A 112652-nucleotide genomic window follows, 5' to 3' on the forward strand; every position below is an offset into this window, starting at 1 on the left:
CTCGGTCAGCACGGTCTCCTCGTCGCGGCCGTGGGTGGCGATGACGACGGCGTGCAGATCTGGCGGCAGCGGCTCCCCCGGCCCCCTCGCGCGGGGGGCCGGCGCACGGCTGTTCACGTCGCCGAGGTGCGGCAGAGCAGCAGACAGACGTCGTCGTCGTGCTCGGAGTCGTGCAGCATCGGCTTCAGCAGCGACTCGGCCGCCGAGTCCAGATCCTCCAACTCCGCGGCGCCGAGCGTCTCCAGGGCCCGGGCCAGCCGGTCGATGCCCACGTCGATCCCCGCCGCCCGCCGCTCCACGAGGCCGTCCGTGTAGAGCGCCAGCGTGGACCCGGCAGGCAGCCGCACGGTGTGTTCCTCGTACTCGTACGCCAGGGGCACGCCCAGCATGATCCCCGGCTTGAGGTCCAGGACGCTCACCCCGCCGCCGGGATCCCGGGTGACGGCCGGCGGGTGGCCGGCCGCGGCCCACACCACGGCCGGATCGCCCGGGGTGAAGCGGGCGACCGCGCACGTCGCGTACAGCTCCGGCTGCTGGTGCCGGAGCATCCGGTGCAGCAGGGTGAGGATGCGGGCCGGGCCGTTGCCCTCGACGGCGTACGCGCGCAGCGCGGTGCGCAGTTGCCCCATGATGACCGCCGCGCGCAGCCCGTGCCCCGTGACGTCCCCTATCACCGCGAGGACGCTGCCGTCGGGCTGCGGGAACGCGTCGTACCAGTCGCCGCCGATGTTCAGGCCCCGGGTCGCGGGCAGATAGCGCGCGGCCAGTGACACGCCCCGGACGTCGGGCAGTTCGGTGAGCTGGGCGCGTTGCAGCGCCTCGGCGACGTCCCGGTGCTGCTCGTACTGGCGGGCGTTGTCCAGCGCGATCCCCGCCCGCCGGCCCAGTTCCAGCAGCATCACGGTGGTGTCCGGGTCGAACCGCTCGCCCGGCGCGGTCAGCGTCAGCACGCCCTGCACCGTGCGCGCGCCCAGCGGGATGCACAGCAGCGGCCGGTCGGGGAAGAGGGCGGAGGGCGGCAGGTCGTCCACGCCCGGCAGTTCGCCCGGGTGCCGGGCCGCGTGCTGCGGGCGGCCCGTGCGGGCCGCGGTGACGGTCGCGGCCGCCCGGTCGCCCGAAGGCGTGCGCTCGTCGTCCGGGAGCCAGATGTCGACGTCGGCGGCGTACTCCGGGACGAGCAGGTCGGGCAGTCTGCGCAGGATGTCGTCGTGTTCGAGGGAGGCGTTCAGGGCGGCGCTCGCGTTCGCCAGGAAGGTCAGCAGCCGGCGGGCGTTCTCCGCCGTTTCGCGTGCCGCCCGTTCCGCGTCCAGCAGTTCGTGCTGCGCCCGCGCGGCCGCCTCCAGCTCGGCGTGCAGCGCCAGCACCCCCTGGTTCGTCTGGTGGAGCTCCTCCCGGTGGAAACTGACCATCTCCTCCGTCTCGGCCAGGTTCTCCAGTACCGCGTCGGCGTCCGCGTCGGCGTCGAGCAGTGCCTCGGCGAGCCGTGCGCCGTCCAGCCCGGCGGGTGTGGGCAGCGGCGACGGCACCGGGCGGGGGCAGGTCAGGGTGTGCCGCCACGCCCCCGGCCGGCCCGATTGCCGTACCGCGATGTGCAACTGCCCGGGGGCGTCGGAGCGGACGGCGACCTCGGCGCCGCCGTCCTCGAGACAGCGGCGCAGCCGCGCGGTGAACGCGGTCAGGAAGCGGGCGCGGTCGAGCGCGGGCAGGCCCGCGTCCGACGTGAGCCGCGCGAGCACGGCCCGGGCGCGGGCCGCGTCGGCGGCCGAGTCGATGGTCCAGAGGTCACGGGCGGCTGTCATGGGAACTGGTCCGGCGGTCGGGGGCCAGTACGGCCACACTGGTGTCGTCGCGTACGGGGCGGGCGGGACTGCTCGCTTCGCGCAGGATCGTCGCGGCCACCACCGACGGGTCACGGGCGAGCAGGCCGGGGTCGGCGGGGGGCGACCAGCGGCTGGGCAGCCCGTCGCTGTGCACGACGAGCAGGCTGTCCGCGTGCCACGGCATCTTCCGCAGCGGAACGTGCGCCGGGAAGTACGCCCCTACGATGCCCGGATGGGAGATCAGCGACGTCCAGGTGTCTCCCGTGCGCAGCCGGGCGCCGGCGTTGCCCACCCCGGCGAAGCGCAGTTCCCGCCGCTCCGTGTCCACCTGCGCCACCACGGCGGCCACGCCCCGGGTGCGCCGCAGGGTGGTGTGCAGGCGGCGCAGTATCTCCACCGGCGGCAGATGCGCGCCGGCGTGCAGCTCCTCCACCGCCGCGGTGGAGGCGTGGGCGGCCTTGGCGCCGTGCCCGAGACCGTCGGCCAGCAGCAGCGTCAGCAGGGAACCGGAGCGTGCCCACCCCCAGGAGTCCCCGGAGTGCTCCGCCTGGTCGAGGGCGACGTTGATCCCGCCCGCCGGCACCTCCCGCGCCGAAGCGCCGGCGCGGGCGGCCTCGTGGTCGACACGGGCCGTCGCCACCGTTCCGCGCCCCGGGGCGCTGTACAGGTGGAAGGCGTTCGCGAGCCGGCGGCAACTGCCCAGGCCCGCCCCGAGGGACCCCTCGGCGGTGGTGAAACCGTCGCGCAGGGCCGTGCCGACGTCCGCGATGCCCGGCCCCTGGTCGAGCGAGCACAACTGCACCGACGGCGCGCCGCCGGCCGGGCCGTCCACCAGGTTCAGCACCATGCGGCCCGCGTCGGCGTACTTGAGCAGATTGGTCGCCAGCTCGGTGGCGACCAGCGCGGCCGCCGCGGTGCGCTCCTGGCCGAGGCCCGCGGCGGCGCTCGCGGCCTCGGCCGCGACCCGGACGTCCCGCACCCGTGTCGAGTCGTGCACCGGGATCTCCCACACCCGCCCCATCACATCCCCGTCCTGGACGGCGGAACCGGAGTGACCCAGGCGACGGCCGTGACCGTGGTGCCCCGGCCGGGCTCGGTGTCCACGGCGAACTCCTGCACGAGCCGTCTGGCACCGCTCAGTCCCAGACCCAGGCCGCCGCCGGAGGTGTAGCCGTCGGTCATCGCCAGGTCCAGGTCCCGGATGCCCGGGCCCTCGTCGGTGAAGCGCATGCGCAGCCCCGGGACGCCACCGTGGTCCAAGGGGGTGATCTCCGCCCGGCCGCCGCCGCCGTGCACCAGCGTGTTGCGGGCCAGTTCACTGGCCGCGGTCACCAGTTTGGTCTGCTGCACCAGGCCGAAGCCGAGCTGCGCCGCGTACTGCCGCACCTGCTGCCGGACGAGGGCCAGATCACCGTCCGAGCCGATGGGCAGGCAGGTCGAGCAGGCCCGGCCGGACGACGCCGGGATCATTTCCCCTCCGGCGACAGAAGTTCCATGGCGCGGTCGACATCGAGAGCGGTGGTCAGACCGGGCAGCATGAGCCCCAGTTCGACCAGGGTGATGGCCACCGCCGGCCGCATGCCGGCCAGCACCGTCCGGGCCGCCAGCAGCCGGGCCGTCGAGGCGATCTCCGCGAGCACCCGGCCGAGGAAGGAGTCCACGATGTCGACACCGGAGATGTCGATCACCACACCGGTCACCCTGCTGGTGGCGATGCGGCTGGAGATGTCGTGCTGGAGCTGTTCGGCCATGCCGTCGTGCAACTCACCCTGCAGCGAGACGAGCAGCACGTCGCCCAGTGCGAGTACGGGCACCTGGGCCTGACCGGAGAAGGGCTGGATCACCGCGCGCCCGCCCCGGCGTCCGTGCGGGCGGAGACCTCGATGCCCTGCCGGCCGAGCGCGTAGGCGAGCGCGTCGGCCAGCGAGGCACGGGTGAGTACCGTCCCGAGGTCGATGCCGAGCTGCACGATGGTCTGCGCGATCGCCGGCCGGATGCCGGAGACGATGCACTCCGCCCCCATCAGCCGTGCGGCGGCCACCGTCTTCATCAGGTGCTGCGCGACCAGCGAGTCCACCGTGGGCACACCGGTGATGTCCAGGATCGCGTACCGGGCCCGCTGTTCGACGATCGCCTCCAGCAGGGACTCCATGACCACCTGGCTGCGCGCGCTGTCCAGGGTGCCGATGAGTGGCACGGCGACGGTGCCCTCCCACAACTGGATCACGGGCGTGGCCACTTCGAGCAGTTGCTGCCGCTGCCGGTGGATCAGGTCCTCACCCGCGTGCAGCGCCGTCTCCATCACCACCAGACGCAGGGTGCCCATGATCAGGGTCAGGGCGAGCGCCCCTTCCTGCGCCTCGGGTCCTGCCGGGTCGGGGAACTCCTCGCGCAGCAGCTCCACCGCCGGGCCGCGCAGCGCGGCCACCTCGGCGGAGATCTGCGCCGGGCTTGATCCCGTACGGGACCGCGTCGCGGCCATCCGGCCCAGTTGCTCGCGCACCGTGCCGAAGCCGGGGGCGTCGATGTCCTCGAACCGGCCGCTCATCGCCACGTCCGAGAGCGCGTCCAGCACGGCCTTGCACGCCTCGACCGCCTCGTCGCGGGAGACGGTGAACACCGAGCGGAACAAGGGGGCGTCCGCCCAGCGCTGCGCGATCTGCTCCTGACGCCGCTCCAGAAAAGCGCTCACCACACGAGACGCCGACTCGGCCGCATCCTGCTCCGGCACGTACACCCTCTCCTTCCGCACAGCCCGGCTCCGCCCCCGTCCGGCCGGTTACGGGCCGATGGCCTCCATACGACAGACAGCAGGGCCCGTGCCGGCGAGCGGCCGAACCCCGGACGGCCCGGCGGCCGAAGCCGCCGGGCCGGTGTCGGAGGCCGTCTACCCCGGATCAGGGAGACCTCTCCGCACTGTTAGGCACATCACTCGTGCGTGCGACGGATCAGATCGCCCCGCCGCCGCCCGGGCCGCCCATCTCGCCGCGCCACGCACCGGTCTCCCGGCCGCCGCGCTGCTCGATGAAGTCCTTGAACCGGTGCAGATCCCCGGAGACCCGCCGCTTGACGACACCGAGCTTGTCGCCGACCGTCTCGGCCAGGCCCTCGGGTTCGAACTCCAGTTGCAGCATGACCTTCGTGGTGGAGTCGTCGATGCGGTGGAAGGTGACGACGCCGGCCTGCTTCGCCTCGCCGTCGACGGTGGTCCAGGCGACTCGCTCGTCCGGCCGCTGCTCGGTGATCGCCGCGTCGAACTCCCGCCGTACCCCACCGACGTTGGTCACCCAGTGAGTGAGGGAGTCGGTGCGCTGCTCGATGCGCTCCACCCCCTCCATGAACTCGGGGAACGTCTCGAACTGGGTCCACTGGTTGTAGGCGGTGCGCACCGGGACGCCGACCCGCACGGATTCCTCGACCTGCGACATACAGGAACACCTCTCGTTCTCGTCGGCTGTACGAAGAGCGGGTTCCTGTTTGCCGCCAAGTCATGCACACGATCCCGCGAACGGGGGACATGCGGGCGAGCGGCGGGGCCGCGGGCGGCGCCCGTCAGTCCCGGGCCGGGGCCGGCGCCTCTCGGGGTTCCGCGGCCGGTTCGCGCCGCTCCGGTGACTCGCGGCGGGTGCGCCGGCGGCGCAGCAGCAGCCGTCTCGCGGGCCGCTCCACCGCCTCGTACAGCACCCAGGACAGCGCCAGCGACACGGTGAAGGCGACCGCCGTCACCGCCAGTCCCGCGAGCAGGCCGAAGTGCGGTTTCGTGCCCAGCAGTTGGGTGCCGGCGCGCAGGACCAGCAGGTGGATCATGTAGAAGGCGAACGACAGTTCCCCGAGCCGCACCAGCCGCCGGCGCCGCCACAGCGACGGCAGCCCACGCAGGTCCGCGACGGCCGCGGCCGGGATGAGCAGGGCGAACCCGGCGATGGTGCAGACGGTGGCCGGGTAGCCGGGCGTCACCTGGGGCACCAGGAAGTAGCCGATGACCGCCAGCGCCAGCGAGGCCTCGAGTCCGGGCCCGCGCCACCGGCCGAGCAGCACCAGCCGTGCCGTGACGGCACCGAGCACGAACTCCGGGAGGCGGGCGGCTGGCATCGAGTACAGGGCCTGTTCCGTCCAGTGGTGGGCGTCCGCCCGGGCCAGGACCAGCACGGCCACCACCGACAGCGCGCCCAGCACCGTCGCGCCCCGGGCGCCCAGCCGGCGCAGCAGCAGGAACAGCAGCGGGAAGGCCGCGTAGAAGAACGCCTCGCAGGCCAGCGACCAGCTCACCGGGTTCAGCGTCTGCCACCAGGGACGCCACCACGAGTGCACCAGCAGCAGGTTGGACAGCGCCTGTCCGGAGGTCGGTCTCGCCTGGTGGGGCAGCGCGTAGGCCATGAGCAGGGCGATGCCCAGGGTGACCAGGTGCACCGGGTAGACACGCGCGATCCGCCGCCGCCAGAAGGCCGGCGCGCGGTCGTGGGGCCGCGCGGACCACGTCAGTACGAAACCGGACAGCACGAAGAAGAACGACACACCCGTGGCGCCCGCCCCGAAACCCCACAGGACGATACGGCCGGGCTCGCCCCCGAAGTAGCCGAAGTTGTTCACGTGCAGTCCGAAGACCAGCAGTGCCGCGACCCAGCGCAACCCGGTCAGGGACGGCAGTGCGGGCCGGGCGGTGGGCGGGGCGGAGCCCGCCCTGGTCTCGCCGGTTTGTGCGGGCGGCGTCCGGGTCGTCCGGGTCGTCGCCGTGGTCATCACATCACCTGCCGCAGGAGGGTTGCGTGGGGCATAAAGGGGAACATTGCCCGTTCGCCCCTTTGCATTCACGTCACGTTGCAAACATCACACTGCTGCCGAACGACTGGACCCGCCGTATGCGACGGACGGCCGGACCCGGGCATCCTTACGAGTGAAAAGCCCGTGGCCCGGCGGAGGCGCCGTGACCGGCGCGCCGGGGCCCTGGGCCCGCCGGCGGCAACGAAGCACGGGTACACGTGAGTCGACCGCCTCGCCGGTTCCTGCTCGGCGCCGGTGCCGGCGGGGGAGTGGGGCGAGGCCGGCGTTCGTTCTGCCGGCGGGCGAGCGGGAGCGGCGAGCGGGTGGGCGAGCGGACGCGCCGGGAAGACCGGCGGCCCGGACGCCGGGGCGCGGCGGCGACGCGGCGATGGCATCGCGCCGGGGCCCGAGGCTCGGCTCGCAGCGGCGGAGAGGGCAGGATTCGAACCTGCGTGGACCCCTGACGGGCCCGACCTCAAGGCGTGCTCTCGGTCCCCGATCAGCCACTCCGGGCACCTCTCCCTGTTCCCGGCCCGGTCTCCCGCGCCGTTCACACACATCACTCTGGCAGCGGCCGCTGACCGTGCCCTGACATTCCGCTGACGTCGATCGCCCCGCGCTCACCCGTTCGGAGGACCCGTCGGCTCGGCGCGCCGCCTGGCGAGCCGTGCGGCCACATGATGCGTTCACACGACGCCGCCGGAGACGCCGGGCAAAGCCACGCACGGACGAACACCGGGCGTCGGCACGAGACCAGAATTGCATCGTTCGTTTTATTGAACCGTTCGTGTTTACAGGGGTAGGTTCGGCCCATGACCGCATCCGGTACTCCGACCACCGCCGAGGAGCTGCGCGGTGCCGGCCTGCGCGTGACGGCGGCCCGTGTCGCGCTGCTGGAGACAGTCCGGGACGGTGACCACCTCGGCGTCGAGGCGATCGCTTCCGGGGTCCGCGACCGTGTGGGCCACATTTCCCTGCAAGCCGTCTACGAGGCACTGCACGCGCTGACCGCGGCGGGCCTCGTACGGCGGATCGAGCCGGCCGGCAGCCCCGCCCGGTTCGAAGGACGCGTCGGCGACAACCACCACCACATCGTGTGCCGGTCGTGCGGTGCCCTCGCCGACGTCGACTGCGCGGTGGGCGAGGCGCCCTGCCTGACCGCGTCCGACGACCGCGGCTTCTCGATCGACGAGGCCGAGGTCGTCTACTGGGGCACCTGCCCCGACTGTTCCACCGGCCTTTCCTGAGTTCCTGAGTTCCTGAGTTCCTGAGCACAGAGTTCCGTTCCGTTCGGAAGGATTGCCATGACTGAGAACCACGACGCGATCGTCACAGACGCGAAGTCGGAGGAGGCGAGCGGCGGCTGCCCCGTCGCGCACGGGCGTGCCCTGCATCCGACCCAGGGTGGTGGCAACCGTCAGTGGTGGCCGGAGCGGCTCAACCTGAAGATCCTTGCCAAGAACCCTGCCGTCGCCAACCCGCTGGGCGCGGACTTCGACTACGCCGAGGCGTTCAAGTCACTGGACCTCCCGGCCGTGAAGCAGGACATCGCCGAGGTGCTCACCACCTCCCAGGACTGGTGGCCGGCCGACTTCGGCCACTACGGCCCCTTCATCATCCGGATGGCCTGGCACAGCGCGGGCACCTACCGCATCAGCGACGGCCGCGGCGGCGCCGGCGCCGGCCAGCAGCGCTTCGCCCCGCTGAACAGCTGGCCGGACAACGCCAACCTGGACAAGGCCCGCCGGCTGCTGTGGCCGGTCAAGAAGAAGTACGGCCAGAGCCTGTCCTGGGCCGACCTGCTGGTTCTGGCCGGCAACGTCGCCCTGGAGTCGATGGGCTTCGAGACCTTCGGCTTCGCCGGCGGCCGCGAGGACGTGTGGGAGCCGGAGGAGGACGTCTACTGGGGTCCCGAGACCACCTGGCTCGACGACAAGCGCTACACCGGCGACCGCGAGCTGGAGAACCCGCTCGGTGCCGTCCAGATGGGCCTGATCTACGTCAACCCGGAGGGCCCCAACGGCAACCCGGACCCGATCGCCGCGGCCCGCGACATCCGTGAGACCTTCCGCCGCATGGCGATGAACGACGAGGAGACCGTCGCCCTGATCGCCGGCGGCCACACCTTCGGCAAGACCCACGGCGCCGGCCCCGCCGACCACGTCGGCCCCGACCCGGAGGCCGCCGGCTTCGAGGAGCAGGGCCTGGGCTGGCGGAGCAGCTACGGCACCGGCAAGGGCGCCGACGCGATCACCTCCGGCCTGGAGGTCACCTGGACCACCACGCCCACCCAGTGGAGCAACGGCTTCTTCGACAACCTCTTCGGCTACGAGTGGGAGCTCACCGAGTCCCCGGCCGGCGCCAAGCAGTGGAAGCCGAAGGACGGGGCGGGCGAGGGCACGGTCCCGCACGCCCACGACTCCTCGAAGAGGATCGCCCCGTCGATGCTCACCACCGACCTGGCGCTGCGCCTCGACCCGATCTACGAGCCGATCTCCCGCCGCTTCCACGAGAACCCGCAGGAGTTCGCGGACGCCTTCGCCCGCGCCTGGTACAAGCTGACCCACCGCGACATGGGCCCGAAGTCGCTCTACCTCGGCCCGGAGGTTCCGGAGGAGACCCTGCTCTGGCAGGACCCGCTGCCGGAGCGCGAGGGCGAGCTGATCGACGACGCCGACATCGCGGCGCTCAAGACCAAGCTGCTCGACTCGGGCCTGACCGTCACCCAGCTCGTCACCACCGCCTGGGCGTCCGCGTCCACCTTCCGCGGCAGCGACAAGCGCGGCGGTGCCAACGGCGCCCGCATCCGCCTTGAGCCGCAGCGCGGCTGGGAGGTCAACCAGCCCGACCAGCTCGCGCTGGTGCTGCGCACCCTGGAGAGCGTCCAGCAGGAGTTCAACGCCTCCTCCGGCGCCAAGCGGGTCTCCCTCGCCGACCTCATCGTCCTCGGCGGTGCCGCGGCCGTGGAGAAGGCCGCCAAGGAGGGCGGCTTCCAGGTCGAGGTGCCCTTCACGCCGGGCCGGGTGGACGCCGGTGAGGAGCACACCGACGCCGAGTCCTTCGAGGCGCTGGAGCCGACCGCGGACGGCTTCCGCAACTACCTCGGCAAGGGCAACCGCCTGCCGGCCGAGTTCCTGCTGCTGGACCGGGCCAACCTGCTGACGCTGAGCGCCCCGGAGACGACCGTCCTGGTCGGCGGCCTGCGCGTGCTGGGCGTGGGCCCCGAGGGCTCGCAGCTCGGCATCTTCACCACGACGCCCGGCTCGCTGACGAACGACTTCTTCGTCAACCTGCTCGACCTGGGCACGACGTGGTCGGCGACCTCCGAGGACCAGACCACGTTCGAGGGCCGGGACGCCGCCACGGGCGAGGTGAAGTGGGCCGGCAGCCGCGCCGACCTGGTCTTCGGCTCGAACTCCGAGCTGCGCGCGCTCGCCGAGGTCTACGCGGGCGACGACGCCAAGGAGAAGTTCGTGAAGGACTTCGTCGCCGCCTGGGACAAGGTCATGAACCTCGACCGGTTCGACCTGGCCTGACCGATCCACCGAGGGCGCCCGTGCCGGTCCGTAGGGGCCGGCACGGGCGCCCTCGGCGTGCACCGGCGCGCGCGGCCCTGCCCTGCCCGCACCCCGGCCGCGCGGGTACCGGCGACGAAGACCGTCGCCGGTACTGCGGTCGCGGCGGTCGGGGTGCACGATGGTGAGGTGGCGATCCGGATCCCGATCCGGATCCTCCGGACGCCGAGCGGGCCCGCGCGCCCCGGCACGCGGCCGCCGGCAGGCGAGAGGAGGCGGCGGCCGATGACTCGGACACCTCCCACGACGGTGACCCGGGACCGGCTGTGGCGCTGGCGGCGCAACCCACTGCGCCGGCACAGCGACATCGTCGAGGGCTGGGTCGTGCTCGCCACGTGGATCCTCGCCCTGCTGGGCGCCGTCCTCGGGGGCTGGGCGGCGGCGCACTCCGTGGATTCGACGCTGACCGCACGGCGGGCCCAGGTGCACGCCGTCTCCGCGGTCCTCACCGACGGCGCGGTGAAGACCCCGGCCGCCGGCAGCGGCTACGACGACGGCCGGGTCTGGGCCACGGCCCGCTGGACGGGCCCGGACGGCAAGGTGCACATGGACCGGGCGAAGGTCCTGCCGGGCGCTCCGGCCGGTACCCAGGTCACGGTGTGGACGGACCGTACGGGCCGGGCGGTGCCCGCGCCCGCCTCCGCGACCGAGGCCATGCTGCAGACGGTCCTCACCGGCGCCCTCGTCGCCCAGGTCACCGGCACGACGGTCTGGGCGGGCGGCTGGCTGGTCCGCAACGCGCTGGTGCGGCGCAGGCTGGCCGAATGGGACGAGGAGTGGAAGCGCGTCGGACCCGAGTGGCGCAACTACAGCGGTGGCCGAGGCTGACCGGCCCCGCGCCCCGGCCCCTGCCCGTCCGCGCCTCGCCCCGCGCTCACACCCGCGTCTGCCCCGTCCGCGCCTCGCCTGCGTGCGTCTGCTCGTCCGCGCCCCGCCTGCCTGTCCGCGCCCCGCCCGTGCTTGCCCCGTCCGCGCCTCGTCTGCCTCGGTGTGCCTGTCCCGCGCCTCTGCCTGCGTCTGCCCATCTGCCCGTCCGGGCCTCGCCCCGCGCCCACACCCGCGTCTGCCCCGTCCGCGCCTCGCCTGTCTGGGGCTGCCTGTCCGAGCCCCACGCCCGCGCCTCATCCGCGTCGCACCTCACCATGTCCGTGCCTCAGCCGCGCCGCCCCCAACCGCCTCCGTGCCTCACTCGCGCGGCCCCTCACCCGCGCAGCGCCTCGAACGCCTGGCGCGCACCGACGCCGATCGCCAGATCGATGTCCGGCGCCTGCGCGGCCCGCCGGTCGGCCCGGGTGAGCGCGGCGACGGCCACCCGGCTCCCGGAGTCCGCCTCGACCACGCCGATCTCGTGCCGCAGATGCAGGAACGTGCCCGTCTTGCCGCTCAGCCGCAGGCTGTCGGCGCGCAGTTCGCTCGCCAGCCGCTGGGTGAAGACCTGGTGGCCCATCAGCCGCCGCAGCTCGGCCGTGGCCCGGGGATGCGCCACCTCGTCGCGCCACACCCGCCCGAGCAGGCCGACCAGCGCCGAGGCGGTGCCGAGGTTGGCGTGCGCGGGGTCGAGCGTCTCGATGGTGTGCCGGCCCGCCCGCTCGTCGCGGACGGCCAGTTCCAGGGCGAGGGAGAAGTCGTTGCCCGCGGCGCCGGCGGCGCACTCGTACATGTGGTTCATCCGGTGCCGTACCTGGATTCCGGCGCAGCCCCAGGCGCGCAGCCGGGCGTCGACGCCGGCCACCGGCACCAGCCCGAACAGCGCGTCTGCGGCGGCGTTGTCACTCACCGAGAGCATGAGCAGGAGCAGGTCGCCGACGGCCACCGTGACCGGGTGCCGGAACGCCGCGATGCCGGTGGGGCCGACGCTGCTGGTGGCCGGGTCGACCGTCACCGGCAGGGCGGGGTCCAGGTCGCCGACCGCGATCAGGTCCAGCACGACCAGCGCGAACGGCACCTTCACCACGGACGCGAGGGGGATCGGCTCCTCGATGTCGAAGCCGAGCTGGTCGCCGCTGTCGATGTCGCGGGCGAGGAACGAACCGCGCACGCCGAGCGCCGCCCAGTCCCGGGCGATCTCCTCGGCGACGTCCAGGAGGTGGCCGTCACCGCAGAACCGCGCCGGACGGTACGCCGCGTCCCCGGTCATCCGCGTGCCGCCAGCCGCGACCTGGCGTCCGTGGACTCCGGCCGCCCGGCAGCGCGTACGGCGGTCTCGGCACCGGCGGCCGCCGCCAGCACCGCGGACAGCCACTCCGGCACGTCGCCGCTCCGCTGACGTGGGGTGCCCCGCACGTCGTACCCCCGGTGCAGCGACGCGTCGGCCAGGGGCGCCCAGTCGGCCCCGTGGCGTCGTGCGAAGGGCTCGTCGCACAGCAGCATCGCCCGGCCCGCCAGCGTCTCGGCGAGCGCGGTGGCCGCCGGTCCGGCCGGCCGCACCAGCCGCTCCGGCAGCCCGGAGCGTGCCGCCGCCCTGCCCAGCCGGGCCCACGCACCGGGCGCCTCGTCCTCCGCCAGGGTCAGGATCGGCAGGGGAGAGGACCGTTCCCCGGTGGCGGCGTCGCGGCGCGGCCGCAGGTCCTCCAGGTGGACCGGACGCCCCCGGCCGGCCCGCGCGGCGGCGCGCGCCGGCCGTTCCGTGTCGAGGGGCGGCGCGCCGGCCAGGCCGAGCGGCACCCGGTACGCGGCGTGCTCGGGCTGGACGCGCAGCAGCGCGTACGCGAGCGAGCCGTCCGCCAGCCGGTCTGCCCGCTCCTCGGGCGGCAGTTCGCGCACCCCGAGCGTGACGCCGCGCTCCGCCCCGGCCCGGATGACCCGGGCCAGCGCGGCCGGCGCACGGTCGGCGGGCACTCCCACGGCCCGGGTCCGCACCCGCTGGGCGGACCGGGCAGCCTGTTCGAGCCGCTGGGCCCGGTCCAGGACGTCCCGCGCGTAGGGGAGCAGCAGCATGCCCAGTTCCGTCGTCGCCACCTGCCGCCGGGAACGGTCGAACAACAGGCCGCCGAAGTGGGCCTCCAACGTCTTGATACGGCGGCTGAGGAGCGGCTGGGCGATCCCGAGCCGGTCGGCGGCCCGCGAGAAGCTCGTCTCGTCCACGGTGGCGACATACGCCTTGAGATGCGCGAGCAGATCCATCCAGCAGTCATATCAATTGGGTATGGAGCCTTCAAAGTTCACTCTTGGACATGAGCGGAGTCCTGCTGTTTCGCTGTCCCGGTCGACGAGGATCCACCAAGCCGACGCCCGATCACCGACGACCTGGGAGAACTCCGCACATGACCAGTGCCGCCCCGATGCCGCGCCGCCGCCTGTTCAAGGCCGGCGTCGCCCTCACCACCGCCGCCGCGGTGGCCCCCGCCCTGGCCTCCGCCCCCGCCTCGGCGGCTCCGCACGCCCAACCGGAGGAACTCCGGGACCGGTTCGGTGATCTGGAGCGCCGGTACGGCGCCCGGCTCGGTGTCCACGCCCGGAACGCGCGCACCGGCCGGACCGTGGCGTACCGGGCCGGTGAGCCGTTCGCGATGTGCTCCACGTTCAAGGCGTTCGCCGCCGCGGCCGTGCTGCGCGACCACGGTGACTGCGCGCGGCTGGACAAGGTCGTGCACTATCCGCAGCGTGACATCCTCGCCAACTCCCAGCGGTCCGAGGAGCATCTGGCCACGGGAATGACGGTGGGCGAGCTGTGCGCGGCCGCGATCCAGTACAGCGACAACACGGCGGGGAACCTGCTGCTGCGTGAGATCGGCGGTCCGCAGGGGCTCACCCGGTTCTTCCGGTCGCTCGGCGACCGGGTGAGCCGGCTCGACCGCTGGGAGACCGACCTGAACACCGCCGTCCCCGGCGACGAGCGTGACACCACCACGCCGGAAGCCCTCGGCGGCAGCTTCCAGCGGCTGACCCTCGGGCGGGCCCTGTCCCGCGCCGACCGCGAGCGTCTCCTCACCTGGCTGAAGGGCAACACCACCAGCGGCGAGCGGTTCGGCGCCGGACTGCCGCGGGGCTGGGTCCTCGCGGACAAGACGGGCACCGGCGACTACGCGACCGCCAACGACATCGGCGTCGCCTGGACGAGCCGCGGGACGCCGCTGCTGCTCACCGTGCTGTCCACGAAGGACACCAAGGACGCGTCCGTCGACAACCGGCTGATCCGCGACGCGGCCGCCCTGCTGGCGGAGGCCCTCGCGCCCGGCGAGTAGGGCCGCCGGTGCCGCTCCCCGGGCAGGCGCGGCACCGACGAACCGGTCCACGTATCTGGACACAGAACAAGCACCGAACTGTTGACGGCTCATGGCGGCCTCTCTACGGTTCGGGACGGTCGGCGACGCCGACAGCTCCAACCAGTTCTGGACCGGCTCGAACGGCTCCCGGTGCGCCTCCTACTCCGGCGCCCTCGGCTGGTCCTTCGCTTCGGCCGGCAGCCTCGTGGTGACCTTCGGCGGCAAGGTCGTCAACCCCTAACCGGTCCGCGCGGGCATCCGTGCCGCGGGACGCCGTACGCCGGCGTCCCGCTCCGGCACGCCGACCGCGATTTTCCACTACCGCAAGTAACGTGATGACCTTCTCCCGGCTATACCAGTCAGTCAACTTTGCACGCCTCCGGGCGTGCTCCGCCCGGAGAAGTCCATGTCCTCTGAAGCCTTCGAGAACGCGCGCCTCACGTACGAGCAGCACATGCGGACCTGCCGCCAGTGCCATGCCGACACCGTGCCCTGCGCGGTGTCCAAGCACCTGCTGCGAATCTGCAACAACGCCCGCAGGGAGCTGCTGCGCGCCTCGGGTCACCGGTCCGCCCAGGCCTGACCCTCGCCCAGCGTCCCGGGTACCGGCCGGGCGACCCGAAGTTTTCCGTTTCCGCAGGCCGGGGGCTTTCGGCCGGGGCGATCGGGGAACCCGGCCGGCTGTCCCGCCCGCCCGAGACGACGGAGGCCGACGTGAGCGACAAGCAGAGCCCGCAGCCCGACCCGACCACCCGGCACCCCCGACCGGACTTCCCCTCCCAGGACCAGCCGCACCCCGGCTGGACCGGCCCGATGGACCCGCCGCCCGACCACGGCGAGGAGTCCTACCGGGGCGCCGACCGCCTGAGCGGCTTCAAGACCGTGATCACAGGCGGTGACTCCGGGATCGGCCGGGCGGTCGCACTGGCCTTCGCCCGCGAGGGCGCCGATGTGCTGTTCACCCACCTCGCCGACGAGGAGGCCGACGCGCGCGAGACCGCCCGGCTGGTCGAGGACGCGGGCCGCAAGGCGGTCGCGGTGTCCTGTGACATCAGGGAGGAGGGCGAGTGCCGTGCGCTGATCGGGCGGGCGGTCGACGAGTTCGGGCACATCGACGTGCTGGTGAACAACGCCGCCTACCAGATGTCCCAGCCGGACGGTATCGAGGCGATCAGCACCGAGCAGTTCGACCGGGTGATGCGCACGAACCTGTACGGCATGTTCTGGCTCACCAAGTTCGCGCTGCCGCACATCCCGGCCGGGGGCAGCGTCATCAACACCACGTCGGTGCAGGCGTACAAGCCCAGTCCGCACCTGCTCGACTACGCCATGACCAAGGGCGCCATCGTCACCTTCACCCAGGGGCTGGCCCAGATGGTCGCCGAGCGCGGTATCCGGGTCAACGCGGTGGCGCCCGGCCCCGTGTGGACGCCCCTGATCCCGGCGACGCTGCCCGACACGGCCGAGTTCGGCAAGCAGACCCCGCTCGGCCGCCCGGCCCAGCCCGCCGAACTCGCCCCGGCCTACGTCTATCTCGCCTCCGACGAGGCGAGCTTCGTCACGGCCGAGATCCTCAACGCGACCGGCGGCACCCCGCTGCCCTGACCTGGGTGCCCCGGCCGGCGTCCCCGGCTACAGCGGGGGCTCCTCGGCGAGTTCCAGCAGCGAGCGGGCGCTCTCGGCGGTCAGGGGAGAGGCCTCGGCCGCGGACGGGAACAGACCGCCCCAGGCCCGGGCCCGCCCCAGGGCGCTCAGCCGCCAGGCCAGTCGCACGGCGCGCCGGAGCTCCGCCGCCGTGCGGCCGGCTCCCGTCCACGGCTCGAGGTAGGCGTCGCGCAGCCGCGGCAGTACGCCCGGCCCGTACCGTTCACAGGCCTTGCGGGCCGGGACCCGCAGGCTGCAGAACGGGTGGGAGACGGCCGCGTCGCCCCAGTCGAAGAAGGTGAACCGGCCCGGCTCCGGGTGGAACAACTGGCCGTCGTGCAGATCGACATGGTCGAGCGAGTCGGGTACGCCCAGTGCGGCGAGCTCGGCGCACCAGTCCGTCAGCAGAGGCCTCAGTTCCGCCAGCCGGGCGCGTTCGCCCGGCCGCAGTGCCGGGCTGCCGGCCAGCAACTCGTCGAACACGCCCGGGAGTTCGACGGTACGGGCGCTCGGCACACCGAGCCGTTCGAGTTCCCGCGCGTGCGGGACCAGCGCGCACTGCATGCTCGCGTACTGGCGCAGCAGGCCCTCCCAGGCCTGCGGCTCGACGGGCTCCCGCTCGAGCACGTCCCGGAAGAGCGCGCCCCCGTCGGGCAGCAGCGACCAGGCACGGTCGGCGTCGATCGCGAGCGGAGCCAGGACGTGCCGCGGCACCCAGCGGGCGAGCGCGGCCGTGAGCGGGCCCTCGAAACCACTGGCCGGCGGATTCGCCTTGAACCAGACGGTCTCCCGGCTCGCGGCGGTCTCCCGGCCGGCGACAGGCACCCGCACCAGCACGGACCACGGCCGCAGCCGTACCCGCAGCCCGCCGGAGACCCGCAACCCGTGGGCGGAGAGCCCGTTTTCCAGCCAGCCGAGGGCCGCGGACCGCCAGCTCTCCTGCTCCCAGGGGGTCACCGCGTCCGGGTAGGCGCCCCGGTCCACGGTCAGTGACGCAACATCTCGCATCCGGCCATCCCAGCATGGGTCATGCCGTGTGGCCAGCGGTTTTCCATATCGGCGAGCGGCGGAGAGGGCAGGATTCGAACCTGCGTGGACCCCTGGCGGGGCCCGACCTCGAGACGTGCTCTTGGTCCCCGATCAACCACTCCGGGCACCTCTCCCTGTTCCCGGCCCGGTCTCCCGTGCCGTTCACACGCACTACGTTGCCAGGCCCCGCTGACCGCGCCCTGACGCCCCGCTGACACCACGACCGCTCATGCGCGTCAGGCCGCCCACTTCCTGAGCCCGGCCCGATCCGTCGCCCCGCCCGCCCGCGGTCGCGTTCAACGCACCGGGAAACCGAAGGAGTAGCCCTGCTGCTTCAGCCAGGGCAGCACGGTCCGCAGGGCGGCCACCGTCTGCGAACGGTCACCGCCGGCGTCGTGGAAGAGCAGGGTGGGGCCGTTGGGCAGCTCCCGCTGGACGGTGGCGACGATGGCCTCGGTGCCGGGCCGCTCGAAGTCCTTGGAGTCGACGTTCCAGCCGAGCGGCCGCATGCCGTGGGACGCCGCGAGATGCCGGCTGTACGGGGTGAAGGCACCGCCGGGGGCACGGTAGTACAGGGGGCGCACACCACCGGACGCCTTGGTGATCTGGCGTTCGGCGGTGACGATCTGCTCCGACTGGTAGGACTGCGGCTTCTTGTCCATGGTGGTGTCGTGCGAGACCGAGTGGTCGCAGAGCCGGTGCCCCGCCGCCACCACCTGCTTGACCAGGTCCGGGTGGGCCTCGGCCTGGGGCCCGACCATGCAGAAGGTCGCCTTCACACCGTTGTCCCGCAGCACCTGGAGCACCTGCGGGGTCCAGTTCGGGTCCGGGCCGTCGTCGATGGTGATGTTGACCGCGTGGTCGCCGCCGTCGGAGGCGTGGACGATGCCGGCGGACACCGGTGCCGCCTTCGGGGCGGCCGGCCTCGCCGCGGCCCGGTCCCCGCCCGCGGGGCCCGCCTGCGCGGTCCACACCGAGGTCGCGGCGGCCACCGCCGTCACGCCGACCGCCGCCGCGACCACCCGGCCGTACCATCCCCGCCCGCCGTGCCGTGCCATGTCCCGCCCCGTTCCTGCCGTGTCGGTGTCCCCGTGCACATGGCAGGACGGGCGGGAACGGCCGGAGGATCCCGCTGTTACCGATCAAGGACAATTCCGGGGTGCTTCCGGGACAACCAAGCGAGGGCCGGGACAGGAACTGCCGTCCGCCGCCCTGGCTGTCCCCGGCCCGGCCCGCCCGCTCGGGTCCATGACCGCGTCAGGCAGCCGACGGGCGGCGCGCGTCCACCTCGATCTCGATCTTCATACGGGGGTCGGCGAGACCGCACACGAGCATCGTCGCGGCGGGGCGGACCTCGCCGAAGTGGCGGCGCAGCACCGGCCAGCAGGGCTCGAAGTCGGCGCGTTCGGGCAGGAGATAGCGCACCCGTACCACATCGGGGAAGCCGCAGCCGGCCTCGGCCAGCGCGGCCCCTATGTTGCGCAGGCACTGCTCGGCCTGTTCCACGACGTCGTCGGAGATGGTCATCGTGGCGTAGTCGAACCCGGTCGTGCCGGACACATGCACCCGGTCGCCGTCCACCACGGCGCGGGCGTACCCGATCTGCTCCTCGAAGGCGGAACCGCTGAGGATCGCATGTCGCATCGTCATGCGCCGCACGCTAAGTGACCTGCGCCGGTCCGGCCAACACCGGCCCGGCGCACGGGGTCCGGTCAGCGGCCGTAGCGGCGGTCCCGGGCGGCGTACGAACGCAGGGCGCGCAGCAGGTCGATCTGACGGAAGGCGGGCCACAGGACGTCGACGAAGTGCACCTCCGCGTAGGCGGACTGCCACAGCAGGAAGCCGGACAGCCGCTGTTCGCCCGAGGTGCGGATGATGAAGTCGGTGTCGTCACCGGCCGGCGAGTACAGGTTGTCGCTGATGTGCTCCAGGTCGAACTCCGCGGCCAGGTCGCGGGGATCGCCGCCGGCGCCGATGTGCTTGTCGAAGGCAGCCCGGACGGCGTCGACGATCTCCCGGCGGCCGCCGTAGCCCACGGCGACGTCGACCTTGAGGCCGCCCCGGCCGGCGGTGCCCGCCGCGGCCTCCTTCAGGACGCGGGCGGTGTTCCCGGGCAGCAGGTCCAGCGCGCCGATGATCTCGATCTCCCCGGGCTCCCCGGGAGCGCAGATCCGCTGGACGGTCTCCTCGATTATGGCGAGCAGCGGGCCGAGTTCGTCGGCCGGTCGGTGCAGGTTGTCGTCGGACAGCATCCACAGCGTGACGTGCTTGATCCCGGCGTCGGTGCACCAGTGCAGGAAGTCGGTGACCTTGGCACCGCCGACGCGGTAGCCCTCCCGGACGTCGCTGTGTCCCGCGCCCCGGGCCCAGCGCCGGTTGCCGTCCAGCATGATCGCCACATGCCGCGGCCGGGGCAGGCCCTCCAGCTTGCGGTTCAGGCGCCGTACGTAGATCGCTTCCAACGCCGCACGCAAGGCCTTCATCGCCACACCGACATCCTTTCTCCGAGCCGTGTTGGAGGGCGCAACGATAGTCCCACGGCCGCCGCCCGGCACATCGCGGAAGGCCCGGCATACGCGCCGCCGGGGAGCCGCTACGCTGCGGGCGTGACCGGTCGACCGATGAGCCGCCGCGGCCTGCTGCGGGCCGCGAGCCTCGGTCCGGCCGCGACGGTCGCGGGCTGTTCCGGGGACAGCGGGCCCCGGTGGCGGCTCAGACTCGCCACGGGAGCGCCGGGCGGGCCGTACCACGCCTTCGGCCGGGCGCTGGCGGCCGAGGCCGAACGCGGCGGCGCCCGGTCCCGCATCATCGCGCTCGGCACCTCGGCGAGCGTGGACAACCTGCGCATGCTCGCCGCGGGTTCGGCGGACCTCGGCCTCGCCATGGCCGACGCCGCCGAGGACGCCGTCCGGGGCCGCGCGCCGTTCACCCGCCCGACCGGGGTGACCGCCCTCGCCCGCGTCTACGTGAACTATGCCCACCTCGTCGTGCCGGCGCGCGGCCCCGTGCGGTCGGTGCGCGATCTGGCGGGGCTGACCGTGGCCACCGGCGCGGCGGGTTCCGGCGGGCAGGTGCTGGCCGGCCGGCTGCTGCGGGTCTCCGGGCTGACCGGTGAACGGTCGGTGCAGCAACGGCGGTTCGGGCTCGCCGCCTCGCTGAAGGCGCTGCGCACCGGCACGGTCGACGCCCTGGTCTGGGCCGGCGGCGTCCCCACCCCCGCGCTGTCCGTCCTGGCCCGCGAACTGCCGCTGCGCTTCCTGCCGCTGGAGTCCGCCGCGGGGACCCTGCGCGACACCTACGGCCCCGTCTACACGACCGTCACCCTCCCGGCCGGCGTGTACGGGCTCACCGCACCGGTCACCACCATCGGTGTGGGCAACTACCTGCTGGCCCGCCCCGGCGTGCCCGGGCAGGCCGTCGAGGACGTGCTCCGTGTGGTGTTCGACCGGTGGCGGGTGCTGCTGAGGGAGGTGACCGCGGGCGCCCGGCTCGAACCCCGGTTCGCCGTCGCCACGGGCGACGTACCCCTGCATCCGGGGGCGGTGGCCTACTACCGGTCGGTGTACGGCTGACCCGCGCCCCCGGCGGAGCGCGCCACCGGGTGTCGGACGGCCGGCAGCCGCAACTCCACGACCAGGCCGCGCGGTTGGTTGCGGGCCGTGCCGAGCCGGCCCCCGCTGAGCCGGGCGATCTCGTCGGCGATGGCCAGTCCGAGGCCGCTGCCGGGAAGGTTCTGGTGCTCGGGCGCCCGGGCGAAACGCCGGGTGAGCAGCGGCAGCCGGTCGTCCGGCACGCCCGGCCCGTCGTCGCGGACAAGCACCACGGCGTCGCCGTCCACCACGGTGGCCGCCACCTCGACGGTCCCGCCGGACGGGACGAACTTCACGGCGTTGTCCAGTGCGGCGTCCAGGATCCGGCCCACCGCGTCCGCCACCGCCCGCGCCCGCAGCCCCTCCGGCGGGCAACTGGCGGTCACCGTCAGCCCGGAGGCCTCGAAAACCGGCCGCCACGCGGCCACCCGCTCGCGCACCGCGCGCGCCACGTCCTGCTCCGTGCGCCGCACCGTGCCGGACTCCACACGCGCCAGCGCGAGCAGCCCGTCGAGGAGCTCCTCCAGGCGCTCCGCCTCGTCCAGGGCGCGGGCGTGTTCCTGCCGGCCGGGACCGGGCGGCAGGTGCGGCTCGACGTTCTCCAACTGCAGGACCAGGGTCGCCAGCGGATTGCGCAGCTGGTGCGAGGCGTCCGCGACGAAGGCGCGCTGGCGCCCCAGGGACTCGGCGACCGTCTCCGCCATGGCATTGAAGTGCCGTCGTAGGCTGCGCAGTTCGGGTGGCCCGGTGTCGGACACGGCCCGCGTCCGAAGGCTGCCCGAGGCGAGGGCGGCGACCGCCCGGTCCAGATCGCGCACCGGGCGCATCAGCCAGCGGGTGATGCCGGCCGCGACCAGGGCGGCGGCCGTGAAGGCGGCGAGCGCTCCGCAGGCGATGAGCGCCCAGCGCACGGTCACGTCCGTGCGGGCAGCCGTGGTCGGCACGGCCAGCAGGACCGCTCCGCTGACCCGCTCGTCCCGCCCCACCGGCTCGGCGAGCACCACCCGGTCCGGGCCCCAGGGCCGGACGGTGGGCAGCCGCTCGGTGGACCGGCCGGTCAGCGCCCGGTCCAGGACCTCGTCCGCCGCGGACCCGGAGACGACGGTGCCCGCCCGCGCCAGGGTCCGCCCCGCGGAGTCCACCACGGTCACCGAGGCGCTGTAGAGCCCGGCGTACCGGCGGATCTCGCCGGCCAGTTCGGCGCGGTCGGCCGCGGTCCGCGCCCGGTCGGCGAGGTCGGCGAACCGCACCGCGTCGGAGCGTCGTTGCAGCAGCAGGTGCTCCGTGCGCCCGCTCGCGTACGAGCCGGCCAGCGGCCCGGACAGCAGCAGCGTCGCGGCCCCCATGAGCACCATCAGGACGGCGAGCAGCCTGCGCCTCATCGGCTCCCCGGTCCCGCCGCTGGCCCGCCCGGGGCGCCCAGCCGGTACCCGAAGCCCCGTACCGTGCGCACCAGTTCGGCACGGCCCGTCTTCGCGCGGATGCCCGCCACGTGCACGTCCAGCGACCGGGAGGCGGCGAGGAAGGCATCGCCCCAGACCCGGTCCAGGATCTCCTCCCGGGAGTGCGCCTCGTCGGGCCGCGCCGCGAGGACGGCGAGCACGTCGAACTCCCGCCGGGTGAGCCGCACTTCGGTGCCCGCGACAGTGACCGTACGGCCCGCGACGTCGACCTCCACGTCCCCGGCGCGCACGGGACGCCCCCCGGTGCCGGCGCGGGACGGGGCCGCCCCGGTGCGGCGGCGTACGGTGTCGATCCGGGCCATCAGCTCGTTCATCCGGAACGGCTTGACCACGTAGTCGTCGGCGCCGGCCCGCAGCCCTTGCACGATGTCGCGTTCCTCGCAACGGGCCGTCACCACGATCAGCGGCGCGTCGCACACCGTCCGCAGCCGGCGCAACAGGTCCAGCCCGTCCAGGTCGGGCAGTCCGAGGTCGAGCAGCACGAACTGCGCCTCGTGGACGTGCCGAAGGGCGTCCAGGGCCCGGGCCGCCCGGCGCACGGTGTGCCCGCGCTGGGTGAGGGCCGTGGTCAGCGCCTGGGCCATCCGGTCGTCGTCCTCGACGAGCAGCGCGTGCATGCGAGTTCCTCGTGCCGTGGTGACCTGGGCGGCAGCTTACGCAGGACACCCGGCCCGGGCCACCACCCGGTCACCGCCCCCCGGTCAGCGCACGGCCCGGGCGCGGTCGGGGACGGCGTCCGTGTCCGTCGCCGCCTCGGCGCGGCTGAGCGCGGCGTCGCGGGTGTCCGGCATCAGGACGTAGGTGACCAGCGAGACGAGCGCACAGCCCGACACGTACCAGAAGAAGAGCTTCTCGTGACCGCCGTCCTTGAACCACAGGGCCACGTACTCGGCCGTGCCGCCGAACAGCGCGTTGGCGATCGCGTAGGGCAGCGCCACGCCGAGGGCGCGGACCCGGGTGGGGAACAGCTCCGCCTTCACGGCCGCGTTGATCGAGGTGTAGCCGGTGACGATCACCAGGGCGAGCAGGGAGAGGCCCAGCGCCGGCCAGTACGAGGACGCCGAGCCGAGCGCGGTCATGATGGGGTACGTGCCCACCGTGCAGCCCACCGCGAAGGTGATCAGCAGCGGGCGGCGCCCGATCCGGTCGGACAGCGCGCCGGCGAGCGGCTGGAGCAGCGCGAAGACGGCGAGCGCGGTGAAACTCACCAGCGTGGCCGTGGACTTGGCCATGCCGGCGCTGCCGATCAGGTACTTGGTGAGATAGGTGGTGTACGTGTAGTACGCCACCGTGCCGCCCAGGGTGAGCGCCATGACGAGGCCGGCCTCGCGGCGGTGCTGCCACAGCACGGCGAGCGTGCCGCGCGCGCTGTCCGTGCCCCCGTCCGCGCCGGACTCCTCGGTGAAGGCCGCCGTCTCCGTCAGCCGCCGCCGCAGCCAGTACACGACCACGGAGAACAGCGCACCGAGCACGAACGGGATGCGCCAGCCCCAGCTCTCCAGCTGACCGGTGGTCAGCGTGTGCTGCAGTGTGATCAGTACGGCGAGACCGAGGAGCTGACCGCAGGTCATCGACACGTACTGGAACGAGGAACCGAGACCGCGCCGGTTCCGGGCCGACGCCTCGGTCAGGTACGTGGCGCTGGCGGCGTACTCGCCTCCGATGCTCAGGCCCTGCAGCAGGCGGGCCAGCAGCAGCACCAGGGCGCCGAGGTATCCCGCCCGGCCGTAGGTGGGGGCGACGGCGATGAGCAGGGCGGCCACCGACATCAGGGTGACGGTGAGGGTGAGCGCGCTCTTGCGGCCGCGCCGGTCCGCCGCCCGCCCGAGGATCCAGCCGCCGACCGGCCGCATCAGGAAGCCGACGGCGAAGATACCGGCCGTGTTCAGCAGCTTGGTGGTCGGATTGTCGCCGGGGAAGAACGAGTCGGCGAAGTAGATCGCGAAGCTCGCGTAGACGAACCAGTCGTACCACTCCACGAGGTTGCCCAGGGACCCGCCGACGAGGGCGAGGCGGCGGCTGCCGGGGGAGTGGCCCGGCGGTGTTCCGGGCACGGCGGCGGAGGATGACATGGCGGCTCCAGGTGGGGAATTCCGGTGGGAAACGGGGAACGGGGCGGCCGCCCCCGGGACCTGAGTGCGCCCGAGCATGCGGGCGGCCGCCGCCCCCGGACAAGGACCGGCACGCAGATCTAACACGCCGCTAAGAAAGCGGCCTCGCCCGCCCGCGCCGAGGAGTACGGCCCCCTGCTGTCGAACCGGGTGAAGGGCAGCCGTCAGGGCTGCGGGACCGGCCGTGGCCGGGAACACGGGACATGCGTGGGGCCGCCGTGAGGAGACGCGAGGGCACCGGTCGCCGCCGTGGCGGCGGGCGGGGTCAGTGCCGACGGCGGCCGCTGTGGGACGCCGCGATCAATGGCTTCAGTCCTTCGCCGTGCAGAAGTTGGCGTGGATCAACCCGACGGATGCTGCCACACGTCGGGAGAGCCGCACAAGCCGTGGTCCGCCCGTTCCGGGCCCTTTCACAGCCGGACCACGACCAGGGCGATGTCGTCGCGGCCGCCGCTGGCCACACCGAGTTTGGTCAGCAGTGTGTCGGCGAGCCGTTCGGCGCCCAGGCTGCCGCACTGCGTTATCGCGCGCCTCAGCCGGTCGAGGCCGGCGTCGATGTCCTCCTTGCGGCGCTCGATGAGCCCGTCGGTGTACAGCACCAGGGTGTCGCCGGGCGTGTACTGGATGCTGGCCTGGGGGCGCGGCACGTGCACCGGCCGCGCGCCCAGGGGCGGGTCGGTGGCCCGGTCCAGCAGCTCCGTACGGCCGTCCGGGTGAGCCAGCACCGGCGGCGGGTGGCCGGCGCAGCTGTAGGTGATCAGATGGCTGCGCCGGTCGACGATCGTCTTGACGGCCGTCGTGCCCAGGGCTCCCTCGATCGAGCGGGCGTACAGCCCCAGCACCTCAAGGGCCTGTGCGGGCCGCTCCAGGGCCCGGATGGCCGCCGACAGCGCGCTGCGCAGCATGCCCATCACGGCGGCGGCCTCCAGGCCGTGCCCGATGACGTCGCCGACCGCCAGGGCGAGCTGGTCCGGCGGGATGTCGACCACGTCGTACCAGTCGCCGCACACGTTCAGCGAGCCGATCGCGGGCAGGTAGCGCACCGCCACGTCGTGCGGATGGTGGGCCAGATCGGGGGCGTGCAGCATGGCCTCCTGCAGCGTGACCGCGACCTCCCGCTCCCTGGTGTTGGCCTGCCGCAGCTCCTCGTTCAGCCGCTGCAGCTCCCGTGCCCGGGAGTACAGCTCCGCCTCCAGCGTCTGGGCGGCCTCCAGGCGTTTGCCGACCCGGACCCCGGCGGGGTTGCCGGCCTGGTGGGCCTTGACGAACGCGGTCACGTCCTCGACCCGGTGGATGATCCACGCCACCTGCCCGTCCGGCCCCGTGACCGGGGTGTTCACCGGGGACCACCAGCGCTCCTCGAACTCCCCGGGCCGGCGCACGACGGGGATGTCGTACTTCTGCAGCGCCATCGTGTCCGGCTCGCGGGTGGACAGGACCCGGTGCAGGGAGGCGTTGAGATTCCGTGTCCCGTCGGCCTCCGGGTCGTTCGGGTTGTCCGGGAACGCCTGGAAGACGTGCTGCCCGATCAGGTCGTCGCGGGTCCGCCCGGTCGCCTCCAGATACGCCCGGTTGACATCCACGATCACCAGGTCCGGGCCCAGGACGAGGTACGGGCTCGGGGTGGCGGCGAACAGCGCCGCGTGATCGACCTCCGCCGGCATCCTCCGCTCCCTGTTCCACTGGTGGCCTGCACACTAAGGCTGCACCAGCCGGACGTGTCCCGCTCTTCCAGCGGCGTCCGGAACACGACCGGGACACGAGCGGGGCGCGACCGCGGCACGGGCCGTGTCCGGTCCGTGCCGCGGTCGTGCCGTGCGGGTGCCTGTGCCCCGGGGCGCGTCAGACGGCGGGTTGCACGGCCTCCATCCCGGCCTGCTCGGCCGCGAGGGCCCGGCCCGGCAGCGTGAGCACGGCCACGAAGCCGAGGACGGCCACGACGGCGAAGAAGTAGAAGCCCCACGGGTGACCGACCCCGGAGGCGACCAGCGCGCCGGTGATCGACGGGCCGACGATCGACCCGATGCGGCCGATGCCGGAGGCCGAGCCGAGCGCGGTGCCGCGCACGGCGGCCGGGTAGAAGTTGGTCACGTAGGCGTAGACGAGCACCTGCGCCGAGAAGACGAACACACCCGTCAGGAAGACCACCGTGTCGAGCAGCAGGTCGCTGTCCATCCGGATGCTGAGGCAGGCCAGCATCACCACCGAGACCGCGAACCAGCCGAGCGTGACCGGCTTGATGCCCCGCCGGTCGGCGACGAAGCCGCCCAGCACCAGCCCGGCCACACCGCCCGCGTTGAGGATCAGGAGCTGGGTGACGGCCGTGGGGACGGGGTAGCCGGCCTCGTTCATCAGCTTGGGCAGCCAGGTGTTGAGGCCGTAGACCAGCAGCAGGCCCATGAAGGAGGCGACCCAGATGCCGATGCCCGCGCGCAGGTAGGCCGGCTTGAGCAGTTCGGTGAACGGCACGCGCTGGGCCCCGGTCGCCTTCCGGGCGCGCACGAACGCCTCCGACTCCGGCAGCCGGAACCACTGGACGCCCGCGACGACGAGCCCGGCCGCGCCGAGGACGTAGAAGAGCATCTCCCAGTTGTCGGTCACCTGCAGGGCCAGCAGCGAGGTGATCACGGCACCGGTGTGGTAGCCGGTCATCGTCAGCGTGCTGGCGCGGGCCCGGCGCCGGGCGGGCATGTGCTCGGCCATCATCGTCAGCGACACCGGCATGCAGGCGCCGAGGCCGACACCGGCGATCAGCCGCAGCACGGCGAACATCGCCACGGAGGAGGCGAGCGGCACCAGCAGGGTGAAGACGGAGAACAGCACCACCGAACCGATGAGCAGCAGGCGCCGCCCGAGCCGGTCGGCGAGCGGACCGACCAGGACCGCGCCGATGGCCACACCGACCAGCGAGAGCGTGGCGATGGTGGTGGCGTCCCCGGCGGTGATGCCGAGGTGCTTGGTCTTGATCAGGGTCGGGATGATGGCGCCGAGGACGACGAGGTCGTATCCCTCGAGCATGACGGTGATCCAGCACAGGACCACCGTCCAGACGTTGCGGCCGGCGGCGCCGGTGCCCGCGGAGGTGTTGGACGCGTCGGACGCGTCGGAAGAGACGACGGATGCCATGGAGACATTCCCCCCAGAGCGGCTACGGGAGACGGATGTGGGTGAGCGGAAGCCGGAGCGGTCGCGCGGAGCTCCGGCGGAACGGGAACACGGGGATCAGAACGGGTAGTCGGCGATGTCCGGCCGTACCGTGACCCACTGGGTCTCGGTGAAGGCCTCGATGTTGGCGGCGGCTCCGCCGAACCGGGACCCGGTGCCGGAGGCCTTGACCCCGCCGAACGGGGCGTGGGGCTCGTCGGCGACGGTCTGCTCGTTGATGTGGATCTTTCCGGAGTCGATCCGGTCGGCGAGTTTCATCGCCGTGCCGACGTCGCCGAGGATGCCGACGGACAACCCGTACTCGCAGTCGTTGACGATCCGAGCGGCCTCCTCCGGCGTGGAGAAGCCGATGACGGGCGCCACGGGACCGAAGATCTCCTCGCGCCAGGCCGGCATGTCGGGCGTGAGGCCGGTCAGCACGGTGGCGCGGTACCCGGCGCCCGCGATCTCGCCGCCCGCGAGCAGCTTGGCACCCGCCGCGACGCTGTCGGTGACGATGCCGTGCACCCGCTCGAGCTGCCGCCGGTCGATGATCGGGCCCAGCGCCACGTCCTCCCGGGCCGGGTCGCCCACGGGCAGTGCCTCCGCCTTCGCGGCGAGCACCGCCGAGTACTCCTCCAGCAGCGACTCGTGCACGATGTGACGGCCGGTCGTCATGCAGATCTGCCCCTGGTGCAGATACGAGCCGAACGCGCCGGCGGAGGCCGCCTTGCGCACGTCGGCGCCGGGCAGCACCACCAGGGCGTTGTTCCCGCCGAGTTCGAGGTGGGCCCGCTTGAGCAGCCGGCCCGCCCGCTCGCCGATCGCGCGGCCGACCGGGGTGGAGCCGGTGAAGGAGACGACCCGCACCTCGGGCGCCTCGACGACCGCCTCGCCGACCGAGCCGTCGCCCGGGAGCAGGTGCAGCAGCCCGGAGGGCAGCCCGGCCTCCTCGAAGACGCGGGCGATGACGACGCCACCGCTGACCGCGGTGCGCGGGTCCGGCTTCAGCAGGACCGCGTTGCCCAGCGCCAGCGCGGGCGCCACCGAGCGCAGGCCGAGGATGAGCGGGAAGTTGAACGGCGCGATCACGCTGACCACACCGGCCGGGCGGCGCCGGGCGAAGGACCAGCGGGCCTCCTCCGAGGCCAGCACCTCGCCCTGCGGATGCGTCGGCAGCGCCGCGCACTCGAAGCACTCGCCCAGGGCGAGCCCCACCTCGAAGGCCGCCTTGGACCGCACCGAGCCGGCCTCCCGCACCAGCCAGTCCTCGATCTCGGCGGCGTGCTCGGTGAACAGCTCGCCCGCGCGGCGCAGCACGGCCGCCCGTTCGGCGGCCGGGGTGGCCGCCCAGGTGCGCTGGGCCTCGGCGGCGCGGGCCGCCGCACGGCCGACGTCCCCGGCCGCGGCCAGGCCCACGGTGCCGAGCCGGTCACCGGTCGCGGGCTCGGTCACGGGCTGGTCGAGGGAGGCGTCCCGCCAGCCGTCGCCGAAGAGCTTCTTGCCCCAGACGGCGCTGTCCAGGAGTGTCATCGGTTTCCCTTCCGCCCCCGTCGGGGGGCGAGTTGTCTGAGAGGGGATGGGTGCCGGGAGGGTGGTCAGGACGGCGTGGTGAGCGCCGTGTCGACCTGGACCAGCCGGGGTCCGTCCGGGCGTTCGGCCAGCACGGCCCGCAGCTCGTCGACGCCGCCGACGTGCCGGGCGGGCACCCCGTAGCCCTCCGCGATACGGGTGAAGTCCAGACCCGGGATGTCCAGGCCCGGCGCGTCCGGCACGCCGAGCAGACCGCTGAACCAGCGCAGCGCCCCGTACGCCCCGTTGCGCAGCAGCACCACGGTGAGCGGGACCCGGTGCCGCGCGGCGGTCCACAGGGCGGTGATGCCGTAGTTGGCCGAGCCGTCCCCGATCACGCCGACGACCGGCCGGCCCGGCTGGCCCATGGCGACCCCGACCGCGCCGGGCAGCCCGAAACCGAGGCCGCCGGCCGCCGGGAAGTAGTACGAGCCCGGCTCGCGCAGGTCCATCTGGCGCCACCACGCGGCGTTCGTCGAGGTCGACTCCACGACGTAGGCGGTGTCGCGGGGCTGCTCGTCCCGCAGGGCGGCGAAGACCTGCTCGGGGTGCAGACGCGGTGCCTCGGCGGACGCCGGCTCGGGCGCCGGCCGGAACTCACCGGTGGGCGCCGCGGGCGCGTCCAGCTCCTTCAGCAGCAGCTCGATCACCGCCGCCGGGTCGGCCACCAGCGCCTCGCCCATGGGGGCCCGCGCCGCGGCCGGGGCGTCCTCGGTCACCTGGACCAGCCGGGTGCCCTCCGGCAGGTACCGCCCGGGAAGGTACTCGTGGTACCGGAACACCGGGGCGCCGAGCACCAGCACCAGATCGTGGCCCTCGAACGCCCGGGAGACCGGCTCGATCCCGGCCGGCAGCACACCGCGGAACAGCGGATGGCGGTTGGGGAAGGGCAGCCGGAACTGCGACGGCGCCGCCCACACCGGACCGCCCAGCCGCTCGGCGAGGCGCACCGCGTCGTGGAACAGTCCGGCGGAGTCGATGTCCCCGCCCAGCACCAGCGCGGGCCGCCGCGCCGCGGCGACCTGCTCGGCCAGCCGGCGTCCCTGCTCCGCGCCGGGCGCACCCGCGAGCTCCACCCGCCGGTCCAGCACGGCCAGGGAGTTCTCGCCCGCGTCGGCCGCCCAGTCGTCGTACGGCACGGAGAGGTAGGTGGGGCGGCGCTGCAACCGGGCCTCGAAGACCGCCTGGGCGAGCGCGCGCGGCACGTCCTGCGCGCACGCCGGTTCGGCGGCCCAGCCGACCAGCGGCCGCATCAGCGCGGGGGCGTCGACGTTGGCGAGGTTGGCCTCCGGCCCGATGGCCGGCCGCACCTGCTGACCGGCCACCACCACCAGGGGCGTGCGCGAGGCCACCGCGTTCGTCAGCGCGCCCATGGCGTTGCCGGAGCCGGACGCGGCGTGCAGGTTGACCAGGACGGGACGGCCGGTCGCCTGGGCGTAGCCGTCGGCCATGCCCACCACGGCCCCCTCGTGCAGACCGAGGACGTAGCGGAACCCGTCCGGCAGATCGGCGAGGAAGGGCAGCTCGTTGGAGCCGGGGTTGCCGAAGACGGTGGTGAGCCCCTGGCGCCGCAGGAACTCGTGGGAGACATGACGCACGGACGGCACGGGTGCTTTTCCCTTCGGAAGTGACGCAGCACACGCTAAGGAGCCCGCGACATGGTCACCAATAGATGTTGTCCGGCCCCGATATAGACTCCGTCGATATGAGCAGCTTCGACCTCAACCTCGCCCGTGTCTTCGTGCTGCTCTACGAGACCGGCAGCGTCACGGCGACCGCCGAGACCCTGCACGTCACCCAGCCCACCGTCAGCTACAGCCTGGGCAAACTCCGTCGCCACTTCGGCGACGACCTGTTCCGCCGGACCGGCCGGGGCCTCACCCCGACCGCCGGTGCCCGCCGCCTGTACGAGCCGCTGCAGCGCGCCCTGGCCGACATCGACGGGGCCATCCGCCAGTCCGACGACTTCGACCCGGCGGTCATGGGGGGCCGCTTCACCGTCTCCTTCTCCGACCTCGGTGAGGTGACCCTGCTGCCGCGCCTGGTGGCGGCGGCGCGCGAGCACGCGCCCCGGGTGTCCTTCGCCGTCCGCTCCCTTGACGTGGACGACGCCGAGAGCCAGCTCCGCAGCGGCGAACTCGACGCCTTCGTCGCCACACCGGTGCTGACGTCCCACCGCACCGTGCGCATCCCGCTCTTCCACGAGCGCTACGTCGGCATGGTCGCCGCCGACCACCCCCGTATCCGCGGCGCCTGTGTCACCCTGGCCGAACTCGCCGCCGAGCACCACGCGTCGGTGTACGGGCCCAGCGGGCACGTCGTCCCGCGGTCGCTGCTGGCCACCCATGGGCTGCTGGATCGCGTGGCCGTCGACGCGACCCGCTTCTCGGTGCTGCCGTACCTGCTGGAGCGGACCGATCTGATCGCCATCGTCCCCGAGTACGTCGGCGAGGTCTTCACCGCCTCGCACCGCCTGCGGCTGGTCCGTCTGCCGTTCGACACCGAGCCCATCGAGATCGCGCTCTACGCCCGGCACGAGGCGTCCCGCAGCCCCTCGCAGCGCTGGCTGGTGCACTTCATGGCCGAGGTCCTGGGCGAACTGGTCAGCCCCGCGCAACTGCCGCCGACCGCCATCCGGTAGGGCGCGCTCTTCTGGCGGTGCGGCGCTGTCTCGCGCACCGTGGAGGGGAGGGACCGTCCAGGCGGGCGCACGTTCCGCGAGAGAGGTGGGACACGTGGACAGCAATGTCTCCGGGCCGAAGGTCGTGGTCGGTGTCGACGGTTCGCCGTCCTCCTACGCGGCGCTGCGCTGGGCCGTGCGCTACGCGGGCCTCGTCGGCGCCACCGTGGACGCCGTCACCGCGTGGGAGCTGCCGGGTCTGTACGGCTGGTCGGGGCCCGCTGTGGACATGGACGTCGACCGGGACGAGGCCCGGGACCGGATGCGGCAGGAACTCACCGACGTACTCGGCGCGGACGCGGCCGGTTCGGTGCGGACCCATGTGGTGCACGGCAACCCCGCCGATGTGCTGCTGCGGGCCGCCGAGGGAGCCGAGGCGCTGGTCGTCGGCAGCCGGGGCCGGGGCGGCTTCGCCCGGGCCCTGCTCGGCTCCGTCGGCCAGCACGTGACACAGCACGCGACCTGCCCGGTCGTGCTGGTGCGCCCCGAGCCGAAGTAGTGCCGGCCGGGGCGGTCACTCGGTGGCGACGCCCTGCCCGGCCGCCGCGCCACGGCCGTCCGGCGGCAGATCGAACCGCACGTCGACCACTCCCTCGACGGCCCTGATGAGCCGGGCGGCCACGGGGACCAGGGCGGTGTCCCGCACCCTGCCGACGAGCGTCACCACCCCGTCCTCGACCACGACGTGCAGGGACGAGGCCGGCGGCGGGAAGAGGTAGGACACGATCTCGCGCCGGACCTGCTCGGCGATGTCCTCGTCCCCGCGCAGGAAGACCTTGAGCAGGTCGGCGCGGCTCACCACGCCCTGCAGCAGCCCGAGTTCGTCGACCACCGGCAGCCGCTTCACCGCGGCCCGTGCCATCACCCGGGCGGCCTCCGCGAGGGTGGCGTCCGCCCGTACGGTCACGGCGGGCGAGGACATCAGGTCCCCGGCGCTCAGCGCGCCGGCCTTGGCCAGGTCGGCGGGGCGGCGCAGCCGGGTGTACTCCTCGGCGGGGTCGTCCCGCAGTTCCTCCGTGGGCAGCAGGTCGGCCTCGGAGACCACACCCACGACCCGGCCCTCGCCCTCGATCACCGGCAGGGCGCTGACCCGCCAGTCCTGCAACATCTCCACGATCTCCTTGAACGGCGCCCGGCGGCCGACGGCGGCGACCGTGTGCGTCATGACGTCGCTGACGATGTGCGGGGTGCCGTACATGGGGACTCCAAGGGGGAGTTGGCTTCGGCGGCGGATCCGTTGGCGGGCCGGGTTCTAGGGCAGTCGCGGGTGCACCTCGAAGACGCCCCCGAGACCCGTGAGGCGCAGCATGCGCAGGAAGCCCGTGCTGTCGTCGGCGACCAGGCGCAGCCGGCCCCGGCGGGCCAGCGTCCGGTTCCGGGTCCGGCACAGGACGCCCAGCCCGGCGCAGTCGATGAAGGTGGCCGGCCGCAGGTCGAGCACCAGATCGGGGCGCGGGCCCGCGGTGAGCGTGTCGAGCCGTTCCACCAGCGCGTCCACGGACAGCAGGTCGATCTCCCCGTTCACGGCCACGACGGTCACGCCGTCGGCCTCGCGGAGCGCGGAGGCCGGGCTGGGCATCGTGTGGTTCTCGGACATAGGACGAGACAAACGCCTGCGGGGGTGTCCGCGGAAGGGCCGGTCGGCCCCATCCCGGGGCCCAGGGGGCCGGGGGGTGCGGTACCGGCATCGCGCGGCGTGTGGACGGCGCCCGCCGGGGGCTGAAATCGGGCCCGGCGGGGGCGAGGGGCCGGGACGGGCGCCCTCCGGCCGGTGGCGAGGGCCGGTCGGCCCCATGCGCGGGCCCCGAGTACCGCACAAGCTGGACATGTGCGGCACTTCCGGCAGTGTGCCGGAGTCCGGCCGGCGCCCGCGCGCCTCCCGGACGCCCTGGTCCCGCGGCAGACCGAAGAGGTGAGGAGCGTCATGAAGGGCTATGTCTTCCACGGTCCCGGGCAGGCCTCCTGGCAGGACGTCCCGGACCCGGCGATCAAGGAGCCGACCGACGCGATCGTGCGGGTCGGTGCCGTCACCATCTGCGGGACGGACCTGCACATACTCAAGGGCGACGTGCCCGAGGTACGCCCCGGCACGGTGCTCGGCCACGAGGCGGTCGGCGAGGTCGTCGAGGTCGGCAGCGACGTGGACACCGTGCGGCCCGGCGACCGGGTGCTGCTCTCCTGCATCAGCTCCTGCGGCCGGTGCCGCTTCTGCAGGGACGGCGCCTACGGCCAGTGCCGCGGCGGCGGAGGCTGGATCCTCGGCCACCTGATCGACGGCACTCAGGCCGAGTACGTCCGCGTGCCCTACGCCGACCTGTCCGTGCACCCGCTGCCCGGCGCGGTCCGCAGTGAGGACGCGGTACTGCTGGCGGACATCTTCCCGACCTCCTACGAGGTCGGCGTCCTCAACGGGCGGGTCCGTCCCGGTGACACCGTCGCCGTCGTCGGCGCCGGGCCCATCGGACTCGCGGCGATCATCACGGCACACCTGTTCTCGCCCGAGCGGATCATCGCCGTCGACCTGGCGCCGGCCCGGCTCGAGGCGGCCAGGCGGCTCGGCGCCGACGCGGTGGCCGACGTACACGAGGCACCCCGGCAACTGGTGGCCGACCTGACCGACGGGCTGGGCGCGGACGTGGTCATCGAGGCGGTCGGCGTCCCCGAGAGCTTCGAGCTGTGCACCAGCATGGTCCGCCCCGGCGGGCACGTCGCCAACATCGGCGTGCACGGCCGGCCCGCGACCCTGCACCTCGAGGACCTGTGGATCAGGAACGTGACCATCACCACCGGTCTGGTGGACACCTACTCCACCCCGACCCTGCTGCGGATGGCCGCCGCGGGCCGGCTGCCGACCGGCCAACTGGTCACGCACACCTTCCCGTTGCAGCAGATGGAGGAGGCGTACGACATCTTCTCCCGGGCCGGCGAGACCGGCGCGCTCAAGGTGGTTCTCGGCGGGGAGCAGCACGCGGAACTGGCCGTCCCCGCGGCCTGACCGAGCAGCGAGAAGGAGGCGAACGACCATGACCGACAGGACAGGAGCGAGGACGGCGGACCCCTCCGCGGAAGCGGTGACGGACACGCCCGCGGAGATGGACACCCGTACGGCGCTGGGCGACCTCGGCCGGCGGCTGGCCGCCCGGCGGCTGCAGCTCGGCCTGACCCGGCGGCAGGCGGCGACCCGCGCCGGGATGGCGGCCAGCTATCTCAGGTACCTGGAGGAGCACCCCGGCGCCGCGCCGGGCACCGGTGCCCTGATGAACCTGGCCAAGGCGCTGGAGACCACCGTCACCGAACTCACCGGCGGCGGCGTCGACCTGCCGCCCGGCACCGGACAGGCCGGGCACGCACCGGAGTTCAGCAAACTGCGCCCCAGCGAGTGCCGGACGCTGCTGGCCATGCACGGTGTGGGGCGGCTCGCGGTGCCCACGCCGTCGGGGCCGGTGATCGTACCGGTCAACTACACCGTCGTGGACGGCGCGATCGTCTTCCGGACCGCGCGCGGCGCCACCCCCTCCCTGGCCGCCGGACTCCAGGTGGCGTTCGAGGTGGACCGCATCGACGACGCGTTCAGCCAGGGCTGGAGCGTCCTGGTGCGCGGGCCCGCTCGCGCCGTCACGGACCGGCACGAGCAGCAACGGCTGGCGGAGCGGGCGTACAGCATGCCCTGGGCCGGCGGCCCCCGGAGCGTGTGGGTGCGCATCGATCCCTTCACCATCACCGGACGCCGGATCACCGTGTGAGGCGGTCCGGCGCCGGGGCCACGGGCTGTTCCGCCGGGAGCGGGACGACGGAGCGACACCGCGGGGGATCGGTGCCGCTCCTGCGTTCACTGTCGTCCACGCCGCGCACCGGCCGTAGTGCCGATGGGCCCCGATGGGGGGCCACAGGTCCCTCGCAGTACGTATCCGGCCCTGGTCCGGGCCGCTTCGCCCCCGGGAACGGGCCACTCGGCCCATCCCCCCGGACGGGGCGGTGGCCGCACGCTGGGAGTGTCCCAGGAAGGGATCCCCAGGAAGGGATCCGAGCCCCCGGGAGGGCGCCATGAACGGCACTCCGACCGTCGTGAACGACGTGATGACCCGCACGGTCGTGGCCCTGCGCACCGGCGCGGCCTTCAAGGAGATCGTGCGGGCGATGCAGGAGTGGCGGGTGAGCGCCCTCCCCGTGCTGGACGCCGACGGCCGGGTCGTGGGGGTGGTCTCCGAGGCCGATCTGCTGCCCAAGGAGGAGTACCGCGAGGGCGACCCGGACCGGTCCGCGCAGGTGCGGCACCTCGCCGACCTCCGCAAGGCGGACGCGGTGACCGCGGCGGAGCTGATGACCTCCCCGGCCGTCACCGTGCCGCCCGAGGCCGCCCTCGCCCACGCGGCGCGCGTCATGGCCCGCCGCGGGGTCAAGCGCCTGCCGGTCGTCGGCCACGACGGCACCCTCAAGGGCGTGGTCAGCCGGTCCGACCTGCTGAAGGTGTTCCTCCGCACCGACGAGGACATTGCCGAGGACGTCGACCGGGAGGTCGTCGTGCGGCTGTTCGGCACCGCGCAGGCACCGGTGCGGGTCGAGGTGCGCGACGGCGTGGTCTCCCTCACCGGGCGCGTCCACGACACCGTGCTCGTACCGCTCGCCACCCTGCTGGCCCGGTCGGTGCCCGGTGTCGTGGACGTGCGCTGCGCCCTGACCGGCCCGCGCCGCCACCCGCACGCCGGTCCGGAGCTTCCGGAGCCGCGGCGGACGGCCCCCACCTGACGGCGGCCGACGGCAGGCGGAGCCGAGAGGAGGCCACCCCGATGCCGGCGAAGACACCCCGCACGAGCAAGTCCCCCGTCCGGCTGTGGCGTTGGCGGCGCAACGCGCTGCGCAGACACAGCGACGTCGTGGAGGCCTGGATCGTGCTCGGCATCTGGCTCCTCGTCGCCGTCGGCGGGGCCGTCGCGGGGCTGGTGGCGGCACGGACGGTGGACTCGGACTTCGCCACGCGCCGGGCCCGGGCGCACCCGGTCGCCGCCGTCGTCACCGACGTCACGCCGGCGGCCCCGCCCGCCACCGCGAGCGGACGCGACGACGGCCGGGCGCGGGTCACCGTGCGCTGGACCGACGCGGACGGCTCGGTGCACCGGGCCACGGCCAGGCTGCTGCCGGGCGCCCCGGTGGGCACCCGGCTCACGGTGTGGACGGACGACGCCGACCGGGTGGTGCCGCAACCCCTGGGCAGGACGGAGGCGGCCCTCCAGGCGGACCTGACCGGCATCCTCGTCGGCCCTCTCGCCGCCGGGGCGATCTGGGCCGGCGGCCGCCTGCTCCGGGCCGCCCTCGTACGCCGCCGCCTGACCGAATGGGACGAGGAGTGGAAACGAGTCGGCCCCGAGTGGCGCAACCTCAGTGGAGGGCGGGGGTGAGGACGGGGGCGTGTCGCCCCGTGAGGGGGCGACGGTCGCCGGCGAGAGGGGGCGTCAGCCGCCGGCCGAGGTGAGGTGGCAGTCCACGCCCACCACGCCCTCGACGGCCCGGACCATGCCGACCGCCAGGGGGATGCGGGTCGCGTCGGTGACGCGGCCGGTCAGGGTGGCCACGCCGTCCGAGACCGTGATGTGCACGGGCTCGACGGGTGCCGGGAAGAGGACGTCGACGACGTCGCGCCGGATCTCGTCGGCGAGGTCGTCGTCCGGGCGCAGGAACACCTTGAGCAGGTCCGAGCGGCTGACGACGCCTTCGAGTACGTCCTCGGCGTTCACCACGGGCAGCCGCTTGACGTGCCGCAGGGCCATGATCCGTGCCGCCTCGGCGAGCGTGGCGTCGGCGTGCACGGTGACGGCCGGGGCGCTCATCACCTCGTCCGCCGTCACCGCCCCGGCCTTGGCCATGTCGGGCAGCCGGCGCAACTGGGTGCGCCGGTCCGGATCGCTGTCCCGGAACTCCTCCTTGGGCAGCAGATCGGCCTCGGAGACCACGCCGATCACCCGGCCGTCGCCCTCCAGCACGGGCAGCGCGCTGACCTTCCACTGCTCCATGCGCTCGACGATGTCCTTGAACGGGGCCTTGCGGCCCACCGCGACGACGGCACGCGTCATCACGTCGCCCACCCGGTACGGGCTGCCTGCCATGGTGTCCTCCTAGCCGGGCCGGGTGCTCACACCAGGCCGCCGCTGCCGTAGGGGGCGTAGAGGTCGAGCAGCCGGATGCGGGACGCGTGCAGCCGCTGAGCGACCACCCGCCCGACCCAGACCGCGATCGCCCGGCCGAACTCCGGGTCCTCGGCGCACATCTCCAGGACGGTCCCGGCGTCGAACTCCCAGGCCCGTACGGGGCTCAGCGCCTCGGCGCCCAGCTGCCAGATGTGCGGCGGGAAGTGCCAGGACCAGCCGACCGGATCGCCGTGGCCGAGCGACTCGATGACGGCGGGACGGCGGCCGGGCACCCGGAGATCCAGGGCCACGGTGCCGGTGCGCACGATCCAGAAGCGGTCGGCCCGCCGGCCCTCCTCGAACAGGCGGGTACCGCTGTCGAACGAGACCTCGCGGGCGGCCCGCATCAGGCGTTCACGGTGTTCGGCGGGCAGAGCCGCGTTCAAGGTGGTGGTGGCGGAGGTCATGGCACCGGCTCCCTTCATGGCGTCTGCTGCCAGAGTGGGCCTCCCGTGCTCCTGGCACCACGGGCCGCTCGGGCCCGAACCGGGGCCCTTCGGCCCAGGCACCGAAGGCCGGGAAGGACGCATGACCGGGTGGGTGCGTGACGGGCGGGAAGGACGCCATCCGCTTCTCGTGGATCCTGATTGCGCGGTGCACGGCCGTCAGCCGCTTCTCCGCGTCTCCAAGGAGTCCTTCCCGCTACCTCCAGCACACCACGGGAAACGCCCGTCCACCAGTAGTGTCCTGCCGCCGGCCCCCGTCAGCCACCTCAGTCCCTCCAGCCCCTCCTCAGTCCCCGGACAGGTCGAGCAGGACCTTGGAGGCGACCGTGCGGTCCTGGGCCACGGCGAACGCGGCGGCGGACCGCTCCAGCGGGAAGACATGGGTGACGGCGGGTTCCACGTGCAGGCCCTGGGCCAGCAGCGCCAGCGCCTCGTCGAACTCGGTGTCGAACCGGAAGGCCCCGCGCAGCTCCAGCTCCCGGGTCACGGCGACGTTGCCGAGCAGCCCGACCTCGCCCGGCGGCAGCAGCCCCAGCAGTACGACGGTGCCGCCCCGGCGCACCCGCTCCACGCAGGTGCGCAGCCCCGCCGGCGCGCCGGACGCCTCGACGGCGACGTCGAACCCGGCGGAACAGGCCGGATCACCGGACCGGTCCGCGCGCACCGTGGTGGTGGCGCCCATCGCCGTGGCGATCCGCAGCGGCTCCTCGTGCAGATCGCTGACGACGACCTCGGCGGCCCCGGCGTGCCGCAGCGCCGCCACGACCAGGCAGCCGATCGGCCCGGCGCCGGTGACCAGGACCCGCCTGCCCCGCACCTCGCCCGCCCGGCGCACGGCGTGCAGCGCCACCGACAGCGGCTCGGCGAGCACCGCGCGGCGCAGGCTCAGCCCGGGCGGCAGCGCCCGGACCTGCTCGGCGGGCACGCTGATGAGCTGGGCGAAGCCGCCCTGCACGTGCGGGGTGTGGGCGGCGCTGCCCAGGTAGCGGGTGTGACCGCAGATGTTGCGCCTGCCGCGCGCGCACTCCTCGCAGGTGCCGCAGGGGGTGGCGGGATGGATCGCGACGGGAGTGCCCGGCGCCGGCCCGTCCGTGGCGCCGGTGCCGGGTCCGAGGTCCGCGACGCGGCCGACCACCTCGTGCCCGAGCACCATCGGCTCGCGCAGCGCGAAGTCACCCACCCGGCCGCGGTGGTGGTAGTGCAGATCGGATCCGCAGATTCCGCCGAGGGCGACGGCGACCGCGATCTCACCCGGTCCGGGGCCGGTGAACGGCCGCTCCTCGATCCGCAGGTCGCCGGCTCCGTGGACGACACAGGCTCGCATGGTCAGGGGCTCCTTCACGGTCACAGGACGGAGAGCATGCCGCCGTCGACGTACAGCAGCTGCCCGTTGACGAAGTCGGAGGCGGGGGAGGACAGGAAGAGCAGGGCGCCGACGAGGTCCTCGACGTCGCCCCAGCGGCCGGCCGGGGTACGTCCGCGCACCCAGGCGCTGAACTCCTCGTCGGCGACCAGCGCGGAGGTCAGCTCGGTGTCGAAGTAGCCGGGACCGATGCCGTTGACCTGGATGCCGTGCGGTCCGAGGTCGGCGCACATGCCCTTGGTCAGCATCTTCAGGCCGCCCTTGGTGGCGGAGTAGGGCGCGATACCGGGGCGCACCACCTCGCTCTGCAGCGAGCAGATGTTGACGATCTTGCCGTGCCCCCGCGGCACCATGCGCCGGGCGACCTCGCGGCCGACCAGGAAGGCGCTGGTGAGGTTGGTGTGCAGCAGGCCGTGCCAGTCCTCGTCGGTGAAGTCGAGCAGGGGCGCGCGGCGCTGGGCCCCGGTGTTGTTCACCAGGAGGCCGATCGGCCCCACCTCGTCCTCGATCCGGGCGACGGCGCCGGCGACCGAGGCCGAGTCGGTGACGTCGAACGCCTCCGCGACGACCGTGTCCCCGAACTCCGCCGCCAGCTCCGCACGGGCCGACTCCAGTGCCGCCGCGTCACGGCCGTTGAGGACGACGGTGCAGCCCGCCTCCAGCAGACCCCTGGCCAGTGCCTTGCCGATACCGCGACTCGACCCGGTGACCAGGGCCACCTTGCCGGTGACGTCGAAAAGGGGATGGCTCATGTGTGTCGTCCTCCAGGTGGCCTCGACCGCGATCCGACAGCAGTATTTTCCATTGAGTGGAAAGCTTGTCTGCTCAACGGAAAGCATCGTGGGCTGGCCCGAGGATCAATGTCAACCACTGAATGAAATCGCTTTCCGCTCAGTGGAGAGTCGGATATTTTGCCTCTGTGACCTCCAGTGACTCCAGCGACTCCAGTACGGCCCCGGCGGACGTCGTGGGCCGGGCGATCCGGCTGCTCGTCCTGGTCGGCGAGCACGCACACGGCAGCACCCTGTCCGCGCTGGCCCGCGAGAGCGGCGTCCCGGTCAGTACGGCCCACCGGCTGCTCGGCACGCTGCGCCGCGAGGGCCTGGTGGAGTTCGAGCCCGACGGCAAGCGCTACAAGCCGGGCCTCAGACTGTTCCAGCTCGGCCAGCAGGCGGGGCGGGCCCACGGGTTCGCCGGCACCGCCCTGCCCGTCATGCGGCGCGTGACCCGGCAGACCGAGGAGGCCACCCTGATGTCGGTGCTCGACGGCACGCGCCACCTGTACGTGCACTACGTCGACGGACCCCTGCCGGTCGGCGTCCGCAGCGAGCCGGGCCGGCACGGACCGCTGCACTGCACCTCGATGGGCAAGGTGCTGATGGCCTTCGCCCCCGACGACGTACGCGCCGACCTGCTGGACCGCGTCGAGCTGACACCGCACGGGCCGAACAGCGTCACCGACCGCGACGTCCTGCGCGCGGAGGTCGCCCGCGCCGCCGACCTCGGCTACGCCACCGTCGACGAGGAGCACCACGCCGGGCTGCGCGCCGTGGCCGTCCCGATCCTGCGCCCGGACGGCGGCCTCTACGGCGCTCTGTCCACCGCCGCCCCCGCGTTCCGGCGCGGCGTGGACGACCTGGTCGCCTTCGTCCCCGTGCTGCGGGCGGCCGCCGCGGAGCTGGGGGTCCGCCTGCCCGCCCGCTGAGCCGGGCGCGGCCATCCGGCTCTGGACGGCGGTGAGACCCCGGGTTAGTCTTCCTGTCCAGAGTTGGATTCTCAGTCCAGATTCCGAGGTGGACGCCGATGGACCACGTCATGGACGGCGCGGAGCCGGACCACCGCACCGGCGCGGCGGCGTCCGCGGCCGCCGCGGCGGACGAACACCTCATCGGTGAGGCGGAGAAGATCGCCGTCGCCCTCGGGCGCATGTTCCCCGGCCTGTGCGAAGTGGTCCTGCACGACCTGCGCGACCCACGGCACGCCATCCGGGCGATCGAGAACAACCTCTCGGGCCGCCGGACCGGGGACTCCGCGACCGAACTGGGTCTGGCCCGGATCGCCGACCCGGAGTACCCAAGCGTCATCCAGAACTACCCCAACCGGTTCCCCGACGGCCGCCCGGCGAAGAGCACCTCGATCGGTATCAGGAACAGCGCCGGCGACTACATCGCCGCCCTCTGCCTGAACCTCGACGTCTCCGTGCTCTCACCCGTCACGCTCGCCCTGGCCAACCTCGTCGCCACCGGCACCGAACACCGCGAGCAGCCGCTGGAGACACTGCGGGACCGGAACGCCCGCGCGCTGCGCCGGGCGGTCGAGGCGCTCGCCGCCGAGCGCGGCGGGACACCACGCTCGCTGAGCCGGGACGCCAAGAAGGCGCTCGTACGGCACCTGCACGCGGAGGGGTACTTCGACTCGCGTGACGCCGCCCGGACCATCGCCGACCTGCTCGGCGTGTCCCGCGCCACCGTCTACAACTACACCAGGTGAGAGGCCGCCCATGACCGCCGCGGACCGCCGTCTGCCCGAAGATGGACATCAGCTTCTGACCACCACCCCGCCCACCGCCCCCGCCCGGACCCTGGCCGACCCCGACACCCCGTTCGCGGTCGTCGACGCGCACCGGGTGCGGCGCAATATCGAGCGGCTCGCCCGGCGCGCCGACCGCCTCGGCGTCACCCTGCGCCCGCACGTCAAGACGGCCAAGAGCCTCGACGTCGCCGCGCTCCTGCACGACGGCACACGCGGCCCCGTCACCGTCTCCACCCTCGCCGAGGCCGAGGCGTTCGCCGACGGCGGCCACACCGACATCACCTACGCCGTCGGCGTCGACCCGCACAAGCTGCCCCGGGTGCTCGCCCTGCTGCGCCGCGGCGTCACCCTGCGCGTGCTGCTCGACAGCGCCGCACAGGCGGCGTCCGTGGCCGAAGCGGCCAGAGAGGCGGGCATCGCCGTCCCCGCCCAGATCGAGATCGACTGCGACGGCCACCGCGGCGGCCTGCGCCCCGACGCGCCGGAACTCGTCGGCATCGGCCGCGTCCTGCACGAAGCGGGCTGCCTCGACGGAGTCCTGACCCACGCGGGGGAGTCCTACTTCGCCCACACCGCCGAGGAGCGGCGCCGGGCGGCGGAGCGGGAACGCGACGCCGCCGTCACGGCGGCCGGGCGGCTGCGCGCCGCCGGCCTGCCCGTGCCCGTCGTCAGCGTCGGCTCCACCCCCACCGCCCACGCCGCCGAGGACCTCACCGGCGTCACCGAACTGCGCGCCGGGAATTACGTCTTCTTCGATCTCGTCATGGCCGGTCTCGGCGTCTGCGACCTGGACGACCTCGCCCTGTCGGTCGTGGTCACCGTCATCGGCCACCGCCCCGAGTTCGGCTGGATCCTCACCGACGGCGGCTGGATGGCCATGTCCCGGGACCGCGGCACCTCCGCCCAGCCCCAGGACCAGGGCTACGGACTGGTCGCCGACCTCGACGGACGGCTCGTCCCAGGGCTCGTCATGACCGCCGCCAGCCAGGAGCACGGCACCCTCACCGCCCGCGACGGCGCCCGCCTGCCCGACCTGCCCATCGGCACCCGCCTGCGCGTCCTGCCCAACCACGCCTGCGCCACCGCCGCCCAGCACCACGGTTACCACGTCGTCGACGGCACCCGGCCCGCCCGGCCCGCGCCCGCGGTCCAGGCGGTCTGGAACCGCGTCGCCGGCTGGTGACCCGCACCCCGCCGGCCGCCTCCACCGGCCACCGCCCAGCCCGTCACCCCCGACCCCTCCTGCCGTAAGGAACCAGCATGGCCGCCGCATCACCCGTATCGTTCGACGACGTCCGGGCAGCCGCAGCACGCCTCCGGGGCATCGCCCACCGCACCCCCGTCCTCACCTCCCGCACGCTGAACTCGGCCGTCGGCGCCGAGGTGTTCGTCAAGTGCGAGAACTTCCAGCGGGTCGGCGCCTTCAAGTTCCGCGGCGCCTACAACGCCGCCGCCCAGCTCTCGCCCGAGCAGCTCGCCAAGGGCATCGCCGCCTACTCCTCCGGCAACCACGCCCAGGCGACCGCGCTGGCCGCCCGTGAACTGGGCACCAGCGCCGTCATCCTGATGCCCGAGGACGCCCCCCGCTCCAAGCTGGCGGCCACCGCCGGATACGGCGCCGAGGTCGTCACCTACGACCGCTACGCGCAGGACCGCACCGCGCTCGGCGAAGCCCTGGCCGAGGACCGCGGCCTGGCCCTGATCCCGCCCTACGACCACCCGCACGTCATCGCCGGCCAGGGCACCGCGGCCCTCGAACTCCTGGAGGACACGGGAGAACTCGACGCCCTCCTGGTGCCGGTAGGCGGCGGCGGCCTCATCGCCGGCAGCGCGACCGCGGCCAAGGCGCTGCACCCCGGCATCCGCGTGATCGGCGTGGAGCCGGAGGCGGGCGACGACACCCGGCTCTCCCTGGCCAGTGGCGCGCGCGTCACCATCCCCGTGCCCCGCACCATCGCCGACGGCCAGGCCCTGGCCACGCCCGGCGAGATCACCTTCCCGATCAACCAGCGCCTCGTCGACGCCGTCTGTGTCGTCAGCGACGAGGAGATCGTCCGCGCCATGCGGTTCGCCTTCGAACGCCTGAAGATCGTCCTCGAACCGAGCGGCGCGAGCGCCCTGGCGGCCCTGATGGCCGGGCGCGTCGAGAACCCGCCGCGGCGGATCGGCGTCATCGCCTCCGGCGGCAACATCGACACCGAGAGGTTCGCCGGACTGCTCGCCCGCTGACCCTGTGACTTCTCCCACCTGCTCTTGCCGCGGCGGCCGACAGGTACCTACGTTCGGACGCATGTCCACCCATGGCCCCATCATTCCTGGCGAACCGGACGAACCCGTCGCGGCGGGCAAGTCCCCGGCGGACCGGCCCGGCACCGCCGAGCCGGTCGAGTTCACCGTCGACCTCAGCTCCCACGAGATGCTCCGGCGCACGCACACCGTGGCCGCCCTGGGCGCCGGCTGGGACCCCGTCGCGGCGCTGCACGGCGAGCAGGCGGCGTACGACCTGCTGTACTCCGGCCTCGACGACGAACAGCAGCAGCTGTACGAGGAGCTGATCGCGGCCGGTGTGCTGCCGCGGCGCGGCGGCGGCGATGCTGCCGCTTGATCCGCAGGCCGACATCGCCCGTCGCGCCTGGGTGGCCTGCCCGAACTGCGACGACCGCCGCGGCTGCGCCACCTGCGAGCAGGGGCGCCCGTGCCGCGGGCACTGGCGCTACCTGCTCTCCAACACCGGCAGCCTGCTGCATCTGCAGTGCCCGTCCTGCCGCCACGTCTGGAACCACGAGACGCACTTCGGCGCCACCCGCTCCCAGACGTGACACGGGCCGGGACCCGCGGATCCGCTCAGCGGCCGCCGGTCCAGTTGTGGGCCACGTCGACGACCAGATGGCCCGACACCTGCTGGACCCGGAACGGCAGCCGGGCCCGTACGCCGAGACCCACCTGCGTCTCGCCCTCGAAGCTGCCGGCGAACCGGGTGTCCCGGAAGGTGCGGTACCCGTGGACATTCACGCCCGGCAGGGTGCGGCCCACCCGCCCCGGGTACGTGACCGCGCCGGTCGCCGGGTCGTAGCTCGGCGCGCCGACATGGACGTCCAGCACGGCCCCGCCGCCGACCGGGATCGTGTGCCCGGTGGCGCTCTGCCGGAGCCGGTCCACGTACCGGACGTAGTAGCCGACGGTACGGCCGCCGCCCGGCACGTCGAACACCATGCGGTCGTAGCAGTCGTGCCGGCCGGTCCTGATGTTCTTCAGCGGCACCGCCCCGGTGGCCGTACCGCCCTTGGCTCCGCTGCCCCAGCCGGTCGGACAGGCCGTGGCCCGCGCGGCGGCCGCCGGAGCCGCGTCCGCGGCCGTCGCCACGCCGCCCAGTCCGGCACCCGCCAGGACGAGAGCTGTCGCTATTACCCCTGTTCTCCGCATGATGTCCCCCTTGGTCACGCCATGCTGTTATGGGATGAGACATGCGGATATGGCGAATGGTTGCACGGGGAGAGGGGGAAACTGTCGCGCGTCCCGTCAGGACTCAGGACACGGGTGGCGTCCGGTGCGGGGCGGTGGGCAGCGCGAGGTGCGCGAGATCGCCCGGCGGCGGTGTCGTCACCGGCCACAGGGGAGCGGAATCGCCGTCGGCGAGCGCGGCGGGAGCGTCGGTGAGGTTCATGCGCTCGCGCAGCCGGCCGTAGAAGTCCATCGGGCCGAGCCGGACCGCCTTGAGCCGGCGGGGGGCGGCGTACACACCGATCCAGTCCCCGGGGTTCAGCACCCCGCGCACCTGGCCGTCGATGCTGACGGCGGCCGGCCCGGACCGTTCCAGCACGCGCAGCGCGACGGGCTCGTCCGGAGCGGCCACGACCGAGCGGTTGAACGCCATGTGCGGGGCGACGGGGGTGAAGATCAGGCCCTCCGCGCGGGGCGAGACCACCGGACCGCCCGCGGCGAAGCTGTACGCCGTCGACCCCGTGGGCGTGGCCACCAGCAGCGCGTCGGCGGAGTAGGCGGCGAGCAGCCGGCCGGCGAGATAGACGCCCACCGACACCTGCCGGTCCCGGGTCAGCTTCTCCAGCACCACGTCGTTCAGCGCGACGACGTTCAGGGCGACGCCCCAGTCGTCACCGATCTCGCACTCCGCGCGCACCCGGGGCGGCGGCAGCATGGGACCGCGGCCGTAGCGCACCAGCGCCTCCATGTGCTCGGGCACCTCCAGCCGGCACGAGGCCCGCAGGGTGAGCAGCATACGGCTCTCGACCGTGATCCGCTCCTCCCGTACGGCGTCCAGCGCGGCGCGCACCGCCGGGACGGGCACCTCCGTCAGGAAACCCACCCGCCCGAGGTCGACGCCCAGCACCATGGCGTCGTTCGCGGCCGCCAGCCGGGCACCGCGCAGGAACGTCCCGTCGCCGCCCAGGGTGACGATCAGGTCCGGATCGCCGGCCGAGTCCATCTCCTCCCGGGCACTGTGCCGCTCGCCCTCCTGCCACACGTCGATGTCGGCACAGGTCACGGTGTGCTCGGCGCACCACTCTCGCGCGGCGCGCGCGGCGGCCACGGCCTCCGCCCGTCCGCCGTGCACGACCAGGCCGACACGGTTCACCGTCATACCCGCCTCCCAGCGGTCGCCCAGGAGTCCATCCTCGCCGGGATTCCCGGCGGGCACCTCCCGCGCAAGCCGGCCATGGCCCGGCCCTCCGGGGCGCGGCCGGTCCGCGCACCCGGTGCCGGGCGGCTCCCCGGGCCGGGTTCCGTGCCGATCCGACCCCGTTACCGTCACCGCCGTGTCACAGGTGGAGCGGCTCGGAACCCCTGCTCAGGCCGCTCTGTCTGGGTGGGTGAGCACCGGCGCCGAGCCGGGCGACCTGAGCACTTCGAACCATCGGGGGATCCCATGCCGTACCGCAGCACCGTCCGGGTCACCACATCCGCCGCCGTCATCGCGGCCGCCCTGTCACTGACGGCATGCCAGTCCGGCGGCGACGAGCCGGCCGCCGGGGCGTCCCGGACACCGGCGACGTCCGCCGCCTCCCCCACCGCGTCCGCCGGAACCGCCTCGACGCCCACGAGCCCGGCGCCCGCGGCCTCCCGGCCCGCCGGCGGCGGCACGCCGGCCGCCACCGCGGCTCCCGCCTCGCCGGTGTCCCGCACCTCGGCGAAGCCCGCGCCGCCGTGCCCGGCGACGGCCCTGAAGACCAGGGCCTATCAGGCCGCCGACCGCCCGGACGGCACGGGCACCGGTGCGGCGGTCGTGGAGTTCACCAACGTCTCCGGCGGGGCCTGTGTGCTGCGGGGCCACCCCTCGGTGGCCGGGGCGGGCAACGGCTCGCCCGAGCACAACACCCCGCTGTCGGTCACCCCGCAGGGCACCGCGTCGAGCGTGCGGCTCGCACCGGGCGGCAAGGCGTGGGCGAAGCTGACCTTCGTACAGGTGCAGGGCGAGGGCGACGGCTACTGCGCCTCCGGTGCGAAGCCCGCCGCCTACCCGACGCTGGTGGTCGGCCTGCCCGGTGCGGGAGCGCACCAGGTCGCGCTGGACGACGGGGTGTTCGCCGAGTGCGACAACAAGGTCACGGCGACCGCGGTGGCGTCCGTCCAGCCGGTCTGACCGCGTCCCCGCCGCGCCGTCCGTTTCCCCGCGGCACGGCCGAGGCCCCCGGCGGCCGGCGCGGGAGCGGGCCGCGGCGGCCGGTTCCGTACCCTGGCCGCATGCGCATGCGCCCCACCCTGAGCTGGACCCCCGCGGAGGACCTGCCGCCGGGCACCACGGACCTGGAACCGGTCGCCGACGCGCTGAGCACCGGCGGTGTGCTGGTGCTCAGCGGTGCCGGCATCTCCACGGAATCGGGCATCCCCGACTACCGGGGCGAGGGCGGCAGCCTGAGCCGGCACACCCCGATGACCTACCAGGAGTTCACCGGCGACGCCCAGGCCAGGCGCAGGTACTGGGCGCGCAGCCACCTCGGCTGGCGCACCTTCGGCCGCGCGCGGTCCAACGCCGGGCACCGGGCCGTGGCCGCCTTCGAACGGCACGGCCTGCTCTCGGGCGTGATCACCCAGAACGTCGACCGTCTGCACCAGGCCGCCGGGACCGGGAACGTCGTGGAACTCCACGGCAGCCTCGACCGGGTCGTCTGCCTCACCTGCGGCACGTTCAGCCCGCGCCGCGAACTCGCCCGGCGCCTGGAGGAGGCCAACCCGGGCTTCGATCCGGTGGCCGCCGGCATCAACCCGGACGGAGACGCCGACCTGACCGACGACCAGGTCGGCGACTTCCGCGTCCTGCCCTGCGCGGTCTGCGACGGCATCCTCAAACCGGACGTCGTGTTCTTCGGCGAGGCCGTTCCGCCGGAGCGGGTCGAGCACTGCCGCACCCTGGTCCGCGAGGCCGCCTCGCTGCTGGTCCTCGGCTCCTCCCTGACGGTGATGTCCGGCCTCCGGTTCGTCCGTCAGGCGGCCCGGTCCGGGAAGCCGGTGCTGATCATCAACCGGGACGCCACCCGGGGCGACCGCCACGCCCGCAGCCGCGTGGCGCTCCCCCTGGGAGCGGCCCTGACCAGGGTGGCGGGGCGGCTCGGCATCCCCGTCGACGGGCAGGCCGAGGACTTGGCGAAGCCCTGAGCCGCCGGGCACGGCCGCGGGCGCCACAGCGCCCGCGGCGCCCGACGGGTCACCCCCGGGCCCCAAACACCCAGGCCGCGCCGTGTCCTAGGAAGCGCGGGCCGTCGTGGTGGACACGGCGGTCCGGGCCGCCCGTTCCACCAGCGAGACGCCGTCCTTCATCGTCTTGTTGCCGTCGGACAGGACCGCGACGAGGTAGTGGTGCCCGCCGGCCGTGATCCGGCCGACGCTGTTGACGTCCCACAGGTCGGTCGTGTCGCGCTGCAGCCAGCCGTTCTTCAGGGCCCACCCGGAGCGGCCGGCCGCCGAGACGCCCCAGGACTGGTCGTCGGCGACATGGCTCATCAGCGAGCGGATGTAGGCGCGGGGCGCCGCGTCGAGCGCCGGCCGGGAGCCCTTCTTCGTGGCCTGCCCGCTGTCGAACACCGCGCGCAGCAGCCGTATCTGGTCGGCGGACGTGGTCCGGGTCAGCCCCCACTTGCCGCCGGGGCCGCCCTTGGTCTCGGTCAGCCCCAGCCGCTTGTTCGCCGCCTTGAGGCCCGGGGCGAGGCCGATGCGCCGCCACAGGGCGTTCGCCGCCGCGTTGTCGCTGTGCTCGATCATCTTCTTGGCCTGCGCGCGCTCCTCGGCGGTCAGGGCGCGCCCCGAGTCCTGTGCCTTGAGCAGCAGCGCGGCGAGGATGTCGACCTTGACGATGCTGGCCGTGTCGTAGGGGGTGCCCTCGCCGAACACGGCGGGCGCGTGGCCCGGACGGTCCAGATCGAGGACCGCGGCGCTCACTCGTGCCTTGCCGTGCGCCCCCACCGACGCGGGGAAGTCCGCCGGGCCGGCGGCGGCCCGCCCGGCAGCGGGCGCCGCCGAGGCGGCGGACGTCAGCAGCGTCGCCGCGGCGGCCGCGAGCGCGCCGCAGGCGGCCGCGCGCTTGCCCGGACGCGGGAACGGGGAGGTTCGAAACGGCATGGTGGCAGGCCTCGGCGGTGCGGGGAACAGGACACGGACTTTGCGAACGTAGCCAGAACGCCCGCTTCGTGAAGTGACCGCTGCCACGAAAAGGCCCTTTCAGGGCGATATGTGAGCAGAGCAACAGGTCCTGGTGGGCGCAGAATGAGATCAGGGAGACGTGACCGGGCCCGGGAGGCGTCATGAGCACATCAGGCGAGTCCAGGGTGTCCGGGCTGGAGGTCCGGTCCATCGACTACGTGCCCCTGGACGAGCGGCACGGCAAGCTCTGGCACCTGGGTCCGCTGTGGTTCATGTCCAACGCGACGATCGCCACCCTGGCGGTGGGGCTGATCAGCATCACCGAGGGCGGCAACCTGCTCTGGTCGCTGCTGGCCATCGTCGCCGGCACCGTCATCGGCACCTTCTTCATGGCCTTCCACTCGGCCCAGGGCCCCCAGCTCGGCCTGCCGCAGATGATCCAGTCGCGGCCCCAGTTCGGCTACGTCGGCGCCCTCCTGGTGTGGCTCTTCGCCTACGTGCAGTACGCGGGATTCAACGTCTTCAACAGCATCCTCGCCGCCGAGGCCCTGCACACCACGCTGCACGGAGGCGTCAAGCTGTGGGTGGTCGTGGTCACCGCGGTCGCGCTGGTCGTCGCGCTGGTGGGCTACGACATCATCCACAAGGCCGAACGCTTCCTGACCTACACCTTCCTCGTCGTCTTCGGCGTCTTCACCGTCGGTGTCCTGGTCTCCCTGCACTATCCGGCGGGCTCCTTCGACCTCGGCGGCTTCCGGTGGACCCCGTTCCTCGCCCAGTTCGGCGTGGTCGCCGGCTACCAGATCAGCTGGGCCATCTACGTCTCGGACTACTCCCGCTACCTGCCGCCGGACGTGACGGTCCGCAAGACCTTCTACTGGACCTACTTCGGCTCCGCGCTCGGCGGCATCTGGCTGATGGTGCTCGGCGCACTGCTGGCCGCCTGGGCCGGCAAGGACTTCGAGACGATCCGGTCCATCAACGCCGCCGGCGACATGGTGTTCGACGGGTTCGGCGCGATCGTGCTGCTCTTCGCCTCCCTGGGGCTCATCTCCGTCACCGCGCTGAACATGTACGGCGGTTCACTGACCCTCATCAGCGGCCTGGACTCCATCCGGCGGGTGCGGCCCACCCTGGGCGTACGGCTGGTGACCATCGGGCTGACCGCGGCGCTCTCGCTGGTCGGCGCGCTCGCCGCGACCGCCCACTTCCTCGAGAACTTCAACGACTTCCTGCTGCTGGTGCTCTACCTGTTCATCCCGTGGACCGCGGTGAACCTCATGGACTACTACGTCGTGCGCCGCGGCCACTACGCCATCGCGGAGATCTTCAACCCGCGCGGCATCTACGGCCGTTGGGGGTGGCACGGCATCATCGCCTATCTGGTCGGCTTCGCCGTCATGGTCCCGTTCTTCTCCGTCGGGAAGCTGTTCGTCGGTCCCGCCGCCGAAGCGCTCGGCGGAGCCGACATCTCCCTGTTCATCGGGCTGCCGGTCTCCGCGCTCCTGTACTGGTGGCTGACGCGCTCCGTCGACGTGGAGGCCGAGACCCGCCTGGCCGAGGCCGAGGCGGAGGCTCTGGAACGGGCGGCACACGAACACCGCGAGCCCTGAGGGTCCGCGCCTCGGGGTGGAAGGCTTCGGTCGCCGCGATTATCTACCTGCGCGACGCAGGAGAATCAGGGTATGTTTCTGCGTGGCGCAACCAGTGTGCCGCGCAGTGTTCGCCGCGCGCCGCCCGCGCCCACCCCTGGAACCCGATTCCCTTTCCCGAGGAGCCCCGTCATGCTCACCATCGCTGTCACCGGTGCGACCGGCGCCCAGGGCGGTGCCACCGCCCGCGCGCTGCTCACGGCCGGACACCATGTCCGCGCCCTCACCCGTGACCCGGCCGCACCGACGGCCGAGGCCCTGCGCCGGCTCGGCGCCGACGTCCGCCGCGCCGACTTCGACGACCGCCCCTCCCTGGACGCGGCCCTCGCCGGCGCCGACTCCCTCTTCGCGGTGACGACCCCGTTCGGCACGGACACCGCGACCGAGGTGCGCCAGGGCAGGACCCTGCTGGACGCGGCGGCGGACGCCCGTCTCGGGCACATCGTGTTCACCTCGGCGGCGCACGCCGACCGCCGCACGGGCATACCGCACTACGACAGCAAGGCCGAGATCGAGCGCGCCTTGCGGACGACGGGCGTTGCCTGGACGGTCGTGGCCCCGGCGGCCTTCATGGACAACTTCGCCTCCGGCTGGACGCTGGAGGGCCTGCGCGAGAACACCTTCGCCTGGCCCATGGCGGCCGACCGCCCCCTGACGCTCATCCCCGCCGAGGACATCGGCGCCTTCGCGGCCCTGGCCCTGACACGCCGCGCGGAGTTCAGCGGCCGCCGGATCGACATCGCCTCCGACGAACTCACCGCCGCCGGGATCGCCGCGGTGCTGACCGCCGTCACCGGCCTCCCGGTCGGGCACCACGAGGTGCCCCTGGCCCAGGTCCGCACCCATTCGCACGACCTCGCGGCGATGTTCGAATACTTCGGCACCACCGGCCTCGACGTCGACGTCGCCGCCCTGCGCCGCGCCCATGCCGAGGTCGGCTGGCACACCTTCGCCGACTGGGCCGCCGTCCAGGACTGGCCGGCCCTGCTCGCCGCGCCCGCCCGCGCCTCCTGAGCGCGAGCCTCACTCCTCGTGGGACGGCATCCAGTGGTGCTCGCAGAACCAGCGGCCGAACAGTGCGCCCCCGTACACGACGAAACCCACCCCGATCAGCCAGGACTCGACCACCAGCACCGTCCCCACCGCCCCGTAGTTCAGCGCGTTGGTGACGATGAGCGGGGTGAAGACGAGGTACGAGAAGACGCGCAGCCCGGCCAGACCCGCGACGGTGGCGATCGCGCCCGGCAGCAGGCGGCGCCAGTTGACCTGCCCGCCCAGCAGGAAGCGCTGACCCCACCAGAAGAACAGCACCCCGCTCAGCACGGACACCACGATCCGCGCCGTCCCGTGCAGCGCCGGGCGGGTCTGCACCTCCTGGTAGAGGTAGCCGGTCAGCACCACGAGCCAGGTCGCCTGCCGCCACACCCGGTGCCAGGGGCCGGCCGCGAGACCCCAGACGCGCTCGTAGCCGTTCTGCACACTGCCGGCGAACGACACCCCGAACACGGCCAGCAGCACCAGGCTCAGCACGCTGGTGGTGCCGATGACCTTGCGCGGCGGACTGATGATGCCGGTGAGCGCGTCGGCGGACTGGCCGGACAGGCCCATGCCGTCGGTGAGCCAGGACGCGAAACCTCCCCGGACCAGCGGATCGCCGGCGGCGACCACGATGAGCAGCGGGGCGAGCGTGACCAGGGACAGCGTGGCGAACCCCATCGCCCGGTGCATCAGTTCCAGATCCCGCCCGCGGCGGAACAGCGCGCGCACACCGAGCCACTCCCACGCGCGGTGGAGGCCGCGCCGCCACTGCCTCACGGGTCCCTCCCGTGCTCGCCGCACCCGGGCTCGTCGCCGACGGCCGTGATGTCGCCCCTGGAGCGGGCGGCACCGGTCGAGCCCCTGGTGCCATGATCCGACGAAAGGAGCCGGCCCGCTCGGTCCCCTCCGGTGGGCAGCACGCTCGGCGCCGGCTGCCGGGTCCCCGTGGCCGAGGGGAGTACACCGGGCGGACGCGCCGGGAGCCGTGGGCCCAGCAGGTCCGCGGGCGTCGTCAGCCGTGCGTCTCCCGCACCGTGGTGGTCACGCGTACGAGGGAGGGCCTGCGGGGAGTGGAGCCGAAACCGAAGCGCACCGGCGGTGCGACCGGCGCGAGCGCGCCCAGCTCCCGGCCCTCGAACGTGGCCGTCGCCGAGGTCAGGGCGCGCAGATCGTGGGCCCCGTACCACTCGCGTCTGCCCCCGCCGGCGCTCCCGCGCGTGCGTACGCCCATCAGCAGACGGGCGAGCGGATCCGTCACCGCCGTCCAGGCAGGTGACGCGGCCAGCGCACCCGGTACGGCCCTCAGCAGCAGCCCGGTTGCTCCGCGCCGCCCGACGGTGAAACGCAGCCGGAGCAGCGGTCCGGCCTCGACCGTCCAGCAGCGGTCTTCGTCGTGCACCCGTACGGGCACGACCCGCACCTCGTCGAAGGTGTAGGTACTGCTGATGAACCGCGCCGTCCGCGAGGTGGGGGCCAGCAGCAGCCGGTGGCCGTCGGCCCGTTCGAGCATCACGTCGCTGAACGGGCCGAAGGGCGAGCGGACCCAGTGCCCGACCACCAGACGGGTCCCGGACGACGTCCCGACCCCCGCGATCCAGCCGTCGAAGCGCAGCGGAGCGGGCCGGGCCCGGTTCCGGGCGCGGCCGCTCATCGGCGCGGGCCGGGCGGGAACGGCGTCATCGGGCGGGGGTGGTCCGTCCCGGCGTCCGCTAGACCGTTCCGCTCTCGGCGATCGTGACCTTCGCGCTCGGCGTGCCGCTGCGGCTGCCCAGCGACTCGATGCGCTTCACCAGGTCCTGGCCCTCGACGACCTCACCGAAGACGACGTGCTTGCCGTCGAGCCAGTCGGTGACGACTGTGGTGACGAAGAACTGCGAGCCATTGGTGTTCCGGCCCGCGTTCGCCATGCTCAGCAGGTACGGACGGTCGTGCTTGAGGTCGAAATTCTCGTCCGCGAACTTCTCGCCGTAGATGCTCTTGCCACCGGTGCCGTCGCCCCGGGTGAAGTCGCCGCCCTGCAGCATGAACTGCGGGATGACGCGGTGGAACGAGGAACCGGCGTAGCCGAAGCCGTTCTGGCCGGTGGCCAGCTCGCGGAAGTTCCTGGCGGTCTTGGGGACCACGTCGTCGAACAGCTTGAAGACGATCCGGCCGGCCGGCTCGTCGTTGATCGTGATGTCGAAGTACACGTTGTCACTCATGGCGATCAACCTACCGTCGAGCGGCGTCCCGGCGCGCGGAAGGGTCCGCCTGGACGCCGGTGTCGTAGCCGGCGGCCGAGGCGACTCGGACTGCCGGCGCCTGAGGGAACCCTACCGGAACACGCGCCGTGGCATGATCGCCCCGGACGGATCCGGTGGGGGAGAGGAGGCCGTCGTGGCCGAGGGCTGGACCTGGGACGAGACCCTGTTCGCCGGCACGGCGGTCCACTACGAGCGCGGCCGGCTGCCCTACGCCCCGGCCCTGGTGCCGCGGCCGGCCGAGGTGCTCGCACTGGACGGGACCGGACGGCTCCTGGACGTGGGATGCGGACCCGGCCCGCTGACGCTGCCCCTGTCGCACCTGTTCGCCGAGGTGGTCGGCGTGGACCCCGACCCCGGGATGATCGCCGAGGCCGCACGCCGGGCCGCCGGCGGGGAGGCGGCCGGAAAGGTCCGGTGGGAACGGCTGCGGGCCGAGGACCTGCCGGCGGGCCTCGGGACGTTCACCGTCGCGGCCTTCGCCCAGTCCTCCCACTGGATGGACCGCGACCCGGTGGCGGCCGCCGTGCACCGGATGCTCGTGCCCGGCGGGGCCCTGCTGCGCGTGTCGGACCTGAAGAGCGAACGGCGTGGCGTCGAGGGCCTGCCGTATCCGGCGGTGCCCCACCCGGCCGTCGTCGAACTGGTCAAGGACTACCTGGGCCCGGTCCGCCGAGCCGGGCGCGGGGTGCTGCCGCGCGGCACTCCCAGCGGTGAGGCGGCGGTGCTGGCCCGGGCCGGGTTCCTCGGGCCCGAACGGCATGTGGTGCCCGGCGGGCAGGCGCTGGAACGCGAGGTGGACGACGTCGTCGCAGGGGTCCTCTCCCTGTCGTCCTCGGCGCCCGGGCTCTTCGGCGAGCGCCTCGGAGCCTTCGAGGCCGACCTGCGGGGGCTGCTGTGGTCCCGGTCGCCCGAAGGCCGCCTCTCCGCGCGTGTACCCGGTACCGAGGTCTTCGTCTGGCGCACGCCAGGATCGGACAGGCCCTCTCGATGAACGCGCCATGCACGCGGTTCGTACGCGAAACGTGCGTTTGACGCTAGGGTTCGGGGCAGGAGGTGCCGCATGTCCGAGCTGTTCGACGCCATCGACGCACTGGTCGCGTCCCGGGCTCCGCTGCCGTCGCCGGCCGAACGCAGGAGGCTGCGCCATGCCCACGGCCTCACTCTGGACGAGGTGGCCACCGCGCTGCGGGTACGGCGGGCGACCGTCAGCGGCTGGGAAGCGGGCCGGACCGAACCCCGCCCCCCGGAACGCGACGCCTACGCCCGCCTGCTGAGGCAACTCGCCGAGCTCTACCCCGCCGACGCTGCGGACACCGGGGGCCTGGCGGGCCCCGCGGGGGCCACGGATGCCGAGGGACCGGAGGGTGCTGCCGGGACCGGGCGCGCGCATGCCGGGGGGCCCGAAGCCGCTGCCGGGACTGGGCCCACGCATGCCGGCGGGCCCAAGGGTGCCGCCTATCGCGGGGCCGACACCGCGCCGGGCTCCAGCGGTGTGCCCGCGCCCGCTGCCACCGCGGTCGCCGCCGGGAGGAGGACTGCCTCAACGCCTCGACCCGCCGATGGTCATGGGGCCGCTGCCGAGTCCGACACCGTCGTCAGCCCCGATTCAGCCGCCGCTCCCGCTCCCGCTCCCGTCCCCCGTACCGCCCCGGCGCCCGAGTCCGCCGCGCCCCGTCGGCCCGGCGCCCCGGCCCCGGCGTCCCGTGCCACCGGCGTGCCCCGGCCGGCCGGGGGTGCGCCCCGGTCACCGGTGCCGGGGAGCGGGGCGGCGACGCGGCCCGGGGTGAAGAGGGAAGCACGCTCCGCGCCCGGCGCCGATCCCTACGCGCACGGGCCGCTGCTCGTGATCGATGCCGGTGAGGACCGGAAGGTGACCGGATACGGGGTCGGGGGCCTCGTCGTCGACGTGCCCGCCAAGTCGCTGCCCTCGCTGGTCGAATGGACGCTGGCGGAGGCCCGGCTCGGGGCCGCGCGGCTGCACGGCTCGGGCAAGGACGCCGACCCGCTCCTGGTGCTCACCGGGGCCGCGTGCCGGCGGTACGGGCTGCCGGCGACGCTGTCCCAGGAGGAGCGGCTCGCCGGGCGCCTCCCGGACGGGCACAAGGTGCTCGGGCAGCTCGACCGCGCCGACTGGCGGCTCACCAAACGGGGTTTCGGCCCCTGGGCGCGGATCTACCGCCCCGCCCAGGGCGGCCGCAGGCAGTGCGTTCAGCTCTGCCTGCCGTCCTGGGGGGCGCTCGACCCCCGGTCCTGGCGCCACGCCGCCGAGCTCGAACCGGCGGAACTGGCCCGCGTCCTCGGCACCTACGCGCGGCGGGTGATGACACCGCGCGGCTCCACCGCCGTGACCGGTCTGGAGCTGATGACCGCGCTGAACCCGCCCACCCGGGCCAGTGAACCCGACGCGGACGGCAGGCGGCACAAGGAACACCGGCCCGGCTCGCTCGGCGAGGACCCCGTCGGCTGCGCCCCGTGCGAGGCGCCCGACGGGCATCCGCTGCTCGCCGGGCTGCCCCGATTCCACCAGCGCGGCCCCGACGAGATGCTGTTCGAGGAGGCGTACGACTGGGCCCGTGAGCTGACCGACGACGAGTGCATGCGGCGCCACCTGGTCGGCATCGACGTCAACCTCGCCTTCGGCGCCGCCGCCAACGGCGCGGTCGTCGGACTCGCGGCGCCCCCTGTGCACGTCACCGACCCGGAGTTCGACCCCGCGCTGCCCGGCTCCTGGCTGGTCGACCTCTCGCACGTCGACCTCTCCCACGTCCTGGTGGCCAGGCAATGGCGGCGGCTGGCGGGCGAGTTGCTGCCCAGCCCCTTCACACCGTCCGGCGAACGCCCGGCCGGCCCCGCCTGGTACGCCACGCCGACCGTGGCGTACGCGGTGGAACTCGGCTACGAGGTCGCCCCGCTCGAAGCCTGGGTGCGCCACGACAAGGGCAGATTCCTGGACCCCTGGTACAAGCGGCTCCGGGACGCCTACGTCGGCACCATGGCGGACCTGGGCGTGGCCGAGAAGCTGCCCCCGGAGCGGTTCCTGTCCGCGATGGACGGCTGCAAGGAGCGCGACCCGGAGCTGGCCATCGTTCTGGACGCCGTCAAGTCCACCGTGAAGGGCGGCATCGGCAAGCTGCGCGAACGGGCGCGCGGCGGCGGCTGGAAACCGGGACAGGCGTGGCCCGCCCTCGCGCGGCCCACCTGGCGCCCCGACATCCGCGCCGCCGTCATCTCCCGCGCCCGCGTCAACATGCACCGCAAGATGCTCGCCCTGGCCGCGGCCACCGGACGCTACCCGGTGGCGGTCCTGTCCGACTGCGCCGTGTACGCGGCCGACGGCCCCTCACCGCTGGACGTCCTGCCCTACGACGCCGACGGGAAGACGGTGCCCGGCGGCTTCCGGCTCGGGGTGTCCCCGGGCATGGTCAAGCACGAGGGCACCCGGACCACCCTGTGGGCGGAGGAAGTACGCGAGAAGTACGGCACGAACCTCAACCTCGCCCGCTACATCAAGACGGGCGAGGTCACCGCCCACGACGACGGAGAGTAGGGGAGGGAAACCGATGGACACGGTCGGGGAAGGGCTCGACAAGGCGGTGCGCGGCGCGTTCACCCGCCCCCTCCCCAAGTCCGCGGGGGCCAGGATGCGTTACCTGGTCCGGCAGCACCGGGGCAGCACCGGACGGGTCGCCGAACTGCTCGGCATCACCCAGCGCACCGTCGAACGGTATGTGAAGGACCAGATCCGGCATCCGAGGCCGGACCTCGCGCAGCGCATGGAGCGCGAGGTCGCCAGACGCTGGCAGCCCCAGATCCGCGCCAGGGCGAGGCGGACCGCGGCCACCAGCACCGGCATCGTCATCGACACCCGCGCGCGGTTCGGGTACACGGCCGCTCCCGGCTCGACGGACGACGCCCGGCTGCGCCACCTCACCCTGGCCCTGCCCCCGAGGCACGCCGCCCGCCTCTTCGAGGCGCAGGAGGCGGGGGCCGGCGAGGACCGGCTGCGGGAGATCGCCGCGGAGGCACTGGGCGAGGTCTACTTCCGCGACAGCGGCCGCCGCGCCCACGGCCTCGAGGTGGAGTTCACCGACCTCGAACACGTGGAGTTCGACCTGTAGCCCCGCCCGCCGCCTCCGCGCGCCGGGGGCCTAGGGGTACGACACCACCGTGGACGGTGTCGTCGACGTGCCCGAGGTCGGGCCCCCCGTCTCGTTGATGACGTGCTCGTACTGCCCGTTGCCGCCGAGCGAGACGACCAGCAGGTCGTGGAACTTCACGCCGGGTCGGTCAGGCGCGGAGAAGCCGTGGTGCTGCACGATGCCCGGGTCGACGTTGTAGTAGCAGTAGCTGCCCAGGCCCCAGCCCTCGTGCGCGGTGACGTTGTCGCCGACCTTGTAGGCCGCGTAGCCCTTGATGTTGCCGTTCTGCACGGCGGCCTGGTTCGGGGCGTCGTACGCCTTCTCGTTCTGGAAGAAGATCGTGCGGCCCCGCTGGCCGTTCCACTGCACGTCGTACTTGTTGAAATGCTCCACGAACAGCCCGGTGCAGAGCACGTCGTCGCCGTTGACCACCACGCCGTAGTCGGCACGGTTGGTCTCCCAGCCGACGCCGGTGCCGTGGTCGGCGCGCCACACCCAGGTGTGGTCGACGATGGTGTGCCGGTTGTTGATCACCATGCTGGTGGTCGCCTTGCCGGCACCCGCGCCGCCGATGCGCACGAAGACGTCCTGCACCGTGGTCGGGTTGGCCGAGTGGTCCTTGGCGGCACCCGCCGGACCGATCTCCAGCAGCGTCCGGGAGTTGACCGGCCCGGCGTCGACGAGGAACCCGGCCAGCCGCACGCCGTCGACGTCGGCGACCTCCAGGGCCGTGCTCCCGTTGTCGGGCACGATCGTGGCGTAACCGAGGCCCAGGACCACGGTGTTCGGGCGGTCGACCTGGATCGGCCGGTCCACGTGGTAGACGCCGGGCGTCAGCAGCAGGTGCAGGCCCTGCGCGAGCGCCTGGTTGAGGGTGGCCGCGCTGACGCCCGGCTTGGCGACGTAGAACCGCGACAGCGGCACGCTCGTGCCCCTCGGCGTGCCGTTGCCCCAGGTCACCCCGCGGGCGTTCGTCCGCTTCTCCGGCAGGAAGACCCGGAACTCGCTGCCGCTGACGTACAGGAACGGCTTCTCGCGGGAGACCGGGGTGGTGTCCAGCGTGGTGTACACCGGGTTCGGGAAGCCCTGTGCCGGTGCGCCCTGGACGCCGGAGAACACCATGTTCCACACGCCGTTGAGCCAGTTCCCGATGACGCTGTCGCGGGTGTACCACTGCTGCTGCGAGTAGGGCCCGACCTGGCCGTCGATCCGGCTGTCCGCGATGTAGCCGCCGCTCGCCCAGCCGTAGCCGGAGGGCGCGAGGTCGAGACCGCCCCGTACGTGCATCCGGCGGAACGGCGCCGCCTGGGCGACCGCCCACCGGTTGGTGCCGTTCGCGGGGACGAGGGCCAGATTCTCCGCCGAACGCCAGAAGTTCTGCGTGGCGTTGCCGTTGAACCAGCCCGCGTCGACCGTCACGTCACCGTTGATGGTCGTGTCGTCGGGGGACAGACCCAGGCCCGCGATGGAGGTGTAGAAGCCGATCTGGGCGTTGAGGCCGTTGTACGTGCCGGGCTTGAACAGCAGCGCGTAGCGGCCGGTGCCGAACTGGGCCGACTCCTGCTTCGCGAAGACCTCGTCCAGCCTGGCCTGGATGCCGGGCGTCGCCGGGTCGAAGACGAGCACGTTCGGGCCGAGGTCGCCGCCACCGGGCAGGGCGCGCGGGGACCTGCGGCGCCCGGTCGCGGCGCCGGCCGGGGCGGCCGCACCGGCCAGCACCGGGACGGCCGCCGCCGCGGCGCCCAGAACGGTCCGGCGGCCGACGGACGGCGAGGACGGCGATGAAGGGGAGGTGGGGGAGGAGGGGGGCATGCGCGGCTCTCCTGGTTCAGGAAGTGAACGATGCGGGGCATGGGAGCGCTCTCTCGACGTTGGATGCTTCATTGGCGTGAACGATGCGTCAAGAGTTACGACGGGATTTCCCTACAGGGCTGCTGAGTGACCGTCACATCCCCACCCATGGCTTCGAGAAGTGAGCGAACGGGCATCATTGATCCTTTGACCGATCCCCTTGACACCTCTCGTCACCGCCCCAACACTCCAGCGGTGGGAGAGCGCTCTCCCGATCCGTACGACCTTCAGCCCCCACCTCCCTGCGAGGAGTCCGTATGTCACGGAGATCGAAGATCCTCTCGGGCGCGCTCATCACCTCCGCCCTGCTGCTGACCCCGCTCGGCCTCGGCGGAGTCGCCGCGTCCTCCACGCCCTCCGAGGCCGTCGTGCACACCGGGCACACGATGGCGCTGTCCACCGCCTCCTCACCCGAGGACCCCGACGGCGACGGCTACATCCCCGCGAACCCCCCGGTCACCGGCGTCACCCCGTCGACGCAGAACCCCCCGCACCGCTACTTCCACGAGTTCCAGGCCAACTGCTCGGTCAGCCACACCAGGCCGGACGACCCGATCGTCTATCCGCAGCAGCCCGGCAAGTCCCACGACCACACGTTCATGGGCAACACCACCACGAACGCGAGCAGTACCACCGCGACCCTGAGCGCGGGCGGCACCACCTGCAAGGCCCCCGGTGACCTCTCCGGCTACTGGATGCCCACCCTCTACAACGGGGACAAGCCGGTCCTGCCGGCCGGACCGCAGGTCATCTACTACAAGGCCGGCGTCACCGACTACACCAGCGTCCGGCCCTTCCCCAAGGGGCTGCGGTTCGTCGTCGGCAGCCCCATGCAGAGCGCCGACGAGTTCCGCCGCCACCCCGGCTTCGTCGAGGGCTGGGAGTGCGGTGACAGCTTCTTCAACACCGAGTTCCCGGCGAGCTGCCCCTCCCGGCCCGACGTCCAGCTCAACATCCGCTTCCAGGCACCCAGTTGCTGGGACGGCAGGTACCTGGACACCCCCGACCACAAGAGCCACATGTCCTACCCGGTGGTGAAGCCCGGCACCAACGACAACATCTGCCCCGCCGGCCATCCGGTGGCGCTGCCGATGATCGAGTTCAAGATGGCGTTCCCGGTCAACGGCGACATGTCGAAGGTGCGGCTGGCCAGCGGCCCCGGCCACAGCTTCCACTACGACTTCTTCAACGCCTGGGACGACCGCACGCTCAAGGCGCTGACCGACCACTGCGTCGTCGGCGGACTCCAGTGCGACGCCCGCGGCTTCGACGAGACGCACCCGGAAGCGGGCGCGGCCCTCGGCACCGACTACCGCCTCCCCTAGGGCCTCTCGTCTGGATCAGGCCGGCCTGATCCAGACGAAAGACCCTGCCCCCTCACACACCGGAAGACCCCACACCATGACCCCACCACCCCGCACCCGCGCGCGCCGCCTCGCCGCGCCCCTCACCGCCGGCGTGCTGACCGTCGGCGCCCTCACCGCCCTGCCGGCCGCGCAGGCCCACGCGGCCGGCAGCGTCGTCAAGGTGACCGGCACCCAGGGCGACTGGCAGCTGACCGTCGACGGAAAGCCGTACCAGATCAAGGGCCTGACCTGGGGCCCGTCCACGGCGGACGCCGACAGGTACCTGCCCGACCTGAAGTCGATGGGCGTCAACACCATCCGCACCTGGGGGACCGACGCCTCCAGCAAGCCGCTGTTCGACTCCGCCGCCGCGCACGGAGTCAAGGTCATCGCCGGGTTCTGGCTGCAGCCCGGCGGCGGACCGGGCAGCGGAGGCTGCGTGAACTACCTGACGGACACCGCCTACAAGAACCAGATGCTGGACGAGTTCCCCAAGTGGGTCCGGACCTACAAGGACAACCCCGGTGTCCTCATGTGGGACGTCGGCAACGAGTCGGTGCTCGGCCTGCAGAACTGCTACGGCGGAGCCGAGCTGGAACGGCAGCGCGACGCCTACACCTCCTTCGTGAACGACGTGGCGAAACGGATCCACGCCGTCGACCCCGGCCACCCGGTGACCTCCACCGACGCCTGGGCCGGCGCCTGGCCGTACTTCAAGAGGAACGCACCCGACCTCGACCTGTACGCCGTCAACTCCTACAACGCGGTCTGCGACGTCGAATCCGCCTGGGAGAAGGGTGGTTACACCAAGCCGTACATCATCACCGAGACCGGACCGGCCGGTGAGTGGGAGGTGCCCGACGACGCCAACGGGGTGCCCCTGGAGCCGGGGGACCGCGCCAAGGCCGACGGGTACACCCGGGCCTGGGGCTGCGTCACCGGGCACCGGGGAGTCGCCCTCGGCGCCACGATGTTTCACTACGGCACCGAGTACGACTTCGGCGGCATCTGGTTCAACCTGCTGCCCGCCGGCCAGAAGCGGCTGTCGTACTACGCGGTCAAGCGGGCCTACGGCGGCGACACCTCCCACGACAACACCCCGCCGGTCGTCTCCGACCTGACCGTCGAGGGCGACGCGGGCCGGGTGCAGGCGGGCCGCGACCTGATCCTCGCCGTGCGGGCCACCGACCCGGACGGGGACGCGCTCTCCTACGAGGTCCTGGACAACAGCATGTACATCGACAAGGGCAAGGACCTCACCCCGCTGCCCCTCACCGACCTCGGCGGCGGCCGCCTCAGGGTCACCGCGCCCGACCGGCCCGGCGTATGGAAGGTGTACGTCAAGGTGACCGACGGCCACGGCAACGTCGGCGTCGAGACCCGGTCCGTCCGGGTCGTCCCGCCCACCCCGAGCGGCACGAACCTCGCCCTCGGCAAGCCCGCCACCGCCTCCTCGTACCAGCCGGGTTACGGCGACTGCCCGTGCCCGGCCGCCAACGCGGTCGACGGGAACCAGAACACCCGCTGGGCGAGCGACTGGAGCGATCCGCAGTGGCTCCAGGTCGACCTCGGCACCCGCACCTCGTTCCGGCACGTCCAGTTGGTCTGGGAGGCCTCGTACGCGAAGGCCTACACCGTGCAGACCTCGGACGACGGGCGGAACTGGCGCACCGTGCGCACCGTGACGGACGGCAACGGCGGCGTGGACGACTTCGACGTCTCCGGAACCGGCCGCTACGTGCGCGTCAACGGCACCGCGCGCGGCACCGGCTACGGCTACTCGCTGTACGAGTTCGGCGTCTACGGCTGACCCGGTCGGCCGGCGGAAGGAGGGGGTGAGGATGGCCGACGAGGACGAACTCGACCGGCTGCTCGACAAGCTGACCCTGCGGACCGCGGTCCGTCTGCTGACCGGCGCCACCACCTGGCGCACGGCGGCCGAACCCTGCGTGGGACTGGGCCAGTTGGTACTGTCGGACGGCCCGGCGGGGGTACGCGGGGAGGGCTGGGACGAGCGCGACACCGCCGTCCTGCTGCCCTCGGCCACCGCGCTCGCCGCCACTTGGGACGAACCGCTGGTAGAGGAACTCGGCGGCCTCCTCGCCTCGGAGGCCCGGCGCAAGGGCGTGCACGTCGTCCTCGCCCCGAACCTCAATCTGCACCGCAGCCCCCTGGCCGGGCGGCACTTCGAGTGCTTCTCGGAGGACCCGCTGCTGACCGCCCGGACCGGGGCCGCCCTGATCCGCGGCATCCAGGCACACGGAGTCGCCGCCACGGCCAAGCACTTCGTGGCGAACGACGCCGAGACGGACCGGCTGACCGTCGACGCGTCGATCGACGAGCGGACGCTGCGCGAGGTCCACCTCGCGCCCTTCGAGGCGGCGGTGGCGGCGGGCGTCCGGCTGGTGATGGCCGGGTACAACCGCGTGAACGGCACGACCATGACCGCGCACGAACTCCTGACCACGCCGTTGAAGGACGAGTGGGGGTTCGACGGCGTCGTCGTCTCCGACTGGGGCGCGGTGCGCGGCACCCTCGACACCGCCCGCGCCGGTCTCGACCTTCAGATGCCCGGCCCGGCGGGGGAGTGGGGCGAGTCACTGGCCCGGGCCGTGGAGGCGGGCGAGGTCGAGGAGCGGGCCGTGGCCGGCAAGGTGCGCCGGCTGCTGCGTCTCGCCGCCTGGTGCGGCGTCCTCGGCGGCCCGGACCGCCCGGCCCGGCCGCTGCCGCGGTCCCGGCAGGCGCGGGTCCTGGCCCGGCGGGCGGTCGCGGCCGGGGCCGTACTGCTGGCCAACCGGGGCGTCCTGCCCCTGGACCCGGGACGCCTCGGCAGGGTCGCCGTCATCGGCGCTCCCGCGGCCCGCACCCGCACCCAGGGCGGCGGCAGCGCCGGCGTCTTCCCCCAGGACGAGGTCCCACTGCTGGACGGCATCCGGGCCGGTCTGCGCGGCCGGGCCCGGGTCGTCCACGTACCCGGACCGGCCCCGGACGGGCCGCCCCCGCCCCTGGACATGACCCTCGCCGCCGACCCGCGCACCGCCACCCCCGGTGTGCTGCTCCGCGTCCTGGACGCCTCCGGTGCCGAGCTGTACGCCGGGCACCGGCGCGGCGGACGGCAGCCGGAGCCACCGCTGCCACCCGGCGCGCACACCGTGGAGATCAGCGCACGGCTGCACCCCCGCACCTCCGGTTCCTGGCGGATCGGCATCGCCGGATTCGGTCGCCTCAGCCTGCACCTCGACGGACTCCCGCTGCTGGACGGCGAGTTCGCAGCCACGACCGACGACCCGGCCGTCATCCATGTGAATCCGCCCACCCAGGTCGTCACGGCGCGACTGACCCGCGGTACGACTCCGATGCTGGTCGCCCGACGGGAACTCGCCCCCGGCACCGGCCGGGCCACCGTCGTCGGCGCCGAACCCCCCGCGCCGGACGCCGCCGAGGCCCTCGCGGCCGCGTCCCGGGCGGCGCGCGCGGCGGACGTGGCGGTGGTGGTGGTCGGCACCGGCGAGCAGCAGGAGTCCGAGGGGCGCGACCGCACGCACCTCGGTCTCGGCCCGGAACAGGACGCCCTGGTCCGCGCGGTCGCCCGGGCCAACCCGCGCACGGTGGCCGTCGTCAACAGCGGCGGCCCGGTGGAACTGCCCTGGCGGGACGACGTCGGCGCGCTGCTGCTCGCCTGGTTCCCCGGCCAGGAGGCCGGCGGTGGCCTGGCCGACGTACTGCTCGGCCGGACCGAGCCCGGCGGGCGGCTGCCCACCACCTGGCCCGCCGCGCTTACCGACGCCCCCGTCACCCGCACCCGGCCGGACGCCGGCCGCTTCTCCTACGACGAGGGCGTGCACGTCGGCCACCGCGGCTGGCTCCGCGCCCGGCGCGCCCCCGCGTACTGGTTCGGGCACGGACTCGGCTACACCACGTGGGAGTACGAGGAACTGTCGGGCCCGGAGCGGACGCCGGCCGGGGCGGACCTCACCGTACGGGTGCGGCTGCGCAACACCGGCACGCGCGCCGGACGGGAGGTCGTGCAGATCTACCTCGCCCGCTCCCGCCCCACCACCGTCGGCCACCCGGAACGATGGCTCGCCGGCTGGACGGCGGTACGGGCCCGGCCCGGGGAGAGCGCCGTCGCACAGGTGCGGATCCCGGCGCGCGCCCTGTGCCACTGGGACGTCCGCGCGAAGGCCTGGCGGACGGAACCCGGACCCTGCCGGATACTCGCCGGACGCTCGGCGGGAGACCTGCCCCTGAGCCTGGAGGTGGACGTGCTCGACCGGGTCTGAGCGCCCACGCGGTGGTATGGAGAGCGCTCTACCCGCGCCGGCCGCCGGGCCGTTAGGGTGCGGGCATGAGCAGACAGGCCCCGACCCTGGAGGACGTCGCCCGGGAGGCCGGTGTGTCCCGGGCGACCGTCTCCCGGGTCGTCAACGGCGTGCGCAACGTGGACCCGGCGATCCAGGAGGTGGTCCGCCGGGCCATCCACCGGACCGGGTACGCGCCCAACCGGGCCGCCCGCTCCCTCGTCACCCGGCGGGCCGAGACCGTCGCCCTGGTCGTGTCCGGTGCCGGGGAGACCTCCGACGAGGCCCAGGCGGCCTTCGCCGCCCGGGTGTTCGCCGACCCCTTCTTCGGGCGGGTGGTCGCCGGGATCGTGGGTCATCTGCGGCCGCGCTCGGTCCACCCCGTGCTGATGTTCGCCGAGTCCCCTGTGGCCCGCCAGGAGGTGCTGACCTATCTGCGGCAGGGCCGGGCCGACGGCGCGCTGGTCGTCTCCAGCCACGCCGACGACCCGCTGCCCGCCCTGCTGGCCGAGGCCCGGCTGCCCGCGGTGCTCTTCGCCCGTCCCTCCCGCCCGGTCCCGCTCAGCTATGTCGACCTGGCCCACCGGGACGGCGGCCGGCTCGCCGCCGAACACCTGCTCGTCCGCGGCCGGCGCAGACTGGCCACGATCTGCGGCCCGTTGGCGGTCGCCGCGAGCCAGGAGCGGCTGGCCGGCTTCCGCGACACCCTCGCCCGCCACGGCCACCCCTACGTGCCCGTCGCCGAGGGTGGTTTCACCCTGGACAGCGGTGTCGCCGCCATGACCGACCTGCTGGCCGAACACCCGGAGCTGGACGGGGTGTTCGCGGCGAACGACCTGATGGCCCAGGGAGCCTGCCAGGTGCTGCGCGAACGCGGCCGCCGGGTGCCCGAGGACGTCGCGGTGGTCGGCTTCGACGACTCCACCGTCGCCGCCACCTGCCGGCCCCCGCTCACCACCGTCCGCCAGCCCGTGGAGGACATGGCGGCCGACATGGCCCGGCTGCTCGACGAGCACATCCACGGCACCCGCACCGCCCCCACCTCGGTCGTGTTCGACCCGGAGCTGGTGGTCCGGGACTCGGCCTAGGGGACGCCCCCGGTCGGCCCCGGCCGGCCGGCCGCCCGGGGCCGGAACCGCGCCGGGTCCCCGGACGGGCGATCACCGGTACGCGGCGGCCGGGCGCCCGGTGCCTAAGGTGGAGTGTGATCAGTAGCGCAACAGAGGACCGCGGGCAGGACCGGCGGGCGGACCGACGGCGGCCGGGATACCTGGCCGCGGCGGCCGTCTTCGCCGTCGGCATGCTCGGCACCACCCTGCCCACACCGCTGTACGGGCTGTACCGGCAGCAGCTCGGCTTCTCCGAACTCATCGTGACGGTGGTGTTCGCCGCCTACGCGGTCGGTGTCATCACCGCCCTGCTGATCGCCGGTGGCTTCTCCGACGTGCTGGGGCGGCGGCCGGTGCTGCTGGCGGCGCTGGGGCTGTCGGCGCTCAGCGCGGTGTGCTTCCTGGCCGAGGGCGGACTGCCGCTGCTGTACACGGGCCGGGTGCTGTCGGGCTTGTCGGCCGGGCTGCTGAGCGGCACGGGCACCGCGGCCGTCCTCGAACTGGCCCCGCCGGGCAGGCATGCCCGGGCCGGGTTCGCGGCGACCGCGGCCAACATGGGCGGGCTGGGGCTCGGCCCGCTGCTGTCCGGCATCCTCGCCCAGTACGCGCCGCAGCCGCTGAAGCTGCCGTTCGCCGTCCATCTCGCGCTGCTCGCGGCGGCGGCCGTGGTCGTCCGCCTGCTTCCCGAGACCGTCCGCCGCTCCCATCCGAGAGGGTCGCTGCGGCCCCAGGGGATGACGGTGCCGCCGGAGGTGCGCGGGGTGTTCGCGCCCTGTGCCCTCGCCGCCTTCGCCGGCTTCTCCATGCTCGGGCTGTTCACGGCGGTCGCCCCGGCCTTCCTCGACCAGACCCTGAAGGAGCACAACCTGGCGGTCGCCGGCGCCGTCGTCTTCTGCGTGTTCTGCGCCTCCACCTGCGGACAGCTCCTCATGGGCCGGATCGGAGCGCGCCGGGCCCTGCCCTGGGGATGCGCGGTGCTCGTCGCCGGACTCCTCCTCATCGCGCTGTCGCTGCTGCTGACGTCCTTCCCGGTGCTGCTCGCCGGCGCGCTGACCGGCGGCGCCGGCCAGGGAATGGCGTTCCGTGCCGGCCTGAGCGAGGTCAGCTCCGCGGCGCCCGAGGCCCATCGGGGCGCCACCATCTCGGCGTTCTTCGTCGTCGCCTACGTGGGCATCTCGCTGCCGGTCGTCGGCGTGGGAGCCCTGACGTCGGCGCTGGGGCTGCGCGGCGCCGGGCTGGTGTTCGCGGGGTGCGCGGTCCTGCTCGTCGCGGCCGTGGGCCTGCGGGTGAGCCGCACCCTGTCCCGGGCCTCCGACCGCTGACCGAGGCGCCGCGCGCCTCCGGTGAACGTCCGGCCGGCCGCCGGCGTCGAAGGAGAGACAGCCGGCCGAGCCGAGAGGCGCCCCATGACACGCGTACGTTCCGTATCCCGCTCCCCGCTGCCGCACCTCGCGGTGATCGCGGGTCTGGTCTGCGCGGCCGCCGCCTGCCAGGGACCGGCCGTGTCCACCCAGCCGGCGCGGAGCGCCGGCACCGCCTGGCGGGAGCCGTCCGCCTACACGTACACCCTGCGCTCGACCGGCGGGGAGCGGGCACTGATCGGCTCGTTCCGGGTGAGTGTGCGGGCGGGGAAGGTGGTGCGCGCGGCCGGTCTGGACGCGGAGAGCCGGGCCGTGGTCCGGCGCTCGCCCACGATCGTGCCCACCATCGGGACGCTGGTGCGGGAACTGGAGCGGGCGCGGCGCGAGGGCGCGGACCGGGCCGACGCGCAGTACGCCTCCGCCGGGTACCCCCGCCGCATCACCGTGGACTGGTCGGCGACCGCGGTCGACGACGAAGTCCGTTACGAGATAAGCGACTACACGCCCGGGGGGAGCCGGCCCGGCGCCGGTCGGGCACCGGGCGCGGGGCAGACGCGTGCGGGGGAGCCCGTCACGCGCGCGGGGTCAGGACTTCCTGGAGGAGCGCGCCGTAGCGCGTGATGAGTTCCTCGCGGTCGGTGCCGAGCAGGCCCTCGTCCCGGGCCACCCACAGGCCGTAGAGCAGGCCGCCGGACATCGACGCGGCGAGCCGGGCGCGCAGGTCGGCGTCGGGTCCGCGCAGCCGGTCGCGCAGTGGTGCGATGAGCACCTTCTCGTGGGTCTCGCGCAGCCGGTCGAGGATCTGCGGTTCGCCGCTGCCGTGCACCAGGGCCAGGAAGATCCCCCGTGCGGTGCCGTCGAGGTCGAGGAGGAGTTCGGCCAGCCGCTCACCCAGTCGCTCCAGCGGTACGTCGAACAGGGGCTCGTTGTCGATCGCCAGGTGCATCGTCTCCAGGAACAGCATCTCCTTGCTCTTGAAGTGACGGATCACCAGCGCCGGATCGGTCCCGGCGGCCGCGGCGATCCGGCGGACGGTGGTCCTGGCGAACCCCCGATCCCGGAACAGCCGGGCGGCGGCCTCGTGGATGGCGTCACGGGTGGTGGAACCGGAACCGGTCTGCAGCATGCGGCACAGCCTATGCGGGTGCCCGCCCGGCTTCGCGGGTTCTCCTCGACCGCTCCGCGAACAGGGCGTGAACCGGCCGCTGACCGACGGGAAGATCGGGATACGTGAGCGTTTCAAGAAGTTCGGTCAACATTGTTGACGCGCCGCCGGGCCGCCAGCACATTACCTAGCAGTAGAACCGTCCGGTAATCCCGTGCCGGTCCTTCACGGCCGTCGGCGTGCGCCTTCCCGCCCACGCTCCGCCGGCCGTGACTCCCCCTGCTCGAGCCGCCCCGTTCTCGCGCACCAGGTCCGCGTGCACCGCCGTGCCCGCGTGCTCCCCACGCGCCCCACCGAGAAGAGAGAGCAGATACCCATGCCCGCATTCCGTCGTGTCATGACCGCGACAGCAGCCGCCGCCGGTGCGCTGGCGCTCGGCCTCACCGGTACCACCGCCCAGGCCGCCACGCCGCTGAACTACGCGGCCCTCGGCGACAGTTACAGCGCCGCCTCGGGCGTCCTCCCCGTCGACCTCTCCAGCCCGCTCTGCCTGCGCTCCACGGCCAACTACCCGCACGTCCTCGCGTCCCGTACCGGCGCCCGCCTGGCTGACGTCACCTGCGGCGCCGCCCAGACCAAGGACTTCACCGCGTCCCAGTACCCCGGCGTCGCGCCGCAGGTCAACGCGGTCACGGCGGACACCGACCTGGTGACCCTGACGATCGGCGGCAACGACAACGGCACCTTCATCAACGCCATCCTGTCCTGCGGCACCGCAGGCGTCCTCAGCGGCGGCAAGGGCAGCCCCTGCAAGGACAGGTACGGGACCTCCTTCGACGACGCCATCGACGCGAACACCTACCCCGCCCTGAAGAAGGCCCTCGGAAGCGTCCGGGCCAAGGCGCCGGGGGCCCGCGTGGCGGTGCTCGGCTACCCGTGGATCACGCCCGCCACCGCCGACCCGTCCTGCTTCGCCAGGCTGCCGATCGCCTCCGGCGACGTCCCCTACCTGCACGCCATGCAGGGACACCTCAACGCCGTCGTCCGGCGCGCCGCCGAGGAGACCGGGGCGACGTACGTGGACTTCGCGCAGGCGTCCGTCGGCCACGACGCCTGCCAGGCCGCCGGCACCCGCTGGATCGAACCGCTGCTGTTCGGGCAGAACATCGTCCCCGTGCACCCCAACGCCCTGGGAGAACAGCGCATGGCCGAGCGCACCATGACCGTCCTCGGACTCGGCTGACCGACCGCCGGCCGGCCCGGCTTGCCTTCGAGCGGACTCCAGCGTCCACACTGAGCGCGACGGAGATCCGCACCAGGGACGAGGACGGGCGCAGCCGATGGACACGACGAGCAGGGCAGGGCACCCGCTGCCGTACGACACCTACCGTGAAGCGGTCGCACGCGAGACGCTCCGCTTCACCGAGGTGGCCGCCGGCGCCGACCCCACGAGCGCGGTGCCCTCGTGCCCCGAGTGGACCCTGGCCGACCTCACCCGGCACGTGGGTGCGCTGCAGCGCTGGTTCTGCACGCTGCTGACCCGGCTGGTGCAGGAGCCGCCCCGCTCCCGCGACGTGGAGCTGGGGCTGCCGGACAGCGCCGCCGCGTACCCCGGCTGGGTGGCGGCCGGGGTGCCCGCGGTGGCGGCCGTGCTGCGGGACACCGACCCCGGGGCGCCGATGTGGGCCTGGGGCGAGGACCAGCACGCGCGGTTCTGGGTCCGCCGCATGCTCTTCGAGACACTCGTGCACCGGGTGGACGCGGAACGCGCCGCCGGCCTGGAGCCGGAGATCGACAGCGCGCTGGCGGCGGACGGGGTGGACGAGTTCCTCGTCAACCTGCCCCACGCGGGCCTCTTCGCCCCCGGCGTGCGTGAGCTGCGCGGCAACGGCGAGACCATCGCGTTCCGATGCGCGGACACCGGAGAGGAGTGGAGGGTGCGGCTGGACCCGGACGGATTCTGTTCGCTGCCGCCCGCGCAGGACGGCGGCGCGCTCCCCGGACCGTGCACCGCGGCGGTACGCGGGCCGGCGGCGGACCTGCTTCTCCTGCTCTACGGCCGCAGGACCCACCAGGACCCCGTCTTCGACGTGTCGGGTGAGGCGGCGGCCCTCGACCACTGGTTCGCCCACACGGCCTTCTGACCACGGGCGCCGGTTCCTACGTCTCGCCGGTGAGCAGACAGGCGGCCAGTGCCGCGGTGTCGTCCTGCAGCCGGTTGTCGCCGTGGGCCAGCAGGTCGTGGTGGAGCCGGTCCAGCAGTTCCCGGGGCGGCAGCGGACCCCACTGGCGCAGGCGCTCCGTCAGCGGGTAGAAGCAGCCGTCCGCGTCCCGTGTCTCGGTGACACCGTCCGTGTACAGCAGGAGCTGGTCCCCGGGCCGGAACGGATAGGCGTCCACGTGATATACGTCCCCGACCAGTACGCCGAGGTTCAGCGGCGGCGCCGACCGCCCCCGGTCCAGCTCGCGCACCTCCCCGGGAAGGATGAGGAGCGGGGGCGGGTGGCCGCAGTTGACGACGCGGACGACCCGGCCCTCGCCGGGGATCTCGGCGAACACGGCCGTGACGAACCGCTCGCCCGCCTCGTTCCCGCCGAGCTGCGCCGCCCTGCGGCTCATGCTCGTCTCCACCCGGTCGGCGAGCGCGGCCAGATCGGGCTCGTCGTGCGCGGCCTCACGGAACGCGCCGAGCAGGGCGGCCGCGGTCTCCACCGCGAGCAGCCCCTTGCCGCGGACGTCGCCGATGAGCAGCCGGACGCCGAACCGGGTGGGCACGGCCTCGTACAGGTCGCCGCCGATGCGGGCCTCCGCCGCCGCCGAGAGGTACAGGCTCTCCAGACGGAGGTTGCCGATCCGGTGCGGCACCGGCCGGAGCAGGACCCGCTGCGCGATGTCGGCCACGAAGCGCACGTCCGCCAGGGTGCGCTCGCGGCGGATGCGGTGCGCGGCCAGGATCGTGCCGAGGGCGCCGACCAGGGCGGTGCACACGTACGCGGCCACGTAGTGGCGCTCCCACAGGTAGCCCACCTGCCGGCCGGCGCAGCACGGGGTGCCGGCCAGCACCCCTTCGAGGAACACCGCGAACGCGGCGGCGGCGACCACGACGACGGGCCGGTGGGCGAACGCGGTCACCAGCGGCAGCGCGATCAGCACGAAACTCACCGGCCACTGCACGGGGGTGACGGGTTCGAGCAGCAGCACGGCCGCCACGAACATGACCGGCAGCCAGCGCATCCAGGCCGGGGCCGCCGGTAATCCGATCCGCGAGACCGTGCCGTCCACCGGCCCGTGACCGGTACGTCCGTGCTTCACCCCTCGCACTCGCCACTCCCGTCGCACGATCCCGACGGTACCCAGCCTGGTGCGCCGGGCCCCGGCGCACCGGTGATTGCTCCACCCAGCGGCATGTTCCACCGCCGCCGGCGGCCGCGGCGGCCTCGCGCCCGGAGACACGAACTGGTAACAGCGCACAACTGGAGGAGAGTTGACGGGGTCTGCACCGGCATGAAGATCTCTTTCCTGCTCCACAACGCCTACGGCATCGGAGGGACGATCACCACGACGTTCAATCTGGCCCAGGCACTGGCCGAGCGGCACGACGTGGAGATCGTCTCCGTGTTACGGCACCGCGAGCGCCCCCGGATCACCCCCGACCCGCGGGTGAGTCTGCGGCCGCTGGTCGACCTGCGGCAGGAGAAGGACCACGCGTCGCACCGGACACCGGCGAAGGTGTTCCCCTCCGCCGAGTACCGCTACCGGCAGTACAGCCGGCTGACCGACGAGCGGATCGCCGCGTGCCTCGCGGCCACCGACGCCGACGTGGTCATCGGCACCCGGCCGGGACTCAATGTGCACCTCGCGCTCCAGGCCCCCGAGCGGGTACTGCGCGTCGGCCAGGAGCACCTCACGCTGGACAACCACCCGGCGCCGCTGCGTACCGCGCTGCGCCGGGCCTACCGGCGTCTCGACGTCCTCACCACGGTCACGGAGGCGGACGCCCGCGACTACCGGCGCAGGATGCACCTGCCCGGCGTCCGCGTCGAGGCCCTGCCGAACAGCGTCCCCGATCCGGTGCTGCCGCCCGCCGACGGCCACGCGAAGATGATCGTGGCGGCCGGCCGGCTCGTCCCGGTGAAACGCTACGACCTGCTCATCCAGGCGTTCGCCCGGGTCGCCTGCGAATACCCCGACTGGCAGTTGCGCATCTACGGAGCGGGCGAGCAGCGGGACGCGCTGCGGGCCCGCATCGAGCGGCTCGGGCTGAGCAACAACGCCTTCCTGATGGGCCCGGCCTCGCCCATGGAGGCGGAGTGGGTGAAGGCGTCCATCGGCGTGTCCACCTCTTCCTTCGAACCGTTCGGCATGACCATCGTCGAGGCCATGCGCTGCGGTCTGCCGGTCGTGAGCACCGACTGCCCCTACGGTCCCGCCGAGATCATCGAGGACGGGGTCGACGGCCGGCTGGTGCCGGTCGGGGACCGGGACCGGCTGGGATCGGCGCTGCTGGAGCTGGTCCGTGACGACGAGCGCCGCCGGGCCATGGGACGGGCGGCCGCCGAGAACGCCCGCCGCTTCGCTCCCCGGAGCGTGATGGCACAGGTGGAGCGCCTGCTGGAGGAGGCCATCGCGGTCCGGTCCGCGGGGCGGAGCGCCATGGGGACGCCACGAGATGTGCGGCAGAACCTGGTGAGCCACGGGTTCGCGGCCCGCGACATCGCGCACACCGCCACCGGGCGGGTGCTGAGGACTCTGCGCAGGGGGCAGCGGTGACCACGGAAAGCGGCGCCGGAGCGCGCGTGTACTGCGTCGTGGACGCCGAGGGCCGCATCACCCTCGAACTGCCCACGCCCGTGGTGGCCACCCGGCCGCACCTGCTGCTGCGGCTGCGGCCCAAGAAGGGCGACCCCGTCACCGCCCGCCGAATCGTTCCTCTGGAAGCGGTGGGGGACGGGCCGGCGCGTGCCGTCCTGGAACCGCTGCCCGCCCTCGAAGAGGGCCGCTGGGACGTGTTCCTGCTGAACGGACCCGACGACACGGCGCCCGTGCGGCTCCGGCCCGGTCTGCGCGACCTGCGGGCCCTCGTCGACGGACATCTCAGGGACCGGCCGTCCCCGGTGGCGGTGCGGATCCCGTACGTGACCAAGGAGGGCTATCTCGCTGTACGGGCCTGGCTGCGCACGGCCCACGCGGAGGCCGGCCGGATCGACACCGGCGACCGGTCCACGACGGTCACCGCCCGGCTGCACGGCGCCACGTTCGAGGACGGCGCCCTCGTCCGCCTGCGGATGCGGGGCGACGACTCCGCCGAGCTCGAACTGCGGCCGGTGACCGACGGCGACCACCGAGGATTCCGGTTCACCGTCGACCACGAGCACCTGGCCGCCGGCACCGCCGCCGAGGGCGGCATCTGGGACGTCTTCGTCCACCCCGCCGCGGACGCGTCCCCGATCCGGGTCGCCAGGCTCCTGGACGACGTGGCGGACCGCAAGACGTCGTTCGTCCACCCGGCCGCGCGCGCGGCCGGCGCCGTGCTGCGGCCCTATTACACGCTCGACAACGACCTCTCCATCCGGGTGGCAGCGGGCTGACCGTCCGGCGTCCGGCAGGGACACGGGCCGGGGCTCGCGCGGCGCGCCCCGGCCCGGTGTCTTGCCCCCGCCGGGCGCCCGGCGCACGCTGTTGCTATGCGCGCGCACGGCAGCCCCACGCTGATCACGTCCGTCCAGCGCGCCTTCCGGCTGATGGAGGCGGTCAGCGCGCACGAGAACGGCGCGCCCGCCAAGCAGTTGGCCCGGGAGACCGAGCTTCCGCTCGCCACCGCTTACCACCTGCTGCGGACGCTGGTGCACGACGGGTATCTGCGCAAGCTCGACGACGGCGGCTTCGTCCTGGGCGACAGGCTCCAGACGCTGCACGCCACCAGCCGCGCGCAGGTCCTGCTCAACCGGGTCCGGCCGACCCTCGCCGCGCTGCGCGACGAGCTCGCCGGCGCCGCCTACCTGACCTTCTACGAGGACGGCGAGATCAGGGTCGCCGAGATCGTCGACGGCCCCCGCGCGCCCCGGGCCGATCTGTGGGTGGGCTTCGAGGACGCGGGACACGCCACCGCCCTTGGCAAGTCCGTACTGCGCGAACTGGACGACGGCTCCCGCCGCGACTACCTCTCCCGGCACCACCTCGCCGACCTCACCCCACGGACCGTCACCAGCCTGACCGAACTGCTCAGACGGCTCGACTCCGCCCCGCTGGCCCCGGCCGTCACGGACGTCGAGGAGTACTCGCTCGGCACCGTGTGCGTCGCCGTGCCCGTGTACAGCGGGGACACCCTGGGCGCCCTCGGTGTCTCCGTGCCGGCGGAGCGGCTCTCCCGGCTGCCGGAGATCGGGGCCCGGCTGATGCCGGCCGCCAGCCGCGTGACCAGAAGCCTCTCGCTCACTATCTGAAAACCCGCGCCTTGAAGCCGTCCCGCCGAGCCCTTTTCCTTGAATGCGGGAACAGGCAAGGGGCACGGCAGGGGAGCACCCCGGACAGGTGAGGGACAGCGCGACAGGTGAGCGACACCGGAGAGAACTCGAGCCGGCGCCGGGACCACGGTGGCGAGCACTGGACGGCACGACTGCTCAGGGCGGCGGGCCCCGGCGCGTCGGTGCCACGGCGCGCCGCCGCACAGGCCGCCGCCGCGCTTCCGGTGGTGATCGTCATGGTCGTGGTGCTCGTCGACCTGCTGACCGGGGCGGGCCTGCCCTGGCTGCCCATGCTGGCGGCGGGGCCCGCGCTCGCGGCCACCACCAACGGACCGCGCGGTGTCCTGTGCGTCGGTCTGCTGGCCGCGGCGCTGTGCGCGGCCCTCAGCACGGTCTTCACCGTGCCGGGGCGCGAGCCGGCGGCAGTGCTGTGCTCCGTGCTCGCGGTCACCGCGGCGAGCACCCTGGCCAGCGAGCTGCGCGGCCGGCGGGAGCGGGTGCTCGCGGCGGTCCGCTCGGTCGCCGAGGCCGCCCAGCACGCCCTGCTCAAGCCGGTCCCGGAGACCGTGGGCCGGTTCCAGGTGGCGGTCCGCTACAGCGCCGCCGCGGCGGAGGCCCGTATCGGCGGGGACCTCTACGCGCTGGTGCCCACCCCGCACGGGGTCCGGCTGATCGTCGGCGACGTGCGCGGCAAGGGGCTGCCGGCGGTGAGCACCGCCGCGCTCGTCCTCGGTGTCTTCCGTGAGGCCGCCTACGACGAGCCCGACCTGCTGGCCGTCGTCGGCAGGATCGAGCGGAGCCTGGCCCGCAACCTCGGGCCGGACGACTTCGTCACCGCCGTGGTCGTGGGCTGCCCGCGGCCGGGGGAGCTGGAAGTGGTCAACTGCGGGCACGCGCCTCCGCTGCTGATATCCGCGGCAGGGGAAGTGGAGCCGGTGGAGCCCGTTCGGCCCGCCCCGCCCCTCGGGCTGCGCGCGCTGTCCGGTGAACACCCGGAGCTGTACCTGCTGCCCTTCTCGGATGGCGACCAGCTGCTGCTCTACACCGACGGGGTCACCGAGGCCCGCGATCAGGCGCGTGAGTTCTACCCGCTGGCCGAAGGCGTGGCGCGCCACGTGTCCGACGATCCGGCCCGCACCCTCTCCGCGGTCCACGCCGATCTCCTGGCCCACGTGGGCGGACGGCTGCACGACGACGCGGCGCTGCTGCTCCTGCGTCAGTCCGTCGAGGAGCCGGCCGGGGGCGAGCCGGAGGAGGCGGGCCGTGCGCCCGACGCGGAGCGCGAAGCCATGCCGGTGCGCTCCGGCGCGCGGCCGGTGGCCGTCACCTGCCGTGGCGGCAGCCGCTGAGAGGGGTGGTCATGCCGTGGCAGCGGCCGACGGCGGCCGCTGGAAGCGTGGTCAGGCCGCCACGAGGTCGGCCCAGCGCGTGCACCCGCCGGGATGGAGGTGGATGCCGTGCCGGTCGGCCAGAGCGTGCACGATGTCCTCGCCCCGCCCGTGTTCGTCCGGGTCGGTCCACGTGGGCGACTGCCCCGCCGGCCGGGCCGGCCCCGCGTCGGTGACCTCCACCCGCAGTACCCCGGGCCCGTCGCACGAGAGCCGCAGCACCGCCGGCGGCAGGGCGTGCACGATCGCGTTGGTCAGCAGCTCCGACACCACCAGCAGGGCGTCCTCGACGACCGCCGGGGACACCTCCCAGTCCGCGAGGATCGCGGCCACCCGCCGGCGTACGACCGAGACGGCCCCGGCGAAGGGCGGCAACACGAAGACCTGTTCGCGGGTCTGCCGCGCCAGCGTATTGAGCTGTACCGCCATGTTGGTCTCCTGGGGGTGAAGCGCTGCGGGCCAGGCGCCCGGCCCCGCCATGTGCAGGGCTATGTAGGCACGCTATGGAGGGTCGGCGGGCCGGTCAATGAACAGAGGTCGGCATTGTCGAACGCTCCCGTCCGAGCGGGGTTACCGTACGGTCCCCACGCACGCGAAGCGAATCTCCCGCGACGGTAATAGGCTCGCTTCATGGCCGGTCCGGTCCAGTCGATCGAACGGGCGGCGGCGATTCTGCGCCTGCTCGCCGGCGGGCCCCGACGACTCGGGCTCGGCGAGGTGGCCGCCTCGCTCGGGCTGGCGAAGGGAACCGCCCACGGCATCCTGCGCACCCTGCAGCACGTGGACTTCGTCGAACAGGACGCGGCGACCGGCAAGTACCAGCTCGGGGCCGCCCTGCTGCACCTCGGCACCAGCTATCTCGACGTCAACGAACTGCGGTCGCGCTCCATCAACTGGGCCGACGCGCTGGCCGCCCGCAGCGGGGAGGCGGTGCGCCTGGGCACACCGCTGGAGGGCAAGGTCCTGGTCGTCCACCATGTGTTCCGGCCCGACGACTCCCTCCAGACCCTGGACGTGGGCTCGCTGCTGCCGCTGCACGCTTCGTCCCTGGGCAAGGTCCTGCTGGCCTTCGGCACGGCGCCCTTCGAGCAGGCACTGGAATCCGGTCTGGAGACGTACACCCGGCACACCCTGGTCAGCCCCGACCGGCTCAGTCGCGCGCTGGCCGAGGTGCGCGACCACGGATGGGCCGCCGAGATCCAGGAGATGAGCATGGGCGAGGCCGGCATCTCCGTGCCGATCCGGGGACACGGCGGTCTCGTGGTCGGCGCCATCGGGCTGTCCGGGCCGGTCGAGAGGATCTGCGACAACCATGACCAACCACGGCCGAACCTGATCACCCTGATCCGGGAGGCAGCACGGGCCATCTCCCGAGACCTGGGCGCGGCCCGCTGGTAGGCCCCTCCCGCCCCCGACGCGACGCATCGGAAGGTGAACCCGATCATGGTTGACCGGTATGTGATGTCCATCGATCAGGGCACCAATTCCACCCGCTGCATCCTGTTCGACCACGGGGGACGTCTGGTGGCCGTGGCACAGCGGGAGCACGAGCAGCACTTCCCGAAGCCAGGATGGGTGGAGCACGACGCCGTCGAGATATGGCAGAACCTGCGGCGCGTCGTGCCCGAGGCCCTGACCGGCGCCGGAATCGATCCGGCCCAGATAGCCGCCATGGGCATGGCCAACCAGCGGGAGACGACCGTGCTCTGGGACCGGCGCACCGGTGCCCCGGTGGACCGGGCGATCGTCTGGCAGGACACCCGAACCGAGCCGCTCGTCGAGGCCCTCGGACGTGACCCCGGCAGGGAGTTCTTCCTGGACCGGTGCGGCCTGCCGCCCTCCACCTACTTCTCGGCCCTGCGCCTGCGCTGGCTCTTCGACCACGTCAAGGGACTGGAGCAGCGCGCCAGGGACGGCGAGGTGCTGTTCGGCACGATGGAGAGCTGGCTGATCTGGAACCTCACCGGGGGCACCGACGGCGGACTGCACATCACCGACGCCACCAACGCCAGCCGCACCATGCTCATGAACATCCGCACCCTCACCTGGGACGAGGAACTCCTGGCGTTCTTCGGAGTGCCCTGTGCGATGCTGCCGGAGATCAGGTCCTCCGCCGCGCCGTACGCCGAGTCCCGCGCCCTGCTGCCCGGGGTGTGGATCACGGCCGCCCTCGGCGACCAGCAGGCCGCCCTGTTCGGCCAGACCTGCTTCTCCCCGGGCGAGGCCAAGTGCACCTACGGGACGGGCAGCTTCCTGCTGCTCAACACCGGCACCGAGCTCGTACGGTCCCGGCACGGCCTCCTCACCACCGTCGCCTACCAGATCGGCGACCGGCCGCCGGTCTACGCCCTGGAGGGTTCGATCGCCGTCACCGGCTCCCTGGTCCAGTGGTTCCGCGACCGGCTGCGGCTGATCAACAGCGCGCCGGAGATCGAGACCCTGGCGCGGACGGTGGAGGACAACGGGGGCTGCTACATCGTTCCCGCCTTCTCGGGCCTGTTCGCACCCCGCTGGCGCAGCGACGCGCGCGGGGTCATCGTCGGCCTCACCTCCTACATCACCAGCGGCCATCTGGCCCGGGCCGTCCTGGAGGCCACCGGCTGGCAGACCCGGGAGGTCGTCGACGCCATGAACGCCGACTCCTCGGTGCCGCTGCGGGAACTGAAGGTGGACGGCGGCATGACCGCCAACAACCTGCTGATGCAGTTCGTCGCCGACGTGCTCGACGTCCCGGTGGTCCGGCCCATGGTCGCCGAGACGGTCTCCCTCGGCGCCGCCTACGCCGCCGGACTCGCCGCCGGCTACTGGCCGGACCTGGAGGTCCTGCGCCGCAACTGGCACCGGGCCGCCCAGTGGCTGCCCGACATGGATCCCGCCCTGCGCGACGCCGAGTACGAGGACTGGCAGCGGGCCGTCGAACGCTCCCTGGGCTGGGTCAAGCCACCCCGCCCCTCATGAACCCGGGCCACTGCGGTCCCCGCGCCCCGCCGCGCGGTCCCGGTTCAGCGGCTCGCGCGCTGCGCCGTCACGATCGTGTCCAACGCCCGCTCCGCCCCCGCCAGCCGCTGCACCCGCTCCGCGAACCCCGGGAACTGCGACGCGACCTTCGTGAGGAGACGCAGTTCGAGCGGTGCCACGTTGATCTCCGCGACATCGCGTTCGATCGCCCGGACCACGCCCCGGACGACCTGCCCCGGCGCCACCGTGCGGACACCGCCCGGCGTGGGCGAGCCCGTGGCGGCGAACATCCCCAGCTCACGGACGAAACCGGGCTGCACGATCGAGACGCCCACGCCCGTGCCGTGCAGGTCCTGGCGCAGGGCGAGGGAGAAGCCGCGCAGCCCGAACTTCGTGGCGTTGTACAGCGACGACGACCTGGTCGCCGCCACCCCCGACAGCGAGCCGACGAAGCAGATGTGGCCGCGCCCGCCGGCCACCATGGCGGGGGCGAGCAGCCGGGCGAGCATCGCGGGCGCGCGCAGGTTCACCGCGAGCGCCCGGTCGATCTGGTCCGGCGTGTAGTCGAGCAGGTCGCCGCTGGAGGGCAGCGCCGCGTTGGCGAGCAGGATGTCCGTCCCGGCGGCCTCCCCGGCGAGGCGCGCCACGTCGTCGGCGTCGCCGAGGTCGGCCAGGATCATGCGCGCGCCGTACCGCTCCGCCAGGGGTTCCAGCGCCTCGCGCCGCCGGCCGGTGAGGACGAGCCGCGCGCCGCGCGCGGACAGCTCCGCGGCGAGCGAGCCGCCGATCCCGCCCGTGACCCCGGTCAGCAGAACAGTTGCCCCAGCAATGCGCACGGCCATCCTCCAGTGTCTTGTTCGTTCGAACGAACAATAGGCAGGAGTCGAGGTCGTGTCCACCGGTGGAACAATGCGGGGCATGCCGAACGACGCTCCCTCAGCCTCCGCCCCGACGCGCCAGCGCATCATCACCGCCGTCCTGCGGATCATCGGCGAGGACGGCGTCGCGGCCGTGACCAACCGGCGGATCGCCAAGGAGGCGGGAGTCTCGCTCGGCTCGGTCACGTACCACTTCGAGACCCAGCACGATCTGCTGCGGGAGAGCCTGCTGTACTTCGTCCGCGAGGAGGCGCGGCACTTCACCGAGCTGGCCGACCAGTGCCAGACGGACGGCCTCGACATCGCGGACGCGGCCTCCCTCGCCGGCCAGGTGGCCTGCGGCGCGGCGCTCGACAGCGCCCATCTCGCACCGTTCGAGCTGTACCTGCACGCCGGGCGCGACGAACGGCTCCGGGAGTCGGCGGCGGAGGCGTTCCGCGCCTACGACCGGCTCGCCACCCAGATCCTCACCGCGCTGGGCGTCCCGGACGCCGACCGCCTGGCGGCCACCACCGTCGCCCTGGTGATGGGCCTCCAACTGCGCCGCCTGGCCACCGGCGGCCCCGCGGACGACCTCGCCGACGCCCTGCTCCTCCTCGTACGCGGGGCTGTCGGACCGTCGGCCGAACGCGACCGCACGGCCTGACGGACCGCCACGTTCCGTTCGTGAGCGGCGAGTTGAGGGACGTCCGGAATCCAGCCCCATCGTGCCGCCGTCATTGACGCCGCGCGTCCGCGTTGGTTGAGTGGCTCATCCACTGAGCCACTGGGAGGACGCGTGGAGGCACTGCCCCGGGAGACCATCGTCGACGTGCTGGAGGGCCGGCTGCGGGAGGACATCCTCACCGGGCGCCATCCGGCGGGCAGTTACCTGCCGCCCGAACGCACCCTCGCCGACGGCTACGGCGTCACCCGCACCACCCTCAAGCACGCCTTTGGACGCCTGACCCAGGCCGGACTGCTGGAGACCCGGCACGGCGTCGGCACCCGGGTGCGGGACTACCTGCGCCTCGGCGGCGCCGACCTGCTGCCGATGCTCGTCCGGCACAGCCCCGACTGGATCCGCGAGGTCTTCGAAGTGCGGCGCGGCATCGGGGCGTTGATCGCCGAGCGGGCCGCCGCCCGGTCCGTCGGCCGGCAGCGGGCCGAGCTGCGCGACCTGCTCGCGGCGGTGGGGGAGGCGGCGGACACCGACGCCGTACAGCTCGCGGACATCGAGGTCCACCGGGCCCTCGCCCGCGCCACCGGCAACCGCGTCTACGTCCTGCTGACCAACACCCTCTTCAACGCCTACCTGCCGGTCCGCGCCGCGCTCAGCGGCCCGTTCACCGACGCCCGGGTGGCCCGCGAGCGCCTGGCTCCGGTGGTCGAGGCGGTCGTGGCCGGTGACCGGGCCGGTGCCCGCGGTGCGGCCGAGCGGTATCTGACGGCGACCGAACGGATCATGCTGGAGGGCCTCGCATGAGCAAGGGCAACCGCGGCCGCTCCGGCGTGCCCGCCCGCGGCACCGCCTTCGCCGAGACGATGCTCGGCACCGTGCGGCTCGACGGCGAGGACCGCACCCGCCGGGTCCGCCTCGACCTGGCAGTCCGCGCCGACCGCCTGCCGCGACCCCTCGGTACGACCGAGGCCCGCGCCACCGGACGGATACGGGTGGCCGGCTGGGCCGACGATCCGGGCGCCAAGGGCGAGCTGGATATCTCGCCGGTCGCCCGCCGCCGCATCCACTACCGCCTCGCGTTCAGCGCCGGCGGCCGCCGACTCACCCTCGACGGCTGGAAGTCGGTCACCGCGCTGAGGCCCGTGGCCTCGATGACCGTACTGCCGTACACCCTCCTCGAAGACGGAAGGCCGATCGGCACCGGCACGCTCCGCTTCCCGCTCGGCACCGGGCTCCTGCCGTTCCTGGCGAGTTTCCGCTTTCCCCGGCCCGAGGACCCCGGTGCCTTCCTCGCGCCCCGCTGGCGCGGCGAGCCCGGCCGTACCGAGGTCTGGTACACCACCCTCACCGACCCGGACAGTGGCAGCGGACTGTGGCTGCACCACGAACTGACCGCGCCCGCCGACGGATCCCGGCCGTACGCGCACGGCTGGGCCGCGGTGTTTCCCAAGGACGGCCCCGTGCGGCACGCCCGCTTCGGCCCCGCGGAGTGGACACCGGGAACGTCCGGCTTCCACGCCGCCGGGGTCACGGCCGCACCGGGGCGCCTGACCGGTACCGCCGAGGACGGAGCCCTGCGCTGGGACCTCACCGAACGCCCCACGGACGAGCCGCTGTTCACCTTTCCGCGCTGGTCCTGGCGCCGGCCCCTGCTGCCGGCCGCGCAGATGCTCCCCGCCGCCCGCGCCGCCTACGACGGCACCTTCACCCACGACGGCACGACACTCGGCCTCACCGCTGCCCCCGGCGCCTCCGCCCGGATCTACGGTCACGGCAACGCCCGCCGCTGGGCCTGGCTGCACGCCGACCTCGGGGACGGGGACGTCCTGGAGATCGTCGCCGCCGTCTCCACACGCCCGGGCCTGCGCAGGCTCGAGCCGCTGGTCTTCCTGCGGCTGCGCCGCTCCGGCCGTACCTGGCCCCGCCGCCCCGAACGGCCGGCCGTCGGCTGGGCCGGAGCCGGCCGGTTCCGGGCCGGCCTCGCCCTGCCCACCTGGACCGTCACCGGCCGCAGCGGCCCGCGCCGCATCCGGGTCGAGGTCACCCAGCCCCCTGACCGCACCCTGGCGCTCGACTACACCGACCCCGACGGCCGGCACGCGACCTGCCGCAACAGCGAACGCGCCGACGCGCACGTACTGCTGGAGCGGTGGTGGTTCGGCGGCTGGCGCACCGAGGCCGAGTGGACGCTCGACGGCACGGCCCACGCCGAGGTGGGCACCCGATGAGCCTCACCGGTGTGGTGTCCGCCCTCATCGCCGACGACGGCACCGCCGACTGGCCCCGGCGCGTCCCCGGCAGACTCCGCACGGTCCTCTCGGCGATGCCGCTGCCCGCCCGGGCCGGACTGCGGGCGGCCGCGAGCGCCGTCGACGCCTACGCCCTGGCGCGCACCGGGCGCACCCTGGACACGCTCGGCGCACCCGAGAGGCAGTCCGTCCTCGACGAACTGGGCGCCCGGCCCGCCCTCCTGCCACTCCTGGACGTCCTCAAGGTGCCCGTGCTCCTGGCGGCCGGAACCGAGCGGATGCTCCAGGCCGGCCCCGCGCCGCGCGGCCCCGCCCGCGAGGACCCGCCGCTCGACCTGACGCCCGCGGCCGACTGGCCCGCCCGGTCCCGTGCCGACGCCGTGGTCGTCGGCTCCGGCGCGGGCGGGGCGATGGCCGCACGGACCCTGGCGCGGGCCGGGCTCGACGTCGTCGTCCTGGAGGAAGGCGAACACCACTCCACCGAGTCCTTCGGCAGGAGCGCGCCCCTCGACCGCTTCACCCGGCTCTACCGGGACGGCGGAGCGACCGTCGCCGTGGGCCGCCCCCCGCTGCTGCTGCCGGTGGGCCGCGCCGTCGGCGGCACCACGGTCGTCAACTCCGGCACCTGCTACCGCACTCCGGACCGCGTCCTCGTCCACTGGAGCCAGGACCTGGGCTTCACGCTCGCCGACGGCTTCGGCAGGCACCTGGACGAAGCCGAGCGTGCCCTGAGGGTGGCCGTCCAGCCGACCGGGGTGCTCGGGAACAACGGCCGTCTCACGCTCGCCGGTGCCCGTGAACTCGGCTGGCGGGCAGCGCCGTTGCGCCGAAACGCGCCCGGCTGCCGGGGCTCCTGCCAGTGCGTGGTCGGCTGCCCGACCGGCGCCAAACAGAGCGTGCAGCTCTCCGTGCTGCCCGACGCCTGCGCCGCCGGGGCCCGGATCGTCACCGGCGCCCGCGTCGAACGCGTCCTCGTCGACCCCGACCGCCCCGGCGGACCGCGCGCGGCCGGCGTCCGCGTGCGCCGGGCGGACCGCGCGTTCGAGATCCTCGCGCCGCTGGTCGTCGTGGCGGCCGGCGCGCTCCAGTCCCCGCCGCTGCTGCGCCGCTCCGGACTCGGCCGGCACCCCCGCCTCGGCCGCAACCTCAGCGTCCACCCGGCCACGAGCCTCGCGGGACGCTTCGCCGAACCGGTCACCGCGTGGGAGGGCGTGCTGCAGAGCGTCGGCGTGGAGGAGCACCACGCCGACGGCATCCTCATCGAGGCCACCGCCACCCCGCCCGGCATGGGCTCCTTCGTCCTCCCCGGGCTGGGCGGCGGGCTGCGCCGCGAACTGGAGGGCGCCGACCGGCTCGCCACGCTCGGCGCGATGATCGCCGACCGCCCCTCCGGCCGGGTCCTCGGCCGGGACCGCACCCTGCTCCGCTACGACCTGGACCCCCGCGACGCCGGCCGGCTGACGCGGGCCGTGCGGGCCATGGGGGAGCTGCTGTTCGCGGCGGGCGCCGAGGAGGTGCTCACCGGCATTCCGGGCACACCGCGCGTCCACGGGCTCGCCGAACTGGACGCCGTGCTGGCCCGTACGACGGCGCGGCAGCTCCACCTGTCGGCGTACCACCCCACCGGCACGGTCGCGGCGGGCGCGGATCCCCGGCTCTTCCCGGCGGACCCGCGCGGCCGGCTCCGCGGAGTGCGCGGCGTCCTGGTCGCCGACGCCTCGGTGCTGCCGACCTGTCCGCGGGTGAACCCCCAGCTGAGCGTCATGGCGGCGGCCCTGGCGGTCACGGAGGCGCACACGGACGCCTGAGGGGCGACTCGCGGGCCCGGTGGTTGCCCGGGGTACCGAGGGTCGTCAGCATGGGCGGGTGCTTCTCGTTCCCGGCTGGGTGTGGCAAGGGGGCCCGGTGCGCAGGGCGCTGGGCGCCGGACTGGCCGCGGGTGTCTTCTTCGGCCTGTTCGTCCTCGTCGAGTCCGGAGCCTGGGCCGCCGCCGCCATCGTCCTCCTGGTGCTCACCCCGCTGCACGGCGTGCGCGCCGCACGGCGGATGAGCGGGGTCTGGCCGGCCGGCGCGGACCTCGGCCCGGCGGACCGGGCGGCGGTGGTACGGGCCACCCGGCGTGGGGAGACCGTACCGGACCCTCGGCTCGCACCCGACGTCGTCCGGTACGCCGAGGCGCTGCGCGTCACAGCGGAGCGCGACCGGCTCCGCCGGTGGGTGATGGTGCTGGTGGCCATGGTGGCGCTGGCCTTCGCCGGGTACGACACCGTGGCCGGGACGGCGCGGGAGGCCCTGGTGTCGTGGCTGGTGGTCGTCCTGGTGGCGCTGGATCTGGCCTGGTGGCCCAGCAGGCGGGACCGCCTGATGGCCAGGGTGGGGCGCGCCGAGGCGGCGGCCCGCGCGCCGGAGCGGCGCGACGCGCCGGGCGGGTGAGAGACCCACGCCCGGCGCGCCGCTCCGGCCCGGTCAGGCCGCCGCCGAGGGGCGGATGTTCTGGTTGAGACGGAACAGGTTGGTCGGGTCGTAGGCGTCCTTCACCCGCACCAGCCGCTCGTGCACCGCGCCCGGGTACGAGGCCCGCACCCGGTCCTCGGCGGCGTCCCCGGTGAAGTTCACGTACATCGAGCCGTCGCCGTGCCGCGCGATGTCCTCACGGGTCTCGCGGGCCCAGGCGACATGCGCGTCGAAGTCCGCCCCGTCGGGCGAGCGCGCGATCACGTTGCACAGCACGCCCGGCGAGCGCCGGCTGAACGCCGTGGCCCCGGCCGGGACCCGGGCGAAGGCTCCACCGAGCTGGTGCAGATGCACCTCGCTGAACGGCGTGGGCGTAGTGAGGTGGTGCCGCAGCACCGCGTCGAGGGCGTCGTCGGACGGCTCGACGAACGCCGACGTGAAGTAGTTGTGGGCGCCGGGCGTCCACATCGGGTCGAGCAGGGACTGCATGCCCGTGTACGGCATCGGGCCCATGAGGTCGGCGATGGGTGTGCCCAGGGTGCGCAGCGGGCCGACGGCCGTCTCGCCGGCCGCCGGGTCGCCCGCGTAACAGCCGGCCAGCACCACGACGCGGCTGCCGTGCGCCTCCGGTGGCAGGAACGGCACCGGGGGCGCCGTCGTCAGGACGGCCATGGTGGTCAGCTCGTCGGGCATGGAACGGGTCAGGTCGCGCCAGCCGGTGACCACCTGCCGGGCCTGGTCCAGGGGGTAGAAGATCAGCCCGCCCAGGATCTGGGGCCCGACCGGGTGCAGCCGGTACTCGAGCGAGGTGACGACGCCGAAGTTGCCGCCGCCCCCGCGCAGCGCCCAGAACAGCTCGGAGTTCTGCTCGGAGTCCGCGCGGACCACGCGGCCGTCGGCGGTGACGACCTCGGCCGCCGTCAGATTGTCGGAGGCCAGCCCGTGGCGGCGCACCAGCCAGCCCACCCCGCCGCCGAGCGTGAACCCGGAGATGCCGGTGGAGGAGACCAGGCCGCCGGTCACGGCGAGGCCGAAGGCCTGCGTCTCGTGGTCGAGGTCGCCCCACGTCATGCCCGCCTGGGCGACGACCCGCCGGCGCACCGGATCGACGACGGCCCCCTTCATCGGCGACAGGTCGATGACGATGCCGCCGTCGCAGGTGGAGAACCCGGCGATGCTGTGGGCGCCGCCGCGCACGGCGACGAGCAGGTCCTGGCTCCGGGCGAACTCGACGGCCCGGATCACGTCGGCGGTGCCGGCGCAGCGCACGACGAGCGCAGGGCGCTTGTCGTGCGCGGCGTTCCAGACCGCACGCGCCTCGTCGTAGTCGGCGTCGCCGGGGCGGACGACGGTGCCGCGCAGGCCTGCCTGGAGTTCGGCGATGGTGGCGTCTCCCAGGACGCCCTGTGCCGTGTCGATCGACATGGTCGGCTCCTCGGTCACGAGTGCTTGTGCTGACACCCGTGACCGTAGGCAGCGCCTCTTAGCATCCACTCAGCAACCGCTTTGACCCGCCGCCGGCGGCACCGGCCGCCGCAGCGCGGCGAGGCCCCGCCGGTCGCCCAGGCGGGTGAACTGCGTTTCGGCTCGGGCGGCCGCCGCGACGGCCGCGTCTTCCTCGCCCCGCTGCCGGAGCAGATCCGCCAGCATCAGCTCGACCCAGCCGGCGGCGGGCACCGACCCGGCGACCTGCTCCAGGCTCCGGGCACGGGTGAGCAGGGCGCGCGCCCGCTGCCGGTCTCCCGCGGCCCGGGCCACGAGCCCGAGGTGCAGCAGGCTGTTGGTGGTGCCGGGACGGTCGTCCGCCTCCTGGAAATCGGCGAGCACCGTCTCGAAGGTGGCCCGTGCGCTCCCGGTGTCACCGGCGGCCAGCTCCAGCAGGCCCAGGCAGCCGAGCGTGATGCCCTCCTCCCGGCGGTCGCCGAGCCGGCGTCTCATGGCCAGCGCCGTCTCCAGGTGCTTGCGCGCCACATCGTGGCCGCCCGTGCCGCGGTGGATGTTCCCGAGCACGTTGAGGGCCATGGACTCCCCGTGCCGGTCGCCGAGCGCGCGGAAGCGGTCGGCGCCGCTCTCCGCCGCCGCCGTGGCGGCGTCCGTGTCCCCTTCCAGCCGGGCGGCCCACGCGAGTGTCGTCAGGGCGTACCCGCGGGCCCGGGCCGGGCCGACCGTGCGGCCGGTGAGCACGGTCTCCTCGAAGAGGACCGACACCTGACCGCGGCCGACGCCCTCCACCACGTAGCCCGGTGTCATGACCGGGAAGAAGGGACCGGTCGCCGTCGCGACCTCGTCGAGCAGCCGCAGACTCTCCGAGCAGGCGGCGCGAGCCGTCGCACCCTCACCGCGACAGGCGGCCCGGACGCAGTCCAGATGTGCGACGGCGGCGAGGACCGACGGCTCACCGGCCCCCTGCGCGAGGGCGCGCGCCCGGTCGAGGGCGGCGCGCCCCCGCGCCCACGCGCCGCGCATCCACAGCAGGATCGCCTGCTGGTAGCAGGCGTACGCCAGGGCCGACCGGTCCGGCTGCCGCTGCTGGATGCCGACGATCTCGGTGGCGATGTCCTCCAGCGGAGTGCCGTCACCGAGCCGGATCGCCAGCACGGCCCGGCCCATCAGGGCCTTCGCCCGCTGCGGTGTGGGCTCCGGGGCGGCGGCCAGCGCGTCGTCGAGCCAGCGCCCGCCCTCGGCGAGCCGCCCGCGCTCGGGCCAGAACGAGCGCAGGGCCACCGCCAGGCGCAGCCCGCTCTCCGGCCGGTGGCGCAGGAACGAGCGCAGGGCGGCCCGGAGATTGCCGTAGTCCGCCTCCAGCTCCAGAGAGGTCGCACCGGCGGCCCCGGCGGCCGGCTCACGGTCCCGTGCCTCGGCGAGCCGCAGATAGAACCGCCGGTGCCGGGCCTCGACCCCGGCCGCTTCCCCGCTGGCGCGCAGGAGTTCGGCGGCGTACTGCCGGATCGTCTCCAGCAGCCGGTACCGGGCCTCGCGCGGGCCGGCTTCCACGCACACCAGGGACTTGTCGGCCAGCCGGCCGAGGAGGTCCAGCACCGAGCCGGCCGGCACGCCGTCCGCGCAGACGTCCTCGGCCGCCGCGAGCGAGAACCCGCCCGCGAAGACCGCCAGCCTGCGGAACAGGCACTGCTCCTCGCCGTCGAGGAGCCGGTGGCTCCACTCCAGGGTGGCCAGCAGCGTCTGCTGCCGGGTCACGCCGTGCCGGCTGCCCCGGCTGAGCAGGGCGAGCGCGTCGTCGAGCCGTTCGGCGATCTGGTCCGGGGCCAGCAAGTGCACCCGGGCCGCGGCCAGTTCCAGGGCCAGGGGCATTCCGTCGAGCCTGAAGCAGATCTGCGCCACGGCCGCCGCGTTCCGCGCGGTCAGCCGGAAGCCCGGCGCCGCGTCGGCGGCCCGGTCCACGAACAGCCGTACGGAGGCGAAGCGGGCCAGTTCCCCGACGGGCGGCAGCCGCCGTGGATCCGGCAGCCCGAGGGACGGCACCCGGAAGGTGCGCTCACCGTAACTGCGCAGCGGCTCCCGGCTGGTGGCGAGCACCGCGACCCCCGGGCAGCGGGCGATGATCTGCGAGACCAGGGCGGCACACGCGTCGACCAGGTGCTCGCAGTTGTCCAGGACCAGCAGCGTCCGCCGGCCGCCGAGCTGGCCCAGCAGTGCTTCCCGGGCCCCGCCGGACGGCGGGAGCTGCAGGCCGAGCACGGCGGCGACGGCCTCGGGGACCAGGTCCGGCTCCGTCAGCGCGGCGAGGTCCACGAACCACGCCCCGTCCCGGAATCCGTCGCCGCTGCGGTCCGCCACGGCGAGCGCCAGCCGGGTCTTGCCGCAGCCGCCGGCCCCGGTGAGGGTGAGCAGCCCACCGCGCCCGAGCAGCCGCCGCACCTCGGCGATCTCCCGCTCCCGTCCGACGAGCTCGGTCGCCGGTCTCGGCAGCCTGCCCCGCCGGCCGTCCGCCGGCCGCTCGCCGGGATCCACCGAGTCGGCCAGCAGGGCCCGGTAGAGGCGGCGGGTCTGCGGGTCGGGATCGGCACCGGTGTCCCGGTGGAGCGTGTCGCGCAGCCGCTCGTACGCCGCCAGGGCCTCCCCGCGCCGCCCGGACTCGGCCAGCGTCCGCATCAGGGCCCGCAGCCCCGGCTCGTCCAGGGGGTCCCGGGCGACCAGGGCCCGCAGTACGTCCACCGCCTCGGCCGTACGGTGATCGCGCTCCAGCGCCTCGGCCAGCCCCAGCCGGACGGCCGTGAGCCGGGTCTCCAGCGAGCCGGCCGCCTCGGCCACCCAGGTCTCGTAGCGGTCCTCGGGCAGCAGTTCGGCGTCGGCGAGGGCGAGCGCGGCACGGCAGTCCGCCGCCGTGCCGCCGGACGCGGCCCGCCGGATCGCCTCGTCGAGGCCGTCCAGGTCGACGTGGACTGCGCCGTCCGGCCCGAGCAGCACCATGTCGTCGCGCAGCACGACGATCTCGTCCCGCGCCCCGGCGGAGGCAAGCGCGCGCCGCACGGCGTGCAGCACCTGGTGGAGGTTGTTCGAGGCGGCCGTGATGTCGAGGTCCGGCCACAGGAGGTCGTAGAGCCGTTCCCGGTGCAGCCGGTGGCCCGGCGCCAGGCAGAGCAGTTTGAGCAGGGTCCGGGCCTTGCGCAGCCGCCACGCCCCGGGGGCGACCGGGCGGTCCTCGACCGCCACGGCGAAACCGCCGAGGAGCCGGATACGCACCTCATCGGCCATGACTGTCCTCACGAGCAGGCTACCGCCCGGTGGGCGGACCCACCCCCGCACCGGCCGGGCGTCCGGCCACGTTTGCGGGCTCCGGGAGGGGCAAGCCGCATTCCATGAGTGAACCGACCAAGGGCACGAGCCAGCAGACGCAGGACAAGAAGCGCACGGCCGCCTCGGCGGCCCGTCGCACCGCCGCCAAGGCGACCGCGCCGGCCTCCGGCGCGGCGAAGAAGGCCGAGGAGGCGGCCGGTGACGGCGCGTCAGCGGCGAAGAAGGCGACCGGGCGCGCCGCCGACGGCGTGGTCGGCACGGTGAGCGCGGCGGCCAAGGGCGTCGAAGCGGGGCGGCGGGCCGCCGTCGTGGCCTCGGGCCGGGTCGCCACGGTGGCCACGACCGCGTGGACGGTCCTCGCCCACCGCAAGATCGTGGCCGCGGGCGTGAGCGCCGGCGTGACCGCGGTGGGCGTCGCGTCCTACGCGGCTGGCCGCCGCTCGGGCCGCCGCACCCAGGGGCCGATCACCCGCTTCACCGGCGGCCGGATCTGACGTCCGGCGGCCCGCGGTGCGGCGGGACCGTCCGCGGACGGCGGCTACCGGACCGCCGCCTTCGGCGGGCGCTCCCGCAGCGCGCCGTATCCGATGAAGTACGCCGGGAGCCGGCCGAGCCGCGATCCGGTGACCAGCGCGGCGAGGCGCCGGGCGCGTGCCGCGCTCCCGAGCGGTGGCCGCCCCTCCAGCACCGGGGCGACGAACCGGGCGTGGGCCGCCCGCTGCAGCGCCTGGGTGACGACCGTGGTGGGGCGGCGCCGGCGCTGCACCCTGCGGACGTCGCGCAGCCCCACGGTCCCGCGCCGCAGCGGCGCGGCCAGATACCGCGCGGCGGCCACGGCGTCCTCGACGGCGAGGTTGATGCCGATGCCGAAGACCGGGGACATCGCGTGCGCGGCGTCGCCGATGCACAGCAGTCCCGGCCGGTGCCAGCGGCGCAGCCGGTCCAGGCGTACGTCGAGGAGCCGGACCTCGTCCCATGAGCCGATCCGTCCGGTGCGGTCCGCGATCCAGGGCACGGCGGCGCCGAAGTCGGCCCGGAACCGGTCCAGGCCGGCCGCCCGGCGCCGGCGGTCGGTGCCCTTGCGGATGAGCGCGGCGCACTGCCAGTAGTCTCCGCGGTCGATCATCGCGGTGAGGAATCGGTTACCCGTGCCACCCACCAGCCCGCTCGGGTCGCTCTCCCGGCGCGGCAGCCGGAACCACCAGGCGTCCATCGGGCAGCCGAAGCGGCGCAGGCCCAGCTCGGGCCGGCCGCGTGCCAGGGAGCCACGGCCGTCGCAGGCGACGGTGAGCACGGCGCGCAGTTCGCCGGTGCGGCCGTCGGAGGTGCGGTAGCGCACCCCGGTCACCCGGCCGCCCTCGGTCAGCAGGGCCGTCGCCTCGGTGTTCATCCGCAGGTGGAAGGAGGCCTCGCGCCGGGCCTCGGCCGCCAGCAGGTCGAGCAGGTCCCACTGGGGGACCATCGCCACGTAGTTGTACGGGCCGCGCAGCACCGAGAGGTCGGCGACCGTCACCGGCGAACGCCCGTCACCCAGGGGGAGTTGCACGGTACGCACCCTGCGCTGCGGCAGCCGGGCGAAGCGCCCGGCCAGCCCCAGGTCGTCCAGCAGCGCCAGGGTCGAGGGGTGCACGGTGTCGCCGCGGAAGTCACGGAGGAAGTCGCCGTGCTTCTCCAGCACCGTCACCTCGACACCCGCCCGCGCCAGCAGCAGGGCGAGCACCATGCCGGCGGGACCGCCTCCCACCACACAGCACGTGGTCCGCTCCATCATGCCCCCGCCTCTCCGGAGAACAATAATTCATCGACTGATGAATACTGTACTCCTAGACGGGGGCGTAGGGGCGCCCTACCGCCTCCGGCGGCGCCCCGGCGAGCGGCCGGCGGAGTCCACCTCCCGGGAGCCGCCGTCCACCTGGACCGGTTCCTCGACCGTGTCCAGGATGTGCTCGCCGTACAGATCCTGCAGCCAGTTGGTCTGGTAGATGGTGTCGAGGTAGCGCTCGCCGAGGTCGGGCGCGATGGCCACCGCGGTGGTGCCACCGGTGTCGTGCTCGGCGAGCCAGTCGGTCGCCCCGCTGACCACCGTGCCGGTGGAACCGCCGAACAGGAAGCCGCGCCTGGCCATGCGGTGACAGGTGCGGATGGTGTCGGCCTCCTCCACCCGGATCACCTCGTCCACGTAGGACTCGTCCAGCAGGGGCGGGCGCATGCTCATGCCCAGGCCGGGGATCATCCGGCGGCCCGGCTCCCCGCCGAAGGCCACCGAGCCCACGCTGTCCACCGCGACGATCCGCACCGGGCGGTGCCACTGCCGGAAGAAGCGGGCACAGCCCATCAGGGTTCCGGTGGTGCCCGCGCCGACGAACAGCACGTCCAGGCGCGGGAAGTAGCTGGCGATCTCCGGCCCGGTGGTCCGGTAGTGGGCCCGCCAGTTACCCGCGTTGGTGTACTGGCTCAGCCACACGTACCGGTCGTCGGACTCGCACAGCGAGCGGACGTACTCCAGCCGGGTGCCGAGGAAGCCGCCGTTGGCGTCCAGGTCGGCCACCACGTGCACCTGACTGCCCAGGGCCTCCATCAGCAGCCTGGTCGACAGGTTGCAGCGGGCGTCCGTGACACACAGGAACCGGTAACCCTTGCTCGCGGCGATCATGCTGAGCGCCACGCCCAGGTTCCCCGAGGAGGACTCCACGAGGATGGAGTCCCGCTTCAGGACCCCGTCCCGCTCGGCGCTCTCCACCATCTCGTTCGCGGCCTTCAGCTTGATGGAGCCGGCGAAGTTGAAACCCTCGCATTTCAGGTAGAGGGGGCACCCGAAGATCGACTCCAGGTCGACGAAGAGGTTGCCTTCGTTGAAGGCGTTGGGGGAGGAAATGACGGGCACGGCGGGCCTCCTGGTCCCGGCTGAGGACGGCCTCAGCCGTACCGACGCAGGTCGTGGAAGAAGTCGTCGACGAGGCGGAGGTTCCCCGCCCGGGCCACTTCGTCGTAGACGTACTTTCCGACGGCGAGATCGAGCACGCCGAGACCGAAGGGCGAGAAGATCACCGGCTGGTCCGGCGGCGGCGCGGCCCGCCCCAGCATCACGTCGTTGAGGGTGCCGTTGAGGAAGTCACGGTCGCCGGTGCGCTGTTCGACCAGGTGGGGGGAGGTGTCGGCCTTCAGGCAGTGCTCGACGTCGTCGACGAAGTTGGCCGCGCCGAGCAGGATCTCGGGGGCGAGGTCGCGCAGCGACACGTGCAGCACCACGGGGTTGTGGTCGAACCAGGCCGGCGACGTGACGTGCGGTCGGCCGGCGACGGTGGCGAAGACCACGAGGTCGCTGGAGCGGACGAGCGCCTCGGCGCTGTCGTGGACGGTGACCCGCGCCGCGGTGCCGGTCCCGCGCAGATAGCCGCTGAAGCCGGCCGCGCTGTCGGGGGACACGTCGTGCACGCCGATCGAGTCGAACGCCCAGCCGGTGCCGGCCAGGAAGGTGTGGATGTACCGGGCGATCAGGCCGGTGCCGAAGAAGCCCACGCGGGTGGGGCGGGCACGGGTGCGGGTCAGCCAGTCGGCCGCCAGCGCGGCGGAGGCCGCGGTCCTGGTGGCGCTGATGATGGAGCTCTCCATGCACGCGAACGGGTAGCCCGTGTCGTGGTCGTTGAGGATGAGCACCGCGGAGGCCCGGGGCAGCCCGGCGCTCACGTTCTCCGGGAAGCTGGAGATCCACTTCACGCCGTCCACGTGCACCGAGCCGCCGATGGAGGCCGGCAGCGCGATGATCCGGGAGGTGGGCCGGTCGGGGAAGCGCAGGAAGTACGACGGCGGGTTCACCGAGTCCCCGGCGCCGTGCAGCCGGTAGGTCGCCTCGACCAGCTCCACGAGCTGCTTCTCGCGGCCGCCGAGCGCCTGCTGCACCTGTTCGCCGGAGATCACCGCGAACGTCGGCACGGTGGCCGGGACGGGTGTGGCCGGCTGGGTCCCGGTCGACAGAAGATGGGTCATCGCTCACTCGCCTCCGAGGTCGGGCAGCCGTCGGCCAGGCGCCGCGGCTCGGCCATGCCGACCACCACCTGCCGCTCACCGGTGAAGGGCTCCCTGCTGTGCGCGGTGCGGATGTTGTCCACCAGCAGCAGGTCACCGGCCTGCCAGGGCTCGCGCCTGGTGTGTTTCTCGTACGTCGTGTTGAGCAACTGGACGACGTCCTCGCCGATCGGGGCGCCGTCGCCGTAGCGGGTGTTGAACGGCAGGCCGTCCGCGCCGTACTCGTCCACCAGGTACTCGCGCACCTCCGGGGCGAGGGTCCACTCGTTGAGGAACGCGATCTGGTTGAACCAGCAGCGCCTGCCGGTCAGCGGGTGCCGCACCACGGCGCTGCGGCGCTGCTGGGTGCGCAGCGAGCCGTCAGGCTGCCAGTGGAAGTCGATGGCGTGCGAACGGCAGTAGCGTTCGATCTCGTCGCGGTCCTCGGTGCCGAACGACTCCGCGAGCGAGGCCCCGATCTCGTCGTTGTAGCTGCGGGTCAGCAGCCAGCCCTCGCGCTCGAACCGTTCGGCCAGACCGGCGGGCAGCGCCCTGAGCACTTCTTCGGCGTCGGCCACGGCCGTCGCGCCACCCTCTTGGGGCGCGGTCAGACACGCGAACAGCATCAGGCCGGGCACCTCCAGCGTGTAACTCAGCTCGTGGTGCATGCACATCGGCTGGTTGGCCGGCCAGGCCGTCGAGGAGTACAGCCCCGGACCGAGGGGCTCCCGGGGGGCGAAAGCCTCCCGCTCCGTCATGAGGGCACCGGCACCGGCCAGCTTCGCGAAGACGGCACCGGCCTCGTCCGCGTCCCGCAGTCGCAGGCCGCGGACCAGGAGGGCCCCGTGCTCGGTGACCCGCGCGCGCAGCGACTCGCGGTGCTCGGCCGCCCAACTCGCCGCGTCACCGGGGGAGTCGACGCGCACCAGGGCGGGACTGTCCGGCCGGGGCTCCACGTCGAGCGAGGTGGCCAGAGGTGAGGAGGACATCTCGAATTCCTTTCGTTGCCCGGCTGCGGGCTCGGCGAGGTTCAGGAAGGGGCCAGGGGCGCCACGGCGGTCAGGACGGCTCGCGCCGCCTCGTCCGGCCGCGTGCGCGGGAAGTAGTGGCCGCCGTCGGGGAGTTCGTGCAGCTCCACGTGGCCGGCCAGCAGCAGCCAGTCCCGGTGGCGGTCGGTGTGCCCGGCGGTGTGCGGGTCGTCCGCGGCGACGACCACGGTGACCGGGGCGGCCAGCCGTGCCGCCGGCGGGTTCCGCAGCGCGTCGCGGAAGTAGCGGTGCGCGGACACGCAGTCGTGCCGGTAGGCGGCACCGATGTGCCCGGCGTGCCGGTCGTTCAGCTCCGCGAGTTCGGTGTAGCCGCTGTCCGAGGTCAGCCGGGCGGCGATCTCGGCGTCGCTCCGGCCGGTCAGCTCCTCGGCGGCGGCCCGCCGCTCGTCGGCGGTGCCGAGCAGTTGCGCGCCGAGGAACACCCGGGTCACGTCCACCCCGCGCTCCTCGAGCCGTCTGGCCGTCTCCACGGCCGGCGCGGCGCCCGACGAGTGGCCCCAGATCATGACCCGGGTCAGACCGCGCGCGGCGATCTCGTCGGCGACCCGCTCCGCCACCCCCGTGATCGGCGCGAACGGCTCGGGTCGGTCGGACAGGTCGTGGCCGGGCAGGTCGACCGCGAGGACCGGCAGGCCGCTGCCCGCCAGCACACTCGCCATCGGCTGGTAGTTGACGGCGTTGCCGCCCGCGTAGGGGAAGCAGATCAGGGCGCACTCCGCGGTACCGGCCGCCCGCGACAGCGGCTGGAGCAGTTCGGTGCGCTGCCGGCCCGCGCCGTCGAGCAGGGCCGCGAGGTCACCGAGGACCGGGTGCCGGGTGATGTCCTTCAAGGACACCGCGCGGTCGAGCGCGAGGGTGAGCCGGACCGCCGTCAGAGAGGTGCCGCCGGAGTCGAAGAAGTGGTCGGTCCGGCCGATCCGGTGCTCGGGCACGCCGAGCAACTCGGCCCAGGCGGCCGCCAGTTTCCGCTCGGTCGGGGTGAGCGGGGCACCGTCCCGCTCCGCGGCGCGGTCGCCCGCCACGGGCTCCGGCGTCTGCTCTGCCAGCGCGGTGAGCGCCTTGCGGTCGATCTTGCCGTTGGCGGTCAGCGGCAGTTCCGGCCGCACATGGAAGGCCGACGGGACCATGTAGCCGGGCAGCACGCCACCCAGCGACTCACGCAGCGTCTCCACCGGCTGTGGCTCACCCGTGTAGTAGGCGATCAGGTGCTTGCTCCCGCCGCCCTGCTCGGCGACGACCACCGCGGCGTCCCGCACCCCCGGCACCCGCAGCAGCGTGTTCTCGATCTCGCCGATCTCGATCCGGAAGCCGCGGATCTTGACCTGGTTGTCCCGGCGGCCCAGGAACTCCAGCTTGCCGTCCGGGTGCCAGCGCCCCCAGTCACCGCCCAGATAGAGCCGCTCACCCGGCCGGTACGGATCCTCGCGGTACGCCTCCCGGGTGCGCTCCGGGTCGTTGACGTACCCCCGGCCCACACAGACGCCGGAGAACGCGATCAGTCCCGGGGCGCCCGTCGGCACCAGTGCCAGCCGTTCGTCCACGACGAGGACGCGGACGTTGTTGACCGCGCGGCCCAGCAGCACCCGCTCGGGCACCCGGTCCATGACCTCGTGGTTGGTGTCGTCCGAGGTCTCCGTCAGGCCGTAGGCGTTGACCAGCCCGATGTCCGGCCGGCTCGCGAACCACCGCTGGACCAGCTCCCGTTTCAGCGCCTCACCGGTCACCGACACACGGCGCAGATCGGGAAGGGCCCGGGGGTGCCGCTCCAGATACGCGACCACGACCTCCAAATACGAGGGCACGACCTGCGCCACGGTGACCCGGCCTCCGGCCAGCGTGTCGACGAACCGCTCCACGTCCACGATCACGTCCTGCGGGACCAGCAGCGTCCGTCCGCCCACCAGCAGCGCGGACACCAGTTGCCACAGCGAGATGTCGAAGCACTGCGGAGCGGTCTGCGCCACCACCGAGCCCTCGCCGATCCCCAGGTCGTCGATCTTGGCGAAGAGGTGGTTGAGCATCCCGGCGTGCTCGCACATGGCTCCCTTCGGCTCGCCGGTGGAGCCGGAGGTGAAGTAGATGTAGGCGAGCTGTCCGGCGTCGACCCGCACTCCGGGGTCGTCGTCGGCGTGCGACTCCGCGTAGGCCTCCTCGACCAGCAGCTTCGCGGTGTCCGTCAGCGTGGCGAGCGCCTCGTCGAGGGTGCCGGTGCTGCCGGACTCGGTCAGCACCAGCCGGCAGCCGGCGCGGGACAGGGTCGCCGCGATCCGGCCGGCGGGGAAGTGCGGCTCGATCGGCAGGTACACGCCCCCCGCCTTGAACACCGCCAGGGTCGCGGCCAGCCAGTCGAGGTCGCGCTCGGTGACCACGGCGACCACGTCCTCGCGGCCGACCCCGCGGGCCAGCAGGGCGTGTGCCAGCCGGTTGGCGCGCGCGTTGAGCTCGCCGTAGGTCCACTCCCGGTCGCCCCGCACCGCCGCGACGGCCCGCGGATGCTCCCGCGCCCGCCGCTCGAACAGTTCGTGCGCCCGCGCGTCCGGCAGCGGCCGGTGCGGCCCGGCGAACCCTTCGAGCTGCTCACGCACCTCGTCGTCGCCCAGCAGGCTCTGCCGCGCGTGCTCGGCGTCCACGTCGGCCGTCATCAGCCGCAGCGCCGTCAGGTGGTAGCCGGCGATCCGCTCCGCGCAGGCGGCGTCCAGCACGTCGGTGCGGTACCGCAGGCGCAGCACCGGCCGCCCGCCCCGGTCGGACCAGCGCACCTGCAGCACACCCTCGTCGGCGAACCCGTCCCCGGCGTCCGGGGGCCCGAGCACGGCCTCGTACGACGGCTCGGTCAGCCCCAGTTCCCGGCGCAGTTCCGCCACCGGGAACTCCCGGTGCTCCCGTACCTCCGCCTCGGCCCGGCGGGCGGCGGACACCAGGTCCCGCCAGGATCCCGGGGGGACGGTGAGACGGCAGGGCAGCGGCTCTCCGCGCGCGCCGGCGGCGTACCCCGTCACCACGTCCTGTTCGCCGGAGAGGGCGGCCAGCACCTTGGCGTGCGCCGCCAGGAGCAGCGCCCCGGCCGACGCCCCGCACCGCTCGGCGAGGCCGTGCACCGCCCCGGCGACGTCGTCCGGTACGGGTGCCTCGTGCTCCGCCGAGCCCGGCACCGGCTCTCGCACCCATCGCGGCACCGCGGTGGCCCCGCCGGCGGTCAGCACCCGGCTCCAGAACTCCTGGTCCGCATCCATGCGCGTTCTCATCGAATGGCCTTCCTCAACTCACCGTCACCGAAGTGGCGCCGGCCGGGCACGGGGGTGCCGCCAGGTCGCCGTCACCGGGCCGGCCGGCGGCCTCGGGCATGTCCACGGCGGGGTTGCCGCCCCACCGGGCGTGCGGCGGGACCTCCTCGCCCTTCATCAGGAAGGAGTCGGCCGCCAGAACCGCGCCGTCACCCACCGTCACGCCGTAGTGCACATGGGCGCCGACGCCCAGCGTGCAGCCGTCCCCGAGGGTGGTGCCCTCGGACTTGAAGGTGCCGTCCTCCTGCGAGTGGCACTGGATCTTGCTCCCGGCGTTCAGCGTGCAGTCGTCGCCGATGACGGTGAGGGTCCGCTCCGTCAGGTAGCAGCCGTCGTCGAACACCCGCCGCCCGATGCGCACGCCCATCAGGCGCCAGGCGAGGCTCTTGAAGGGGGTGCCGTTGAAGATGTTGAGATGGCGGTCCGGAACCTTCCACAGGCGCTCGTGCCGCCAGAACAAGGGGTCGTAGATGGAGTACAGCTGGGGGCGCAGCCGGCGGAATCGCATGATCAGGCGTTCCACCAGCACGTGGTAGAGCGTGGTGAAGAGCAGTGTGACCGCCAGATAGAGGCCGATGACCGCCTGCCCGGCGGCGCCGTACAGGTCCACCGAGACGAGGGCGAACAGCGCCAGCCCGAAGGTGTGCACCCACCTGGCGAACAGCATCACGCCCATCGAGCGCAGGTTGTAGCGGTTCTTCGCCGCCAGCCGCCGGCGCAGTGTCTCGCCGGTCCTCAGGTCGTCGAACCGCGCGTCCCGCTCCACCGTCCGGGGAATCTCGAAGCACGGCGAACCGAGCAGCCCGACGCCCTCCCTGACCTCCCCGTCGAGGGGCACCATCACCTTCGTCGCCAGAAGGCAGTTCTCTCCCGTCCGGCCCCCGGCGGGGTACGCGATGTTGTTACCGAGGAAGTTTCGCGCCCCGATCGACGCCCGGGAGAGGCGGAACGACGTGCTGGAGTAGTCCGCGTTCACCACGGAGAGTCCGTCGGCCACCATGGTGCCGCTGCCCACGGACACCAGGAACGGCGTCTCGTGCTGCACCTCGGTGCCGAAGTTCGAGCCCGTCTGCTCGACGTGCGACAGGTCGTAACCGAGCCCGCGCAGGTAGTGCACGATGTAGGAGCTGTCGCCGAACAGCCAGGCGAAGAACCTGATGTTCGTCATCCGGGCCGTCGCCCGGTGCACCGCGTAGTGGAATCCGTAGAGCGGGTACACCCGGTCGGGCCTGACCACGAGATTCAGCAGGCGCGGCACGGTGTACAGCACCAGCGGCCCGCCCACCACGAAGCCGCCGAACAGGACGAGGGACAGCAGCAGCGCGTCGGGGATCAGCTCGGCCCGCGACAGCGACGCCGTCTGCGGGTCCAGCCGCTTGCCGAGCGCCGGGACCTCGGTGAACAGCATGTACATGCCGCCCACGGCCAGGGGGATGTACAAGAGGAAGAGCTGGGCCAGCGTCATGAACCCGAACCAGGCGCGGCGCACGGTCCCGCACGCGGCCGGCTCGACGCGTACGTAGTCGGTGCCGCCGCGCTCCGCCGGGGAGCCGTGCCAGCGCTCGCCGTCCGGGACCGCCTGGCCGCGGTGCAGCGCCGAGGAGTGGCCGAGCTGGCTGTCGTCGCCCATCGACGTGTCGATGTCCAGGACGGTCTTCTCGCCGACGAACGCGCCCCGGCCGAGGGTGATCGGGCCGGTCTGGATGTGCCCGGAGTGGGCCCGGTAGCCGAGGAGGAACGCGTCCTTGCGGATCACGGTTCCGGCGCCGATCGTCACCAGGTCGGTGCAGACCGGCACGGAGCGGGAGAGGATCGTGACACCCTTGCCGATCCGTGCGCCCAGGGCCCGCAGGTACAGCACGTACAGCGGGTTCCCGACGAAGAGGATCATCGGGTTGGCGTGCAGCAGCACCTTCAGGAGCCAGAAGCGGAGGTAACGGGGGCCCCAGAGCGGGAACTCGCCCGGCTTCCAGCGGCCTACGAGCACCCACTTGGCGGCGACGGGGAACACGCACAGGGCGATGAACCCGATGCCGCCGAACAGCAGCGACCGCACATAGATGTCGGCCGCTCCCGAGCCGGCCGCGATCCACTGGTACCCGCGGTCCGTGATGAACCCGGCGACCAGGGAGTACGTCAGGAAGATCACCAACTGGGAGAAACCGCACAGGAAATGGTTACGGCTGCTCGTGCGCGGTACCCGTTCCGGCGGAGCGGCCGGTGACGCGGCCGGTGATACGGCGGCGGCAGGGACGGACGAGGCGGGCTCGGGAGCGGTTTCGCAGAGGGCCGCTGCCAGGCTCCGGATCGTGGGGTAGCGGTAGATGTCCTTCATGGAAGGGGACGGCAGGTCGGCTCTCTTCCTGACCCGGGCGCAGAACTGGGCCATTACCAGGGAGTTGGCGCCGAGGTCGGTGAAGAAGTGCCCGTCCACCGGTACGTGCGGGGCGCCCACGACGTCGGCGAGCGCGACGGCGAGTTCCCTCTCGGTGTCCGCTCCCGCCGGACCCGCGTCGTTCCGACTGGTGATGGTGCCTTCGTCCGGTCCTGCTATCTGGACCTCGGAGGACTGTTCCACCATTCGATCTCCTGCAGGGCTTTAGGGGCAGCCGACGGCGGAGCACGGCCGGCCCGCGGTCCGAGAGGACCGGGAAGTGGCCCGACCGGGCCGTCGGAGGTTCTTGGCGTGTCATTCCTGATCACGAACCGCCAGCTTCAGTTTCGGTCGATCACCGTGAGGCTGCCACTTCGCGGCCTTGGTCATGTTTATTACGAATGACCTGGATGCCGGGATTTCTCCGGGTCTCCGGCGGCCCGGGGCCGCGCAGGGGATCACCCGACCGGCGGTGCCCGGAGCGCCCGGCGAAGCCGTCCACGCCCGTCCGGCCAACCGCGCACGCCCGTGTGAGCCCTGTACGCGCCCCCGCGGGGTCGAGCAGACTCCGCCGTGCCGGAGCGCGGGACACCGGGACACCGGGAGCCCGCCACGCCGGCTGCCCAGTCGCCCCCAGGAAGGCAGGTCGGCCACCGTGCTGCTGCGTCTGCCCACATCCGTGTCCGAAGCGCAGGAGTGCCTGGCCGAAGGGGCCGTACCGGTCGGCGGGGCCACCCTGGTGTGGGCCGCCTGGCAGCGGGACGGCTTCCCCGCGCGGGCCATGTCCCTGCGGGAACTGCCTGAGGCCAATGTGATCGGCCGGGAGGCGCTGGGCGCCGCCGTGGTCCTCGCCCGCCTGGACGACCGGGTGCCGGACGTGCTGCGCCGCGCCGCCGCCTCGGTGGGCACCGGAGCCGTGCGCCGGACGGCCACGGTCGGCGGCAACCTGGTGGGCAGCACCCTGCGCTGTCTGCTCCCGCCCGCGCTCGTGCTCGGCGCCCGCGCCAGGGTGCTGGGCCCGGACGGCGTCCGCGAGACCGGCCTCGCGGACGCGGCGGCCGGACGCGGGGTGCTGCTCGGCGTCCACTGGCGGGAGCCGGTCGCCGCCGCGTACCGCAAGTTCCACGGCGTGGACGGCGGGTCGCCGCCCCTGGTCGTCGCCTCGGCGCTGCACGACGGCGAGAGGGGCCCGCGCCTCCGCGTCGCCGTGCGGACCGGCTACGACGTGCTCGGCGAGGACGTCCACGGCGGCTCCGGCGCCGAGGACACGCTCGGCCTGCTGCGTGCCACGTCCCTGGGCGGCCTGCCGCCGGTGGCCTGGGAAGCCGTCCGGGAGCAGGTGGTGGGCCTCCTGGAGCGGCCGGAGGGGCGCTGAGGGGTACGCGCCGCGTCAGGCCCACAGCTCCCGGCTGTCGCACACCTGGGCCCCCATGTTCCGCTCCATCATGCGCAGTGCCGCCTCCGCCAGATCCGCGTGGATGTGCGCCACCGCGTCCCGGGGGATCACCACGTCGAAATGCCGGATGTGGGCGTCGAGGGACGAGTAGAGCACGCACTGCTCGGTGACCTGGCCGGACAGTACGAGCCGCTCGGTCCCCTGCTGGTGGAGCAGGTACGTCAGCGGGGTGTCGAAGAAGATCGAGTGGCGGGCCTTCACCACGAACAGGGAGCTCCGGTCGGGCCGCAACGGCTCGACGAGTTCGGCGTGCGGGCCGGCCAGCGCGTGCTCCAGCAGTTCGCCGTGGTGGGAGCGCCACTCGCCGAAGTTGTCGTTCACGTAGATCACCGGCACGTCCTTCTGCCGGGCCCGTTCCAGGAGGCCGGTCAGCACGGGAACGACGGAGGTCACCGAGGGGAGCAGCAGATCGGCGTCCTTGTGGTCATAGGTGTTGATCATGTCGATGACGATCAGCGCGGTCTTGCCCATGTCGGCAGGGTTCCACTCCGCGGCGGCCGCCAACCGGTCGGTGACAGATAACGATCTCGGCGAACACCTTGCGTTATCCACCTGCCGTTCTAGCCTCCGGCCATGGCTTTTCTATCGCGTCGCCGCCGAGGGGCACGCCTGGCGCCGGAGCTCGGCGACCAGGACCTGGGCAGGCTGCTGAAGTCGCTGCTGGCGACCACGAGGACCGGAACGATCGCGACGACGGACCTGTGCGCCGCCCAGCTGTCCCGGCTCCTGGCCCAGGAGCCCGGCGACTGGGACCGCCGTACGCACCGCATGAGTGTGCTGGGTGGTTTCCTGGCCGGATCGCATCTGGCGCGGTCCTGGGCGGCGCGCGAGCCGCGCGACGCGAACGCACTCGTCCTGCACGCCTGGACCGAGGTCGCCCACGCCCGGACGCGGGGGAGCCTGGACGACGCGGCCGGCACCGTGGACCGCTGTCTGCGGGCCGCCGGACTCGCGCCGGAGGATCCCACCCCCTGGGTCGCCCTGCTGGCGGTGGCACGCGTGGAACGCTGGGCGCAGCCCCGGGTGTTCGGGGTGTGGAACGAGGTGCTCGCGCGCGACCGCTGGAACCGTGAGGCCTACCTGAGCATGCTGGGCTATCTGAGCCCGGAGGAGGCCGGATCACGCATCCAGGTCCTGGAGTTCGTGGACACCCTGCGGGCCCGAATGCCCGCGAACGCCCCCTGCGCGGGGACGGAACTCACCGCGCAGGTGCAGCAGTACCAGGCCGTGCTCGACCGGGGCGGATTCGAGGCGCTGGTGGCGCGCAACCACTGGTCCCAGGCGATGGCGGCCCAGGCCCTCGACCGGGTCGTCGACACCTGGGTGCGGCCGGGGTTCCTGACCCACGCCGCGGCCCCGGCCGATCTCAATGTCCTCGCCTACGCGCTGCTGGCCGCCGACCGGCGGGTGGAGGCCCGTGCGGTCTTCGAGCTGCTCGACGGCACCGTCACCGCCTGGCCCTGGCAGGCCGGCGGTGATCCGGTGCAGGAGTTCGAGCAGGCGCGGCGCAAGGCGACGGCCGGTATGTGACCGGCACCGGCCATCGTCTCAGAGAGCGTCGGTGAGCAGGGGGAGATAGCCGAGGGAGTGCCCGGCCGCCGTCGGGTGGTAGGACTCGCCGAGATCCAGCCAGTCGACGCTGTGCAGCCAGGGTTCGGCCGAGCAGATCCCGTGCCCGTCGAAGACGGTCCGTACGTCGACGAAGGTGAAGCCGTGGGCGGCGGCGTGCGCGGCGAGCACCTGGTTGAGGTGGTCCGAGGCCTCGTTGAGCGCGGCCCGCTCGGTGTCCGGCAGGCCGCCCGAGCAACTGCCGTGCAACTGGTACAGGCGCGGATAGCCGAGCACGACGACGCGGGCGGCGGGCGCCTTGCCGCGGATGGCCGAGTAGAGACGGTCGAGGTCGCCCGGCAGCGTCTCGTCCGTGGCGGAGCGGGCCTTGGCCACGGCGGACAGGCACGTGCCGCTGCCGCCCAGCACGCAGGCCGCCATCACGCTGGTGAAGCCCGCGTCCCGGCCGCCTGCCGTGACGGTGACCAGACCGGTGCGCGGGCCGAGCGGGCCGAGCTGCTTGTTCAGCACGTCGCCGGTCTTGGCGCCGTCGCAGGCGGTGAAGCTGAACGACGAGGGGGAGTGGGCCGCGGCCCACAGGGCCGGGAAGGACAGGCTGCTGCGCAGGCAGCGCGGCGCGGCGGTGAGGTAGCTGCCGGCTCCGACCCCCGCCGAGTAGGAGTCACCGAGGGCCACGTAGCCCGTGGCCGCGATGCCGGGTGCCGCCGCCGTGGCCGCGGGACCGGCGAGGGTGCAGGCGGCCGCGAGGAGCAGGGCGGCCGCCCAGGGCGTTATTCGGGACTTTCTCATGACTCTCCTCTATCCCGCCCCGGCCGGCCCCGCCCGCTCTGGACGCCCGTGCGGACCGGTCGAGTTGACGGATGCCGCCGCGCGTGGCGGGTCCGGGGACGCCCCGTGACGGCAGGAGCGCGGGCCGGACGCGGGCACCGCGGTGACGTGCCGTCCCCCGGCGGAGTTCACCCGATGAGCCGTCACCCGCCCGGCGGCGTCCCGGCCGCCGCTTACATCGTTGAATTGCCCCTTGCATTGGCATGGACCTGACCTACGAACCGGGACTAAGCTCTGCCCCGCCACGCATGAGAGCGCTCTCAGACATCGGCTGTTCCACCCCCACTCCTGGAACGACGAAGGGCAACCCCCATGAGACGCACCAGACTTGCGCATGCCGCCCTGTCCGCACTCCTCGTCCTCGGCGGACTGAGCGCGGCCGGCACCTTCCCCGCCTCCGCGACCGGCTCCGCGGCCGGACCCGCCACTACCGCACGATCCGCCGAGCCCGCCTCCGACGGGATCGTCACCGCCATGCGGCGCGACCTCGGCCTGACCCGAACCCAGGCGGTGGCCCGGCTCGCCGCCGAGAAGACCGCCGCCGCCCTCGACCCCAAGGCACGCCGCACGGCCGGCGCCGCCTACGCGGGCTCCTGGTTCGACGCCCCGAGCGGGCGCCTGACCGTGGCGCTCACCCGGAACGCCCCGGCCGCCACCCGCCGGGCGATCGAGCGATCCGGCGCCACCGTCCGCACCGCCGAGCACAGCGCCCGGCAGCTGGACGCGGCCAAGGCGCGCATCGACCGGCTGACCGCACCCTCGGGGATCAGCGGCTGGCATGTCGATCCGAAGGCCGGCACGGTCGTCGTGGACGTCGTACGCGGCGAACGTGCCGACAACGATGTCCGGCGCTTCCTGGCCCAAGCCCGCCGGACCGGGCCCGTCACCGTCGAGGCCTCCGCGGCCCCGAGGACCCTCGCCGCCGGCACGGTGGGCGGCGACCCGTATTACACCGGCAACGTCCGCTGCTCCATCGGCTTCTCGGTGTACGGCGGCTTCGTCACCGCCGGGCACTGCGGGCGGCCCGGCGCCGGGGTCAGCGGCTGGGACCACTCCTACATCGGCACCTTCCAGGGCTCCTCCTTCCCGGACAACGACTACGCCTGGGTCAGCGTCGGCAGCGGCTGGTGGACGGTGCCGGTGGTGCTCGGCTGGGGCACGGTGCCGGACCAGCTCGTACGCGGCTCGAACGTGGCCCCCGTCGGCTCCTCGATCTGCCGTTCGGGTTCCACCTCGCACTGGCACTGCGGCACGGTGCTCGCGCTGAACGAGACCGTCAACTACAGCCAGGGCGCGGTGCACCAGCTCACCAAGACCAGCGCTTGCGCCGAACCCGGTGACTCGGGCGGCTCCTTCATCACGGGCGACCAGGCACAGGGCGTCACCTCCGGCGGCTGGGGCAACTGCTCCAGCGGCGGCGAGACCTGGTTCCAGCCGGTCAACGAGATCCTGGGCCGGTACGGTCTGACCCTGCACACCTACTGACCGCACGCGGCGGCTCAGGGGGTTCCGCGCCCGGCGCGGAACCCCCACCCGCGACCCCGGCACCCTGGGGCGGCGAGAGCGTCCGCGTGACGACACCACCGCGGAACGGATCTCCACCCACCATGCGCGACACCTGGACCACCCGCCCCGAGACCGCCGCCGACGCGGCCGCCGTCCGCGAGATCCACCTCGCCGCCTTCGACACCCCGCTGGAGGCCGGCCTCGTCGACGCCCTGCGCGCCGACCCCGCCTGGATCGACGGGCTGTCCTGGGTCAGCACCGGGACGGACGGCACACCGGCCGGCCACGCGCTGCTGACCCGGTGCCACATCGGTGACGTTCCGGCCCTGTGTCTCGGCCCCGTCGCCGTACGCCCCGAGCACCAGCGCGCCGGCGCGGGATCGGCGGCCGTGCGCGCCGCGCTCCGGGCCGCCGGGAACCTGGGCGAGCGCCACGTCGTGGTCCTCGGACATCCGGAGTACTACCCGCGCTTCGGCTTCGTCCGCGCCTCCGCCCACGGCATCCGTCTCACGATCGACGTACCCGACGAGGCCGTGATGGCCCTCGCGCTGGACGCCGGCAGCCCGCTGCCCGCGGGAACCGTGCGGTACGCCGAGCCGTTCGGCATCTGAGACGACCCGGCCGCGCGGGGCATCGCCGTCCCGCGCGGCCGGGTCGTCCGGGACGCCCGGCAGGTCATTGGCCGCCGAGACCGGTCGTGGCGACGGACTTGACCATGTGACGCTGGAAGAAGACGAACATCACGACCAGCGGGAGCGCCGCGAGGACGGCGGACGCCATGGTCTGCGCGTACTGGATGCCGTAGGCGTCCTTCACCGAGGTGATGCCGACCGGCAGGGTCATCAGCCCCGGGTCCGACGTCGAGACGAACGGCCACAGGAAGTTGTTCCAGGCCCCGATGAACACGAAGATCGCGACGGCGGCCAGCATGGGCCGCGACAGCGGCAGCAGCACGGACCAGAAGACGCGCCAGTGGCCCGCGCCGTCGATGCGCGCGGCCTCCTCCAGCTCCCGCGGCAGCGAGTCGAAGTGCTTCTTCAGGATGAACACCATGACCGGCGCCACCGTCTGCGGCAGGATCACCGCCGCGTAGGTGTCGACCAGGTGCAGGGTGAGCATCTGCCGGAACCACGGCACGATGAGCAGCTGCGGCGGCACCAGCACCGCCGCCACGGTGAGCGCGAACAGCCACCGGTGCCCGGCGAACACCGTGCGGGAGAAGGCGTATCCGGCCATGGCGGAGACCAGCACCGTGATGACCGTGACCGCCGCGGACACCAGGAAGCTGTTGAGCATCCACAGCGGAAGGTCGCCGCGCTCCCACACCGTCGAGAACCCGTGCAGGGTGAAACCGTGCCGGGGCAGGAACCACTGACCGGGATCGCTCGCGTCCTGCTCGGACTTGAACGCGGTGAGCAGGGCCCAGGCCATCGGCAGCAGCCACACCAGGGCCAGTACCGCGAGCACGGCCAGGGCCAGTCCCCGGGCGAGCCGGCTCTCCCCGAGGGTGAGGTTCCTGTCCGGCCGGGCGGCCCTGCGCGGCCCGGCCGGGCCTCTCGGCGGACGCGCGGCGCGGTCCGGCGCGGCCGGGCGGACGGGCAGTTCGGTGGAGGTCATGTCACTTCTCCCGGCGGCGGAGGGCGGCGTACTGGGCCGCGGAGGCGATGAGGACGAGGGCGAAGAAGAGGTAGCTGACCGCCGAGGCGTAGCCCAGCCGGTAACCGGTGAAGCCGACGTCGTACATGTACTCGATGACCGGGCGGGTCGAGTTGTTCGGGCCGCCCTTGGTCAGCAGGTACACCTGGTCGAACACCTTCAGCGAGGCCAGGATCTGCAGCACGGTGATGACGCCGGTGATCCGGCTGAGCTGCGGCAGCGTGATCGACCACAGCCGCCGCCAGGCCCCCGCCCCGTCGATGGCCGCCGCCTCGTACAGATGGTCCGGGATCGCCTGCAACGCGGCCAGATACAGCAGGAAGTTGAAGCCGACGGTCCACCACAGGGTGGTCAGCACGATCGCCCACATCGCCATGGACTCGTCGCTCAGCCAGGACACCGGTCCGAGGCCGGCCGACTCCAGGAGGTGGTTCAGGAGCCCGAGGTCCGGCTGGTACAGCCAGATCCACAGCAGGCTCACCACGCCGACCGGGAGCAGATAGGGCGCGAAGAACGCCAGCCGCCACACCCACTGGCCCGGCAGGCCGGTGTGCACGAGCAGCGCCATGCCGAGCGCCACCGCGACGAGCGGGACCGTCGACAGGACGGTGAACCACACGGTGTGGCCCAGGGAGCGCCACACCTCGGCGTCCCCCAGGGCCTCGGCGAAGTTGTCCAGGCCGACGAAGGCCGGGGCGTGGGCCGACAGCGAGGTGTCGGTCAGGCTCATCCACAGGCCCTGGACCAGCGGCCACACCATGAACAGGGCGAACAGGACGAGGAAGGGCAGCGCGAACAGCAGGCCCGGGGGGACCAGCCGGCGCGCCGACGGGGCCCCGGGGCGGGGCGAGGCGTGGGGAGAGGACATCGTTGTGCCTCCTGCGCGGTGGATCGCGGCCGGGTCAGGCCGGGCTGGGCTTGGAGAGGAAGGTGTTCAGGCGCCGCACCATCGCGCGCGCCGCGCGGTCGGGGGCGAGTCCGTCGAGCAGGGCCTGCTGCAGGACCTGCGACATGGCGTTCTGGAAGTCCGAGCCGGCGCCCGCGAACCACACGGACGGGTCGAGCACCACACGGTCCTGGGCCTTGGCGTAGTGCGACTGCGGCTGGAGTCCGGCGTACGCCGACGTACGGGTGACCGGGCCGTAGGCGGGGATGTGCCCGGCCGTCGCCCAGATCTGGCCGGCCTTCAGCAGCGCCGCCACCGCCTGGTGGGTACGACGGCGGTGCCCGGGGTCGGGGTCGGGGTGGTGCGGCAGGACGAAGGAGTGCGAGTCGGCGTAGATGGCCGGGGTGCCGAACACCGTCGGGAAGGGAGCGGCCCCCACGTTCCTGTCCGCGCTCCGGAAGGTGCCGAGCTCCCACTCGCCGGAGAGGATCATCGCCGTCTGCCGGTTGGTGAAGGCGGCGATCGCCGAGCCGTAGTCGAGCCGCCGGGGGTTCACCCGGCCGTCGACGATCCTGGCCATGAAGGCGATGACCTCGGCCATCCGGTCGACGTCGACCTCGGCCGGCCCGCCCCGCGGCAGCCGGAACGCTCCGCCGGTCTGCCGGTACAGCCCGTAGAACAGCCGCCATCCCTGGGCGGTGTCGGTGACGTACCCGAAGGCGATGCCCTGCTTGCCCGAGGCCTTCGCCAGTTCGCGGCCCGCCGCCAGGAACCGGTCGGGGGAGGAGAACGCCTCGGTGTCCAGCGCCCCGTCCCGGGTGAGCAGGCCGGCCTTGCGGGCCGGTTCCGGGTGGTAGAAGACGATGAACGGGTGTGTGTCCAGGGGGATCGCGTAGGTGCGGCCCTCGAACTGGGTCCGGGACCACACGGCCTTGGTGAAGGCGTCCTCGGTGATGCCGTACTCCGCCAGGACGTCCAGGTCCCACGGGTCCAGCAGCCCGGTGGGGGCATAGCCGGCCAGCCGTGACATGTGGGAGACCGCCACGTCGGGACCGCGCCCGCCGGCCGAGGCCATGGCGAGCTTGGTGTAGTACGGGGTGCCCCACTCCAGCACGGTGCGCTCGACGCGAGTGCCCGGCATGTCGGGGCGCGCCGCGCGCACCATGTCGTTGAGCAGTCCGCCGTCGGCCCCACTGAACAGGTCCCACAGCCGGACGGTCGAGGCGTCGGCCGCCTGCGCGGAACCGCAGCCACTGAGCGCACCTGCGCCCAGGACCGCGGCACCGGAGGCGAGCGCGGCCGTCAGCACCCGGCGCCGCGAGGGCGCGGGCGGACCGACGGGCGCGGATATGCCGGTCATACAGCTCCTCTCCTGCGGGCGGCGGCCCACGGGACGCCCCTCGCGCCCCACGGGTGCCGCCCCATGGACATACATCGATGTAAATCGCGTGGTCATGAGCCCCTCCCGCGTTCGCGGCGAGGGGTGGATGTCACCTGTTGCCCACCGGTTGCTCAGCGGTCGTTCCCGAAGGCCGCCGGACGGGTCTGGGCGGCGCGCAGCAGCGCGGTGTCGACCTTCTCGGAGCGGTCGAAGCGGTAGACGCCGTTGCGCTCCTGGAAGACGTCGGTGAGCTGGGTGTAGCAGTAGCCGAACATGTCCGGGTCGTCGAGGAGCACGGCGGTCAGCCCCGTGAAGCGCTCGACGAACTCGGCGGCGGTGCGCGGGCGTTCGCCGTAACCCCAGGAGGCCTCGGTGTCGTCGCCGGCGGCGTTCGCCGCGGCCTGCGGATCCCACCAGACGCCGCCGAACTCGCTGCAGAAGTACGGTTGGCCGCGGTAGGGCAGCGACCAGGGGCGTCCGTCGGGGCCGGCGTTGACGTACGGCCGGTCCTCGGCCAGACCGGCCATCGTCTTGGCGAAGGCGGCCGGGTCCTGCTCGTAGCAGTGGGAGTCGTAGACGTCCGTCTCGGCCACCCGGTGGGCGTAGCCCGAGGCGTCGATCACGGGCCGGCCGGGGTCCGCCTGCTTCGTGGCGAGGAACATCGCGCGGGTGACGTCGTCGAGCCCGGTGACGCGGTCGTGCAGGTGCTGGTAGGTCTCGTTCAGCGGGCACCAGCCGACGATCGAGGGGTGTGAGTGGTCGCGCTCCAGCGCCTCCAGCCACTGGGCGACGTAACTGGCGTCCGGGCGCTGGTTGTCGTCGCGCACACCCGTCTCGCAGCCCCAGTCGCCGAACTCGCCCCAGACCAGGTAGCCGAGGCGGTCGGCGTGGTACAGGTAGCGCTCCTCGAAGACCTTCTGGTGCAGCCGGGCGCCGTTGAAGCCCGCCGCGAGCCCCAGTTCGATGTCGCGGACCAGGTCGGCGTCGCTCGGC

The 112652-nt window shown here is 73.5% G+C and carries 101 protein-coding genes, 1 tRNA gene and 2 pseudogenes (1 of these 104 running past the window's edge); 51 read left to right on the forward strand and 53 right to left on the reverse strand.

Features of this window, described 5'->3' with window-relative positions; translation table 11 throughout:
• Nucleotides 1-113: 113 nt before the first annotated feature.
• The 8 genes from AB0924_RS15080 to AB0924_RS15115 form a co-directional block, all read right to left on the reverse strand.
• The gene (locus AB0924_RS15080; protein WP_358933918.1) at nt 114-1799 is read right to left on the reverse strand and encodes a GAF domain-containing SpoIIE family protein phosphatase; all 1686 of its coding nucleotides are present in this window, start codon (nt 1797-1799) and stop codon (nt 114-116) included.
• A complete protein-coding gene (locus AB0924_RS15085) occupies nt 1783-2841 on the reverse strand; it encodes an ATP-binding SpoIIE family protein phosphatase (RefSeq protein WP_358933920.1) in 1059 nt (352 codons plus the stop codon). The genes AB0924_RS15080 and AB0924_RS15085 overlap by 17 nt, the downstream gene beginning before the upstream one ends.
• Nucleotides 2841-3290 (reverse strand): anti-sigma regulatory factor, encoded by a 450-nt coding sequence (locus AB0924_RS15090; RefSeq protein ID WP_358933922.1) that lies wholly within the window; start codon nt 3288-3290, stop codon nt 2841-2843. Before AB0924_RS15090 ends, AB0924_RS15085 begins: the two co-directional genes overlap by 1 nt.
• Nucleotides 3287-3664, reverse strand: a complete 378-nt coding sequence (locus AB0924_RS15095) for an STAS domain-containing protein (protein ID WP_358933925.1) — start codon at nt 3662-3664, stop codon at nt 3287-3289. The genes AB0924_RS15090 and AB0924_RS15095 overlap by 4 nt, the downstream gene beginning before the upstream one ends.
• Nucleotides 3661-4551, reverse strand: coding sequence for an STAS domain-containing protein (locus tag AB0924_RS15100; RefSeq protein WP_366911608.1), 891 nt, complete (start codon nt 4549-4551; stop codon nt 3661-3663). Before AB0924_RS15100 ends, AB0924_RS15095 begins: the two co-directional genes overlap by 4 nt.
• A gap of 217 nt (nt 4552-4768) precedes the next feature.
• Nucleotides 4769-5248, reverse strand: a complete 480-nt coding sequence (locus AB0924_RS15105) for an SRPBCC family protein (protein ID WP_351666287.1) — start codon at nt 5246-5248, stop codon at nt 4769-4771.
• Between the two features lie 124 nt (nt 5249-5372).
• The gene (locus AB0924_RS15110) at nt 5373-6560 is read right to left on the reverse strand and encodes an acyltransferase (RefSeq protein ID WP_366911609.1); all 1188 of its coding nucleotides are present in this window, start codon (nt 6558-6560) and stop codon (nt 5373-5375) included.
• A 448-nt stretch (nt 6561-7008) separates the two neighbouring features.
• Nucleotides 7009-7103: transfer RNA gene (locus AB0924_RS15115), tRNA-OTHER, on the reverse strand.
• A 290-nt stretch (nt 7104-7393) separates the two neighbouring features.
• Here AB0924_RS15115 and AB0924_RS15120 point away from each other — a divergent pair.
• The 3 genes from AB0924_RS15120 to AB0924_RS15130 all read left to right on the forward strand — a co-directional run bounded on the left by AB0924_RS15120 (nt 7394) and on the right by AB0924_RS15130 (nt 10984).
• Nucleotides 7394-7828 (forward strand): Fur family transcriptional regulator, encoded by a 435-nt coding sequence (locus AB0924_RS15120; RefSeq protein ID WP_358933932.1) that lies wholly within the window; start codon nt 7394-7396, stop codon nt 7826-7828.
• Between the two features lie 57 nt (nt 7829-7885).
• Nucleotides 7886-10117 carry a catalase/peroxidase HPI gene (gene katG, locus AB0924_RS15125; protein WP_358933935.1) on the forward strand — a complete coding sequence of 744 codons (2232 nt, stop codon included), beginning with the start codon at nt 7886-7888 and terminating at the stop codon, nt 10115-10117.
• 264 nt (nt 10118-10381) lie between these two features.
• On the forward strand, nt 10382-10984 hold the full coding sequence (locus AB0924_RS15130; protein ID WP_358933937.1) for a hypothetical protein: 603 nt from the start codon (nt 10382-10384) through the stop codon (nt 10982-10984).
• A gap of 373 nt (nt 10985-11357) precedes the next feature.
• Here AB0924_RS15130 and AB0924_RS15135 read toward each other — a convergent pair whose 3' ends face one another.
• Both AB0924_RS15135 and AB0924_RS15140 read right to left on the reverse strand, forming a co-directional pair.
• Nucleotides 11358-12293 (reverse strand): serine hydrolase, encoded by a 936-nt coding sequence (locus AB0924_RS15135; protein ID WP_358933939.1) that lies wholly within the window; start codon nt 12291-12293, stop codon nt 11358-11360.
• On the reverse strand, nt 12290-13279 hold the full coding sequence (locus tag AB0924_RS15140; RefSeq protein ID WP_358933941.1) for a LysR family transcriptional regulator: 990 nt from the start codon (nt 13277-13279) through the stop codon (nt 12290-12292). Before AB0924_RS15140 ends, AB0924_RS15135 begins: the two co-directional genes overlap by 4 nt.
• A 140-nt stretch (nt 13280-13419) precedes the next feature.
• Between AB0924_RS15140 and bla the strand changes: the two genes are divergently transcribed.
• The 4 genes and pseudogenes from bla to AB0924_RS15160 all read left to right on the forward strand — a co-directional run bounded on the left by bla (nt 13420) and on the right by AB0924_RS15160 (nt 15966).
• The gene (gene bla, locus AB0924_RS15145; RefSeq protein ID WP_366911610.1) at nt 13420-14340 is read left to right on the forward strand and encodes a class A beta-lactamase; all 921 of its coding nucleotides are present in this window, start codon (nt 13420-13422) and stop codon (nt 14338-14340) included.
• Between the two features lie 115 nt (nt 14341-14455).
• Nucleotides 14456-14602 (forward strand): annotated as a pseudogene (locus tag AB0924_RS15150) (right-handed parallel beta-helix repeat-containing protein); the annotation flags it as partial.
• 165 nt (nt 14603-14767) lie between these two features.
• Nucleotides 14768-14944, forward strand: a complete 177-nt coding sequence (locus AB0924_RS15155; protein WP_358933945.1) for a hypothetical protein — start codon at nt 14768-14770, stop codon at nt 14942-14944.
• Between the two features lie 131 nt (nt 14945-15075).
• Complete coding sequence (locus tag AB0924_RS15160) at nt 15076-15966, forward strand: SDR family oxidoreductase (protein WP_358933947.1); 891 nt, start codon at nt 15076-15078, stop codon at nt 15964-15966.
• A 27-nt stretch (nt 15967-15993) separates the two neighbouring features.
• On the opposite strand, the gene AB0924_RS15165 is transcribed toward AB0924_RS15160, so the two are convergent.
• From AB0924_RS15165 to AB0924_RS15185, 5 genes and pseudogenes are all read right to left on the reverse strand, one after another.
• On the reverse strand, nt 15994-17013 hold the full coding sequence (locus tag AB0924_RS15165) for an aminoglycoside phosphotransferase family protein (RefSeq protein ID WP_358933949.1): 1020 nt from the start codon (nt 17011-17013) through the stop codon (nt 15994-15996).
• Between the two features lie 59 nt (nt 17014-17072).
• A pseudogene (locus AB0924_RS15170) lies at nt 17073-17168 on the reverse strand.
• Nucleotides 17169-17330: 162 nt separating this feature from the next.
• A complete protein-coding gene (locus AB0924_RS15175; RefSeq protein ID WP_358933951.1) occupies nt 17331-18092 on the reverse strand; it encodes a polysaccharide deacetylase family protein in 762 nt (253 codons plus the stop codon).
• 199 nt (nt 18093-18291) lie between these two features.
• On the reverse strand, nt 18292-18684 hold the full coding sequence (locus tag AB0924_RS15180) for a RidA family protein (RefSeq protein WP_358933953.1): 393 nt from the start codon (nt 18682-18684) through the stop codon (nt 18292-18294).
• Nucleotides 18685-18746: 62 nt separating this feature from the next.
• A complete protein-coding gene (locus AB0924_RS15185) occupies nt 18747-19517 on the reverse strand; it encodes an isoprenyl transferase (protein WP_358934136.1) in 771 nt (256 codons plus the stop codon).
• Between the two features lie 123 nt (nt 19518-19640).
• Here AB0924_RS15185 and AB0924_RS15190 point away from each other — a divergent pair, with 123 nt between their 5' ends.
• Complete coding sequence (locus AB0924_RS15190; protein ID WP_366911611.1) at nt 19641-20606, forward strand: TAXI family TRAP transporter solute-binding subunit; 966 nt, start codon at nt 19641-19643, stop codon at nt 20604-20606.
• On the opposite strand, the gene AB0924_RS15195 is transcribed toward AB0924_RS15190, so the two are convergent.
• The 7 genes from AB0924_RS15195 to mdlC all read right to left on the reverse strand — a co-directional run bounded on the left by AB0924_RS15195 (nt 20585) and on the right by mdlC (nt 30521).
• The gene (locus tag AB0924_RS15195) at nt 20585-22006 is read right to left on the reverse strand and encodes a HAMP domain-containing sensor histidine kinase (protein WP_366911612.1); all 1422 of its coding nucleotides are present in this window, start codon (nt 22004-22006) and stop codon (nt 20585-20587) included. The two genes, AB0924_RS15190 and AB0924_RS15195, sit on opposite strands and share 22 nt — an antisense overlap.
• On the reverse strand, nt 22003-22704 hold the full coding sequence (locus AB0924_RS15200; RefSeq protein ID WP_358933959.1) for a response regulator transcription factor: 702 nt from the start codon (nt 22702-22704) through the stop codon (nt 22003-22005). The genes AB0924_RS15195 and AB0924_RS15200 overlap by 4 nt, the downstream gene beginning before the upstream one ends.
• An 84-nt stretch (nt 22705-22788) precedes the next feature.
• Nucleotides 22789-24159 carry an MFS transporter gene (locus AB0924_RS15205; RefSeq protein ID WP_358933961.1) on the reverse strand — a complete coding sequence of 457 codons (1371 nt, stop codon included), beginning with the start codon at nt 24157-24159 and terminating at the stop codon, nt 22789-22791.
• 449 nt (nt 24160-24608) lie between these two features.
• A complete protein-coding gene (locus AB0924_RS15210; RefSeq protein WP_366911613.1) occupies nt 24609-25862 on the reverse strand; it encodes a SpoIIE family protein phosphatase in 1254 nt (417 codons plus the stop codon).
• A 178-nt stretch (nt 25863-26040) separates the two neighbouring features.
• Entirely contained in the window at nt 26041-27324 is a 1284-nt protein-coding gene (locus AB0924_RS15215; RefSeq protein ID WP_366911614.1) for an aromatic acid/H+ symport family MFS transporter, read from the reverse strand.
• A gap of 96 nt (nt 27325-27420) precedes the next feature.
• Entirely contained in the window at nt 27421-28875 is a 1455-nt protein-coding gene (locus AB0924_RS15220) for a benzaldehyde dehydrogenase (protein ID WP_358933967.1), read from the reverse strand.
• A 65-nt stretch (nt 28876-28940) separates the two neighbouring features.
• Entirely contained in the window at nt 28941-30521 is a 1581-nt protein-coding gene (gene mdlC / locus AB0924_RS15225; protein WP_358933969.1) for a benzoylformate decarboxylase, read from the reverse strand.
• Between the two features lie 98 nt (nt 30522-30619).
• Between mdlC and AB0924_RS15230 the strand changes: the two genes are divergently transcribed.
• Nucleotides 30620-31555 (forward strand): LysR family transcriptional regulator, encoded by a 936-nt coding sequence (locus AB0924_RS15230; RefSeq protein WP_366911615.1) that lies wholly within the window; start codon nt 30620-30622, stop codon nt 31553-31555.
• 94 nt (nt 31556-31649) lie between these two features.
• Nucleotides 31650-32093 (forward strand): universal stress protein, encoded by a 444-nt coding sequence (locus tag AB0924_RS15235; RefSeq protein ID WP_358933973.1) that lies wholly within the window; start codon nt 31650-31652, stop codon nt 32091-32093.
• Nucleotides 32094-32108: 15 nt separating this feature from the next.
• Here the strand turns inward: AB0924_RS15235 and AB0924_RS15240 are convergent, their stop codons facing one another.
• Together AB0924_RS15240 and AB0924_RS15245 are read right to left on the reverse strand one after the other, a co-directional pair.
• The gene (locus AB0924_RS15240; RefSeq protein ID WP_366911616.1) at nt 32109-32792 is read right to left on the reverse strand and encodes a CBS domain-containing protein; all 684 of its coding nucleotides are present in this window, start codon (nt 32790-32792) and stop codon (nt 32109-32111) included.
• Nucleotides 32793-32846: 54 nt separating this feature from the next.
• Entirely contained in the window at nt 32847-33191 is a 345-nt protein-coding gene (locus tag AB0924_RS15245; RefSeq protein ID WP_358933977.1) for an STAS domain-containing protein, read from the reverse strand.
• Nucleotides 33192-33518: 327 nt separating this feature from the next.
• On the opposite strand from AB0924_RS15245, the gene AB0924_RS15250 reads away from it, so the two are divergent.
• The 4 genes from AB0924_RS15250 to AB0924_RS15265 all read left to right on the forward strand — a co-directional run bounded on the left by AB0924_RS15250 (nt 33519) and on the right by AB0924_RS15265 (nt 36990).
• Nucleotides 33519-34589 (forward strand): zinc-dependent alcohol dehydrogenase family protein, encoded by a 1071-nt coding sequence (locus AB0924_RS15250; RefSeq protein ID WP_358933979.1) that lies wholly within the window; start codon nt 33519-33521, stop codon nt 34587-34589.
• 97 nt (nt 34590-34686) lie between these two features.
• Complete coding sequence (locus AB0924_RS15255) at nt 34687-35337, forward strand: pyridoxamine 5'-phosphate oxidase family protein (RefSeq protein ID WP_358934138.1); 651 nt, start codon at nt 34687-34689, stop codon at nt 35335-35337.
• A 301-nt stretch (nt 35338-35638) separates the two neighbouring features.
• Nucleotides 35639-36340 (forward strand): CBS domain-containing protein, encoded by a 702-nt coding sequence (locus AB0924_RS15260; protein WP_366911617.1) that lies wholly within the window; start codon nt 35639-35641, stop codon nt 36338-36340.
• A 41-nt stretch (nt 36341-36381) separates the two neighbouring features.
• Nucleotides 36382-36990 carry a hypothetical protein gene (locus tag AB0924_RS15265; protein WP_366911618.1) on the forward strand — a complete coding sequence of 203 codons (609 nt, stop codon included), beginning with the start codon at nt 36382-36384 and terminating at the stop codon, nt 36988-36990.
• Between the two features lie 54 nt (nt 36991-37044).
• Here AB0924_RS15265 and AB0924_RS15270 read toward each other — a convergent pair whose 3' ends face one another.
• From AB0924_RS15270 to AB0924_RS15285, 4 genes are all read right to left on the reverse strand, one after another.
• Nucleotides 37045-37695, reverse strand: coding sequence for a CBS domain-containing protein (locus AB0924_RS15270; RefSeq protein ID WP_366911619.1), 651 nt, complete (start codon nt 37693-37695; stop codon nt 37045-37047).
• A 26-nt stretch (nt 37696-37721) separates the two neighbouring features.
• Nucleotides 37722-38183 (reverse strand): cyclic nucleotide-binding domain-containing protein, encoded by a 462-nt coding sequence (locus AB0924_RS15275; RefSeq protein WP_358933987.1) that lies wholly within the window; start codon nt 38181-38183, stop codon nt 37722-37724.
• 325 nt (nt 38184-38508) lie between these two features.
• Nucleotides 38509-39546 carry an L-idonate 5-dehydrogenase gene (locus tag AB0924_RS15280; RefSeq protein ID WP_366911620.1) on the reverse strand — a complete coding sequence of 346 codons (1038 nt, stop codon included), beginning with the start codon at nt 39544-39546 and terminating at the stop codon, nt 38509-38511.
• A 20-nt stretch (nt 39547-39566) separates the two neighbouring features.
• On the reverse strand, nt 39567-40337 hold the full coding sequence (locus AB0924_RS15285; protein WP_358933991.1) for an SDR family oxidoreductase: 771 nt from the start codon (nt 40335-40337) through the stop codon (nt 39567-39569).
• Nucleotides 40338-40504: 167 nt separating this feature from the next.
• Here AB0924_RS15285 and AB0924_RS15290 point away from each other — a divergent pair, with 167 nt between their 5' ends.
• The 6 genes from AB0924_RS15290 (at nt 40505) to AB0924_RS15315 (ending at nt 44936) form a co-directional block, all read left to right on the forward strand.
• Nucleotides 40505-41290 (forward strand): IclR family transcriptional regulator, encoded by a 786-nt coding sequence (locus AB0924_RS15290; RefSeq protein ID WP_366911621.1) that lies wholly within the window; start codon nt 40505-40507, stop codon nt 41288-41290.
• Between the two features lie 110 nt (nt 41291-41400).
• Nucleotides 41401-42075 (forward strand): PAS domain-containing protein, encoded by a 675-nt coding sequence (locus tag AB0924_RS15295; RefSeq protein ID WP_366911704.1) that lies wholly within the window; start codon nt 41401-41403, stop codon nt 42073-42075.
• 10 nt (nt 42076-42085) lie between these two features.
• Nucleotides 42086-43300, forward strand: coding sequence for an alanine racemase (locus AB0924_RS15300; RefSeq protein ID WP_366911622.1), 1215 nt, complete (start codon nt 42086-42088; stop codon nt 43298-43300).
• Nucleotides 43301-43377: 77 nt separating this feature from the next.
• Complete coding sequence (locus AB0924_RS15305) at nt 43378-44346, forward strand: threo-3-hydroxy-L-aspartate ammonia-lyase (protein WP_358933996.1); 969 nt, start codon at nt 43378-43380, stop codon at nt 44344-44346.
• A gap of 61 nt (nt 44347-44407) precedes the next feature.
• Nucleotides 44408-44722, forward strand: coding sequence for a DUF6400 family protein (locus AB0924_RS15310; RefSeq protein WP_366911623.1), 315 nt, complete (start codon nt 44408-44410; stop codon nt 44720-44722).
• Entirely contained in the window at nt 44709-44936 is a 228-nt protein-coding gene (locus tag AB0924_RS15315) for a hypothetical protein (RefSeq protein WP_358934000.1), read from the forward strand. Before AB0924_RS15310 ends, AB0924_RS15315 begins: the two co-directional genes overlap by 14 nt.
• Before the next feature lie 25 nt (nt 44937-44961).
• On the opposite strand, the gene AB0924_RS15320 is transcribed toward AB0924_RS15315, so the two are convergent.
• Both AB0924_RS15320 and AB0924_RS15325 read right to left on the reverse strand, forming a co-directional pair.
• On the reverse strand, nt 44962-45540 hold the full coding sequence (locus AB0924_RS15320) for a hypothetical protein (protein WP_358934142.1): 579 nt from the start codon (nt 45538-45540) through the stop codon (nt 44962-44964).
• A 103-nt stretch (nt 45541-45643) separates the two neighbouring features.
• Nucleotides 45644-46717 carry an NAD(+)/NADH kinase gene (locus AB0924_RS15325; RefSeq protein WP_358934002.1) on the reverse strand — a complete coding sequence of 358 codons (1074 nt, stop codon included), beginning with the start codon at nt 46715-46717 and terminating at the stop codon, nt 45644-45646.
• A gap of 285 nt (nt 46718-47002) precedes the next feature.
• Here AB0924_RS15325 and AB0924_RS15330 point away from each other — a divergent pair, with 285 nt between their 5' ends.
• Both AB0924_RS15330 and AB0924_RS15335 read left to right on the forward strand, forming a co-directional pair.
• Nucleotides 47003-47716: a DUF4232 domain-containing protein gene (locus tag AB0924_RS15330; RefSeq protein ID WP_358934004.1), complete on the forward strand. Its 714-nt coding sequence runs from the start codon at nt 47003-47005 to the stop codon at nt 47714-47716.
• Between the two features lie 101 nt (nt 47717-47817).
• Nucleotides 47818-48729, forward strand: coding sequence for an NAD-dependent protein deacetylase (locus AB0924_RS15335; RefSeq protein WP_366911624.1), 912 nt, complete (start codon nt 47818-47820; stop codon nt 48727-48729).
• Nucleotides 48730-48816: 87 nt separating this feature from the next.
• On the opposite strand, the gene AB0924_RS15340 is transcribed toward AB0924_RS15335, so the two are convergent.
• On the reverse strand, nt 48817-49689 hold the full coding sequence (locus tag AB0924_RS15340; protein WP_358934008.1) for a serine hydrolase: 873 nt from the start codon (nt 49687-49689) through the stop codon (nt 48817-48819).
• Nucleotides 49690-49871: 182 nt separating this feature from the next.
• Between AB0924_RS15340 and AB0924_RS15345 the strand changes: the two genes are divergently transcribed.
• Nucleotides 49872-51323 carry a cytosine permease gene (locus AB0924_RS15345; RefSeq protein WP_358934010.1) on the forward strand — a complete coding sequence of 484 codons (1452 nt, stop codon included), beginning with the start codon at nt 49872-49874 and terminating at the stop codon, nt 51321-51323.
• Nucleotides 51324-51494: 171 nt separating this feature from the next.
• On the forward strand, nt 51495-52376 hold the full coding sequence (locus tag AB0924_RS15350; protein ID WP_358934012.1) for an NmrA/HSCARG family protein: 882 nt from the start codon (nt 51495-51497) through the stop codon (nt 52374-52376).
• Between the two features lie 9 nt (nt 52377-52385).
• Here AB0924_RS15350 and AB0924_RS15355 read toward each other — a convergent pair whose 3' ends face one another.
• The 3 genes from AB0924_RS15355 to AB0924_RS15365 all read right to left on the reverse strand — a co-directional run bounded on the left by AB0924_RS15355 (nt 52386) and on the right by AB0924_RS15365 (nt 54601).
• The gene (locus AB0924_RS15355) at nt 52386-53177 is read right to left on the reverse strand and encodes a ribonuclease BN (protein WP_358934014.1); all 792 of its coding nucleotides are present in this window, start codon (nt 53175-53177) and stop codon (nt 52386-52388) included.
• A gap of 235 nt (nt 53178-53412) precedes the next feature.
• Nucleotides 53413-54051, reverse strand: a complete 639-nt coding sequence (locus AB0924_RS15360) for a hypothetical protein (protein ID WP_366911626.1) — start codon at nt 54049-54051, stop codon at nt 53413-53415.
• Nucleotides 54052-54109: 58 nt separating this feature from the next.
• The gene (locus AB0924_RS15365) at nt 54110-54601 is read right to left on the reverse strand and encodes a peptidylprolyl isomerase (RefSeq protein ID WP_358934018.1); all 492 of its coding nucleotides are present in this window, start codon (nt 54599-54601) and stop codon (nt 54110-54112) included.
• A gap of 133 nt (nt 54602-54734) precedes the next feature.
• Between AB0924_RS15365 and AB0924_RS15370 the strand changes: the two genes are divergently transcribed.
• From AB0924_RS15370 to AB0924_RS15380, 3 genes are all read left to right on the forward strand, one after another.
• A complete protein-coding gene (locus AB0924_RS15370; protein ID WP_366911627.1) occupies nt 54735-55634 on the forward strand; it encodes a class I SAM-dependent methyltransferase in 900 nt (299 codons plus the stop codon).
• 69 nt (nt 55635-55703) lie between these two features.
• Nucleotides 55704-58190: a helix-turn-helix domain-containing protein gene (locus tag AB0924_RS15375; RefSeq protein WP_366911629.1), complete on the forward strand. Its 2487-nt coding sequence runs from the start codon at nt 55704-55706 to the stop codon at nt 58188-58190.
• 13 nt (nt 58191-58203) lie between these two features.
• The gene (locus AB0924_RS15380) at nt 58204-58761 is read left to right on the forward strand and encodes an XRE family transcriptional regulator (protein ID WP_358934024.1); all 558 of its coding nucleotides are present in this window, start codon (nt 58204-58206) and stop codon (nt 58759-58761) included.
• A gap of 30 nt (nt 58762-58791) precedes the next feature.
• On the opposite strand, the gene AB0924_RS15385 is transcribed toward AB0924_RS15380, so the two are convergent.
• The gene (locus AB0924_RS15385; protein WP_366911630.1) at nt 58792-60594 is read right to left on the reverse strand and encodes a coagulation factor 5/8 type domain-containing protein; all 1803 of its coding nucleotides are present in this window, start codon (nt 60592-60594) and stop codon (nt 58792-58794) included.
• 296 nt (nt 60595-60890) lie between these two features.
• Between AB0924_RS15385 and AB0924_RS15390 the strand changes: the two genes are divergently transcribed.
• The 6 genes from AB0924_RS15390 to AB0924_RS15415 all read left to right on the forward strand — a co-directional run bounded on the left by AB0924_RS15390 (nt 60891) and on the right by AB0924_RS15415 (nt 69371).
• On the forward strand, nt 60891-61958 hold the full coding sequence (locus AB0924_RS15390) for a DUF1996 domain-containing protein (protein WP_358934028.1): 1068 nt from the start codon (nt 60891-60893) through the stop codon (nt 61956-61958).
• Nucleotides 61959-62034: 76 nt separating this feature from the next.
• A complete protein-coding gene (locus tag AB0924_RS15395) occupies nt 62035-63789 on the forward strand; it encodes a discoidin domain-containing protein (protein WP_366911631.1) in 1755 nt (584 codons plus the stop codon).
• Between the two features lie 31 nt (nt 63790-63820).
• Complete coding sequence (locus AB0924_RS15400) at nt 63821-66262, forward strand: glycoside hydrolase family 3 C-terminal domain-containing protein (protein WP_366911632.1); 2442 nt, start codon at nt 63821-63823, stop codon at nt 66260-66262.
• Nucleotides 66263-66327: 65 nt separating this feature from the next.
• Nucleotides 66328-67368, forward strand: a complete 1041-nt coding sequence (locus AB0924_RS15405; protein ID WP_366911633.1) for a LacI family DNA-binding transcriptional regulator — start codon at nt 66328-66330, stop codon at nt 67366-67368.
• Between the two features lie 119 nt (nt 67369-67487).
• On the forward strand, nt 67488-68711 hold the full coding sequence (locus tag AB0924_RS15410; protein WP_358934145.1) for an MFS transporter: 1224 nt from the start codon (nt 67488-67490) through the stop codon (nt 68709-68711).
• Between the two features lie 84 nt (nt 68712-68795).
• Entirely contained in the window at nt 68796-69371 is a 576-nt protein-coding gene (locus tag AB0924_RS15415; protein WP_366911634.1) for a DUF6174 domain-containing protein, read from the forward strand.
• On the opposite strand, the gene AB0924_RS15420 is transcribed toward AB0924_RS15415, so the two are convergent.
• Entirely contained in the window at nt 69322-69876 is a 555-nt protein-coding gene (locus tag AB0924_RS15420) for a TetR family transcriptional regulator (protein WP_358934036.1), read from the reverse strand. The genes AB0924_RS15415 and AB0924_RS15420 overlap by 50 nt on opposite strands.
• Before the next feature lie 349 nt (nt 69877-70225).
• Between AB0924_RS15420 and AB0924_RS15425 the strand changes: the two genes are divergently transcribed.
• The gene (locus tag AB0924_RS15425) at nt 70226-71098 is read left to right on the forward strand and encodes an SGNH/GDSL hydrolase family protein (RefSeq protein WP_358934147.1); all 873 of its coding nucleotides are present in this window, start codon (nt 70226-70228) and stop codon (nt 71096-71098) included.
• A 97-nt stretch (nt 71099-71195) separates the two neighbouring features.
• The gene (locus tag AB0924_RS15430; protein ID WP_358934038.1) at nt 71196-71999 is read left to right on the forward strand and encodes a maleylpyruvate isomerase family mycothiol-dependent enzyme; all 804 of its coding nucleotides are present in this window, start codon (nt 71196-71198) and stop codon (nt 71997-71999) included.
• A 16-nt stretch (nt 72000-72015) separates the two neighbouring features.
• On the opposite strand, the gene AB0924_RS15435 is transcribed toward AB0924_RS15430, so the two are convergent.
• Nucleotides 72016-73167 carry a PP2C family protein-serine/threonine phosphatase gene (locus AB0924_RS15435; RefSeq protein WP_366911635.1) on the reverse strand — a complete coding sequence of 384 codons (1152 nt, stop codon included), beginning with the start codon at nt 73165-73167 and terminating at the stop codon, nt 72016-72018.
• 192 nt (nt 73168-73359) lie between these two features.
• On the opposite strand from AB0924_RS15435, the gene AB0924_RS15440 reads away from it, so the two are divergent.
• From AB0924_RS15440 to AB0924_RS15455, 4 genes are all read left to right on the forward strand, one after another.
• On the forward strand, nt 73360-74625 hold the full coding sequence (locus tag AB0924_RS15440) for a glycosyltransferase family 4 protein (protein ID WP_358934042.1): 1266 nt from the start codon (nt 73360-73362) through the stop codon (nt 74623-74625).
• Nucleotides 74622-75443 carry a transferase gene (locus tag AB0924_RS15445; RefSeq protein WP_358934044.1) on the forward strand — a complete coding sequence of 274 codons (822 nt, stop codon included), beginning with the start codon at nt 74622-74624 and terminating at the stop codon, nt 75441-75443. The genes AB0924_RS15440 and AB0924_RS15445 overlap by 4 nt, the downstream gene beginning before the upstream one ends.
• A 96-nt stretch (nt 75444-75539) precedes the next feature.
• Complete coding sequence (locus tag AB0924_RS15450; protein WP_366911636.1) at nt 75540-76298, forward strand: IclR family transcriptional regulator C-terminal domain-containing protein; 759 nt, start codon at nt 75540-75542, stop codon at nt 76296-76298.
• Nucleotides 76299-76555: 257 nt separating this feature from the next.
• Nucleotides 76556-77668, forward strand: coding sequence for a PP2C family protein-serine/threonine phosphatase (locus AB0924_RS15455; protein ID WP_366911705.1), 1113 nt, complete (start codon nt 76556-76558; stop codon nt 77666-77668).
• A 51-nt stretch (nt 77669-77719) separates the two neighbouring features.
• Here the strand turns inward: AB0924_RS15455 and AB0924_RS15460 are convergent, their stop codons facing one another.
• The gene (locus tag AB0924_RS15460; protein ID WP_358934048.1) at nt 77720-78136 is read right to left on the reverse strand and encodes an ATP-binding protein; all 417 of its coding nucleotides are present in this window, start codon (nt 78134-78136) and stop codon (nt 77720-77722) included.
• 201 nt (nt 78137-78337) lie between these two features.
• Between AB0924_RS15460 and AB0924_RS15465 the strand changes: the two genes are divergently transcribed.
• Together AB0924_RS15465 and glpK are read left to right on the forward strand one after the other, a co-directional pair.
• Entirely contained in the window at nt 78338-79105 is a 768-nt protein-coding gene (locus AB0924_RS15465; RefSeq protein WP_366911637.1) for an IclR family transcriptional regulator, read from the forward strand.
• Nucleotides 79106-79150: 45 nt separating this feature from the next.
• A complete protein-coding gene (glpK, locus tag AB0924_RS15470; protein ID WP_366911638.1) occupies nt 79151-80665 on the forward strand; it encodes a glycerol kinase GlpK in 1515 nt (504 codons plus the stop codon).
• Between the two features lie 44 nt (nt 80666-80709).
• Here the strand turns inward: glpK and AB0924_RS15475 are convergent, their stop codons facing one another.
• Nucleotides 80710-81501 (reverse strand): SDR family NAD(P)-dependent oxidoreductase, encoded by a 792-nt coding sequence (locus tag AB0924_RS15475; protein WP_358934054.1) that lies wholly within the window; start codon nt 81499-81501, stop codon nt 80710-80712.
• Between the two features lie 73 nt (nt 81502-81574).
• Here AB0924_RS15475 and AB0924_RS15480 point away from each other — a divergent pair, with 73 nt between their 5' ends.
• From AB0924_RS15480 to AB0924_RS15500, 5 genes are all read left to right on the forward strand, one after another.
• Nucleotides 81575-82189 (forward strand): TetR family transcriptional regulator, encoded by a 615-nt coding sequence (locus tag AB0924_RS15480; protein ID WP_366911706.1) that lies wholly within the window; start codon nt 81575-81577, stop codon nt 82187-82189.
• Nucleotides 82190-82321: 132 nt separating this feature from the next.
• A complete protein-coding gene (locus AB0924_RS15485; RefSeq protein WP_366911639.1) occupies nt 82322-83008 on the forward strand; it encodes a GntR family transcriptional regulator in 687 nt (228 codons plus the stop codon).
• Nucleotides 83005-84432, forward strand: coding sequence for a hypothetical protein (locus AB0924_RS15490; protein ID WP_366911640.1), 1428 nt, complete (start codon nt 83005-83007; stop codon nt 84430-84432). The genes AB0924_RS15485 and AB0924_RS15490 overlap by 4 nt, the downstream gene beginning before the upstream one ends.
• Nucleotides 84429-86261 carry a GMC family oxidoreductase gene (locus tag AB0924_RS15495; protein ID WP_366911641.1) on the forward strand — a complete coding sequence of 611 codons (1833 nt, stop codon included), beginning with the start codon at nt 84429-84431 and terminating at the stop codon, nt 86259-86261. The genes AB0924_RS15490 and AB0924_RS15495 overlap by 4 nt, the downstream gene beginning before the upstream one ends.
• Before the next feature lie 58 nt (nt 86262-86319).
• Entirely contained in the window at nt 86320-86886 is a 567-nt protein-coding gene (locus tag AB0924_RS15500) for a hypothetical protein (RefSeq protein WP_366911642.1), read from the forward strand.
• 33 nt (nt 86887-86919) lie between these two features.
• Here the strand turns inward: AB0924_RS15500 and AB0924_RS15505 are convergent, their stop codons facing one another.
• Complete coding sequence (locus tag AB0924_RS15505) at nt 86920-88332, reverse strand: FAD-binding oxidoreductase (RefSeq protein WP_358934064.1); 1413 nt, start codon at nt 88330-88332, stop codon at nt 86920-86922.
• 69 nt (nt 88333-88401) lie between these two features.
• Entirely contained in the window at nt 88402-91623 is a 3222-nt protein-coding gene (locus AB0924_RS15510; RefSeq protein ID WP_366911643.1) for a BTAD domain-containing putative transcriptional regulator, read from the reverse strand.
• Between the two features lie 104 nt (nt 91624-91727).
• On the opposite strand from AB0924_RS15510, the gene AB0924_RS15515 reads away from it, so the two are divergent.
• On the forward strand, nt 91728-92159 hold the full coding sequence (locus AB0924_RS15515; RefSeq protein WP_366911644.1) for a hypothetical protein: 432 nt from the start codon (nt 91728-91730) through the stop codon (nt 92157-92159).
• A 44-nt stretch (nt 92160-92203) separates the two neighbouring features.
• Here the strand turns inward: AB0924_RS15515 and AB0924_RS15520 are convergent, their stop codons facing one another.
• From AB0924_RS15520 to AB0924_RS15545, 6 genes are all read right to left on the reverse strand, one after another.
• A complete protein-coding gene (locus AB0924_RS15520) occupies nt 92204-93433 on the reverse strand; it encodes an FAD-dependent oxidoreductase (RefSeq protein ID WP_366911707.1) in 1230 nt (409 codons plus the stop codon).
• A 78-nt stretch (nt 93434-93511) separates the two neighbouring features.
• The gene (gene sbnA / locus AB0924_RS15525) at nt 93512-94549 is read right to left on the reverse strand and encodes a 2,3-diaminopropionate biosynthesis protein SbnA (protein ID WP_366911645.1); all 1038 of its coding nucleotides are present in this window, start codon (nt 94547-94549) and stop codon (nt 93512-93514) included.
• Between the two features lie 32 nt (nt 94550-94581).
• Nucleotides 94582-95652 carry a 2,3-diaminopropionate biosynthesis protein SbnB gene (sbnB, locus tag AB0924_RS15530; protein ID WP_366911646.1) on the reverse strand — a complete coding sequence of 357 codons (1071 nt, stop codon included), beginning with the start codon at nt 95650-95652 and terminating at the stop codon, nt 94582-94584.
• The gene (locus AB0924_RS15535; RefSeq protein ID WP_366911647.1) at nt 95649-96659 is read right to left on the reverse strand and encodes a TauD/TfdA family dioxygenase; all 1011 of its coding nucleotides are present in this window, start codon (nt 96657-96659) and stop codon (nt 95649-95651) included. The genes sbnB and AB0924_RS15535 overlap by 4 nt, the downstream gene beginning before the upstream one ends.
• Nucleotides 96660-96700: 41 nt before the next feature.
• Nucleotides 96701-99964: an amino acid adenylation domain-containing protein gene (locus AB0924_RS15540; RefSeq protein WP_366911648.1), complete on the reverse strand. Its 3264-nt coding sequence runs from the start codon at nt 99962-99964 to the stop codon at nt 96701-96703.
• 13 nt (nt 99965-99977) lie between these two features.
• Nucleotides 99978-102584, reverse strand: coding sequence for a Pls/PosA family non-ribosomal peptide synthetase (locus AB0924_RS15545; RefSeq protein ID WP_366911649.1), 2607 nt, complete (start codon nt 102582-102584; stop codon nt 99978-99980).
• A gap of 448 nt (nt 102585-103032) precedes the next feature.
• Here AB0924_RS15545 and AB0924_RS15550 point away from each other — a divergent pair, with 448 nt between their 5' ends.
• Entirely contained in the window at nt 103033-103752 is a 720-nt protein-coding gene (locus AB0924_RS15550; RefSeq protein ID WP_366911650.1) for an FAD binding domain-containing protein, read from the forward strand.
• 15 nt (nt 103753-103767) lie between these two features.
• Here the strand turns inward: AB0924_RS15550 and AB0924_RS15555 are convergent, their stop codons facing one another.
• On the reverse strand, nt 103768-104304 hold the full coding sequence (locus tag AB0924_RS15555) for an isochorismatase family cysteine hydrolase (protein WP_366911651.1): 537 nt from the start codon (nt 104302-104304) through the stop codon (nt 103768-103770).
• A 102-nt stretch (nt 104305-104406) separates the two neighbouring features.
• Here AB0924_RS15555 and AB0924_RS15560 point away from each other — a divergent pair, with 102 nt between their 5' ends.
• Nucleotides 104407-105363: a hypothetical protein gene (locus AB0924_RS15560; RefSeq protein WP_358934085.1), complete on the forward strand. Its 957-nt coding sequence runs from the start codon at nt 104407-104409 to the stop codon at nt 105361-105363.
• A gap of 18 nt (nt 105364-105381) precedes the next feature.
• On the opposite strand, the gene AB0924_RS15565 is transcribed toward AB0924_RS15560, so the two are convergent.
• Nucleotides 105382-106191, reverse strand: coding sequence for an SGNH/GDSL hydrolase family protein (locus AB0924_RS15565; protein ID WP_358934087.1), 810 nt, complete (start codon nt 106189-106191; stop codon nt 105382-105384).
• Between the two features lie 351 nt (nt 106192-106542).
• Here AB0924_RS15565 and AB0924_RS15570 point away from each other — a divergent pair, with 351 nt between their 5' ends.
• Both AB0924_RS15570 and AB0924_RS15575 read left to right on the forward strand, forming a co-directional pair.
• Nucleotides 106543-107715: a S1 family peptidase gene (locus AB0924_RS15570; protein ID WP_358934089.1), complete on the forward strand. Its 1173-nt coding sequence runs from the start codon at nt 106543-106545 to the stop codon at nt 107713-107715.
• A gap of 122 nt (nt 107716-107837) precedes the next feature.
• On the forward strand, nt 107838-108347 hold the full coding sequence (locus tag AB0924_RS15575) for an N-acetyltransferase (RefSeq protein WP_366911652.1): 510 nt from the start codon (nt 107838-107840) through the stop codon (nt 108345-108347).
• Nucleotides 108348-108411: 64 nt separating this feature from the next.
• Here the strand turns inward: AB0924_RS15575 and AB0924_RS15580 are convergent, their stop codons facing one another.
• From AB0924_RS15580 to AB0924_RS15595, 4 genes are all read right to left on the reverse strand, one after another.
• Nucleotides 108412-109353 (reverse strand): carbohydrate ABC transporter permease, encoded by a 942-nt coding sequence (locus AB0924_RS15580; RefSeq protein ID WP_366911653.1) that lies wholly within the window; start codon nt 109351-109353, stop codon nt 108412-108414.
• A gap of 1 nt (nt 109354) precedes the next feature.
• On the reverse strand, nt 109355-110260 hold the full coding sequence (locus AB0924_RS15585; RefSeq protein ID WP_366911654.1) for a sugar ABC transporter permease: 906 nt from the start codon (nt 110258-110260) through the stop codon (nt 109355-109357).
• Between the two features lie 34 nt (nt 110261-110294).
• A complete protein-coding gene (locus AB0924_RS15590) occupies nt 110295-111638 on the reverse strand; it encodes an extracellular solute-binding protein (protein ID WP_358934099.1) in 1344 nt (447 codons plus the stop codon).
• Nucleotides 111639-111790: 152 nt separating this feature from the next.
• Nucleotides 111791-112652, reverse strand: partial view of a sugar-binding domain-containing protein gene (locus tag AB0924_RS15595; RefSeq protein ID WP_366911655.1) — the 3' portion only. The gene runs 965 nt beyond the window's last position; the window shows 862 of its 1827 coding nt (coding positions 966-1827); its start codon lies off the right edge, out of view — the gene reads right to left on this strand; the stop codon is at nt 111791-111793.

The sequence above is a fragment of the Streptomyces sp. NPDC047869 genome (assembly GCF_040704065.1).
GTDB lineage: Bacteria > Actinomycetota > Actinomycetes > Streptomycetales > Streptomycetaceae > Streptomyces.

Excerpts from the sequence above, each read along its gene's own strand:
- AB0924_RS15510 (WP_366911643.1), bottom strand. The coding sequence starts at position 91,623 with ATGGCCGATGAGGTGCGTATCCGGCTCCTCGGCGGTTTCGCCGTGGCG.
- AB0924_RS15405 (WP_366911633.1), top strand. The coding sequence starts at position 66,328 with ATGAGCAGACAGGCCCCGACCCTGGAGGACGTCGCCCGGGAGGCCGGT.
- AB0924_RS15560 (WP_358934085.1), top strand. The coding sequence starts at position 104,407 with ATGGCTTTTCTATCGCGTCGCCGCCGAGGGGCACGCCTGGCGCCGGAG.
- AB0924_RS15395 (WP_366911631.1), top strand. The coding sequence starts at position 62,035 with ATGACCCCACCACCCCGCACCCGCGCGCGCCGCCTCGCCGCGCCCCTC.
- AB0924_RS15230 (WP_366911615.1), top strand. The coding sequence starts at position 30,620 with ATGAGCAGCTTCGACCTCAACCTCGCCCGTGTCTTCGTGCTGCTCTAC.
- AB0924_RS15335 (WP_366911624.1), top strand. The coding sequence starts at position 47,818 with ATGCGCATGCGCCCCACCCTGAGCTGGACCCCCGCGGAGGACCTGCCG.
- AB0924_RS15180 (WP_358933953.1), bottom strand. The coding sequence starts at position 18,684 with ATGACGATGCGACATGCGATCCTCAGCGGTTCCGCCTTCGAGGAGCAG.
- AB0924_RS15285 (WP_358933991.1), bottom strand. The coding sequence starts at position 40,337 with ATGAGCCATCCCCTTTTCGACGTCACCGGCAAGGTGGCCCTGGTCACC.
- AB0924_RS15165 (WP_358933949.1), bottom strand. The coding sequence starts at position 17,013 with ATGCGAGATGTTGCGTCACTGACCGTGGACCGGGGCGCCTACCCGGAC.
- AB0924_RS15140 (WP_358933941.1), bottom strand. The coding sequence starts at position 13,279 with ATGGATCTGCTCGCGCATCTCAAGGCGTATGTCGCCACCGTGGACGAG.
- AB0924_RS15420 (WP_358934036.1), bottom strand. The coding sequence starts at position 69,876 with ATGCTGCAGACCGGTTCCGGTTCCACCACCCGTGACGCCATCCACGAG.
- AB0924_RS15320 (WP_358934142.1), bottom strand. The coding sequence starts at position 45,540 with ATGCGGAGAACAGGGGTAATAGCGACAGCTCTCGTCCTGGCGGGTGCC.
- AB0924_RS15260 (WP_366911617.1), top strand. The coding sequence starts at position 35,639 with ATGAACGGCACTCCGACCGTCGTGAACGACGTGATGACCCGCACGGTC.
- AB0924_RS15370 (WP_366911627.1), top strand. The coding sequence starts at position 54,735 with ATGATCGCCCCGGACGGATCCGGTGGGGGAGAGGAGGCCGTCGTGGCC.
- AB0924_RS15250 (WP_358933979.1), top strand. The coding sequence starts at position 33,519 with ATGAAGGGCTATGTCTTCCACGGTCCCGGGCAGGCCTCCTGGCAGGAC.
- glpK (WP_366911638.1), top strand. The coding sequence starts at position 79,151 with ATGGTTGACCGGTATGTGATGTCCATCGATCAGGGCACCAATTCCACC.
- AB0924_RS15490 (WP_366911640.1), top strand. The coding sequence starts at position 83,005 with ATGAGCAAGGGCAACCGCGGCCGCTCCGGCGTGCCCGCCCGCGGCACC.
- AB0924_RS15440 (WP_358934042.1), top strand. The coding sequence starts at position 73,360 with ATGAAGATCTCTTTCCTGCTCCACAACGCCTACGGCATCGGAGGGACG.
- AB0924_RS15185 (WP_358934136.1), bottom strand. The coding sequence starts at position 19,517 with ATGAAGGCCTTGCGTGCGGCGTTGGAAGCGATCTACGTACGGCGCCTG.
- AB0924_RS15465 (WP_366911637.1), top strand. The coding sequence starts at position 78,338 with ATGGCCGGTCCGGTCCAGTCGATCGAACGGGCGGCGGCGATTCTGCGC.
- AB0924_RS15210 (WP_366911613.1), bottom strand. The coding sequence starts at position 25,862 with ATGCCGGCGGAGGTCGATCACGCGGCGCTGTTCGCCGCCACCCCGAGC.
- AB0924_RS15520 (WP_366911707.1), bottom strand. The coding sequence starts at position 93,433 with ATGGAGCGGACCACGTGCTGTGTGGTGGGAGGCGGTCCCGCCGGCATG.
- AB0924_RS15360 (WP_366911626.1), bottom strand. The coding sequence starts at position 54,051 with ATGAGCGGCCGCGCCCGGAACCGGGCCCGGCCCGCTCCGCTGCGCTTC.
- AB0924_RS15105 (WP_351666287.1), bottom strand. The coding sequence starts at position 5,248 with ATGTCGCAGGTCGAGGAATCCGTGCGGGTCGGCGTCCCGGTGCGCACC.
- AB0924_RS15365 (WP_358934018.1), bottom strand. The coding sequence starts at position 54,601 with ATGAGTGACAACGTGTACTTCGACATCACGATCAACGACGAGCCGGCC.
- AB0924_RS15460 (WP_358934048.1), bottom strand. The coding sequence starts at position 78,136 with ATGGCGGTACAGCTCAATACGCTGGCGCGGCAGACCCGCGAACAGGTC.
- AB0924_RS15305 (WP_358933996.1), top strand. The coding sequence starts at position 43,378 with ATGGCCGCCGCATCACCCGTATCGTTCGACGACGTCCGGGCAGCCGCA.
- AB0924_RS15515 (WP_366911644.1), top strand. The coding sequence starts at position 91,728 with ATGAGTGAACCGACCAAGGGCACGAGCCAGCAGACGCAGGACAAGAAG.
- AB0924_RS15585 (WP_366911654.1), bottom strand. The coding sequence starts at position 110,260 with ATGTCCTCTCCCCACGCCTCGCCCCGCCCCGGGGCCCCGTCGGCGCGC.
- AB0924_RS15215 (WP_366911614.1), bottom strand. The coding sequence starts at position 27,324 with ATGGCATCCGTCGTCTCTTCCGACGCGTCCGACGCGTCCAACACCTCC.
- AB0924_RS15590 (WP_358934099.1), bottom strand. The coding sequence starts at position 111,638 with ATGACCGGCATATCCGCGCCCGTCGGTCCGCCCGCGCCCTCGCGGCGC.
- AB0924_RS15575 (WP_366911652.1), top strand. The coding sequence starts at position 107,838 with ATGCGCGACACCTGGACCACCCGCCCCGAGACCGCCGCCGACGCGGCC.
- AB0924_RS15565 (WP_358934087.1), bottom strand. The coding sequence starts at position 106,191 with ATGAGAAAGTCCCGAATAACGCCCTGGGCGGCCGCCCTGCTCCTCGCG.
- AB0924_RS15385 (WP_366911630.1), bottom strand. The coding sequence starts at position 60,594 with ATGCCCCCCTCCTCCCCCACCTCCCCTTCATCGCCGTCCTCGCCGTCC.
- AB0924_RS15380 (WP_358934024.1), top strand. The coding sequence starts at position 58,204 with ATGGACACGGTCGGGGAAGGGCTCGACAAGGCGGTGCGCGGCGCGTTC.
- AB0924_RS15200 (WP_358933959.1), bottom strand. The coding sequence starts at position 22,704 with ATGCACGCGCTGCTCGTCGAGGACGACGACCGGATGGCCCAGGCGCTG.
- AB0924_RS15085 (WP_358933920.1), bottom strand. The coding sequence starts at position 2,841 with ATGGGGCGGGTGTGGGAGATCCCGGTGCACGACTCGACACGGGTGCGG.
- AB0924_RS15580 (WP_366911653.1), bottom strand. The coding sequence starts at position 109,353 with ATGACCTCCACCGAACTGCCCGTCCGCCCGGCCGCGCCGGACCGCGCC.
- AB0924_RS15450 (WP_366911636.1), top strand. The coding sequence starts at position 75,540 with ATGCGCGCGCACGGCAGCCCCACGCTGATCACGTCCGTCCAGCGCGCC.
- AB0924_RS15175 (WP_358933951.1), bottom strand. The coding sequence starts at position 18,092 with ATGGCACGGCACGGCGGGCGGGGATGGTACGGCCGGGTGGTCGCGGCG.
- AB0924_RS15130 (WP_358933937.1), top strand. The coding sequence starts at position 10,382 with ATGACTCGGACACCTCCCACGACGGTGACCCGGGACCGGCTGTGGCGC.
- AB0924_RS15375 (WP_366911629.1), top strand. The coding sequence starts at position 55,704 with ATGTCCGAGCTGTTCGACGCCATCGACGCACTGGTCGCGTCCCGGGCT.
- AB0924_RS15220 (WP_358933967.1), bottom strand. The coding sequence starts at position 28,875 with ATGACACTCCTGGACAGCGCCGTCTGGGGCAAGAAGCTCTTCGGCGAC.
- AB0924_RS15155 (WP_358933945.1), top strand. The coding sequence starts at position 14,768 with ATGTCCTCTGAAGCCTTCGAGAACGCGCGCCTCACGTACGAGCAGCAC.
- AB0924_RS15270 (WP_366911619.1), bottom strand. The coding sequence starts at position 37,695 with ATGGCAGGCAGCCCGTACCGGGTGGGCGACGTGATGACGCGTGCCGTC.
- katG (WP_358933935.1), top strand. The coding sequence starts at position 7,886 with ATGACTGAGAACCACGACGCGATCGTCACAGACGCGAAGTCGGAGGAG.
- AB0924_RS15570 (WP_358934089.1), top strand. The coding sequence starts at position 106,543 with ATGAGACGCACCAGACTTGCGCATGCCGCCCTGTCCGCACTCCTCGTC.
- AB0924_RS15265 (WP_366911618.1), top strand. The coding sequence starts at position 36,382 with ATGCCGGCGAAGACACCCCGCACGAGCAAGTCCCCCGTCCGGCTGTGG.
- AB0924_RS15310 (WP_366911623.1), top strand. The coding sequence starts at position 44,408 with ATGTCCACCCATGGCCCCATCATTCCTGGCGAACCGGACGAACCCGTC.
- AB0924_RS15325 (WP_358934002.1), bottom strand. The coding sequence starts at position 46,717 with ATGACGGTGAACCGTGTCGGCCTGGTCGTGCACGGCGGACGGGCGGAG.
- AB0924_RS15535 (WP_366911647.1), bottom strand. The coding sequence starts at position 96,659 with ATGTCCTCCTCACCTCTGGCCACCTCGCTCGACGTGGAGCCCCGGCCG.
- AB0924_RS15430 (WP_358934038.1), top strand. The coding sequence starts at position 71,196 with ATGGACACGACGAGCAGGGCAGGGCACCCGCTGCCGTACGACACCTAC.
- AB0924_RS15555 (WP_366911651.1), bottom strand. The coding sequence starts at position 104,304 with ATGGGCAAGACCGCGCTGATCGTCATCGACATGATCAACACCTATGAC.
- AB0924_RS15295 (WP_366911704.1), top strand. The coding sequence starts at position 41,401 with ATGGACGGCGCGGAGCCGGACCACCGCACCGGCGCGGCGGCGTCCGCG.
- AB0924_RS15540 (WP_366911648.1), bottom strand. The coding sequence starts at position 99,964 with ATGAGAACGCGCATGGATGCGGACCAGGAGTTCTGGAGCCGGGTGCTG.
- AB0924_RS15350 (WP_358934012.1), top strand. The coding sequence starts at position 51,495 with ATGCTCACCATCGCTGTCACCGGTGCGACCGGCGCCCAGGGCGGTGCC.
- AB0924_RS15400 (WP_366911632.1), top strand. The coding sequence starts at position 63,821 with ATGGCCGACGAGGACGAACTCGACCGGCTGCTCGACAAGCTGACCCTG.
- AB0924_RS15110 (WP_366911609.1), bottom strand. The coding sequence starts at position 6,560 with ATGACCACGGCGACGACCCGGACGACCCGGACGCCGCCCGCACAAACC.
- AB0924_RS15505 (WP_358934064.1), bottom strand. The coding sequence starts at position 88,332 with ATGTCGATCGACACGGCACAGGGCGTCCTGGGAGACGCCACCATCGCC.
- AB0924_RS15330 (WP_358934004.1), top strand. The coding sequence starts at position 47,003 with ATGCCGTACCGCAGCACCGTCCGGGTCACCACATCCGCCGCCGTCATC.
- AB0924_RS15245 (WP_358933977.1), bottom strand. The coding sequence starts at position 33,191 with ATGTCCGAGAACCACACGATGCCCAGCCCGGCCTCCGCGCTCCGCGAG.
- AB0924_RS15545 (WP_366911649.1), bottom strand. The coding sequence starts at position 102,584 with ATGGTGGAACAGTCCTCCGAGGTCCAGATAGCAGGACCGGACGAAGGC.
- AB0924_RS15135 (WP_358933939.1), bottom strand. The coding sequence starts at position 12,293 with ATGACCGGGGACGCGGCGTACCGTCCGGCGCGGTTCTGCGGTGACGGC.
- sbnB (WP_366911646.1), bottom strand. The coding sequence starts at position 95,652 with ATGACCCATCTTCTGTCGACCGGGACCCAGCCGGCCACACCCGTCCCG.
- AB0924_RS15495 (WP_366911641.1), top strand. The coding sequence starts at position 84,429 with ATGAGCCTCACCGGTGTGGTGTCCGCCCTCATCGCCGACGACGGCACC.
- AB0924_RS15340 (WP_358934008.1), bottom strand. The coding sequence starts at position 49,689 with ATGCCGTTTCGAACCTCCCCGTTCCCGCGTCCGGGCAAGCGCGCGGCC.
- AB0924_RS15255 (WP_358934138.1), top strand. The coding sequence starts at position 34,687 with ATGGACACCCGTACGGCGCTGGGCGACCTCGGCCGGCGGCTGGCCGCC.
- bla (WP_366911610.1), top strand. The coding sequence starts at position 13,420 with ATGACCAGTGCCGCCCCGATGCCGCGCCGCCGCCTGTTCAAGGCCGGC.
- AB0924_RS15195 (WP_366911612.1), bottom strand. The coding sequence starts at position 22,006 with ATGAGGCGCAGGCTGCTCGCCGTCCTGATGGTGCTCATGGGGGCCGCG.
- AB0924_RS15415 (WP_366911634.1), top strand. The coding sequence starts at position 68,796 with ATGACACGCGTACGTTCCGTATCCCGCTCCCCGCTGCCGCACCTCGCG.
- AB0924_RS15090 (WP_358933922.1), bottom strand. The coding sequence starts at position 3,290 with ATGATCCCGGCGTCGTCCGGCCGGGCCTGCTCGACCTGCCTGCCCATC.
- AB0924_RS15315 (WP_358934000.1), top strand. The coding sequence starts at position 44,709 with ATGCTGCCGCTTGATCCGCAGGCCGACATCGCCCGTCGCGCCTGGGTG.
- AB0924_RS15120 (WP_358933932.1), top strand. The coding sequence starts at position 7,394 with ATGACCGCATCCGGTACTCCGACCACCGCCGAGGAGCTGCGCGGTGCC.
- AB0924_RS15455 (WP_366911705.1), top strand. The coding sequence starts at position 76,556 with ATGGTCGTGGTGCTCGTCGACCTGCTGACCGGGGCGGGCCTGCCCTGG.
- AB0924_RS15080 (WP_358933918.1), bottom strand. The coding sequence starts at position 1,799 with ATGACAGCCGCCCGTGACCTCTGGACCATCGACTCGGCCGCCGACGCG.
- AB0924_RS15240 (WP_366911616.1), bottom strand. The coding sequence starts at position 32,792 with ATGTACGGCACCCCGCACATCGTCAGCGACGTCATGACGCACACGGTC.
- AB0924_RS15300 (WP_366911622.1), top strand. The coding sequence starts at position 42,086 with ATGACCGCCGCGGACCGCCGTCTGCCCGAAGATGGACATCAGCTTCTG.
- AB0924_RS15275 (WP_358933987.1), bottom strand. The coding sequence starts at position 38,183 with ATGACCTCCGCCACCACCACCTTGAACGCGGCTCTGCCCGCCGAACAC.
- AB0924_RS15390 (WP_358934028.1), top strand. The coding sequence starts at position 60,891 with ATGTCACGGAGATCGAAGATCCTCTCGGGCGCGCTCATCACCTCCGCC.
- AB0924_RS15345 (WP_358934010.1), top strand. The coding sequence starts at position 49,872 with ATGAGCACATCAGGCGAGTCCAGGGTGTCCGGGCTGGAGGTCCGGTCC.
- AB0924_RS15280 (WP_366911620.1), bottom strand. The coding sequence starts at position 39,546 with ATGCGAGCCTGTGTCGTCCACGGAGCCGGCGACCTGCGGATCGAGGAG.
- AB0924_RS15205 (WP_358933961.1), bottom strand. The coding sequence starts at position 24,159 with ATGTCATCCTCCGCCGCCGTGCCCGGAACACCGCCGGGCCACTCCCCC.
- AB0924_RS15480 (WP_366911706.1), top strand. The coding sequence starts at position 81,575 with ATGCGGGGCATGCCGAACGACGCTCCCTCAGCCTCCGCCCCGACGCGC.